The organism is Kitasatospora sp. NPDC001547 (assembly GCF_042894165.1).
GTDB lineage: Bacteria > Actinomycetota > Actinomycetes > Streptomycetales > Streptomycetaceae > Kitasatospora.
Genome location: NZ_JBIAVL010000001.1, coordinates 579,786 through 693,808, shown reverse-complemented (window position 1 = coordinate 693,808; position 114,023 = coordinate 579,786). Strand labels below are relative to the sequence as shown.

Annotated in this window: 88 protein-coding genes (1 of these 88 only partly in view); 46 read left to right on the top strand and 42 right to left on the bottom strand. The window is 73.1% G+C overall.

Annotated elements, in window-relative coordinates; all coding sequences use genetic code 11:
* Window positions 1-164 precede the first annotated feature (164 nt).
* On the bottom strand, window positions 165-3,017 hold the full coding sequence (locus ACFY0X_RS02760; protein ID WP_387748029.1) for a glycoside hydrolase family 3 C-terminal domain-containing protein: 2,853 nt from the start codon (window positions 3,015-3,017) through the stop codon (window positions 165-167).
* Between the two features lie 222 nt (window positions 3,018-3,239).
* Here ACFY0X_RS02760 and ACFY0X_RS02755 point away from each other — a divergent pair, with 222 nt between their 5' ends.
* The 10 genes from ACFY0X_RS02755 to ACFY0X_RS02710 all read left to right on the top strand — a co-directional run bounded on the left by ACFY0X_RS02755 (window position 3,240) and on the right by ACFY0X_RS02710 (window position 19,702).
* Window positions 3,240-4,922 carry an ABC transporter substrate-binding protein gene (locus tag ACFY0X_RS02755; protein ID WP_387748027.1) on the top strand — a complete coding sequence of 561 codons (1,683 nt, stop codon included), beginning with the start codon at window positions 3,240-3,242 and terminating at the stop codon, window positions 4,920-4,922.
* Entirely contained in the window at window positions 4,844-5,866 is a 1,023-nt protein-coding gene (locus ACFY0X_RS02750; RefSeq protein WP_387748083.1) for an ABC transporter permease, read from the top strand. The genes ACFY0X_RS02755 and ACFY0X_RS02750 overlap by 79 nt, the downstream gene beginning before the upstream one ends.
* Complete coding sequence (locus ACFY0X_RS02745) at window positions 5,863-6,837, top strand: carbohydrate ABC transporter permease (RefSeq protein ID WP_387748025.1); 975 nt, start codon at window positions 5,863-5,865, stop codon at window positions 6,835-6,837. The genes ACFY0X_RS02750 and ACFY0X_RS02745 overlap by 4 nt, the downstream gene beginning before the upstream one ends.
* A gap of 110 nt (window positions 6,838-6,947) precedes the next feature.
* The gene (locus ACFY0X_RS02740; RefSeq protein ID WP_387748023.1) at window positions 6,948-7,976 is read left to right on the top strand and encodes a LacI family DNA-binding transcriptional regulator; all 1,029 of its coding nucleotides are present in this window, start codon (window positions 6,948-6,950) and stop codon (window positions 7,974-7,976) included.
* A 27-nt stretch (window positions 7,977-8,003) separates the two neighbouring features.
* Entirely contained in the window at window positions 8,004-9,989 is a 1,986-nt protein-coding gene (locus ACFY0X_RS02735; RefSeq protein ID WP_387748021.1) for a beta-galactosidase, read from the top strand.
* Between the two features lie 33 nt (window positions 9,990-10,022).
* Complete coding sequence (locus tag ACFY0X_RS02730; protein ID WP_387748019.1) at window positions 10,023-12,176, top strand: glycoside hydrolase family 36 protein; 2,154 nt, start codon at window positions 10,023-10,025, stop codon at window positions 12,174-12,176.
* A gap of 166 nt (window positions 12,177-12,342) precedes the next feature.
* Window positions 12,343-14,124, top strand: a complete 1,782-nt coding sequence (locus ACFY0X_RS02725) for a cellulose binding domain-containing protein (protein WP_387748017.1) — start codon at window positions 12,343-12,345, stop codon at window positions 14,122-14,124.
* An 83-nt stretch (window positions 14,125-14,207) separates the two neighbouring features.
* Window positions 14,208-15,719, top strand: a complete 1,512-nt coding sequence (locus ACFY0X_RS02720; protein ID WP_387748015.1) for a glycoside hydrolase family 43 protein — start codon at window positions 14,208-14,210, stop codon at window positions 15,717-15,719.
* Window positions 15,720-15,765: 46 nt separating this feature from the next.
* Window positions 15,766-17,517, top strand: a complete 1,752-nt coding sequence (locus tag ACFY0X_RS02715) for a cellulase family glycosylhydrolase (RefSeq protein ID WP_387748013.1) — start codon at window positions 15,766-15,768, stop codon at window positions 17,515-17,517.
* Between the two features lie 67 nt (window positions 17,518-17,584).
* Window positions 17,585-19,702 (top strand): beta-galactosidase, encoded by a 2,118-nt coding sequence (locus ACFY0X_RS02710; RefSeq protein ID WP_387748011.1) that lies wholly within the window; start codon window positions 17,585-17,587, stop codon window positions 19,700-19,702.
* A gap of 60 nt (window positions 19,703-19,762) precedes the next feature.
* Here ACFY0X_RS02710 and ACFY0X_RS02705 read toward each other — a convergent pair whose 3' ends face one another.
* The 5 genes from ACFY0X_RS02705 to ACFY0X_RS02685 all read right to left on the bottom strand — a co-directional run bounded on the left by ACFY0X_RS02705 (window position 19,763) and on the right by ACFY0X_RS02685 (window position 26,159).
* A complete protein-coding gene (locus ACFY0X_RS02705) occupies window positions 19,763-20,818 on the bottom strand; it encodes an aldose epimerase family protein (RefSeq protein WP_387748081.1) in 1,056 nt (351 codons plus the stop codon).
* Between the two features lie 121 nt (window positions 20,819-20,939).
* Complete coding sequence (gene araA / locus ACFY0X_RS02700) at window positions 20,940-22,448, bottom strand: L-arabinose isomerase (protein WP_387748009.1); 1,509 nt, start codon at window positions 22,446-22,448, stop codon at window positions 20,940-20,942.
* Between the two features lie 11 nt (window positions 22,449-22,459).
* Window positions 22,460-23,128, bottom strand: coding sequence for an L-ribulose-5-phosphate 4-epimerase (locus tag ACFY0X_RS02695; protein ID WP_387748007.1), 669 nt, complete (start codon window positions 23,126-23,128; stop codon window positions 22,460-22,462).
* Window positions 23,125-24,825: a ribulokinase gene (locus ACFY0X_RS02690; RefSeq protein WP_387748005.1), complete on the bottom strand. Its 1,701-nt coding sequence runs from the start codon at window positions 24,823-24,825 to the stop codon at window positions 23,125-23,127. Before ACFY0X_RS02690 ends, ACFY0X_RS02695 begins: the two co-directional genes overlap by 4 nt.
* 344 nt (window positions 24,826-25,169) lie before the next feature.
* Window positions 25,170-26,159: a LacI family DNA-binding transcriptional regulator gene (locus tag ACFY0X_RS02685; RefSeq protein ID WP_387748079.1), complete on the bottom strand. Its 990-nt coding sequence runs from the start codon at window positions 26,157-26,159 to the stop codon at window positions 25,170-25,172.
* A 499-nt stretch (window positions 26,160-26,658) separates the two neighbouring features.
* Between ACFY0X_RS02685 and chvE the strand changes: the two genes are divergently transcribed.
* From chvE to mmsB, 3 genes are all read left to right on the top strand, one after another.
* Window positions 26,659-27,753 (top strand): multiple monosaccharide ABC transporter substrate-binding protein, encoded by a 1,095-nt coding sequence (chvE, locus tag ACFY0X_RS02680; protein ID WP_387748003.1) that lies wholly within the window; start codon window positions 26,659-26,661, stop codon window positions 27,751-27,753.
* Between the two features lie 93 nt (window positions 27,754-27,846).
* Window positions 27,847-29,394: a multiple monosaccharide ABC transporter ATP-binding protein gene (gene mmsA / locus ACFY0X_RS02675; protein WP_387748001.1), complete on the top strand. Its 1,548-nt coding sequence runs from the start codon at window positions 27,847-27,849 to the stop codon at window positions 29,392-29,394.
* A 3-nt stretch (window positions 29,395-29,397) separates the two neighbouring features.
* Entirely contained in the window at window positions 29,398-30,633 is a 1,236-nt protein-coding gene (mmsB, locus tag ACFY0X_RS02670; RefSeq protein WP_387747999.1) for a multiple monosaccharide ABC transporter permease, read from the top strand.
* Between the two features lie 149 nt (window positions 30,634-30,782).
* Here mmsB and ACFY0X_RS02665 read toward each other — a convergent pair whose 3' ends face one another.
* Together ACFY0X_RS02665 and ACFY0X_RS02660 are read right to left on the bottom strand one after the other, a co-directional pair.
* Window positions 30,783-32,270 (bottom strand): SulP family inorganic anion transporter, encoded by a 1,488-nt coding sequence (locus tag ACFY0X_RS02665; protein ID WP_387747997.1) that lies wholly within the window; start codon window positions 32,268-32,270, stop codon window positions 30,783-30,785.
* A 119-nt stretch (window positions 32,271-32,389) separates the two neighbouring features.
* Window positions 32,390-32,992, bottom strand: a complete 603-nt coding sequence (locus ACFY0X_RS02660) for a carbonic anhydrase (protein WP_387747995.1) — start codon at window positions 32,990-32,992, stop codon at window positions 32,390-32,392.
* Between the two features lie 497 nt (window positions 32,993-33,489).
* Between ACFY0X_RS02660 and ACFY0X_RS02655 the strand changes: the two genes are divergently transcribed.
* From ACFY0X_RS02655 to ACFY0X_RS02635, 5 genes are all read left to right on the top strand, one after another.
* The gene (locus tag ACFY0X_RS02655; RefSeq protein ID WP_387747993.1) at window positions 33,490-34,515 is read left to right on the top strand and encodes an expansin EXLX1 family cellulose-binding protein; all 1,026 of its coding nucleotides are present in this window, start codon (window positions 33,490-33,492) and stop codon (window positions 34,513-34,515) included.
* A gap of 131 nt (window positions 34,516-34,646) precedes the next feature.
* Window positions 34,647-35,177 (top strand): SigE family RNA polymerase sigma factor, encoded by a 531-nt coding sequence (locus ACFY0X_RS02650; RefSeq protein ID WP_387747991.1) that lies wholly within the window; start codon window positions 34,647-34,649, stop codon window positions 35,175-35,177.
* Window positions 35,174-35,974, top strand: a complete 801-nt coding sequence (locus tag ACFY0X_RS02645; RefSeq protein ID WP_387747989.1) for a hypothetical protein — start codon at window positions 35,174-35,176, stop codon at window positions 35,972-35,974. The genes ACFY0X_RS02650 and ACFY0X_RS02645 overlap by 4 nt, the downstream gene beginning before the upstream one ends.
* Window positions 35,975-36,546: 572 nt before the next feature.
* Complete coding sequence (locus ACFY0X_RS02640) at window positions 36,547-38,070, top strand: cellulose binding domain-containing protein (protein WP_387747987.1); 1,524 nt, start codon at window positions 36,547-36,549, stop codon at window positions 38,068-38,070.
* Window positions 38,071-38,084: 14 nt separating this feature from the next.
* Window positions 38,085-39,857, top strand: coding sequence for a glycoside hydrolase family 6 protein (locus ACFY0X_RS02635; RefSeq protein WP_387747985.1), 1,773 nt, complete (start codon window positions 38,085-38,087; stop codon window positions 39,855-39,857).
* A 73-nt stretch (window positions 39,858-39,930) separates the two neighbouring features.
* Here the strand turns inward: ACFY0X_RS02635 and ACFY0X_RS02630 are convergent, their stop codons facing one another.
* Window positions 39,931-40,980, bottom strand: coding sequence for a LacI family DNA-binding transcriptional regulator (locus ACFY0X_RS02630; protein ID WP_387747983.1), 1,050 nt, complete (start codon window positions 40,978-40,980; stop codon window positions 39,931-39,933).
* A 344-nt stretch (window positions 40,981-41,324) separates the two neighbouring features.
* On the opposite strand from ACFY0X_RS02630, the gene ACFY0X_RS02625 reads away from it, so the two are divergent.
* Window positions 41,325-42,776 (top strand): GH1 family beta-glucosidase, encoded by a 1,452-nt coding sequence (locus ACFY0X_RS02625; RefSeq protein ID WP_387747981.1) that lies wholly within the window; start codon window positions 41,325-41,327, stop codon window positions 42,774-42,776.
* Window positions 42,777-42,834: 58 nt separating this feature from the next.
* Here the strand turns inward: ACFY0X_RS02625 and ACFY0X_RS02620 are convergent, their stop codons facing one another.
* Entirely contained in the window at window positions 42,835-43,185 is a 351-nt protein-coding gene (locus ACFY0X_RS02620; protein ID WP_387747979.1) for a hypothetical protein, read from the bottom strand.
* The gene (locus ACFY0X_RS02615) at window positions 43,182-43,997 is read right to left on the bottom strand and encodes a phytanoyl-CoA dioxygenase family protein (RefSeq protein ID WP_387747977.1); all 816 of its coding nucleotides are present in this window, start codon (window positions 43,995-43,997) and stop codon (window positions 43,182-43,184) included. The genes ACFY0X_RS02620 and ACFY0X_RS02615 overlap by 4 nt, the downstream gene beginning before the upstream one ends.
* A 101-nt stretch (window positions 43,998-44,098) precedes the next feature.
* Here ACFY0X_RS02615 and ACFY0X_RS02610 point away from each other — a divergent pair, with 101 nt between their 5' ends.
* Entirely contained in the window at window positions 44,099-44,899 is an 801-nt protein-coding gene (locus ACFY0X_RS02610) for a helix-turn-helix domain-containing protein (protein ID WP_387747975.1), read from the top strand.
* Window positions 44,900-44,993: 94 nt separating this feature from the next.
* On the opposite strand, the gene ACFY0X_RS02605 is transcribed toward ACFY0X_RS02610, so the two are convergent.
* On the bottom strand, window positions 44,994-45,968 hold the full coding sequence (locus ACFY0X_RS02605; protein ID WP_387747973.1) for a glycoside hydrolase family 6 protein: 975 nt from the start codon (window positions 45,966-45,968) through the stop codon (window positions 44,994-44,996).
* A 307-nt stretch (window positions 45,969-46,275) separates the two neighbouring features.
* Here ACFY0X_RS02605 and ACFY0X_RS02600 point away from each other — a divergent pair, with 307 nt between their 5' ends.
* From ACFY0X_RS02600 to ACFY0X_RS02585, 4 genes are all read left to right on the top strand, one after another.
* Entirely contained in the window at window positions 46,276-47,298 is a 1,023-nt protein-coding gene (locus tag ACFY0X_RS02600) for a LacI family DNA-binding transcriptional regulator (RefSeq protein WP_387747971.1), read from the top strand.
* A gap of 301 nt (window positions 47,299-47,599) precedes the next feature.
* Complete coding sequence (locus ACFY0X_RS02595; protein WP_387747969.1) at window positions 47,600-48,907, top strand: extracellular solute-binding protein; 1,308 nt, start codon at window positions 47,600-47,602, stop codon at window positions 48,905-48,907.
* Window positions 48,908-49,085: 178 nt separating this feature from the next.
* A complete protein-coding gene (locus tag ACFY0X_RS02590; protein WP_387747967.1) occupies window positions 49,086-50,087 on the top strand; it encodes a carbohydrate ABC transporter permease in 1,002 nt (333 codons plus the stop codon).
* A 17-nt stretch (window positions 50,088-50,104) separates the two neighbouring features.
* Window positions 50,105-51,025 carry a carbohydrate ABC transporter permease gene (locus ACFY0X_RS02585; protein ID WP_387747965.1) on the top strand — a complete coding sequence of 307 codons (921 nt, stop codon included), beginning with the start codon at window positions 50,105-50,107 and terminating at the stop codon, window positions 51,023-51,025.
* Between the two features lie 91 nt (window positions 51,026-51,116).
* Here ACFY0X_RS02585 and yjfF read toward each other — a convergent pair whose 3' ends face one another.
* The 4 genes from yjfF to ACFY0X_RS02565 all read right to left on the bottom strand — a co-directional run bounded on the left by yjfF (window position 51,117) and on the right by ACFY0X_RS02565 (window position 55,789).
* A complete protein-coding gene (gene yjfF / locus ACFY0X_RS02580; RefSeq protein WP_387747963.1) occupies window positions 51,117-52,094 on the bottom strand; it encodes a galactofuranose ABC transporter, permease protein YjfF in 978 nt (325 codons plus the stop codon).
* Complete coding sequence (locus tag ACFY0X_RS02575; protein ID WP_387747961.1) at window positions 52,091-53,173, bottom strand: ABC transporter permease; 1,083 nt, start codon at window positions 53,171-53,173, stop codon at window positions 52,091-52,093. Before ACFY0X_RS02575 ends, yjfF begins: the two co-directional genes overlap by 4 nt.
* Window positions 53,170-54,693, bottom strand: coding sequence for a sugar ABC transporter ATP-binding protein (locus ACFY0X_RS02570; protein WP_387747959.1), 1,524 nt, complete (start codon window positions 54,691-54,693; stop codon window positions 53,170-53,172). The genes ACFY0X_RS02575 and ACFY0X_RS02570 overlap by 4 nt, the downstream gene beginning before the upstream one ends.
* Window positions 54,694-54,808: 115 nt before the next feature.
* Window positions 54,809-55,789 carry an ABC transporter substrate-binding protein gene (locus ACFY0X_RS02565; RefSeq protein WP_387747957.1) on the bottom strand — a complete coding sequence of 327 codons (981 nt, stop codon included), beginning with the start codon at window positions 55,787-55,789 and terminating at the stop codon, window positions 54,809-54,811.
* 311 nt (window positions 55,790-56,100) lie between these two features.
* Between ACFY0X_RS02565 and ACFY0X_RS02560 the strand changes: the two genes are divergently transcribed.
* Entirely contained in the window at window positions 56,101-58,272 is a 2,172-nt protein-coding gene (locus ACFY0X_RS02560) for a glycoside hydrolase family 9 protein (protein ID WP_387747955.1), read from the top strand.
* 109 nt (window positions 58,273-58,381) lie between these two features.
* Here ACFY0X_RS02560 and ACFY0X_RS02555 read toward each other — a convergent pair whose 3' ends face one another.
* The 5 genes from ACFY0X_RS02555 to ACFY0X_RS02535 all read right to left on the bottom strand — a co-directional run bounded on the left by ACFY0X_RS02555 (window position 58,382) and on the right by ACFY0X_RS02535 (window position 65,234).
* Window positions 58,382-59,791 carry a PHB depolymerase family esterase gene (locus tag ACFY0X_RS02555; protein ID WP_387747953.1) on the bottom strand — a complete coding sequence of 470 codons (1,410 nt, stop codon included), beginning with the start codon at window positions 59,789-59,791 and terminating at the stop codon, window positions 58,382-58,384.
* A gap of 67 nt (window positions 59,792-59,858) precedes the next feature.
* Window positions 59,859-62,219, bottom strand: coding sequence for a glycoside hydrolase family 3 N-terminal domain-containing protein (locus ACFY0X_RS02550; RefSeq protein WP_387748077.1), 2,361 nt, complete (start codon window positions 62,217-62,219; stop codon window positions 59,859-59,861).
* Window positions 62,220-62,227: 8 nt separating this feature from the next.
* On the bottom strand, window positions 62,228-63,046 hold the full coding sequence (locus ACFY0X_RS02545; protein ID WP_387747951.1) for a carbohydrate ABC transporter permease: 819 nt from the start codon (window positions 63,044-63,046) through the stop codon (window positions 62,228-62,230).
* Window positions 63,046-63,975, bottom strand: a complete 930-nt coding sequence (locus tag ACFY0X_RS02540) for a carbohydrate ABC transporter permease (RefSeq protein ID WP_387747949.1) — start codon at window positions 63,973-63,975, stop codon at window positions 63,046-63,048. The genes ACFY0X_RS02545 and ACFY0X_RS02540 overlap by 1 nt, the downstream gene beginning before the upstream one ends.
* Before the next feature lie 11 nt (window positions 63,976-63,986).
* Window positions 63,987-65,234 (bottom strand): ABC transporter substrate-binding protein, encoded by a 1,248-nt coding sequence (locus tag ACFY0X_RS02535; RefSeq protein ID WP_387748075.1) that lies wholly within the window; start codon window positions 65,232-65,234, stop codon window positions 63,987-63,989.
* A 201-nt stretch (window positions 65,235-65,435) separates the two neighbouring features.
* Between ACFY0X_RS02535 and ACFY0X_RS02530 the strand changes: the two genes are divergently transcribed.
* The 4 genes from ACFY0X_RS02530 to ACFY0X_RS02515 all read left to right on the top strand — a co-directional run bounded on the left by ACFY0X_RS02530 (window position 65,436) and on the right by ACFY0X_RS02515 (window position 70,940).
* Window positions 65,436-66,461, top strand: a complete 1,026-nt coding sequence (locus ACFY0X_RS02530; RefSeq protein ID WP_387747947.1) for a LacI family DNA-binding transcriptional regulator — start codon at window positions 65,436-65,438, stop codon at window positions 66,459-66,461.
* 399 nt (window positions 66,462-66,860) lie between these two features.
* The gene (locus ACFY0X_RS02525; RefSeq protein WP_387747946.1) at window positions 66,861-68,336 is read left to right on the top strand and encodes an endo-1,4-beta-xylanase; all 1,476 of its coding nucleotides are present in this window, start codon (window positions 66,861-66,863) and stop codon (window positions 68,334-68,336) included.
* Between the two features lie 98 nt (window positions 68,337-68,434).
* A complete protein-coding gene (locus ACFY0X_RS02520; protein WP_387747945.1) occupies window positions 68,435-69,862 on the top strand; it encodes a non-reducing end alpha-L-arabinofuranosidase family hydrolase in 1,428 nt (475 codons plus the stop codon).
* Window positions 69,863-70,049: 187 nt separating this feature from the next.
* Window positions 70,050-70,940, top strand: a complete 891-nt coding sequence (locus tag ACFY0X_RS02515) for a lysozyme (protein ID WP_387747944.1) — start codon at window positions 70,050-70,052, stop codon at window positions 70,938-70,940.
* Between the two features lie 67 nt (window positions 70,941-71,007).
* Here the strand turns inward: ACFY0X_RS02515 and ACFY0X_RS02510 are convergent, their stop codons facing one another.
* The 3 genes from ACFY0X_RS02510 to ACFY0X_RS02500 form a co-directional block, all read right to left on the bottom strand.
* Window positions 71,008-72,696 carry a protease pro-enzyme activation domain-containing protein gene (locus ACFY0X_RS02510; protein WP_387747942.1) on the bottom strand — a complete coding sequence of 563 codons (1,689 nt, stop codon included), beginning with the start codon at window positions 72,694-72,696 and terminating at the stop codon, window positions 71,008-71,010.
* Between the two features lie 220 nt (window positions 72,697-72,916).
* A complete protein-coding gene (locus ACFY0X_RS02505) occupies window positions 72,917-74,752 on the bottom strand; it encodes a M1 family aminopeptidase (protein WP_387747940.1) in 1,836 nt (611 codons plus the stop codon).
* A 192-nt stretch (window positions 74,753-74,944) separates the two neighbouring features.
* On the bottom strand, window positions 74,945-75,574 hold the full coding sequence (locus ACFY0X_RS02500) for a maleylpyruvate isomerase N-terminal domain-containing protein (RefSeq protein ID WP_387747938.1): 630 nt from the start codon (window positions 75,572-75,574) through the stop codon (window positions 74,945-74,947).
* 206 nt (window positions 75,575-75,780) lie between these two features.
* On the opposite strand from ACFY0X_RS02500, the gene ACFY0X_RS02495 reads away from it, so the two are divergent.
* The 4 genes from ACFY0X_RS02495 (at window position 75,781) to ACFY0X_RS02480 (ending at window position 79,037) form a co-directional block, all read left to right on the top strand.
* Window positions 75,781-76,395, top strand: coding sequence for a LysE family transporter (locus ACFY0X_RS02495; protein WP_387747936.1), 615 nt, complete (start codon window positions 75,781-75,783; stop codon window positions 76,393-76,395).
* A gap of 397 nt (window positions 76,396-76,792) precedes the next feature.
* Window positions 76,793-77,515 carry a TetR/AcrR family transcriptional regulator gene (locus ACFY0X_RS02490; RefSeq protein ID WP_387747934.1) on the top strand — a complete coding sequence of 241 codons (723 nt, stop codon included), beginning with the start codon at window positions 76,793-76,795 and terminating at the stop codon, window positions 77,513-77,515.
* Between the two features lie 106 nt (window positions 77,516-77,621).
* Window positions 77,622-77,948, top strand: a complete 327-nt coding sequence (locus tag ACFY0X_RS02485; protein ID WP_387747932.1) for a hypothetical protein — start codon at window positions 77,622-77,624, stop codon at window positions 77,946-77,948.
* Between the two features lie 15 nt (window positions 77,949-77,963).
* Window positions 77,964-79,037, top strand: a complete 1,074-nt coding sequence (locus ACFY0X_RS02480) for a M14 family metallopeptidase (protein WP_387747930.1) — start codon at window positions 77,964-77,966, stop codon at window positions 79,035-79,037.
* Window positions 79,038-79,172: 135 nt separating this feature from the next.
* Here ACFY0X_RS02480 and ACFY0X_RS02475 read toward each other — a convergent pair whose 3' ends face one another.
* From ACFY0X_RS02475 to ACFY0X_RS02460, 4 genes are all read right to left on the bottom strand, one after another.
* Window positions 79,173-80,558: a hypothetical protein gene (locus ACFY0X_RS02475; RefSeq protein ID WP_387747928.1), complete on the bottom strand. Its 1,386-nt coding sequence runs from the start codon at window positions 80,556-80,558 to the stop codon at window positions 79,173-79,175.
* A 6-nt stretch (window positions 80,559-80,564) separates the two neighbouring features.
* The gene (locus tag ACFY0X_RS02470; RefSeq protein WP_387747926.1) at window positions 80,565-81,338 is read right to left on the bottom strand and encodes a hypothetical protein; all 774 of its coding nucleotides are present in this window, start codon (window positions 81,336-81,338) and stop codon (window positions 80,565-80,567) included.
* 19 nt (window positions 81,339-81,357) lie between these two features.
* On the bottom strand, window positions 81,358-81,621 hold the full coding sequence (locus ACFY0X_RS02465; RefSeq protein WP_387747924.1) for an ABC transporter permease: 264 nt from the start codon (window positions 81,619-81,621) through the stop codon (window positions 81,358-81,360).
* A 363-nt stretch (window positions 81,622-81,984) separates the two neighbouring features.
* On the bottom strand, window positions 81,985-82,611 hold the full coding sequence (locus ACFY0X_RS02460; RefSeq protein ID WP_387747922.1) for a TetR/AcrR family transcriptional regulator: 627 nt from the start codon (window positions 82,609-82,611) through the stop codon (window positions 81,985-81,987).
* A gap of 182 nt (window positions 82,612-82,793) precedes the next feature.
* Here ACFY0X_RS02460 and ACFY0X_RS02455 point away from each other — a divergent pair, with 182 nt between their 5' ends.
* The 3 genes from ACFY0X_RS02455 to ACFY0X_RS02445 are packed head-to-tail and all read left to right on the top strand — an operon-like array spanning window position 82,794 to window position 85,305.
* The gene (locus tag ACFY0X_RS02455) at window positions 82,794-83,552 is read left to right on the top strand and encodes an SDR family oxidoreductase (protein WP_387747920.1); all 759 of its coding nucleotides are present in this window, start codon (window positions 82,794-82,796) and stop codon (window positions 83,550-83,552) included.
* On the top strand, window positions 83,549-84,337 hold the full coding sequence (locus ACFY0X_RS02450) for an SDR family NAD(P)-dependent oxidoreductase (RefSeq protein WP_387747918.1): 789 nt from the start codon (window positions 83,549-83,551) through the stop codon (window positions 84,335-84,337). The genes ACFY0X_RS02455 and ACFY0X_RS02450 overlap by 4 nt, the downstream gene beginning before the upstream one ends.
* Window positions 84,334-85,305, top strand: a complete 972-nt coding sequence (locus ACFY0X_RS02445; protein ID WP_387747916.1) for an NADPH:quinone oxidoreductase family protein — start codon at window positions 84,334-84,336, stop codon at window positions 85,303-85,305. Before ACFY0X_RS02450 ends, ACFY0X_RS02445 begins: the two co-directional genes overlap by 4 nt.
* Window positions 85,306-85,387: 82 nt before the next feature.
* Here ACFY0X_RS02445 and ACFY0X_RS02440 read toward each other — a convergent pair whose 3' ends face one another.
* Window positions 85,388-85,870, bottom strand: a complete 483-nt coding sequence (locus ACFY0X_RS02440) for a hypothetical protein (protein WP_387747914.1) — start codon at window positions 85,868-85,870, stop codon at window positions 85,388-85,390.
* 376 nt (window positions 85,871-86,246) lie between these two features.
* On the opposite strand from ACFY0X_RS02440, the gene ACFY0X_RS02435 reads away from it, so the two are divergent.
* Both ACFY0X_RS02435 and ACFY0X_RS02430 read left to right on the top strand, forming a co-directional pair.
* A complete protein-coding gene (locus ACFY0X_RS02435; RefSeq protein ID WP_387747912.1) occupies window positions 86,247-87,248 on the top strand; it encodes an ArsR/SmtB family transcription factor in 1,002 nt (333 codons plus the stop codon).
* Between the two features lie 158 nt (window positions 87,249-87,406).
* Window positions 87,407-87,964, top strand: a complete 558-nt coding sequence (locus ACFY0X_RS02430; protein ID WP_387747910.1) for a hypothetical protein — start codon at window positions 87,407-87,409, stop codon at window positions 87,962-87,964.
* A gap of 58 nt (window positions 87,965-88,022) precedes the next feature.
* On the opposite strand, the gene ACFY0X_RS02425 is transcribed toward ACFY0X_RS02430, so the two are convergent.
* On the bottom strand, window positions 88,023-88,844 hold the full coding sequence (locus tag ACFY0X_RS02425) for an NAD(P)H-binding protein (protein ID WP_387747908.1): 822 nt from the start codon (window positions 88,842-88,844) through the stop codon (window positions 88,023-88,025).
* 81 nt (window positions 88,845-88,925) lie between these two features.
* Here ACFY0X_RS02425 and ACFY0X_RS02420 point away from each other — a divergent pair, with 81 nt between their 5' ends.
* Window positions 88,926-89,339 (top strand): winged helix-turn-helix transcriptional regulator, encoded by a 414-nt coding sequence (locus tag ACFY0X_RS02420; protein WP_387747906.1) that lies wholly within the window; start codon window positions 88,926-88,928, stop codon window positions 89,337-89,339.
* A gap of 336 nt (window positions 89,340-89,675) precedes the next feature.
* On the opposite strand, the gene ACFY0X_RS02415 is transcribed toward ACFY0X_RS02420, so the two are convergent.
* Complete coding sequence (locus ACFY0X_RS02415) at window positions 89,676-90,956, bottom strand: alpha/beta hydrolase family protein (RefSeq protein ID WP_387747904.1); 1,281 nt, start codon at window positions 90,954-90,956, stop codon at window positions 89,676-89,678.
* A gap of 313 nt (window positions 90,957-91,269) precedes the next feature.
* On the opposite strand from ACFY0X_RS02415, the gene ACFY0X_RS02410 reads away from it, so the two are divergent.
* Window positions 91,270-91,473 carry a hypothetical protein gene (locus ACFY0X_RS02410; RefSeq protein WP_387747902.1) on the top strand — a complete coding sequence of 68 codons (204 nt, stop codon included), beginning with the start codon at window positions 91,270-91,272 and terminating at the stop codon, window positions 91,471-91,473.
* A gap of 75 nt (window positions 91,474-91,548) precedes the next feature.
* Here ACFY0X_RS02410 and ACFY0X_RS02405 read toward each other — a convergent pair whose 3' ends face one another.
* Window positions 91,549-93,216 (bottom strand): DUF4157 domain-containing protein, encoded by a 1,668-nt coding sequence (locus ACFY0X_RS02405; protein WP_387747900.1) that lies wholly within the window; start codon window positions 93,214-93,216, stop codon window positions 91,549-91,551.
* Window positions 93,217-93,545: 329 nt separating this feature from the next.
* On the opposite strand from ACFY0X_RS02405, the gene ACFY0X_RS02400 reads away from it, so the two are divergent.
* Window positions 93,546-93,923, top strand: a complete 378-nt coding sequence (locus tag ACFY0X_RS02400) for a ribosomal protein L7/L12 (protein WP_387747898.1) — start codon at window positions 93,546-93,548, stop codon at window positions 93,921-93,923.
* A gap of 190 nt (window positions 93,924-94,113) precedes the next feature.
* On the opposite strand, the gene ACFY0X_RS02395 is transcribed toward ACFY0X_RS02400, so the two are convergent.
* Window positions 94,114-95,328 carry an acyl-CoA dehydrogenase family protein gene (locus tag ACFY0X_RS02395; RefSeq protein ID WP_387747896.1) on the bottom strand — a complete coding sequence of 405 codons (1,215 nt, stop codon included), beginning with the start codon at window positions 95,326-95,328 and terminating at the stop codon, window positions 94,114-94,116.
* 59 nt (window positions 95,329-95,387) lie between these two features.
* Entirely contained in the window at window positions 95,388-96,413 is a 1,026-nt protein-coding gene (locus tag ACFY0X_RS02390; protein WP_387747894.1) for a phosphotransferase family protein, read from the bottom strand.
* A gap of 294 nt (window positions 96,414-96,707) precedes the next feature.
* Here ACFY0X_RS02390 and ACFY0X_RS02385 point away from each other — a divergent pair, with 294 nt between their 5' ends.
* Window positions 96,708-97,499, top strand: coding sequence for a hypothetical protein (locus tag ACFY0X_RS02385; protein ID WP_387747892.1), 792 nt, complete (start codon window positions 96,708-96,710; stop codon window positions 97,497-97,499).
* 38 nt (window positions 97,500-97,537) lie between these two features.
* On the opposite strand, the gene ACFY0X_RS02380 is transcribed toward ACFY0X_RS02385, so the two are convergent.
* Window positions 97,538-97,759, bottom strand: a complete 222-nt coding sequence (locus ACFY0X_RS02380) for a hypothetical protein (RefSeq protein WP_387747890.1) — start codon at window positions 97,757-97,759, stop codon at window positions 97,538-97,540.
* A gap of 453 nt (window positions 97,760-98,212) precedes the next feature.
* On the opposite strand from ACFY0X_RS02380, the gene ACFY0X_RS02375 reads away from it, so the two are divergent.
* The 3 genes from ACFY0X_RS02375 (at window position 98,213) to ACFY0X_RS02365 (ending at window position 101,962) form a co-directional block, all read left to right on the top strand.
* Window positions 98,213-99,439, top strand: a complete 1,227-nt coding sequence (locus ACFY0X_RS02375; protein WP_387747889.1) for a hypothetical protein — start codon at window positions 98,213-98,215, stop codon at window positions 99,437-99,439.
* 336 nt (window positions 99,440-99,775) lie between these two features.
* Window positions 99,776-100,957: an MFS transporter gene (locus ACFY0X_RS02370; RefSeq protein ID WP_387748073.1), complete on the top strand. Its 1,182-nt coding sequence runs from the start codon at window positions 99,776-99,778 to the stop codon at window positions 100,955-100,957.
* A gap of 135 nt (window positions 100,958-101,092) precedes the next feature.
* The gene (locus ACFY0X_RS02365) at window positions 101,093-101,962 is read left to right on the top strand and encodes a LysR family transcriptional regulator (RefSeq protein WP_387747887.1); all 870 of its coding nucleotides are present in this window, start codon (window positions 101,093-101,095) and stop codon (window positions 101,960-101,962) included.
* A gap of 364 nt (window positions 101,963-102,326) precedes the next feature.
* Here the strand turns inward: ACFY0X_RS02365 and ACFY0X_RS02360 are convergent, their stop codons facing one another.
* Window positions 102,327-105,341, bottom strand: coding sequence for an ATP-binding protein (locus ACFY0X_RS02360; RefSeq protein ID WP_387747885.1), 3,015 nt, complete (start codon window positions 105,339-105,341; stop codon window positions 102,327-102,329).
* A gap of 97 nt (window positions 105,342-105,438) precedes the next feature.
* On the bottom strand, window positions 105,439-107,502 hold the full coding sequence (locus ACFY0X_RS02355; protein ID WP_387747883.1) for a transglycosylase domain-containing protein: 2,064 nt from the start codon (window positions 107,500-107,502) through the stop codon (window positions 105,439-105,441).
* 254 nt (window positions 107,503-107,756) lie between these two features.
* Here ACFY0X_RS02355 and ACFY0X_RS02350 point away from each other — a divergent pair, with 254 nt between their 5' ends.
* Window positions 107,757-108,866 carry a hypothetical protein gene (locus ACFY0X_RS02350; protein ID WP_387747881.1) on the top strand — a complete coding sequence of 370 codons (1,110 nt, stop codon included), beginning with the start codon at window positions 107,757-107,759 and terminating at the stop codon, window positions 108,864-108,866.
* A 140-nt stretch (window positions 108,867-109,006) separates the two neighbouring features.
* On the opposite strand, the gene ACFY0X_RS02345 is transcribed toward ACFY0X_RS02350, so the two are convergent.
* The 5 genes from ACFY0X_RS02345 to tkt form a co-directional block, all read right to left on the bottom strand.
* Window positions 109,007-109,906, bottom strand: a complete 900-nt coding sequence (locus ACFY0X_RS02345) for a Gfo/Idh/MocA family protein (protein WP_387747879.1) — start codon at window positions 109,904-109,906, stop codon at window positions 109,007-109,009.
* Between the two features lie 93 nt (window positions 109,907-109,999).
* Window positions 110,000-110,671, bottom strand: a complete 672-nt coding sequence (locus ACFY0X_RS02340) for an O-methyltransferase (protein WP_387747877.1) — start codon at window positions 110,669-110,671, stop codon at window positions 110,000-110,002.
* A gap of 208 nt (window positions 110,672-110,879) precedes the next feature.
* Window positions 110,880-111,539: a DedA family protein gene (locus ACFY0X_RS02335; RefSeq protein ID WP_387747875.1), complete on the bottom strand. Its 660-nt coding sequence runs from the start codon at window positions 111,537-111,539 to the stop codon at window positions 110,880-110,882.
* A 201-nt stretch (window positions 111,540-111,740) separates the two neighbouring features.
* The gene (locus ACFY0X_RS02330) at window positions 111,741-112,556 is read right to left on the bottom strand and encodes a class I SAM-dependent methyltransferase (RefSeq protein WP_387747873.1); all 816 of its coding nucleotides are present in this window, start codon (window positions 112,554-112,556) and stop codon (window positions 111,741-111,743) included.
* A gap of 527 nt (window positions 112,557-113,083) precedes the next feature.
* Window positions 113,084-114,023: the 3' portion of a transketolase gene (gene tkt, locus ACFY0X_RS02325; protein ID WP_387747871.1), read on the bottom strand. 1,208 nt of this gene lie beyond the right edge of the window; only the last 940 of its 2,148 coding nucleotides appear in the window; its start codon lies off the right edge, out of view; its stop codon occupies window positions 113,084-113,086.

Genomic DNA, 114,023 nt, shown 5'->3' with positions numbered 1-114,023 from the left:
TGGGTGGGGGGGGGGGGTGTTGGGGGGGGGGGCGGGGGGGGGGGGGGGGGGGGGGGGGGGGGGGGGGGCGCCGGGGGGGGGGGGGGGCCGGGGGGGGGGGGGGGGGGGGCCGCGGGGGGGGGCCGCCCGGGGGGGGGGGGCCCGCCACTGCGGGGGCCGAGGCCTCAGTCGGTCGCCCCGGCCGTGCCGAAGCGGAAGGCGGCCAGCCGGAAGTCGCCGTGCAGCGCCAGGCTCAGGTCGTGGACGCCGGCGAGCGGGGCGGCCAGCTCGGCGGTGACGGTCGCCCAGGCGTGGCGGTCGCCGGTCACGGGCACCTCGATCTCGGCCAGCACCCGTGCGCCCGAACGGACTTCGAGCCGCGCCCCGCCCGTGCCGACACCGTCGCGGGCGGTCTCGACCGTGATCCGCACGGCTCCGGAGAGCTCGACGTCCCGGAACAGCAGCGTGGCGGGCCGCGCGGGGTCGGCGGGCGTGACGGCGTCGCCGTCGGTGCGGGTGGCGTCGACGATGGCGGCGTCCTCGTAGTCGTCGAAGTCGACGGCCAGGATCCGGTGCCCGGTACCCGCGCGAGGGCCGGCGGGCACCCCGGTCACGGCCAGCGGGGCGGTGAGCACGGGGTGGTCGGCGCTGCGGGCGACGATCACCTCGTAGCCTCCGGGGTCGACGGTGAACCCGCCGGTGGCCACTGACCAGTGGGCGAGGTGTTCGGCCGACAGCCGGAAGGCCAGCTCGCGGCTCTCCCCCGGCTCCAGCCGGACCTTGCGGAAGTCGGCCAGGCGCAGCCGGGGCGCCTCGTACCGGGCCTCCAGGGCGCGGACGTACACCTGGACGATCTCGCTGCCGGGCCGCGCACCGGTGTTGTCCAGGGTGACGGTGACGTCGACCGCACCGTCCCGGCCGATCGAGGACGGCGACAACCGCAGGTCGCGGTAGGCGAATTCGGTGTACGAGAGCCCGTGGCCGAAGGGGTAGAGCGGGGTGGAGCGGTGGTACTGGTAGGTCCAGCCCGCCTTGATGACGTCGTAGTCGAGTGGGGCGGGCAGCGGGCCGTCGCCCCGGTACCAGGTCTGCGGCAGGCGGCCGGCGGGCTCGGCCTCGCCGAGCAGCACGGCGGCGAGCGCGTGTCCCGTCTCCTGCCCGCCGTGGGAGGTCCACACCACGGCGGGCAGGTGCTGGTCGGCCCAGTCGAGGGCGTACGGGTAGCTGCTCATCACGACCAGCGCGGTGTCCGGGCGCACCCCGGCGACGGCGCGCAGCAGCTTCTCCTGCCCCTCGGGCAGGGCGATGTCCGCGCGGTCCTCCGTCTCGCGGCCGTTGATCAGCGGGTGGTTGCCGAGGACGACGACGGCGACATCGGCGGCGGAGGCGGCCGCCCTGGCATCGGCGACGCCGTCGCGCACCACCTCGCGCTGCCAGTGCTCGGCCTCCCGCGCGGTCTCGGCGGTGACGCTGACCCGGCCGTCGGTCGGGTCGACGGTGGCGTAGCGCCCGGTGAACACGTTGCGCAACAGCACGGTGTCCGGGCCGGCCGGTTCGATCCGGAAGGTCTCCTTGACGAACCAGCTCTTGATGATCTCCTGGCCGGGGGCCAGGGTGTCGTCGTCCTGGAGGCTGAGGTAGCGGCCGGTGTCGGCGTCGCGCAGGGTGGAGGCGCCGCCGCCCCAGTCCGTCACGTCGAAGGCGGACTTGCCGAGTTGTTCGCCCGTGGTCCGCGAGCGCAGGGTGATCCGGTCGGAGCCCTCCACGTGGACGACCGCGCCGCCGTGGGCGCCGAGGGCCGCGGCCAGGCCGGCGGCGGCGCTGACCTGGTACGGCAGGGTGCCGCTGTACCAGTCCTCGTACAGGGTGTCGGCGAGCGGGCCGATGACGGCGATCCGGGCCGTACGGGCCGGATCGATCGGCAGCAGGCCCTCGTTCTTGAGCAGGACGGCCGACTCGGTCGCGGCCCTGCGGGCCAGGCGGCGGTGCTCGGGGCTGTCGATCACCTCGGGGCCGGTGCCGGCGTACGGGTCCAGCTCGGGGTCGAACTCGCCGAGGCGGAAGCGCAGTTCGAGCTGCCGCCGGACGGCGCGGTCCACGTCGTCCTCGTCGATCAGGCCGCGTTCCAGCGCCTCGCGCAGCCGGCCGACCACCGTCTCCGTGTCCTCGCCGTGGTCGGTGAAGCTGTCGATGCCGGCCTTGAGCGCGGCGGCGTGGCCCTGCGCGTGGTCGTCGAAGTAGTGCTCCGGGTCGACCAGGTTGGAGGGGGCCTCGGCGTCGCTGACCACGAACAGCTCGTGGCCGGTCGGCCGGGCCCATCGGCGCAGTTCCGTCTCGATCAGCGGACTGACGTGGCAGGGGCGGCCGTTGACGAGGTTGTAGGCGGCCATCGCGCCGGTCGCGGCGCCGGAGGCGACGACGGGGCGGAAGGCGGCGAGGTCGTACTCCTGGAGCACGCGGGGGCGCAGTGCGGAGGAAGTGGTGCAGCGGTCGTCCTCGTTGTTGTAGGCGAGGAAGTGCTTGAGCACCGGGGCGGCGCGCAGGTAGACCGGGTGGTCCCCGGCCAGGCCCCGGCAGAACGCCTCGCCGACCTTCGCGGTGTGCACCGGGTCCTCGGAGTACCCCTCCTCGTTGCGCCCCCACCGGGGGTCGCGCAGCAGGTTGAGCACGGGGGCCCACGCCTGGAGGGAGTTGGGCCCGCGGTCGGAGCCGACCGCCGTCGGGCGGTGGTAGTGGAAGGCCCGCAGCTCGGTCGAGACCGCCTCCCCGACCTCGCGCACCAGGTCCTCGTCCCAGCTCGCGCCGAGGCCGACGGCCTGCGGGAAGACCGTCGCCACACCGAGCCAGGAGACGCCGTGCAGGCCCTCGCTGCCGGTGCGGAACGCGCCGACGCCCAGGCGCGGGACGGCCGGGGAGTACTGGTGCAGCATCGTTAGCCGTTCGTCGATCGTGAGCCGGCTCAGCAGATCGTCGACGCGCTCCCGCAGGGGGAGCGTGGGATTGCGGAAACCGGGCAGACCGGTAGCGGAATCGGGCACGGAACTCACGTGGAACACCCCTCGGGCGGGCTCGGCTCGGAGATCGTGGATCGAAGCGCTTCGACGCTGACACGCTCCAATCACCGTGTCAACTCCCCAGAACACAACCAATGTTGACTTTGTTCAGGCTCTTGCCCAACCCGTAACGCGTCGTTAGTGTCGCCGAAACATCCAAGCGCTTCGACGCTCAGCCGCGCTTCGACGGAGAGGGGCTATGCCACCATGAGATCCGGATTGAACCGCAGGAGCTTTCTGACCACCGCCGCCACGGTCGCGGGGGCCGCCGCGATGGCACCCCTGCTGTCCGCCTGTGGAGGCGGCTCGACCAAGAAGGCCGGAGCGAATACCAAGGAGGGCCTGAAGGCGGCCCTGCCGGCCTACGTGCCGAACGCCAACGCGGTCAAGCCGGACATAGCCCCCGTGCAGGGCTCGGGCGACACCGCGACCGACCCGGCCTACCTCGCCTACCCCGCCTCTCCGCCCACCAGCGTCTCCGGCGTTCCCGGCAAGGGCGGCGGCTACACGGCGATCACCCCGCTGTGGGGCACGGCCCCGCCGGTCGGCAACTCCTTCTACCAGGCGATGAACAAGGCACTCGGGGTCGACCTGACCGTCAAGCCGACGGACGGCATCAACTACAACACCATCATCCCGACGATGACCGCCGCCAAGAAGCTGCCGGACTGGATCAACCTTCCGGCCTGGATGAACGACGCCTTCAACACCGGCGGGCTCGCCGGCGCCCAGCTCGCGGACCTGACCCCCTACCTGTCCGGCGACAACATCAAGAAGTACCCCAACCTGGCCGCCCTGCCCACCGGCGCCTGGCAGCACGGTGTCTGGGGCGACAAGCTCTACGGGATCCCCTGCTTCTCCACCAGCTTCGGCATCCCCGGCGCCACCTTCTACCGCCGGGACGTCCTCGAAGCCCGGGGCATCACCGCGGACCAGGTCAAGTCCGCGGACGACCTGATGAACCTCGGCAGGGAACTGACCGACGCCAAACGGGGCGTGTGGGCCTTCGACGACGTGTGGACCTACCTCCAGTTCTCCTGGAACGTCCCCATGAGGTGGAGGGTCGACAACGGCAAGCTGGTCCACCCGTTCGAGACCCAGGAGTTCCTGGAGGCCGTCGACTGGCACTACCGCCTGGCCACCTCGGGCTACATGCACCCGGACGCGCTCGCCGGCGACGTCTCCAACAGCTCCACCCGCTTCTACAGCGGCAAGACGCTCATCGGGGGTGGCGGACTCGGCGCCTGGAACCTGTCCGACCACCAGTCCGGCGCCGCCGCGGACCCGAACTACCGGCGTGGCGCCTTCAACGCCATCACCGCCGACGGCAAGGGCACGCCGGTGGTCTACACGGGCGCCGCCGCCAGCATGATCAGCTACCTCAACGCCGACCTGAAGCCGGAGCAGATCCAGGAACTGCTCGCCGTCGCGAACTACCTCGCCGCCCCCTACGGCACGGCCGAGTACACCATGGTCAACTTCGGCGTCGAGGGCGTCCACCACACCCGGGTCAACGGCATGCCGACCTTCACGGAGGAGGGCAAGAAGGACGTCCAGGTGACGACCTACAACTTCCTGGCCGCTTCCGGCTCCGTGATCAGCAACCCGGGCGGCGAGCAGACCACCAGGGACTACGCGAGCTGGTCGGCCGCCAACGTCAAGTACCTCACCAGGCCGCCCTTCTGGGGGATGAACTTCAGCATGCCCCAGGCCATCGCCTCGGCCTCGGCCGCGCAGGGCGTCAACGACACCCTGAAGGACTGCTACCACGGCAAGAAGAAGGTCTCCGAGTTGCAGGACGCCATCTCCAGCTGGCGCTCCGGCCCCGGGCAGCGGCTCAAGCAGTGGATGACCGACAACGTCCTCGACAAGTACGGCACCGGCCAGTGAGCACCGCGCCCCCGAAACACCCGGCCGGCCCCGCGCGGCTCGGCTGGCGGACAAGGCTGCGGCGCGACAGGTCGCTCCTGCTGATGACGGTCCCCGCGGTCGTCCTGCTCCTGGTGTTCAACTACGCGCCGCTGTTCGGCATCGTCACCGCCTTCCAGGAGTACGACCCGCTGGTCGGGGTCCGGAACAGCGAGTGGGTCGGGTTCGACCAGTTCCAGCAGCTGCTCGGCGACCCGGCCTTCTGGGCCTCGCTGCAGAACACGCTGTACCTGAGCTTCGTCCAACTGGTCCTGTTCTTCCCGGTCCCGATCGCCCTCGCCCTCCTGCTCAACTCGGTGATCAGCGAACGCGTCCGCAACTTCTTCCAGTCCGTGGTCTACCTGCCGCACTTCTTCTCGTGGGTGCTGGCCATCACGATCTTCCAGCAGATGCTGGGCGGCGCCGGCGTGCTCAACCAGTTCCTGCGCCAGCACGACATCGGCACCTGGGACATCATGACCAACCCGGACACCTTCGCGCTGCTGGTCACCTCCCAGGCGGTCTGGAAGGAGGCCGGCTGGGGGATCATCGTCTTCCTCGCCGCGCTCAGCGCGATCAACAGCGAGCTGTACGAGGCCGCGGCCGCCGACGGCGCGGGCCGGCTCCGGCGGATGTGGCACATCACGCTGCCGGGCCTGCGCGGGGTGATCGTGCTGATGCTGGTCCTGCGCCTGGGCAACGCCCTGTCCGTCGGATTCGAGCAGTTCCTGATCCAGCGCGACGCCGTCGGCCACGAGGCCGCGGACGTCCTGGACACCTTCTCCTTCTACTACGGCATCGCCACCGGCGGCTACAGCTACGGCGCGGCGGCCGGGCTCTTCAAGAGCGTGGTCTCGCTGCTGCTCATCTGGGGCGCCAACAAACTGGCGCACGCCTTCGGCGAGGACGGGCTGTACCGCAAATGACGAACGCACTCACCATGGGTTCGCGGGGCGAGAAGCGCCGCACCACGACAGCGGCCGCCCGCCGCCGGGCCCGCTCCGCCCGTCCGCCCTGGGAGGAGCCGCCCACCGCCGCCGGCCAGGCGGCCAAGGGGATCACGCTCGGCGGGACCCTCGCCGTCATCCTGGTCCCGCTCTACATCATCGTGCTGACCAGCTTCTCCACCCCCGGGGCGATCAACCGGGCGGGCGGCCTGGTGATCTGGCCGGACGGCCTGACCACCGAGACCTACCGCCAGATGCTCAGCGACTCGACGATCGTCACCGCGCTCGGGGTGAGCCTCGGGATCACCGTGGTCGGCACGGCGGTGTCCATGGTCGTCTCCGTCCTGTGCGCCTACGGCCTCTCCCGGCCGCGCTCGCTCGGGCACCGCTTCGTCCTGATGCTGCTGATCGTCACGATGTTCATCAGCGGCGGTCTGATCCCCGGTTTCCTGGTCGTCACGGGCCTCGGCGGCTACGGCCAGTGGTGGGCGCTGATCCTGCCGAGCGCGGTGTCCGTCTTCAACATCCTGGTGCTGCGCGCCTTCTACCAGGACACCTCCTCCGAACTCATCGACGCGGCCCGGATGGACGGCGCCGGCGAGTGGCGCATCCTGTGGTCCGTCGTGCTGCCCACCTCGCGCGCCGTCACCGCCGTCACCGCGCTGTTCTACGCCGTCGGCTACTGGAACTCCTTCTTCAACGTCATGCTCTACATGCCGACGGACAGTCAGCGGTGGCCGCTCCAGTACGTGCTGCTCACCTACGTCAACCGGGCCAACGGCCTGCCCGGATCGGTCAACGCCGGCTTCGGGAGCAGCCACGCCCAGACCGCACCGCTGTCCCTGCAGATGGCGGTCGTCGTCCTCACCCTGGTACCACTGGTGATCGTGTATCCGTTCGTGCAGAAGCACCTGCGCACCGGTGTCCTCACCGGAGCGATCAAGGGCTGAGCCACCTAGCGGGCCCGACGGGCCCACCGGCCGGGAGCGGTCCCCAGGGACCTCCCCGGCGCACGACCGGGACCGCTCCCCACCGGCACCGACACGAAGGAAGCAGAGCGATGGTGACACTCGCCGATGTGGCCAGGCACGCCGGCGTCTCGTCCAGCACGGTCAGCTACGCCCTCAGCGGCAAGCGCCCGATCTCCGACGAGACCAGGACCCGCGTCGAGCGGGCCATCACCGACCTCGGCTACCACCCGAACGCCGGTGCCCGCGCCCTGGCCGGCAAGCGCTCGCACATCATCGCCCTGGTCGTGCCGCTCCACCCCGAGGTGCACGTCCCCACCATGACGGAGATCGCCATCGCCGTCACCGTCGCGGCCCGCGAACACGGCTACGACGTCCTGCTCCTCACCAACGACGAAGGACCCGAGGGGGTCCGCCGGGTCGCCGCCACCGGCCTCGCGGACGGGGTCATCCTGATGGACGTCCGCCTCGACGACGACCGCATCCCCGTCCTGCGGGCCGAGGACATCCCCGCCGCCCTCATCGGCCTGCCCGACGACCCCTCCGGACTCTCCTGCGTCGACCACGACTTCGCCACCGCCGGCGCCCTGTGCGCCGACCACCTCGCCGACCTCGGCCACCGCGACATCGCCTTCATCGGCTACAGCAGCGGCACCTACCGCCGCCACGCCGGGTACGCCGAGCGCACCCTCAACGGGTTCCGCGCCCGCGCCGGAGCCCGGGGCCTGCGCTTCCTCCACCGGCCGTGCGAGGGCACGTACGAGAGCACCGCCGGCACCCTGGCCCGCATCCTCGCCGACCGCCCCGACACCACGGGCTTCGTGGTGCAGAACGAGGCCGCGATCGGCCCGCTGCTGAGCCTGCTGCGCGCCGGCGGGCGCACCGTGCCGGAGGACGCCTCCGTCATCGCCATCTGCCCCGACCCGCTGGCCGAACAGCACTCCCCCCGGCTCACCTCCGTGACCAGCCCCCAGAAGGAGCTCGGGCAGGTCGCCGTCGACCAGGTCATGGCGAGGATCACCGCCCGCGCCGCGGGCGAGGACCCGCAGGACCGGCTCCTCCTGATGCCACCGGAGTTGCGGCTCCGCGAGAGCACCGCCCCTGCCCCGCACCGCAGTTGACACCCCTCACGGAAGGACGGCCACCTCATGGACCTGCCACGGCTCACGGACCGCCTCGGCGGCCTCGCCTTCGGCGGCGACTACAACCCCGAGCAGTGGGACGCCCAGGTCTGGAAGGAGGACGACGAGCTGATGCGCCGGGCACGCGTCAACCTCGCCACCGTCGGCGTCTTCTCCTGGGCCCTCATGGAACCCGAGGAGGGCCGCTACGACTTCGACTGGCTCGACGCCCACCTCGACCGCCTCCACGCGGCCGGCGTCGCCGTCGACCTGGCCACCCCCACCGCCTCCCCGCCGCCCTGGTTCACCCTGGCCCACCCCGACGCCCTCACCGTCCGCCCCGACGGTGCCCGCCTGACCCACGGCAGCCGGGACACCTACTGTCTGGCCGCCCCCGCGTACCGCCGGGCCGCCCGGCGCATCGCCGCCGCCCTCGCCGAACGCTACGGCGACCACCCCGCGCTCGCCCTGTGGCACGTGCACAACGAGTACGCGACCCTCTGCCACTGCGACCACACCGCCGCCGCCTTCCGGGTGTGGCTGCGCGCCCGCCACGGCTCCCTCGACGCCCTCAACGACGCCTGGGGGACGACCTTCTGGAGCCAGCGCTACACCTCGTGGGAGCAGGTCCTGCCGCCCCGCGCCACCCAGTGGCACCACAACCCCGGCCAGAGCCTGGACTTCAGCCGCTTCTGGTCCGACGAGACCCTCGCCGCCTACCGCGAGCAGCGCGACGCGATCCGCGCCCACAGCGACCGCCGGGTGACGACCAACCTCATGCTGCCCGGCTACCAGAACCTGGACCTGTGGGCCTTCGGCCGCGAGGTCGACCTGGTCTCCATCGACCACTACCCCGGCGCTCCCGGCGTCGACGCCGCCGCGCACGCCGCCTTCGACGCCGACCGGGCCCGCTCGATCGCCGGCGGCGCGCCCTGGCTGCTGATGGAATCGGGCACCAACACCGTCTACGCCGAAGGGCGCGTCCTCCCCAAGGAGCCCGGGGACATCCTGCGCCACTCCCTCGCCCACATCGCCCGCGGCTCCGAGGGCGCGCTGTTCTTCCAGTGGCGCCAGTCCCGCGCCGGCGCCGAGCAGTGGCACTCGGCGATGGTCCCGCACGCCGGACCGGACAGCCGCGTCTTCCGCGAGGTCACGGCCACCGGGGAGGCCGTCGCCCGGCTCGGCGAACTCGCCGGGTCCACCGTCCGCGCCGAGGTCGCCGTCCTGCACGACTCCGACGCCTGGTGGGCGATGACGGTCGACGGCCTCCCCTCGCCCGAACTCGACTACTACGCCGCCCTGCGCCGCGCCCACCGGGCACTGTGGGACGCCGGCCGGACGGTCGACTTCGCCCACCCCGGGCACGACCTCGGCCGCTATCGGCTGGTCATCGCCCCGGCGCTTTTCCTGCTCTCCGATGTGAGCGCTCACAACCTTCGCCGCTACGTCGCCGGCGGCGGAACCCTGCTGGTACAGCACTTCAGCGGCGTGGTCGACGAGAACCTCCGGTCCCGGCTCGGCGGCTACCCGGCCGCACCCCTGCGCGAGACCCTCGGCATCCGGTCCGAGGAGTACCGCCCGCTGCGCCGGGACGAGGTGATCACACTCTCCGACGGCTCGACGGCCACCGCCTGGAGCGAGTCCCTGCGCTCCGAGGGCGCCGAGGCGCTCGCCGCCTACACCCACGGCCCGCTCGACGGCAGCCCGGCGCTGACCCGCCACGCCTTCGGCTCCGGCCACGGCTGGTACCTGTCCACCCGCCTCGACGACGCTGGCTACGCCGCCCTGGTCGAGCGGCTCCTCGCGGAGGCCGGGACCGCCCCCGACCTGCCGGGACTGCCCCCGGGCGTCGAGGCCGTCACCCGGCACGCCCCGGACGGTCGCGCCTGGCACCTGCTGATCAACCACCGGCCCGAGGCCGTACCGCTGCCCCAGCCGGGCCACGACCTGCTCACCGGTACGACCCTCGGCGAACTGCCGCCCGACGGCTGCGCGGTCCTGCGCGCACGCTGACACCCCGCCGCGTCCCGCCTCCGAGGAAGCATCATGACCGACCCGCACGAGACGATCCGCTGGGGCCACGGCGCCCTGGAGCTGGAGATCGCCCTGGACGAGCAGGGCGCCGCCCGCCTGGTGCGCCTCGGCGCGCCGGGCGAGAAGGGCGCGGCCCCGCGCCCCGGCGCACCGCTGCCCCCGGTGGAGGTGACGACCGCCGGCCTCGGCCGGTACTGGTCCGGCCGGCACCTCGTCAACACCGTCCTCGGCTCGCGGCTGCGTCACCGTTCACACCGCTCGAGCCGGGAGGGCGACTGGCACGTGCTCGACCTCGAACTCCACGAGCCGCGGACCGGTTTGACCGCCGTGGCGCGCTACCGCTCCCCGGACGGCCTGCCGGTGCTGCGCGGCGAGGTGCTGCTGCGCAACGACGGGCCGCACACGCTGCACCTGGAGTCGGTCTCCTCCCTGGTGGCGGGCTGCCTCACCGAGGGCGGCGCCGCGGCCCTGGATGCCGCCGACGTGCTGTGGGCGGAGAACGAGTGGTTCGCCGAGTGCCGCTGGCAGCGCCGGCCGCTGCGGGCCTCCTCGCCCGAGCGCAGCGGCCGGTTCCACACCACCTCCGGTCGCAGCACCGAGGTCCTGGCCGGGCGGGGCGTGTGGTCCAGCTGCGGGCACCTGCCGATGGGCGCTCTGACGGACCGCCGGTCCGGCCGCACCTGGCTGTGGCAGATCGAGCACAACGGCGGGGGCTGGCGCTGGGAGTGCGGCGTGCGCGACGACACGGCGTACGCGGCGCTGAACGGGCCCGAGGCCGCCGACCACGGATGGCGCCACCCGCTGGAGCCCGGGGCCGAGTTCCGCACCGTGCCCGTGGCGCTCGCGCTGGCCGTGGAGGGCGGCCCGGACGCCGCCTTCTCCGCCCTCACCCGCTACCGGCGCGCCACCCGCCGCCCGCACCCCGACCACCACCGCCTCCCCGTGATCTTCAACGACTACATGAACTGCCTGATGGGCGACCCGACCACGGCGAAGCTGCTGCCGCTGGTCGACGCCGCCGCCGAGGCCGGCGCCGAGTACTTCGTCATCGACGCCGGCTGGTACGACGACGGGGGCAACTGGTGGAGCTCCGTCGGGGCCTGGGAGCCGTCGGCCTCCCGCTTCCCCGGGCCGAGGGGCATCCACGAGGTCCTGGACCGCATCCGGGAGCGGGGCATGGTCCCCGGCCTGTGGCTGGAGCCGGAGGCGGTCGGGGTGAACAGCCCGGTGGCCGGGTCGCTGCCCGAGGAGGCGTTCTTCCTCCGCGACGGTCAGCGGGTGGAGGAGGGCGGCGGCCGGTACCACCTGGACCTGCGCCACCCGGCCGCCCGCGCCCACCTGGACTCCGTGGTGGACCGCCTGGTCGGTGAGTGGGGCGTCGGCTACCTCAAGCTCGACCACAACACCGACCCGGGCTCCGGCACCAGCGCCCACCCGGGAGAGGCCCCGGCGGCCGGCCTGCTCGGCCACAACCGGGCCCAGCTCGACTGGCTCGACGGCATCCTGGACCGGCACCCGGACCTGGTGATCGAGAACTGCGCCTCCGGCGGCATGCGGATGGACCACGCCCTGCTCTCCCGGCTCCAGCTGCAGTCCACCAGCGACCAGCAGGACCTGCTGCGCTACGCACCGATCGCGGCGGCGGCCCCCACCGCCGTCACCCCGGAGCAGGGCGCCGTCTGGGCCTACCCGCTGCCCGGGGACACCCCCGACGAGGTCGCCCTCACCATGGCCAACGCGCTGCTCGGCCGCATCCATCTCTCCGGCCGGCTCACCGAACTCCCCCCGCGCTCCCGGGAGCTGGTCCACGAGGCGGTGGCCGTCCACAAGGCGATCCGTGCCGACCTGCCGCAGGCGGTGCCCGCCTGGCCGCTCGGGCTCCCGGGCTGGGAGGACCCGTGGCTCGCCCTGGCGCTGCGCACCCGGTCGGACGGGCCGGGCACCACCTACCTCACCGCCTGGCGCCGCTGGGGTGAGGAGTCCGTCAGGGACCTCGCCCTGCCCCACCTGCTCGGCGCCGCCGTCCACGCCGAGGTGCTCTACCCGGCCGACAGCAAGGCCTCGGCCACCTGGCACCCGGACACCGCCGAGCTCACCGTGACCCTGCCGGCGACCCCTTCCGCCGTCCTGCTGCGCCTCACCCCGCTTCCGCGCCAAGGGAGTTGACGATGTCTCAGGTGTTCGCGCGCGGCCCGCCGCGCCGACCCGCGTTCCGAGGAAGCAGTTTCGCGTCCGGGCCCGATCCCTGCAGCCGCACGGGCCCCTGCCGTCCAGATCGCGGGAGTTCGTTCCCCACTCGAACCCCTCGCACCCCCACCCCTGGAGGGACGCAATGAAATCGTCAGCCCGCACGTGTCATGATCGCGCCATAGCCGCCCTGGCGGCCCTGGCGCTCGCGGCCACCGGCGCGCTCGCCGCGGTCGCGCCGCGCGCCGCCGCCGCACCGCCCGCCGTCACGGCGAACCCCGTGTCGGTGTCGGTCGACGCCGCCCTCAACCTCGCCGACATCCCCGCCACCGGCGTCGGCGTGAACATCCCGGTCTACGACGCCGCCATGAACGCCGCCGCCACCCCCGGCCTGCTCAGCACGGCCGGCATCAACACCGTCCGCTACCCCGGCGGCAGCCACTCCGACGCCTACCACTGGCAGACCGGCACCACCGACGACGGTTCGTACGTCGCTCCGAACACCGGTTTCGACGCCTTCATGGGCACCGTGCGCGCCGCCGGAGCGCAGCCGATCATCACCGCCAACTACGGCTCGGGCACCCCCCAGGAGGCCGCCGCCTGGGTCCGGTACGCCAACGTCACCAAGGGCTACGGCATCAAGTACTGGGAGATCGGCAACGAGGTCTACGGCAACGGCGAGTACGGCGCCACCTGGGAGAACGACACCCACAGCAGCAAGAGCGCCACGACCTACGCGAACAACGTGGTCCAGTTCGTCTCGGCGATGAAGGCGGCCGACCCGAGCGTCAAGATCGGTGCCGTGCTGGCCACCCCCGGCTACTGGCCGGACGGCATCGTCGGCCCGGGCGACACCCAGGACTGGAACCACACCGTCCTGTCGATCGCCGGGACGAAGATCGACTTCGCCATCGTGCACGCCTACCCCACCAGCACCAGCCCCGCCGACCTGCTCACCAAGCCGCAGGCCCAGAACCCGAACATCGCCGGCACCGTGCGCTCGCTGATCAACCAGTACGCCGGGTCCAACGCCCCCAACGTCGGCATCGCGGTCACCGAGGCGAACGCCCAGGCGTACCTCGACACCTCCCCCAACGGACTGTTCGCGCCGGACAACTACCTCACCTGGCTGGAGAACGGCGCGTTCAACGTCGACTGGTGGGACCTGCGCAACGGCACCGACTGCACCAAGGTGACCACCGTCGAGGGCGCCACCGACTACGCCGACGGCGGCATGGTCTCCGCCGGTGCCTCCTGCGAACCGCCCGCCAACACCCCCTTCCCCGCCTACTACGGCATCCAGATGATCAGCAGGCTGGGCGGGCCCGGCGACACCCTGGTCAAGGCCGCCAGCTCGTCCTCGCTGCTCACCGTGCACGCCGTCCGCCGCGCCAACGGCGACGTGGACGTCATGCTGATCAACAAGGACCCGAACAACGACGCCGCGGTGAACCTCTCGTACAGCGGGTTCACCCCCTCCTCCGCCACCCCGACCGTCCACTCCTACCTCAAGAACGCCCACGGGATCGGCACCGCCCGGTCCGGCAGCCCGACCAGCCAGACCGTGCCCGCCTACGGCATCGCGGTCGTCCAGATGCACCCGGTCGACGCGCCCTGCCGGGTCGTCTACGCCAAGAGCCAGTGGTCGGGCGTCACCGTCGCCAACCTGACCGTCGTCAACAACGGCCTCGGCCAGGTCAACGGCTGGTCCCTCGGCTTCACCTTCCCCGGTGACGACGGCATCACCAACACCTGGAACGCCTCGGTCTCGCAGAGCGGCCCGAACGTCACCGCCCAGAACGTGTCCTACAACGCCTCCGTCCCGCAGGGCGGCAGCGTCCAGTGGGGCTTCCGGGCCACCTGGTCCAGCAGCGACGCCAACCCCTCCGCCTTCCGGTTCAACGGCGCCTCCTGCGCGATCGGCTGAACCGCCGAACCGGTGGTGCCCCGGGCTCCCCAGGGCCCGGGGCACCACCCCCGACCCATGAAGACCCGAGAGGAACCGACCACGTGTCAGTCCAGCCCGAGCCCGCCGGCACCGTCCCCAACCCGGTGATCCCCGGATTCCACCCCGACCCCAGCATCTGCCGCGTGGGCGACGACTACTACCTCGCCTGCTCCAGCTTCGAGTACTTCCCCGGCATCCCCGTCTTCCACAGCCGCGACCTGTTCAACTGGACGCAGATCGGCAACGCCCTCGACCGGCCGAGCCAGCTGCGCCTTCCGCGCGAGTCCCCGTCCTCCGGCGGGATCTACGCCCCGACGCTGCGCCACCACGACGGCCGCTTCTGGCTGATCGTCACCAACGTCAGCGGCGACGGGAACCTGCTCTTCACCGCCACCGACCCGGCCGGCCCCTGGTCCGACCCGGTCCGGCTGCCCGGCGTCCACGGCATCGACCCGGACCTCGCCTGGGACGAGGACGGCACCTGCTACTGCACCGTCGCCGGCGTCTCCCAGGTCCGCCTGGACCCGGCCACCGGCGAGACCGTCGGCGAGCCGCAGCGGATCTGGTCCGGCGCACCCGGCGCCGCGGCCCCCGAGGCCCCGCACCTGTACCGGATCGACGAGTACTGGTACCTGATGATCGCCGAGGGCGGCACCGAGCGCGGCCACGCCGTCTCCATCGCCCGCGGCACCTCGCCCTCCGGCCCGTTCGAGCCCTGCCCGTCCAACCCGGTGCTGACCCACCGCGGCATCGACCACCCCATCCAGAACACCGGGCACGCCGACCTCGTCCAGGCGCCCGACGGCTCCTGGTGGATGGTCCTGCTCGCCGTGCGGCCGCGCGGCGGCACCCCCGCCTGGTACGTGCTCGGCCGGGAGACCTTCCTCGCCCCGGTCGAGTGGGTGGACGGCTGGCCGGTGGTCGGACGGGTCACCCCCGAACTGCCCGCCCCGGCCTGGCCGCTGCACCCCGCGCCCGCCGTTCCGGCCCGGGACGACTTCGACCAGAGCGACCTGCACCCCCAGTGGATCTCGGTACGGAGCCGTCCGGAGCACCTGGTCACCACGAAGGAACGTTCCGGCTGGCTCAGCCTGCGCGCCGCCGGCGCCTCCCTCGACGAGAACGACGTGGTGTTCGTCGGCCGGCGCCAGCAGCACCTCGGCTGCCGCGCCCGCACCCTGATCGACCCCGCCGGGGGACGCGGCGGCCTCGCCGTCCGCATGGACGAGGACCACCACTACGAGATCGAGGCGGCCGACGGCGAGGTGAAGGTCCTCGCCCGGATCGGCTCGCTGCGCACCGAGGTCGCCTCCCGTGCGGTGCCCGCCGGAGCCGTGGTGCTCGGTGTCGACGTCGTCCCGCGCCGGACGCGAGGCCCGCGCACCGGCCCCGACGACGTCGTCCTCGGCATCGAGGAGCCCGACGGAACCTTCACCGTGCTCGCCCGCCTCGACGGCCGCTACCTGTCCACCGAGGTGGCCGGCGGCTTCACCGGCCGGGTCATCGGCATGTACGCCGCCGAAGGCACCGTCCACTTCGACCGGTTCGACTACGAGCCGCTCCCGCTTCCCTGACCACCCATCAGGGGATTCCCCACCCGTTCACCCGAAGGGACACCTCGTGAACACCGCACAACGGACCGCACGCCCCCGCAGCCGCCGCCTCCACCGGACGGCCGGACTCCTGGTGGCGCTGGTCACCGCCGGCAGCCTCCTCGGCGGCACCGCCGTCGCCGCACCGACCGACCAGTCCCCGGCGGCAGCCCAGGCGTCGAGGATCCGGGTCCCGAGCGACCCGATGGCCGCCGTGGCCGAGATGCAGCCCAGCTGGAACCTCGGCAACACCCTGGACGCCATCCCCAACGAGACGTCGTGGGGCAACCCGCTCACCACCAAGGCGACGTTCGACGGCCTCCGGGCCCGGGGCTTCCGCAGTGTCCGCATCCCCGTCACCTGGTCCGACCACCAGTCCGCCAGCGCCCCCTACACCATCGACCCGACCTACATGGCGCGGGTCAAGCAGGTGGTCGACTTGGCGCTGGCCGACGGCCTCTACGTCGAGATCAACGTCCACCACGACTCGTGGCAGTGGATCAACAAGATGTCCACCGACCACGACAACGTGCGTGCCCGGTTCGACGCGACCTGGCGGCAGATCGCCACGGCCTTCAAGGACGAGCCGCGCTCACTGCTCATGGAGAGCATCAACGAGCCGCAGTTCGCCGACGCGACCGACGCCCAGAAGACCCAGTACCTGCGAGAGCTCAACACCTCGTTCCACAGCATCGTCCGCAGCAGCGGCGGGCAGAACAAGGACCGCCTGCTCGTCCTGCCCTCGGAGGAGACCAACAACGCCCAGCACTGGCTCGACGACCTGTCGACGACCATCAGCTCGCTGCACGACCGCAACCTGGTGGCGACCGTGCACTACTACAGCTGGTACCCGTTCAGCGTGAACATCGCCAACGGCCCGACGTACGACGCCAAGGCCCAGTCCGACCTGACCGAGGGCTTCGCCCGCGTGCACGACACCTTCGTCGCCAGGGGCATCCCCGTCTACCTCGGCGAGTACGGCCTGCTCACCTCGCCGTACTCCGGCGTGGTCGAGCGCGGCGAGATGCTCAAGTACTTCGAGCACGTCAACTACGAGGCGCGGCGCAACGGCATGACCTCCGCCGTCTGGGACGCGGCCAACGACTTCCTGAACCGTTCCACCATGCAGTGGATGGTCCCCGAGATGAAGGACCTGATCCAGACCTCCTGGCGGACCCGCTCGGGCACCGCCTCCACCGACAACGTCTTCGTGCCGAAGTCCGGCCCCGTCACCGCGCAGACCATCACGCTCAACCGCAACGGCCAGTGGTTCGCCGGGCTCTGGCAGGGCGACCGCCCGCTGATCCCCTTCCTGGACTACACCCTCGACGGCGACAAGCTCACCCTGACCGCCGACGGCCTCACCCGCCTCGCCGGGGACCGCGCCGCGGGCATCAACGCCACCCTCGAAGTCCGGTACTCCGACGGCGTCCCGTGGAAGCTCTTCGTGCGCTCCTACGACAAGCCGACCATGGCCGACGCCACCGGGACGCTCGACGGGCTCACCATCCCCACCCGGTTCAACGGCTCCCTGATGGCCAACGTCCAGTCCGCCTACGCCGACGGCACCGCCGCCGGTCCCGCCTCCTGGACCACCTACCAGTCGTTCGACAACCTCCGTGCCGACTACGGCGCCGACACCACGACCCTCAAGCCCGACTACGTCAAGTCCCTCAAGGACGGCGTCCCGGCGACGTTCACCTTCCGCTTCTGGACCGGCGACACCGTCACCTACACCGTCACCAGGTCCGGTGACACCGTGACCGGCACCGCCTCCTGACCCCTGGTCCTCCCCGCCCCGGCTGCCTCCCGGCAGCCGGGGCTCCCACACGTCCCGAGGTGCACCCGTGTTCCCACTGCCCCCGCGCGTCCTGTTCGGCGCCGCCTACTACCACGAGTACCAGCCGTACGAACGGCTCAAGGAGGACCTCGACCTGATGGCCGGGGCGAAGTTCACCGTCATCCGGGTCGGCGAGTCCGTCTGGTCCACCTGGGAACCGGAGAACGGACGGTTCGACCTCGACTGGCTCACCCCCGTCCTCGACGGCGCCCACGAACGCGGCATCTGCGTCGTCCTCGGCACCCCCACCTACGCCGTGCCGCCGTGGCTGGCCCGGCAGTACCCCGAGATCGCCGGCGACCGGGAGACGGGCCGGCCCATGGACTGGGGCGCCCGCCAGGAGGCCGACTTCTCCCACCCCGCCTACCGCTTCCACGCCGAACGCGTCACCCGCAGGATCCTCGCCCGGTACGCCTCGCACCCGGCCGTCATCGGCTTCCAGGTCGACAACGAGCCGGGCCTGCGCCTGCCCCTCAACGAGGGCGTCTTCCAGCGCTTCGTCGACCACCTGCGCCACACCTACGGCGACGTGGAGACCCTCAACCGGGAGTGGGGGCTGGTCTACTGGTCGCACCGGCTCTCCACCTGGGCCGACCTCTGGCGGCCCGACGGGAACCAGCAGCCGCAGTACGACGTCGCCTGGCGGGCGTTCCAGGCCCGCCAGACCACCGAGTTCGTCGCCTGGCAGGCCGCGATCACCCGCGAGTACGCCCGCCCCGACCAGTTCGTCACCACCTGCCTCGCGTACAACCACCCCGCGATGGAGGACGACGAGATCACCGACGCCCTGGACGTCACCGCGGGCAACCCGTACTACGGGATGCAGGACGCCCTCACCCTGCCCGACCCCACGCCCGACGACCACGAGCAGCGGTGGAGGACCACCGGCGTGTGGGCGCTGTACCAGAGCGCCGACCGGATCTTCTCCTCGCGCCAGGAGCCGTTCCTGGTCACCGAGACCAACGCCCAGGCCATCAGCGGCACTTCGGAGAACCGTCCGGCCTTCGACGGCCAGTGGCGGCAGGCCGCCTGGGCGCTCGTCTCGCGCGGCGCCCGGATGATCGAGTACTGGCACTGGCACACCCTGCACTTCGGCACCGAGACGTACTGGGGCGGGATCCTGCCGCACAGCGGCAGGCCCGGCCGGGTGTACGCCGAACTCGCCCGCCTCGGAGCCGAGTTCGCGACCGCCGGGCCGCTGGTCGCCGGGATCGAGCCGGACGCCGACCTCGCGATGGTGTACTCGGTGCCCAGCAAGTGGCTGATGCAGAAGTACGCGCCGCTGGCGAAGCCGAACGGCGACCCGGACCCGACGTCCTACCACCGGATCTTCGACTCGTTCTACCGCGGCGCCTTCGAGGCCGGCCGCCAGGTGCGGATCCTGCACGCCCGCCGGCTGCACGACGCGCGGGGCGAGCACGACGGCCCGGCGCCCGACGCGGCCGCCCGGCGCCACCCCGTGCTGGTCGCCCCCGCGCTCTACCTCGCCGAGGACTCCCTGCTCGACTGGCTCGCCGCCTACGCCGAGGCCGGCGGCCACCTCGTGCTCGGCCCGCGCACCGGCTACGCCGACCAGGAGGCCCGGGCCCGGCACGAGACCGCCCCGCCGCGCATGACGGCCGCCGCGGGCGCGTGGTACGACGAGTTCGGCAACCTGTCCTCGGACCTCCCGCTGCGGGCCGTCCCCGGCAGCCCGCTGGAGCTTCCGGCCGGGGCCACGGCGACCCGCTGGGTGGAGGGCCTCACCGCCACCGACGCCACGGTGCTCGCCGGGTACGACCACCCGCACTTCGGCCGCTGGGCCGCCGTCACCACCCGCGCCCACGGCGCCGGCCGGGTGACCTGCGTCGGCACCGTACCGGGACGCGGCCTGGCCCGGGCACTGGCCGGCTGGCTCGTCCCCGCTCCGGTCGGCGGCTGGCGCGACCTGCCCGAGTCCGTCACGGCGACCACCGGGACCTCCCCGGACGGACGCCGGGTCCACGTGGTGCACAACTGGAGCTGGCGGCCCGTCGAGGTCGCGGCTCCGGTGGGCCTGTCCGACGTACTGGGCGACGCCTCGGTGCCCGCCGGCGGGTCGGTCCCCCTCGGTGCCTGGGACGTGCGGGTCCTCGTCGCCTCCTGACGCGGCAGGGCGGTGGGCCCCGCCGGGCCCACCGCCCCGTTCACCGCCCGGCGGCTTCCGCTACTCGGCCGAGAAGCGGTACACCGTCGTCGACCGGTACCTCTCCCCCGGGCGCAGGACGGTGGAGGGGTAGTCGGGCCGGTTGGGCGAGTCGGGGAAGTGCTGGGTCTCCAGCGCGATGCCCGCGTACGCGGTGTACCGGTGGCCGGAGCGGCCGGTCAGCGAGCCGTCGAAGTGGTTCCCGGTGTACACCTGGAGCCCCGGTTCCGTGGTCAGGCACTCGACCTGGCGGCCGCTCGCCGGGTGGCTCAGCAGGGCGGCCCGGCGCAGCCCGCCGCCGTCGAGCACCCAGGTGTGGTCGAACCCGCCGCCGGCCGCACGGATCTGGGGGTGCTCCGCGGCGACGCACGCGTCGAGCCCGCGGGCGCGGCGGAGGTCGAACGGCGTGCCGACGACCGGCTCGACCGGGCCGAGCGGGATCAGCTCCCCGTCCACCGGGAGGTACTCGGCGGCGTCGACGCGCAGCAGGTGGTCGAGCACCGTTCCGCGGCCCTCGCCGGCCAGGTTGAAGTAGGCGTGGTTGGTGAGGTTGACGACCGTCGGGGCGTCCGTGGCCGCCTGGTAGGTGATCGAGAGCGCGCCGTCGGCATCGAGCAGGTACGTCACCTCGGCGGTGACGGTTCCCGGGAACCCCTGGTCCCCGGCGGGGCTGCGCAGCCGGAACCGGACGCCGACCTGCCGGTCGGCCCGGACCGGCACGCCGTCCCAGAGGCGGGTGGCGAAGCCGTCCGGACCGCCGTGCAGGGTGTGGCCGGTGGACTGGGTCGCCAGGAGGTGCGTCGTGCCGTCGAGGGGCAGCACGCCGCCGGCGATCCGGTTGGCGTAGCGGCCGACGGTCGCGCCGAGGTAGGCCGCCCCGCCCAGCAGGTCCTCGACGCTGCCGCCGCCCAGGACCACGTCGGCCCGCCGCCCGGCCCGGTCCGGCGCGTGCAGGGCCTGGAGGCGGGCGCCCAGGTTGAGCACCTCCGCCGTCACCCCGCCGCCCCGGGAACCGAACGTCCACCGGGTGATGCGCCGGCCGTCCGGCATGGCCGCGGTGACCTCCTGGGACACCATCAGGTCACCGGTGGAGACGAGGAGGTCTCTGGCCACGGTCTGCTCCGTTCCTTGCGGGGCTGGGTGGGAGACGGCGACGCCCGCCCGGGTGGACGGGCGTCGCCGGTGGGCGCGTGCGGGGTCAGAACCCCTGGGCCAGCCGGTGGTAGGCCTGGTTCCAGCGCAGTTCCTTGGTGAACCGGCGGATCTCGGTGTCGGCGTCGATCACCACCAGCTCCACCGACAGCATCTCGGCGAGGTCCTCGAGTTCCTCGGTGCCGAGCGCCGCGGACAGCACGGTGTGGTGCGGCGCGCCGGCCGTCAGCCAGGCCTCGGTGGAGGTGCGCAGGTTCGGACGCGGCTTCCAGACGGCGCGGGCGACGGGCAGGTTCGGCAGCGGCGCCGGCGGCGCGACCACGTCCACCTCGTTGGCGACCAGCCGGAAGCGGTCGCCGAGGTCCGCGAGGCCGACCACGACGGCCGGGCCGGGCTCGGCGTCGAAGACCAGCCGGACCGGGTCCTCCCGCCCGCCGATGGAGAGCGGGTGGATCTCGCAGGAGGGGGTGGCGGACGCGATGCTCGGGCAGACCTCCAGCATGTGCGCGCCGAGGATCAGCTCGCGGCCGGACTCCAGGTGGTAGGTGTAGTCCTCCATGAAGGAGGTGCCGCCGGCCAGGCCGGTGGCGGCCGCCTTGAGGGTGCGCAGCAGGGTGGCGGTCTTCCAGTCGCCCTCGCCGCCGAAGCCGTAGCCGTCGGCCATCAGCCGCTGCACCGCGAGGCCGGGCAGCTGGCGCAGCCCGCCGAGGTCCTCGAAGTTGGTGGTGAAGGCCTTGAAGCCGCCCTGCTCGAGGAAGCCGCGCAGGCCGAGCTCGATCCGCGCGGCGTAGCGCAGCGACTCGTGCCGGTCCCCGTCGGCCCGCAGCTCGGGCGCGAGGCGGTAGCTGTCCTCGTACTCCTTGGTCAGCGCGGTGACGTCGCCGTCGTCCGTCGCGTCGACGGCGGCGACGAGGTCGTTGACGCCGTAGGTGTTGACGGAGACGCCGAAGCGCAGCTGGGCCTCGACCTTGTCGCCCTCGGTGACGGCGACGTCGCGCATGTTGTCGCCGAAGCGGGCGAGCTTGAGGCCGCCCAGTTCGGCGCGGCCGGCGGCGGCGCGGACCCAGCCGGTGATCCTGGCGGCGACGGCCGGGTCGGTGACGTGTCCGGCGACGGTCTTGCGGGGCACCCCGAGGCGGGACTGGATGTAGCCGAACTCGCGGTCGCCGTGGGCGGCCTGGTTCAGGTTCATGAAGTCCATGTCGATGGTCTGCCAGGGCAGGTCGACGTCGGCCTGGGTGTGCAGGTGGAGCAGGGGCTTGCGCAGGGCGTCGAGGCCGGCGATCCACATCTTCGCCGGGGAGAAGGTGTGCATCCAGGCGATCAGGCCGATGCAGTCGTCGGCGGAGTTCGCGTCCAGGCAGACCCGGCGGATCGCGCTCGCGTCGGTGAGGACGGGCTTCCAGACCACCTCGACCGGCACGGCGGAGTCCTGGTTCAGGGCGGCGGCGATCCGCTGGGACTGCTCGGCGACCTGGCGCAGCGTGTCCTCGCCGTACAGCCCTTGGCTGCCGGTCAGGAACCAGACCTGCCGGCCCTCCAGTGGCTTCTTCATGGGGTGGCTCCTCACCGGGCCTGGGGCTGGCCGTAGACGTTCTGGTAGCGGAAGTTGAGGCTGTCGATGTCGGCCTGGGCGATCGGCAGGGGCTCGCCCAGCTGACGGGAGATGTGCACGGTGCGGGCCACGTCCTCGCACATCACGGCGGCCTTGACGGCGGCCTTGGCGTCCTTGCCGATGGTGAACACGCCGTGGCTCTTCATCAGGACGGCGGGCGAGCGGTGGCCCTTGAGGGTGTCCACGATGCCGCGGCCGATCGAGTCGTCGCCGATCAGGGCGAACGGGCCGACCGGGATCTCGGCGCCGAACTCGTCGGCCATCGCGGTGAGGACGCAGGGGACGGCCTCGCCGCGGGCGGCCCAGGCGCAGGCGTAGGTGGAGTGGGTGTGCACCACTCCCCCGACCTCGGGCATGTGGCGGTAGACATAGGCGTGCGCGGCGGTGTCGGAGGAGGGGGCGTGCTCGCCCTCCACGACGTTGCCGTCGAGGTCGCAGACGATCATGTTCTGCGGCGTCAGCTCGTCGTAGGAGACGCCGCTGGGCTTGATCACCAACAGGTCCTCGCCGGGGACGCGGGCGGAGACGTTGCCGGCGGTCCAGACGACCAGGCCGTAGCGGACCAGTTCCTGGTGGAGGTCGCTGACCTGGCGGCGGATGAGGTCAAGGGACGCGTTCACGAATCCTCGCTCGGGGTGGTGAGGGCGGCGTTGCGGATGTCGCGCAGGCGGTGCAGGAGCTTGTCGGCGCCGAGTCCGAAGTGGTCGTGCAGGGCGCGGTACTCGGCGAAGAGCAGGTCGTACGTGTCGGCGGCGGCCGGGTCGGGCTGGTAGGCGCCCCGGTGCACCCGGCCCATGGCCTCGGACGCGGTCCGGACGTCCGGGTACGCCCCGGCGGCGACGGCGGCGTGGATCGCCGAGCCGAGCGCGGGGCCCTGCTCGGACTCGGCGACCGAGACCGGGCGGCGCAGCACGTCGGCGTAGATCTGCATCAGCAGGGCGTTCTTCTTCAGCCCGCCGGTGACGATGAACTCGGTGACGGGCACGCCGCCCTGCTCCAGGGCCTCCACGATGACGCGGGTGCCGTAGGCGGTGGCCTCCAGCAGCGCCCGGTAGACCTCCTCGGGGCGGGTGGCGAGGGTGAGGCCGGCGATCACCCCGGAGAGGTGGTGGTCGACCAGGGTGGAGCGGTTGCCGTTCATCCAGTCGAGCGCCACCAGACCGTGCGCGCCGACGGGTTGGGCGGCGGCCTTGCGGGTCAGCAGCTGGTGCGGGTCCTCGCCGGTCTGCTCGGCTTCGGCCAGGTAGTCGGCGGGCAGGCCCTGGCGCAGCCACCAGGCGAAGATGTCGCCGACGGCGCTCTGGCCGGCCTCGTAGCCGTAGGAGCCCGCGACGATGCCGTCCTGGACCACGCCGCACATGCCGGGGACGTCGGCGAGGGTCGCGCCGTTGACCACGTGGCAGGTGGACGTGCCCATGATGGCGAGGAGCCGGCCGTTCTCGACGGCGCGGGCGGCCGGGGCGGCGACGTGGGCGTCGACGTTTCCGGCGGCGACCGCGATGCCCTCCGGGAGCCCGGTCCACTCGGCGGCCCGCGCGGTGAGCGGGCCGACCCGGGAGCCGAGCGGGGAGAGCGGGTGCTCCAGGCGGGTGCGGGCGAAGTCGGCGAAGTCCGGGTGGAGCGCGGCGAGGTAGTCCTCGCCCGGGTAGCTCCCGTCCTGGTGGATGCCCTTGTAGCCGGCGGTGCAGGTGTTGCGGCTCTCGGCGCCGGTGAGCTGCCAGACGATCCAGTCGGCGGCCTCGATCCAGCGGGCGGTCGCGGCGTAGACGGCCGGGTCCTCCTCCAGGACCTGCAGCGCCTTGGCGTACTGCCACTCGGCGGAGATCCGCCCGCCGTAGCGGGAGATCCACTTCTCGCCCCGGGCGTGGGCCAGGGCGTTGATCCGGTCCGCCTGGCCCTGGGCGGCGTGGTGCTTCCAGAGCTTGGGCCAGGCGTGCGGGCGGCTCGCCCACGCGGAGGTCTCGGCGAGCGGGGTGCCGTCGGCGAGCACCGGCAGGACGGTGCAGGCGGTGAAGTCGGTGGCGATCCCGATGACGTGCGCCGGGTCGACACCGGCGGCGGCGAGCGCGGCCGGGACGGCGGTGCGCAGCACCTCGCGCCAGTCGGCCGGGTGCTGGAGCGCCCAGTCGGGCGGCAGCGACCGCCCGCTGCCGGGCAGTTCGCGCTCGATCACGGCGTGCGGGTAGTCGTGGACGGCGGTGCCCAGCTCCTCGCCGTCCCGGACGCGGACCACCACGGCGCGGCCGGAAAGGGTGCCGAAGTCGACGCCGACGACGTACCGGTCCGGCTCGGGGGCGGCGACAGGGATCACGGTCACTTTCTCATCCTTCGTACGGGAGAGCTGTGTTGGCGCCTGTCGCCGGTGCGGTCGTCGGCCGGGGCAGGGCGGCGCGCACCGGCGACAGGCTTCGTTCCGCTACCTCTCCCTCTGAAGGGCGGAACGTGTAGCCGTCGGCCGGGCGACCCGGAAGCGGGATGACGGCGGCCCGGCCGACGGAGCGGAAGGGGCGTTGTTGTGAACGCTCAGGCAGATTGTTAGCGCTAACAAAGTGGCTGTCAAGGGATGTCGGCGAGGCCGGAGCCCGTACGAACGGAACCCGCCCGGGTCGGGGTTTCCGGAGGCGGGCGCGCCGCGGACCGGACCGGAGCGGCGCTACCGGTTCAGCGCCCGGCCGCCGGCCCGGCGCTGCGCCGCAGCACCAGCTCCGGGGAGATCTGCAGATGGGTCGGCGAGGACGTGGCCGCCTCCAGCTCCCCGACGAGCAGTTCCAGGGCCCGCCGGCCGAGTTCGCCGAAGTCCTGCCGCACGGTGGTCAGCGGCGGGATGAAGTAGGCCGCCTCCGGAATGTCGTCGAAGCCGACCACGCTGATCTCGTCCGGGACCGACCGGCCGGCCTCGTGCAGGGCCCGCAGCAGACCGAGGGCCATGTGGTCGTTCGCGCAGAACACGGCGGTGATCTCGGGCAGTTCGGCGATCCGCAGCCCCGCCTGGTAGCCCGAGCGGGCGCTCCAGTCGCCGCGCTCGACCTCGGGCACGGGGGCTCCGGCCGCCTCCAGCGTGGAGCGCCACCCCTCCTCCCGGTCCTGACTCTCCAGCCAGTTGACCGGTCCCGCCACGTGGTGCACGGTGCGGTGGCCCAGGTCGAGCAGATGCCTGGTGGCCTCTCCGGCGCCGTAGCGGTTGCCCACCGACACCATCGGCACCTGGGTCTGGTTGCCCGAACCCACCGCGACCAGCGGCACCGAGCTGGAGAGCCGGGCCACCGCGCTGACCGCGGAGATCTGCGGCGCGATCACCACGACGCCCTCCACGCCCTGGTCGCGCAGCCGGTCGACGGCCTCCTGGACCGAACGGCCGTCAAGCGAGCGCAGGCTGGTGACGCTGACGAAGTACCCGGCGCTGCGCGCGGCCTGCTCGATGCCGTCCAGCATCGACGCGGGGCCGTACAGGGTCGAGTCGAAGCTGACCACCCCGAGGGTCTGCGAGCGTCGGGTGACCAGCGCGCGGGCGGCGGAGTTGGGCCGGTAGTCGAGCTCCCGTATGGCCGCCAGCACCCGGTCCCGGGTGTCGGGCCGCACGTGCGGGGCGCCGTTGAGCACCCGGGACACCGTCTGGTGGGACACCCCCGCCAGTTTCGCCACGTCCGCCATCACGGGCTGGCGCGATTCCGTCCCGGTGCTATCGGTTCCCACTCGCAGTTCCCTCCTCGGCTGCGGACCACAGTACGCGACCTGGTCCGGGCCAATCCGTCACCCTCGGTTCGACCGGCGGCTTCTTCATACCAGCCGTGCGGGGCGCTCACATCTGCCGACGTTGCCAAGTTAACGTTCACAGCCGCACCGCGAAGGTGAATACCGGGATCACCCGTGGGGCGACAGTGGCCGGTGGGCGGTCCGGCAGCCGGCGCGGCCGGCAGGTGCGGGCCCCGCTCGGGACGGCCGACGGGACACCGCGACCCAATGGTGATCCGACGCCTCTTGACGCCATCGTTGTGAGCGTTAACACTCATGTCACGCCAGGCCAGGGTGTCCGTAACCCCGATGCCCCACAGCCCCGAGGGACCACTCCCGGCCGGCCCCGCTCGACCGCTCCCAGCCCGCCCAGTCAGGGGACGCGCTGCGCCGGTCGCGGAACACCACTGGAGGAACTGTGCGGAAGATTTCGGCGGGCCTGGTCGCCGCCGGCCTGGTGCTCTCACTGGCGGCCTGCGGCCAGAGCGCCAACGGCGCCGGCGACGGCCCCGCCAAGGGGGACGCCAAGGGCGGTCTGGTCGGCATCGCGATGCCCACCAAGTCGTCCGAGCGCTGGATCAACGACGGCACCAACATGGTCAAGGAGTTCCAGGCCAAGGGCTACAAGACCGACCTGCAGTACGGCGACAACGTGGTGGAGAACCAGGTCTCCCAGGTGGAGAACATGATCACCAAGGGCGCCAAGCTCCTGGTGATCGCCGCCATCGACGGCGCCTCCCTCACCAACGTGCTGCAGAAGGCCGCCGACGCCCACATCCCGGTGATCTCCTACGACCGGCTGATCAAGGGCACCCCGAACGTCGACTACTACGCGACCTTCGACAACTACAAGGTCGGTGTCCTCCAGGGCGGTTACATCGCCGACAAGCTCGGGCTCAAGGACGGCAAGGGGCCGTTCAACATCGAGCTGTTCGCCGGCTCGCCGGACGACAACAACGCCACCTTCTTCTTCAACGGCGCCATGAGCGTCCTCAAGCCGTACATCGACGAGAAGAAGCTGGTCGTGCAGAGCGGCCAGACCGAGTTCAACCAGGTCGCCACGCTGCGCTGGGACGGCGGTGTCGCCCAGTCCCGGATGGACAACCTGCTGAGCAAGGCCTACACCTCCGCCCACGTCGACGCCGTGCTCTCGCCGTACGACGGCATCTCGATCGGCATCCTCTCCTCCCTCAAGGGCGTCGGCTACGGCACCGCCAAGTCGCTGCCCGTCGTCACGGGCCAGGACGGCGAGCTGGCCTCGGTGAAGTCGATCATCGCGGGCGAGCAGACCCAGACCGTCTACAAGGACACCCGCCAACTGGCCAAGGCCGCCGTCCAGATGGGTGACGCGGTGCTGACCGGCGGCAAGCCCGAGGTCAACGACACCAGCCAGTACAACAACGGCGTCAAGACCGTCCCGGCCCAGCTGCTCCAGCCGGTCAGCGTCGACAAGGACAACTACCAGAAGATCCTGGTCGACAGCGGCCAGTACACCGCGGACCAGCTCAAGTAGCCCGCGGGGCCCGACGGACGGGCCCTTGCCGAACCGGCGGTGCGGCGCCCCGAGACCGGCCCGCACCGCCCCGAACGATACGGACGCACACCCATGGCTGGACCCGTTCTCGAAATGCGGTCGATCAGCAAGTCGTTCCCCGGCGTCAAAGCACTCTCCGAGGTCAACCTGAGCGTCGCCGCCGGAGAGGTGCACGCCATCTGCGGCGAGAACGGTGCCGGCAAGTCCACCCTGATGAAGGTGCTCAGCGGTGTCTACCCGCACGGCACCTACGAGGGCGAGATCCTCTTCGAGGGCGAGCCCTGCCGGTTCAGGGACATCCGGGCCAGCGAGCAGCGCGGCATCGTCATCATCCACCAGGAACTGGCGCTGGTGCCGTACCTGTCCATCGCCGAGAACGTCTTCCTCGGCAACGAGCACGCCGCCCGGGGCATCATCAGCTGGCAGCGCACCCTCACCCACGCCGCCGAACTGCTCCGCCAGGTCGGCCTCGACGAGAATCCGCACACCCGGATCGCCGACCTCGGGGTGGGCAAGCAGCAGCTGGTCGAGATCGCCAAGGCGCTGGCCAAGAAGGTCAAGCTGCTCATCCTGGACGAGCCGACGGCCTCGCTGAACGACGAGGACAGCCGCAAGCTGCTCGACCTGATCCTCGAACTCAAGGCGCAGGGCATCTCCTGCATCATCATCTCGCACAAGCTGAACGAGATCGCCCGGGTCGCCGACTCCGTCACCATCCTGCGCGACGGGCGGACCATCGAGACCCTCGCGATCGGCCCCGAGGGCATCTCCGAGGACCGGATCATCCGCGGCATGGTCGGCCGCGACCTGGAGCACCGCTACCCGGAGCGCACCCCCGAGATCGGGGAGGTCGCCTTCGAGGTCGAGGACTGGAGCGTCCGGCACCCGCTCGACCAGCAGCGCATGGTGGTGGACGGCGCCTCGCTGAACGTCCGGCGCGGTGAGATCGTCGGCATCGCCGGACTGATGGGCGCCGGCCGCACGGAGCTCGCGATGAGCGTCTTCGGCCGCTCGTACGGGCGGTGGGCGTCCGGCCGGGTGCGGCTGCACGGCCGCGAGATCCGCACCCGGACGGTGCCCGAGGCGATCGGGCACGGCCTCGCCTACGTCACCGAGGACCGCAAGCACCTCGGGCTGAACCTCATCGACGACATCAGCCGGAACATCTCGCTGAGCGCGCTCGGCAAGGTCGCCCGGTACGGCCGGGTCGACCGGCACGAGGAGGCCAAGGTCGCCGAGTCCTTCCGGCGGACCATGAACATCAAGGCCCCGACGGTGTTCACCCGGACCGGCACGCTCAGCGGCGGCAACCAGCAGAAGGTCGTCCTCAGCAAGTGGATCTTCGCCGAGCCGGAGGTGCTGATCCTCGACGAGCCCACCCGCGGCATCGACATCGGCGCCAAGGCGGAGATCTACACGGTCATCGCCGAGCTGGCCGCGCAGGGCAAGGCGGTACTCGTCATCTCGTCCGAACTCCCCGAACTCCTGGGGCTGTGCGACCGGATCTACACCATGGCCGAAGGCCGGATCACCGGCGAGGTCGCCCGTGCCGACGCCACCCAGGAATCCCTCATGCGGCTCATGACCATGAGCGCCGCATCCAGCAACGAGCAGGTGTGAGGCATGGCCCAGACCGAGATCATCCCGGATTCGTCCCCGAAGGCGCCGCAGACCGGCCCGAGCCCCTCCATCGGCTCCGCCCTGGCCGGCGCGCTGCGCGGCAACGTGCGCCAGTACGGCATGCTGGTCGCGCTCGCGCTGATCGTCCTGCTGTTCCAGATCTGGACGGACGGCATCCTCCTCCAGCCGCTCAACATCACCAACCTGATCCAGCAGAACGGCTACATCCTGATCCTGGCGATCGGGATGATGATCGTCATCATCGCCGGGCACATCGACCTCTCAGTCGGCTCCCTGGCCGCCTTCGTCGGGGCCGCCGCCGCGGTGATGATGGTCAAGCAGCACCTGCCGTGGCCCGTGGTGGTGCTGGCCGCGCTGGTGGTCGGCGCCCTCGCCGGCGCCTGGCAGGGCTTCTGGATCGCCTACCTCGGGATCCCGTCCTTCATCGTCACCCTGGCGGGCATGCTGCTGTTCCGCGGCGGCACCCAGATCCTGCTCCAGGGCCAGTCGGTCGCGCCGTTCCCCAAGGGCTTCCAGAGCATCAGCAGCGGCTTCCTCCCCGAGGTCGGACCGCACACCGACTACCACAACCTCACCCTGCTGCTGGGCCTCGCGGTGCTGGCCGTCGCGGTCCTCCAGGAGCTGCGCGGGCGGCGCCAGACCGCCTCGTACGGGATGGAGCCGCTCCCGCTCGGGCTGTTCCTGGCCAAGCTCGCCGTGATCACGGCGGCCGTGGTCGCGTTCACCCTGCTGCTGGCCAGCTACCACGGCGTCCCGATCGTCCTGCTGATCCTCGGCGCCCTGCTGGTCGGCTTCGGCTACCTGATGCGCAACTCGATCATCGGACGGCACACCTACGCCATCGGCGGCAACGAGGCCGCGGCCAAGCTGTCCGGGGTGAAGAGCAAGCGGGTCGTCTTCCTCGCCTTCACCAACATGGGCGTCCTCGCGGCGCTCGCCGGACTGGTCTTCGCCGCGCGCCTCAACGCCGGTACCCCGCAGGCCGGCATCAACTTCGAACTGGAGGCCATCGCCGCCGCCTTCATCGGCGGCGCCTCCGCCAGCGGCGGCGTGGGCACCGTCCTCGGCGCCATCATCGGCGGCCTGGTGCTCGGCGTGCTGAACAACGGCATGTCGCTGGTCGGCGTCGGCACCGACTACCAGCAGGTCATCAAGGGCCTGGTGCTGCTCGCGGCCGTCGGCTTCGACGTCTACAACAAGCGCCGCGCCGGTTCCTGACCGGCCGGGCTCGGGCCGGTCCGGGAACGCGGGCGGGGCCGGGGTGGTGAGATGCGCTCACCGCCCCGGCCCCGCCCGTCCGGCTGTCCGGCTGTCCGCAGGCACGGACCACCGGACGGCACGCTCGCACGCCGCAGGACGGCCTCCGGTCAGACCGCCGCGGCCGGGAGCCCGACCAACTCGGCGGAGCCGCTGCGGTTGTGGCGCTCCTGCCACAGGTCCAGGGCGCTGCGGCAGGCGTGGTCGAGGTGGCGCAGGCCGGAGAGGTCGAGCCTGACCGGGCGGTCCGCGGGCAGCTCCTCCAGGGATTCCAGGGTCTCCAGCAGCCGGGGCAGCCGGAGGAAGGTGGCGTTCCCGTGCAGGGTCACCCGGACGGCGCCGTCGCCCGGATCGGTGACGGCGATCTGCAGGTGCGAGGTGTCCCAGGCGCTCTTGAGCACCGCGAGGAGCAGGCCGAGCAGCACGCCCTCCAGCAGGTTGGTCACCACGATGGCCAGCGCGGTGACCGCCAGGATCACCGCCTCCCCGCGGTCGGCCCGCCACAGCGGGCGCAGCGTGCGGAGCGGGACCAGCTTGGCGCCGGCGTGCACCAGCACCCCGGCCAGGGCGGCGAGCGGGATGGCGGAGAGCGCGGCCGGGAACAGCGCGGCGAAGAGCAGCAGCCACACTCCGTGCAGCACCCGGGAGGCCTTGGTGCGGGCGCCGGCCTGCACGTTGGCGGCGCTGCGCACGATCACGGCGGTCATCGGGAGCGCGCCGAGGAGCCCGCAGACGGTGTTGCCGACGCCCTGGGCGAGCAGTTCGCGGTCGTAGTCCGTCCGCGGGCCGTCGTGCAGGCGGTCGACGGCCGCGGCGCTGAACAGGCTCTCGGCGGAGGCGATCAGCGCGAACGCGAGCGCCGTACCGAGGACGCCGACGCTGCCGAGCGCCGCGAGGTCGGAGGCGCCGGGCAGGTGGACCACCCCGGCGAGACCGGCCACCCGGACCCGGGCCACGGGGAGGTCGAACAGGGCGGTGGCGGCCGTCGCGGCGGCGACGGCGGCGAGCGGTGCGGGCACCGTCCGGACCTTCGCGGGCAGCCGCGGCCAGAGCAGCAGCACCGCCACCGTCCCGGCGCCGATCGCCACGGCGGCGAGGGCGTGCGGGCTCCCGGCGACGTCGGCGGCCAGGCCCGGGAGGCCGGCCAGTTTGGCCAGGCCGTCGGCCGGCGCCTTGGCGTCGGCCAGGGCGTAGAGCTGGCCGGCGATCAGGACGAGGCCGATCCCGGCGAGCATCCCCTGGACGACGGAGACGGATATCGCCCGGAACAGCCGGCCGAGCCGGGCCGCGCCCATGGCGAGTTGGAGCAGGCCGGCCACGGCGGTGATGACGCCGAGGGCGGCGAGGCCGTGTTCCTGGACGGCGGCGAAGACCAGCACGGTCAGACCGGCGGCGGGGCCGGACACCTGGAGGCTGCTGCCGGGCATCAGCCCGGTCAGCACGCCGCCCACGATGCCGGTGACCAGGCCGAGTTCGGCCGGCACGCCGGAGGCGACGGCGACGCCCACGCACAGCGGGAGCGCGACCAGGAAGACGACGACGGAAGCGGGGAGGTCAGAGCGCAGAGTGCTCAGCCGAAGGGCGGGACGACGGGTCATCGGGTCCTCGGGAGAGTAGCGGTGCGGACGGTGTCGGTCCGGGGGTCGGTGGCGGCGCCGCGGCGCGCGGGGCGGGGTGTCCGCGCCCACCGGCGGCGGCACCCCGGTTCGCTGCGGCTTCACAGCGGCAGGAAGAGCCCGGCGTCGGGCCGGTGGGCGAGCACCAGCCCGGTGTGGATCTCGTAGAACCAGCCGTGCAGCCGGATCGCGCCCTCCTCCAGCCGCCGGGCCACGGCCGGGTAGCCGCGCAGCCGGTCCAGCTGGGCCAGGACGTGGCGCTGCACCGGCCCGGCGACCGTCGGGTCGAACACGTCCGGCCCGTCCGCGCCGAGTTCGGCCGGGTCGGCCTGGCGCAGCCAGGCACGGACAGCGGGGACGACGCTGAGGTCCTCGCCGCGGACCACGGCGCCGACGGCACCGCAGTGCGAATGGCCGCAGACCACGATGTCGCGGACGCCGAGCACCTCGACGGCGTACTCGATGGTGGCGGTCTCGCCCGAGGCGCGGTCGGCCCGGTAGGCGGGGACGATGTTGCCCGCGGTGCGGAGCTCGAAGAGGTCGCCGGGGTCGGCGTTGGTGATCAGGGCGGGCACCACGCGCGAGTCCGAGCAGGTGATGAAGAGGGCCTGGGGTGCCTGGCCGGCGGCGAGGCCGGTGAGTTCCCGGCCGGTGTCGCCGGCGCGCTGCGGAAAGGCGCGGGCCCGGTCGATGAGCGGATCCATGGGGTGTGCCTCCTTCGTGGCCCCGGCGGTTACGGCCGGAGGGGCGATGGTCGGGGCGGTGCCTCGGAACGGTGCCTCGGAACGACGGCCGCGGCACGCCACTGGGCCGCGTCGTCGTCGGTGCCGTCGCGGCGACCTGATGACGCGTCAAGAATGAGTAAAGCACGGCCATGGAGAGAGTAAAGACGCATTCCGGGCGCAATATGGGTCGATCTCGTTAACATCCTGTTGCCTCGAACGGCCTGGAGCCTTCCGCTCCGGAAAGCCGCCACCGGTCGCGCGCCCGCGGCCCCCGGTCCGGTCGAAGGGCTTCCGGACGGGCGGCAACCTCCACCGCGACGGCGGCAACTGACGGGCGACACCGTGGGCGGGCGGCCGAGCCGTCACGCCCCCGCCCGCGGTCCGGCCCGAAAAACCCGCGCCGGACCGGCAACCTTTCCCGCTCCGGCGGCCACTGAGTGGTGCGACGCCGACTCGATCTACCGAACTGGATGGGCATGAGGGCAACGAAGCACGCCGACCCGCGGGTGCGGCTGAGGCAGGGACTGGTCGTGGGGATTCCGGTGGCACTGGGGGCCGTCGGGGTGCTGGTGTGCCTGGTTCTCGCGCTCCTCCTGGGGAACGGGGGCGGTCCCGGCACCGACGCCGCGCGACCGGCCGCCGCCGCCGTCGCGGCCACCGAGGCGAGCACGCCACCCGGATCCGGCGACACCCCGGCCCCTGCCGCGCCCTCGGCGCCGCCGTCGTCGGCCGCCGCCCCCTCGCCCTCGGCCGCCGGCTCGTCCCCGTCGGCCGCACCGACGCCCACGCCCGCCCCCACGGCGCGGCCGTCGGCCACCACCGCCGTCCCCTCGCCCCCGGCCGCCACCGGCAGCGCCCGCGCGGTGCCGTCCACCGCTTCCCTGGCCGGGCGGATCAAGCCGGGCACGAGCTACCCCGGCGTCGCCACCTCCTACGACGCGGCCGACGGCAACGGCGCCTGCTCGTTCGGCCCGTCCGGCGACCTCATGGTCGCGGCGATGAACCACACCGACTACGAGACGTCCGCTGCCTGCGGGGCGTACGTGCTGGTCCGCGCCGCAGGCGGGGCGAGCATCACGGTGCGGATCGTCAACGAGTGCCCGCTGCCCTGCGCGCCCGGGCAGCTCGACCTGAGCCACGAGGCCTTCGGCAGGCTCGCCGAGCTCTCGGTGGGCCGGCTCCCGATCACCTGGACGCTGCTGAGCCCCGGCACGGCGCCGGACACCATGTCCGTCCGGTACAAGACGGGGTCCACCCAGTGGTGGTGCGGGATCCAGGTGATCGGCCACCGGAACCCGGTGGCCGCGCTGGAGGTCCGGACCGGCGGCGGCTGGCGGCGGTTGTCGCGCACCGACTACAACTACTTCCTCTCCCCCGACGGCGGCGGGTGCGGCGCAACCCTCAGGGTCACCGACGTCTACGGGGAGCAGCTGACCGTCGACGGGATCGCGGTGAAGCCGGACGTCGTCCAGCCGACCCCCGTCCAGTTCACCCGGCATTGACCGCGCCGCCCGCCCGTCGGTCGTCGACCGTGCCCCTCCAGGCCGGGCCCCGCCCCGCCCGGGAGCCGGGCACTGCTAGGCTCACACCGATTGTTAACGTTCACAATGCAAGGAGAGGGCGACCGGGGGACATGCTCCTCGATGACACCTCCGCGGAATTCCATGACTTCTTCGAGCGTCACCACGCCGAACTCGCCCGTCTCGCCCACCTCCTGACCGGCGGGGCGGACGCGGCCGACGACCTCGCCGCGGACGCCCTGGTCGCCCTGTGGCAGCGCTGGGACCGGGTCCGCGCGGCCGACCACCCGATCGCCTACGCCCGCGGGGTGGTCGCCAACATGGCCCGGGAGCGGATCCGCAGCGCGGTCCGCGAACGGCGCCGGATCCTGCTGTTCTGGACCCGCAGCCCCGACCGGACCGACGGACCGGACGTCGCGGCCGTGCTGGACGTCCGTGCGGCGCTCGCCCGGCTGCCGTTCCGCAAGCGGGCGTGCGTGGTGCTGCGGCACGCCTTCGACCTCTCGGAGAAGGACACCGCCGCGGCGCTGGGCATATCGGTCGGTACGGTGAAGAGCCAGACCTCGAAGGGGATGGCCGAGTTGGAGAGAGCGCTCGGCGCGGGATCGGTCGGCGAACTGACGGCAGGGAGGAGGAACCGGTGAACGAGCACATCGCCCGGCAGCTGCGCGAGGCCGCCGAGGCCCACCAGCCCGACCGCGCCCGGATGCTGGCCCGCGTGCAGCGCGGCACGGCCGGTCCCGCCGTCCGCCACCGCGCCCGGTCGGGCCTGCGGTCGTGGCCGAGGGTCGCGCTCGCGGGCCTCGCCGCCGCCGGCGCCCTGGCCACCGGCGGACTCGCCGTGGCCGGCATCGGCTCCTGGACCCCGCAGCCGTCGGGCACCGCCACCACCGCACCGGCCGACCCCTCGCCGACGCCCACGCCGACGCCGACGCCGACCCGGTCCGCTCCCCCGCCCGCCGCCCCGGCACCGGCGCCCGCGACCACCGCGCCGCCCGTCGGCACCCCGAGCAGCCCCCGACCGACCCCGTCGGCGACCGCCCGGGCCCAGAACGGTCCGCTCTGGTCGGAGGGGTCGATCGACCCGCACAGCACCGTCTACTGGGCCCAGAGCAACCTCACCCTCAGGACCACCCAGCCGCTCACCTCGCTCACCGTCGAACTGCGCGTCGCGCAGACCGGCGACGTGCGCGACACCGGCAACTGGCGGACCCTGCCGGTCGACGACTTCACCGTCACCGTCCAGGAGACCGGTGGCGCGCTGGTCTACCGCTGGGTGCTCAAACCGGGCCGTACCGTTCCGCCCGGGCAGCACGAGTTCGCCGGCCAGTACAACCACGCCACCGGCGTGCGCGGCTCGGCGAACGACGGCTACCGCGTGGACGCCCAGTCCGCGGGCGGCTCCGCATCGGTCTGGGGCGGCTTCTCCCCGGGCCGCTGACGGGACGGTCGGCTTCCGCCGAAGGGGCGGTCGACTTCTGCCGAAAGGGTGGTCGGCTTCCGCGGAAGCGGTCCGGGTGGATGCTCGCCCGGGCCGCTTCCGCCCGCACGCGCACTCACACCGTCCTCGCCCGCGGACACGACGGGGTGCCCGCTCGGTTGAACGGGCACCCCGGTCCGGGTTCGGATCGTCCGCGGCGAGGCGGCCGCCGACCCGGCCATCGCCTTGGACCTGGTCGGTCTCGGCGTCATCAGCCCGCCGAACGTCGCCACCGCGCGCGACCTGGTCCGGTCGCGCCTGGCAGGGCGCGGCGAGGGGCGGCCGCCCGCGACTGGGTGACGGGCGGCCAGGACGTTCCACGACACGTGCTTCACCAGTGGGAGCGCTCCCACTGTGCGGGATCGCCGTGAGCCGGTCAAGAGGCGCGACGCGTCCGGCGCCTCTTCGCACGAATCCCGGCAACTCCCCTTTTCCTCGGCGGCAGTTGGCGCTACGGTCGGTGGCCACCAGTGGGAGCGGTTCCATCAGTCGGCGCGCCGGTAGCGGCGTGTCCTCGCTGCAAGGAGTCGCTCATGCGGCACCCCCCACCCCTCACAGCGCTGCTGGGCGGCGCGGTCCTCACCCTGGTGAGTGCCGTGTCCGCCGCGGCGGGTGCGGGCCCGGTCACCGCCGATCCGCCCGCTTGCTCCGTGGCCTACGCCACGGTCAACCAGTGGGACGGCGGCTTCCAGGCATCCGTCGCCATCACCAACAACGGTGCACCGACCAGCGGTTGGAGCCTCGGCTTCGACTTCGCCGGCGGCCAGCACCTCACCCAGGGCTGGAGCGCCAGCTGGTCCCAGTCCGGTAGCAGGGTCACCGCCGTCAACGAGAGCTGGAACGGCTCGCTCGGCACCGGCGCGAGCGTCACCATCGGCTTCACCGGCTCCTGGTCCGGCGGCAACCCCGCGCCGACCGCGTTCACCCTCAACGGCCTGGCCTGCTCCGCCGGTTCGGGCCCGTCCCCCAGCCCGACCGGCACCCCGACCCCGACCCCGACCCCGACCGGATCCCCCACCACCACACCCACCCCGCCCGTCGGCGCGCCCGTGCTCGGCGTCAGCGGCAACCGGCTGACCGACCCGGGCGGCACCACCCGCCGGCTGCTCGGCGTCAACCGCTCCGGCGGCGAGTTCATGTGCGTCCAGGGCCACGGCATCTTCGACGGACCGGTGGACGACGCGGCCGTCCAGTCCATCGCGGACTGGCGGGCCAACACCGTCCGCATCCCGCTCAACGAGGAGTGCTGGCTCGGCCTGGACAACATCCGGCCCGAGTACCGGGGCACCGCGTACACCGACGCCGTCAAGGCACTGGTGGCCCGCGTCCTCGCGCACGGGATGACCCCCGTGGTCGAACTCCACTGGACGTACGGCCAGTACACCGGCAACTCGGCGGGCTGCCCGGACGTGCACGCCTCCTGCCAGAAGCCGATGCCGGACGCCCGCTACGCCCCGGCCTTCTGGACCTCGGTGGCGAACACCTTCAAGGACGACCGCCGGGTGGTCTTCGACCTGTTCAACGAGCCCTACCCGGACCGGGCCACCAGCACCACCGAGCAGGCCTGGGCCTGCTGGCGCGACGGCGGCAGCTGCCCGGGCATCGGCTACGAGGTGGCCGGCATGCAGGACCTGGTGGACGCCGTCCGCGCCACCGGCTCGCGCAACGTCGTGCTCGTCGCCGGGATCGCCTACGCGAACGACCTGAGCGGCTGGCTCGCCCACGCACCCTCGGACCCGACCGGCGATCTGGCCGCCGCCTGGCACGTCTACAACTTCAACTCCTGTGCCAACGAATCATGTTGGACATCCACCCTGGCCCCGGTCGCCGCCCGCGTCCCGCTCGTGGCGGGCGAGATCGGCGAGAACACCTGCGGGCACGCGTTCGTCGACCGCGTCATGAAGTGGTCCGACGACCGCGGGCTCTCCTACCTGGGCTGGACCTGGAACACCTGGGACTGCTCCTCCGGTCCCGCCCTGATCAGCGCGTACGACGGCACCCCCACCGCCTTCGGCCTCGGACTGCGCGACCACCTTCGCGCCCTCGACGGACACTGAAAGGGACCCCCACCATGAGCCGCACCACCCACCCCGGCCTCAACCGGTTGCGCAGCAGCCGGACCGCCCTGCTCGCCGCCCTCGGCCTGCTGACCGCGACCGGCGCCACCGCCACCGTGCTGTCCACCTCGGCGGGCGCCGCCTCGGCCGGCTGCCGGATCGACTACCAGGTGTCCAACCAGTGGGACACCGGTTTCGGCGCCAACGTCACCGTCACCAACACCGGTGACCCGCTGAGCTCCTGGACCCTGGAGTGGACCTTCGCCGGCAACCAGCAGGTCACCCAGGGCTGGAACGCGGCCATCGGCCAGTCCGGCGCCGCCGTCACCGCCCGCAACCTCTCGTACAACGGCAGCCTGGCGACCGGCGGTTCCACCTCCTTCGGCTTCAACGGCTCCTACAGCGGCGCCAACCCCGTGCCCACCGCCTTCAAGCTCAACGGCGTGGCCTGCAACGGCTCCACCACGACGCCCACGCCCACCCCCACCGGCACGCCCACCGCCTCCCCGACCGGTACGCCGACCACCCCGGCCGGCACCCGCGTCGACAACCCGTACGCCGGCGCGAAGGTCTACGTGAACCCCGAGTGGTCCGCGCACGCCGCCGCCGAGCCCGGCGGCGCCAAGGTCGCCGGCCAGCCCACCGGCATCTGGCTGGACCGGATCGCCGCGATCGCCGGCGCCAACGGCAGGATGGGGCTGCGCGCCCACCTCGACGAGGCGCTGCGCCAGAAGGGCGGCGGCGAGCTCGTCGTCCAGCTGGTGGTCTACGACCTGCCCGGCCGGGACTGCGCCGCGCTCTCCTCCAACGGCGAGCTCGGCCCGACCGAGATCGACCGGTACAAGAAGGAGTTCATCGACCCGATCGCGGCCATCCTCGCCGACCCCAAGTACGCGGGCCTGCGGATCGTCACCACGGTCGAGCTCGACTCGCTGCCGAACCTCGTCACCAACACCACGCCGCGGGCCACCGCCACTCCCGCCTGCGACGTGATGAAGGCCAACGGCAACTACATCACGGGCATCGGCTACGCGCTCAAGAAGCTGGGCGCCATCCCCAACGTGTACAACTACGCCGACGCCGGGCACCACGGCTGGCTCGGCTGGGACGACAACCTCGGTCCGTCCGCCGAGCTGTTCAAGCAGGCGGCGACCGCCGAGGGCTCCACCGTCGCCAACGTCCACGGCTTCATCGTCAACACCGCGAACTACAGCGCGCTCAAGGAGGACAACTTCACCGTCGACGACAGCGTCAACGGCACCTCCGTCCGCCAGTCCAAGTGGGTCGACTGGAACCGCTACGTCGACGAGCTCTCCTACGCGCAGGCGCTGCGGAGCAAGCTGGTCTCGCTGGGCTTCGACTCCAGGCTCGGCATGCTGATCGACACCTCGCGCAACGGCTGGGGCGGCGCCGCCCGTCCGGCCGGGCCCGGGCCGAAGACCACCGTCGACGCGTACGTCGACGGCGGGCGCTACGACCGGCGGCTGAACACCGGCAACTGGTGCAACCAGGCGGGCGCGGGCCTCGGCGAACGGCCGCAGGCCGCCCCGGCCCCGGGGATCGACGCCTACGTCTGGATGAAGCCCCCGGGCGAGTCGGACGGGGCCAGCAAGCTGATCCCGAACAACGACGGCAAGGGCTTCGACGGGATGTGCGACCCGGCGTACACCGGCAACCCGAGGAACAACAACCACATGTCCGGTGCGCTGCCGGACGCGCCGCTGTCCGGCGAGTGGTTCTCCGCCCAGTTCCAGGAGCTGCTGAAGAACGCCCATCCGGCGCTGTGACGCGGCGTTGAACGCCCCGGCCGTCCGGAGCCGCGCCTGGCTCCGGACGGTCGCCGGTCAGGAGGACCGCCGGTCAGGAGGACTGCCGCACCACCAGCTCCGTCGGCAGCACCAGGCGGGACGGCTCCGCGTCCTCCCCGGCGATCTGCCGCAGCAGGAGCCCGGCCATCGTGCGGCCCATCCGCTCGATCGGCTGGCGGACGGTGGTCAGCGGCGGGTCGAGGTGGCGGGCCACCGGCGAGTCGTCGACGCCCACCAGCGCGACATCGCCCGGCACCTCCAGGCCCCTGGCCCGGAGGACGGCGAGGGCCCCGACCGCCATCAGGTCGGAGGCGGCGAACACCGCGTCCAGGTCGGGGCGGCGCTCCAGCAGTTCGCGCATCGCCCGGCGGCCGCCGTCCTCCGTGAAGTCCCCGGTGGCGACGAGCCGTTCGTCCTCCGGCAGTCCGGCCGCCGCCAGCCCCTCGCGGTAGCCGGCCAACCGGCCCTCGGCCGCGTCCATGTCGAGCGGACCGGTGATGGTGGCGATGCGGCGCCGCCCGCGCCCGGCCAGGTGGTCCACGGCCGACCGGCCGGCCCCCACGTTGTCGGAGTCCACGTACGCCACCGGTTCCCGCGGCGAGCGGCGCCCGTTCAGCACCACCGGCAGGCCCAGCGCGCGCACCTGGTCCGGCAGCGGGTCGTCCCGGTGGACGGACACCAGCAGCACACCGTCCACCCGCTGGGCCGCGAGGTACTGCTCGAAGCGCTGCCGCTCCTGCTCGGTGCGGATCAGCGTGAGCAGCAACTGCTTGTCGGACGCCGCGAGTTCGGCGCTCACCCCGCGGATGATGTCCAGGAAGTACGGCTCCGCGAACAGCCGCGCCTCGGTCTCCGGCACGACCAGCGCGACCGCGTCGGTCCGGCTGCCGGCCAGGGCCCGGGCCGCCCGGTTGGGCACGTAGCCGAGCTCCGCGACGGCCCGGTCGACCGCCTCCTTCGCCTGCTCGCTGACCCGCGACGAGCCGTTGATCACCCGGGACACCGTGCCGCGCCCGACCCCGGCCCTGGCCGCGACCTCCTCCAGGGTCGGCCTTCCGGTCTGCCGTCCGCCCACCGCCCACCCGCCTTCCGTCGCCGCCATCGGTCTCACGCCCTCCTGGCAGGCGATCGTAGGTCACCAGGGTGGAGCACCGCCACGGACCGTCCGGACCGGGTGGGCGCCGACCCCGCGCGCGGCCGGCCGATCGGCAGCCACTCCCGGGGCAGTTCGGCTTCTTCCCTTGACACCGGATCAGCTGAGGAAGGAACCTTCGGTCAGGACGTGGGAGCGCTCCCACGCCTCTTTCCGGGAGCCGCCACCGGTGAGCCCCGGCAGCGCCCGCCCCCGGACCGGCGGTTTCCTCCGCAACGCCCTGGACAACACCTTCACCGTCAGCGTGGTCTCCACCCACCCGAACGCCGAACCCCTCACCGTTGGAGTGATCCGTGCCCGTGCCCCCCTCCCGTCCCCACCCGACCTCCACCGCCCCGCCCCGGTTCCCGGCCGGATTCCTCTGGGGCGCGGCCACCTCCGCCTACCAGGTGGAGGGCGCCACCGCCGAGGACGGCCGCACCGCCTCGATCTGGGACACCTTCTGCCGCACCCCCGGCAAGGTCTTCCAGGGCCACACCGGCGAGGTCGCGGTCGACCACTACCACCGCTTCCGCGAGGACGTCCGGCTGATGGCCGGGCTCGGGCTGACCGCCTACCGCTTCTCCGTCTCCTGGCCGCGCGTCCAGCCCACCGGCCACGGCCCGGCCGTCCAGCAGGGCCTGGACTTCTACCGCCGCCTCACCGACGAGCTGCTCTCCGCCGGGATCACCCCCGTCGCCACGCTCTACCACTGGGACCTCCCGCAGGAGCTGGAGTCGGCGGGCGGCTGGCCCGAGCGCACCACCGCCGAGCGGTTCGCCGAGTACGCCGGGCTGGTGGGCGAGGCACTCGGCGACCGGATCGGCCACTGGACCACCCTCAACGAACCCTGGTGCAGCGCCTTCCTCGGCTACGGCTCCGGCGTCCACGCCCCCGGCCGCACCGACCCGGTGGCCGCCCTGCGCGCCGCCCACCACCTCAACCTCGGCCACGGCCTGGCCGTCACCGCGCTGCGCGGTGTGCTGCCCGCCGACGCGCAGCTGTCCGTCTCGCTCAACCTGCACGCGCTGCGCCCGCTCACCCCGTCGGCCGACGACCGGGACGCCGTGCGCCGGATCGACGCCGTCGGCAACCGGGTCTTCCTCGGCCCGATGCTGGAGGGCGCCTACCCGGAGGACCTGCTGGCCGACACCGCCCACCTCACCGACTGGTCCTTCGTCCGGGCCGGCGACGAGAAGGAGATCCACCAGCCGGTGGACTGGCTGGGCGTCAACTACTACACGCCCACCGTCGTCTCCGCGACCCCCGAGGGCACCGCCCCCGCCCGCGCGGACGGCCACGGCGGCGGCACCGCCTCGCCCTGGCCGGGCGCGGACCGGGTCGGCTTCCACCCGGCACCGGGCGAGCGGACCGCGATGGACTGGGCCGTCGACCCCTCCGGCCTGTACGAGCTGCTGACCGGCCTCGCCCGCCGGTACCCCGACCTGCCGCTGGTGGTCACCGAGAACGGCGCCGCCTACCAGGACGAGGTCGGCGAGGACGGCACGGTCCACGACCCGGAACGCGCCGCCTACCTCCACGCCCATCTGGCGGCGATCCACCGCGCGACCGCGGACGGCGCGGACGTGCGCGGCTACTTCGCCTGGTCCCTGCTGGACAACTTCGAGTGGGCGTACGGCTACGCCAAGCGCTTCGGCCTCGTCCACGTCGACTACCCGACCCAGACCCGCACCCCCAAGACCAGCGCCCACTGGTACGCCCGGGTGGCCCGGACCGGCGAGCTGCGCCCACCGGCCGAGGGGTAGCCCTCCGGACCGGCGCAGGCCCCCGTCCGCACGGGACGCGGGGCCTGCGCCGGGGCCGCTACCGGGCGCCCGGCTCGGGGACCGGGACGATCCGCTCGAAGAAGTACTCGTGCTTGAGGAAGGAGACGTCGTACTCGTGACCCGGGTACGGCGGGATCAGCTGCGCGGCCTGGAACAGCCGCCAGCCGTCCAGCAGCGCCTCCACCCCGCTCCCGTACGGCGGTTCGTCGCTGTCGCCGGTCGTCGGCGAGGTGCGGCCGGTGCCGTCGTAGCGCGTCCAGCCGACCACCTCCGAGTCCAGCCGGGAGTCGGCCAGGTACAGCACCAGCACCTGCTGGCGCGGTACGGCGGCCTCGCCGGTCCGTGCGGTCCGTGCGGTCGAGGTCGTCGCGGTCGTCGTAGTCGTCATGCCGCCGTCTCCTTCGGGCGGTTGGAGACCCTGGTCACCCAGTGGTCGAGGTCGTAGCCCGGGTCGCCGGTCAGCTCCCGCCACAGCAGGATGCGGTTGTACCGCTCCAGCCGGCCGGTCGCCCACTCGTACCAGGGGAAGACCGCGTCCAACTCGGTTTTCACCCGCGGGTCGTGGAGGTCGGAGGTGTCCCAGAGCAGTCGCTGGCGGACCCTCGGATTGAAGCGGATCTTGAACATGTAGCGGACGGTGTCGCTGTCGTTGCGCCGGCCGCCGTGCCAGAGTCCGTGGTGCAGAAACACCACCGTCCCCGCGGGGCAGACCAGGCGGTCCTGGCCGCGCAGGTTCTGGTAGCGGCCGGTGTCGGACTCGTTGGTCCGCCGCAGGTGGCTGCCCGGCACACTGAGCGTTCCGCCCATCTCCAGCGTCACGTCCTGCGGGTAGTACATCAGCTGCACGTCGAACGCGTCCGGCCGGACGTCGATGATCGCGTCCGCGTGCAGCGGCTGCGCCGAGCCGCCGTGCGGCTCGCGGATGTGCACCGCGTGGTGGTCGACCCACGGCTCCGGTCCGACCAGGCTGTCCAACGCGCCCGCCACCTGCGGCAGTTCCAGCAGGCGACGGACGAACGAACCCTCCGCGTACGCCTCGGGCACCGGCGTTCCGTACGGCACGTCCGGCAGGCCCGCCGCCAGGACCGCGAGGCCCTCGGCGTTCATCTCCGCCGGGACCACGGCGTCCAGCCGCAGCGACCCCCGTGCCACGAAGCGCGCCATGCGCACCGACGACAGCAGTTCTCCCGTTTTCTCCATGGCCGCCACGCTAGGTCCGGCCGGCGCACCACCGCGTGGGCCGGGTTCACCCTCCGGTGGTCCGTTTTCACCGTCCTCCGCGCGTGGTAGAACTCGTGGCCATGCGCACAGTCCTCGCCCGGCTCGACGAGCCACCGACCCTCGCCGGCGTCGGCATCGGCGTGCACGGACCGGCCGGCCACGTGGACGTGTTCTCGCTGCCGGACCTCTGGCAACTCCATCTCTACGACTACCACGCCGACCTGACGGTGGACGGCACCCCGTACAGCATCCGTCCCGGCCGGGTCAGCCTGGTACCGCCCGGTTCCGACGTCCGTTACCGCTACCGGGGCCGCTCCGAGCACTTCTACGTCCACCTGCGCCTCGGCACCGCCGGCACCCCGCACCGGATCCCCGTCATCCAGCCCGCCGGGCCCGAACTCGACCCGCTCACCGCCCGGTTCCGTCAGGCGCTCGCCGCCTGGCCGCGCACGCCCGCCCGGGCCGCCGCCGAGATCTGGTCCGCGCTGTGGCGGATCGCCGTGCTCGCCCCTCCCGGCGAGCCCGGCACCCCGGCCGTCCACCCTTCGGTCGCCTCCGCCACCGCCCTGATCGAGGCCCGACTCGCCGAACCCCTCACCGTGCCCGAGATCGCGCGCGCCGCCGGCGTCTCGCACAACCACCTCACCCGGCTGTTCCGCGCCGCCACCGGCGAAACCGTCGTCGGCTACATCCGCGCCCGCCGGATGGAACGCGCCCGCCACTTCCTGCGCGCCACGACGCTCTCCATCCCCGCGATCGCCGCCTCCGTGGGCATCCCCGACCTGCACGCCTTCAACAAGGCCTGCCGGCGCGAACTCGGCGCCTCCCCCCGCGCCGTCCGCACGGCCCGGAGCCGTCCGGACGACCCGCCCGCCCGGTAGCCGCGCGCCCGGTGGGGCGGCCCCGGAGTCGAGGGCCGCCCCACCGGGCGCTTCGAACGGGCGGGCGGCGACGCCACGCGGGCGTCGGTTCCCGTCAGTAGCCGTAGATCATCTTGTAGGCGACCTCGGGCAGGAACTGTCCGGCGGTGGATCCGGCGCCGACGCCGCAGTTGCCGTCGGACTCGCCGGGTGCCTTGATCCACAGCAGCATCTCGGCACCGCCGCCGAGCTGCGAGGGCCGGCCGATCCGCCGCCCCGCCGGGTTGCACCACGCCCCGTTGGAGCCGTTGCCGTTGCGGCTGGTGTCGATGACGTATGGCTTGGTGAAGCCCTTGGCGGCCCTCAGGGCCGCGTTGACGGCGTTGCCGTAGGCGGTGTTCTCGGAGGTGGTGAGGTAGTTCGACACGTTCAGCGAGAACCCGTGCGCCCCGCTCACCCCGGCTGCGGCCAGGTGCCGGGCCATGGTGTCGGCGCTCAGCCAGCCGGGGTTGCCCGCGTCGAGGTAGACCCAGGTGTTCGGGGCCTTGGTGTTGAACTGCGCGATGGCGTCGCTCAGCAGGGCGTTGCGCTCGGTGATCTGGGCCGGGCTCATGCAGCTCTCGTCGCCGAGCGAGTCGGGTTCGAGGACGACCACCGCCGGCCGGCTGCCGATGCCGCTCGCGAAGGCGGCGATCCAGGTCCGGTAGTCGGCGGCGCTGCCCGCCCCGCCGCCGGACTGGCCCGCGCAGATGTCACGGTTGGGGATGTTGTACGCCACCAGGACGGGCAGCTTGCGCTGGGCGGCGGCCGCACCGACGAAGGAGCCGGTGGCCGTCCCGATGGTGCCGCTCCAGTTGCCGAACCAGCGCGCCGTCGGCACGTCGGCGATCGAGGACCGGATCGCGGGGGCGCGGCCGTCGCCCGGGTTGGCGTCGACCCACCGCCGCGCGGAGGAGTCGGGGTCCACGTAGAAGCCGCTGGTCATCGTGGTGGGGTCGGCCGCGTGGGCGGCCGCGGGGTGGAGCGTGAGGAGGGCGGTGCTCAGCACCGGGGCCAGGAGCAGGGAACGGGTACGGCGCGAACGGAGCATGGTGCTTCCTCCACGGGTGGGGGTTTGGGGGGAGGATGGAAGCGCTTCCGGTTCCCAGATGATTGGGGCTTTCCGGACGGCCTGTCAAGACGCCGCCCGCACAAGGCCCTTGTTTCGGGGCTCGCCTGGCAGCGGCGGCCTGCCCGCCCATGCGGAGCGGGGCCGGACCGACCGCCGCCCGGCCTGGAAGCGCTTCCGGTCCGTCGAGCGAGCGGCTTCGGGTCGAATTCACCCGCCGGCGGCGGCACGTCCGTGGAACGATGGTCCGCAGAACGCCGCGACGGCAACGGGAGGATCGGCGATCGCGATGGGGACGTCTCCACGACGCCGGCCGACGCTGGACGAGGTCGCCGCCCGGGCCGGTGTCTCCCGCACGGCGGCGTCCCGGGTGATCAACAACGTGCCGCACGTGAGCGCCGCCAAGCGCGCCGCGGTGGAGCGGGCCGTCCGCGAGCTCGACTACACGCCGAATCCGACCGCCCGGGCGCTGGCGACCCGGCGCGCGGGGGCGGTCGTGCTGGCGGTGGCCGGCGACGAGCCCGGCCTGTTCGCCGACCCGTTCTTCGCCGAGGTGACGGTGGGCGTCAGCTCCCACCTCGACCGGACGGACCTCGAACTGGTCCTGCTGCTGGCCGACACCCCGCGCGGCAGGGAACGCCTGGAGCGCGTCCTGAGCTCCCACCGGGCGGACGGCGTGATGCTGATGGCGGTGCGCGGCGACGACCCGCTGGGCCGGCTGGCCGAGCAGACCAGCCTGCCCGTGGTCTTCGGCGGCCTGCCCCTGACGGGCACGCCCCGCTGGTACGTGGATCCGGACAACCGGGGCGGCGCGCGGCTGGCCGTCGAGCACCTGGTGCGCGGCGGGCGCCGGAACATCGCGATGATCACCGGACAGGTCGACCTCCAGGCCGCCGTCGCCCGCGAACAGGGCTTCCGCGAGGCACTCGTCCTGGCCGGCCGGTCCGACGCCGGCGTGGCGACCGGCGGCTTCACCCGGGCCGGCGGTGAGGCCGCGATGGAGCGGCTGCTCGCGGACCGTCCGGACATCGACGCGGTGTTCGCGGCCAACGACGGCATGGCCCTGGGAGCGCTGCGCGCCCTGCGCCGACACGGCCGGCGCGTGCCCGAGGACGTCGCGGTCGTCGGCTTCGACGACCTCGCCGACGCCCTGTACGCCGATCCGCCGCTGACGACCGTTCACCAGCCGGTGCGCGCGCTCGGGCTGGAGATGGCCCGGATGCTGGTGGCCGTCCTCGACGGCCAGGACCCGAGCCCCCTCGTCCTCCCCACCCGCCTGACCGTCCGCGACTCCGCGCCCCCACCCGCCTGACCGTCCGCGACTCCGCGCCCCGCCCGCGGACTGGCCCGGCCGGCGGCCCGCCCGCGCGGGACGGTCGAACGGCCCCAACTCCCCTGCTGCCAGAGCTCTTGACAGTCCGTCCCGGAGGGAGCAGGGTTCCCCCTTGGGAGCGCTCCCACGCCTCCGGCGGACGCTCCCGGGCCGCCGGGGCGAGTCCACCCCGGCCCCCTGCGCGTCCTCACCCACCCCTCACGACCGCTCGCGGCCCCGCTCCCGGCATCACGAGCGCGGCCCACCCCCGCGCGTCCCGCTACCGCCCCTGGAGAACCCCATGTTCCTGCGCAGCCGTTCCCGCAGAGCCCCCGCCCTCCTGTCGGCCGCCGCCGTCACCGCGGCCCTGGTCACCGGCTGCTCCTCCGGAGGGTCCGGCTCCGGCTCGGACGACCCGAACGCGAAGATCACGCTCACCGTGGGCGACTTCGGCACCTTCGGCTACAAGGACGCCGGGCTCTTCGACGAGTACATGAAGGAGCACCCGAACATCACCGTCAAGGAGAACGCCACCACGGTGGAGGGCGACTACTGGACGGCGCTGCAGACCCGGCTGTCGGGCGGCGGGCTCGACGACATCCAGGCCCTGGAGGTGAGCCGGATCGCGCTCGCCGCCTCCGACCAGCTCAGCGCCGCCTTCACCGACCTGTCGAAGGCCCCGGGCGTCGACAAGGACGCCTACCTGCCGTGGAAGTGGAAGCAGGCGACCACCGCCCAGGGCAAGACCGTCGGCCTCGGCACCGACGTCGGCCCGATGGCGATCTGCTACCGCCAGGACCTCTTCGAGGCGGCGGGCCTGCCCGGCGACCCCGCGTCGGTCGGCGCCCTGTGGGCGGGCGACTGGGCCAAGTACGTCGAGGCCGGCCGCCGGTACCAGGCCAAGGCCCCCCAGGGGACCTTCTTCATGGACACCGCCACCGGCTTGTACAACGGCGTGGTCTCCTCCGACACCGAGCAGTACTACAAGAACGGCAAGGCCGACTACCAGGGCTCCGCCGGTGTGCGGAAGGGCTGGAAGCTGGCCTCCGACGCCGTCCAGGCCGGCATCACCCAGGGGCTCAAGGAGTTCGACACCCCCTGGCAGACGGCCTTCTCCAACTCCACGTTCGCCACCACCGTCTGCCCGTCCTGGCAGCAGGCCAACATCGAGAAGTACTCCGGCCCGGGCAACGCCGGGAAGTGGAACGTCGCGCAGGCCCCCGCCGCCGGGAACTGGGGCGGCTCGTTCCTGACGGTGCCGGCCTCCGGCAAGCACGTCGCCCAGGCCCAGGCGCTGGCCGCCTGGCTCACCGCGCCCGAGCAGCAGGCCAAGGTCTTCCAGAAGGTCGGCAACATCCCCTCCAACCAGAAGGCGTACGCGCTGCCGGGCGTCACGGACTTCACCAACCCGTACATCGGCCCGAACGCCCCCACCGGTCGGATCTTCTCCACCGCCGCCAAGGCCATCCAGCCGGCCGAGACCGGGCCGCACCACGGCGACTTCCACGGGGCGTTCGGCAACGGCGTGCAGCTGATGGAGCAGAACCACCAGAGCCCCGAGGAGGCCTGGGCCGCCACCGTCAAGCAGCTCGCGAGCACCGTCCAGTAGCCGCCGGGCCCCGGCCGTACGGACCGCGCGGCCCCCGCCCCGGCGCGGTTCCGTACCGCCGCCACTCCCCCGGGCCGTCCGTACGGCCGCCACCCCCGAACGACCGAGACCGACCGACCCCCTGTCCACGAACGACGCGACGACCCCAGCCGGCCGTCGACCCGGCACGGAGGAACTTGTGGCCACCCCGACCCGCACCCCCCGAAGAGACCCGGCCGACCCACCCGCCCCGAGCCCGCCGGAGCGCCGCGCGGAGCCGACCGGCCTGCGCCGCCGGCTGCGCCGCTGGGACCACACCGGCTCGCCGTACGTGTTCGTCGCGCCCTTCTTCGTGGTGTTCGCGGTCTTCGGGCTCTTCCCCCTCGTCTACACCGGCTGGCTGTCCCTGCACCAGGTCAGCCTGTACAACGTGGACCGGACCGACTGGGTCGGTCTCCAGAACTACCAGGACCTGCTGTTCGGGCCGGCGAGCGAGCTCTTCTGGAACGCCCTGCGCAACACGGTCAGCCTCGGCGTGCTGTCCACCGTCCCCCAGCTGCTGATCGCGCTCGGCCTCGCCCACCTGCTCAACTACCGCCTCCCGGCCCGGGGTTTCTTCCGCACGGCGCTGCTCGCGCCGTACGCGACCTCGGTGGCGGCCGCCACGCTCGTCTTCGCGCTGATCTTCAGCCCCGAGGGCGGCATGGCCAACTGGCTGCTCGGGCTGGTGGACCTCGGGCCGGTCCGCTGGGAGTCCGGCACCTGGAGCTCCCAGTTCGCCGTCTCGGTGATCGTCATCTGGCGCTGGACCGGCTACAACGCGCTGATCTACCTCGCCGCGATGCAGGCTGTCCCCCGCGAGCTGTACGAGGCCGCCGCGATCGACGGGGCCAACCGCTGGCGGCAGTTCCGCCACGTCACGATCCCCGAACTGCGCCCGACCATCCTGTTCACCGTCGTCGTCTCGTTCATCGGATCGACCCAACTCTTCGGCGAGCCCTACCTGTTCGGCGGGCAGAGCGGCCACCAGGGCGGCACCGACCACCAGTACGAGACCCTCGGCATCCTCATGTACGACCAGGGCTTCCACTACAGCCTGCTCGGACGCGCCTCGGCCATCGCCTGGCTGATGTTCGGCCTGCTCCTGCTGGTCGGACTGGCCAACACGCTGATCGCCCGCCGCCTGCGCGCCGCCAAGTGACCGGGAAGGACGACTCCATGACCACCATCCCCGCCCCCGCACCCGCACCCGCCGCCGGCCGGCGGGGCGCCGGGCGCCGGAGCCGGCTGCGCTCCCCGGGCGCGGGCGACCAGCACCGGGCCGGGCCGTTCGCCCTGGCGGCGCTGGTCGTGGCCGCCCTCGTCTCGCTGTTCCCGCTGTACTGGACGCTCGTGGCGGCGTCGACCGACAGCCACCGGGTGGTCTCCACGCCCCCGCCGCTCCTGCCCGGATCGAACCTGTTCCACAACATCGGCTACGTGTGGGACAACGCCGGAGCGCGCGGCATGGGCGTCGCGCTGCTCAACTCCACCCTGGTCGCCGGCACCGTCGCGCTCAGCACGGTGGCGTTCTCCGTGCTGGCCGGCTTCGCGTTCGCCAAGCTGCGCTTCCGCGGCCGCGGGGCGCTGCTGTCCCTCGTCGTCGCCACCATGGCGGTGCCCGCCCAGGTCAGCGTGGTGCCGCTGTTCATCCTGATGCGGCACCTGGGGCTCGGCAACCATCTCGGCGCGCTCGTCCTGCCCTCCCTGGTGACCGCCTTCGGCGTCTTCTTCATGCGCCAGTACCTCACCCAGGCCCTGCCCACCGAACTGCTGGAGGCGGCCCGGGTCGACGGCGCGCACTCGCTGCGGGTCGTCTGGCACGTCGTCCTGCCGGTCGCCCGGCCCGCCATGGCCGTCCTGGGGATGCTCGTCTTCGTCCAGTCCTGGAACGACTTCCTGTGGCCCGTCATCGCGATGAACGGCGCCACGAACCCGACCGTCCAGGTCGCCCTCGCCGGGCTCGGCACCGGCTGGTCCACCGACTGGTCCGTCATCACCGCCGGCGCGCTCGTCGGCACCGCGCCGCTGCTCCTGGTCTTCACCGTCTTCGGCCGCCAGATCGTCGGCGGCATCACCCAGGGCGCCCTGAAGGGCTGACCGGCCGCACCGGCCCCGGCTCCGCGGGCGTGCGCGGGGCCGGGGCCGGGGCGGGTGACCAGCACGCCCGGCGGTCGGCAGCGCCGGGCGGTCAGCGCCGGCGCGCGGTGATCAGGCGCTGCAGGACGATGAAGACGAACAGCAGGGCGCCGATGACGATCCGGGTCCACCAGGAGCTGAGCGTGCCCTGGAAGCTGATCACGGTCTGGATCAGCCCGAGCACCAGCACACCGAGCACGGTGCCGAGCAGGTAGCCGGAGCCGCCGGTGAGCAGGGTGCCGCCGATGACGACCGCGGCGATCGCGTCCAGTTCCAGGCCGACCGCGTGCAGGCCGTAGCCGGAGAGCATGTAGAAGGTGAGCAGGACACCGCCGAGCGCGGAGCAGAAGCCGCTGATCGCGTACACGGTGGTCTTGGTCCGCTGGACCGGCAGGCCCATCAGCAGGGCGGACTGCTCGCTGCCGCCGAGCGCGTACACGTCGCGGCCGAGCCGGGTGTAGTGGAGGACCACGAATCCGGCGGCGACCACCAGCAGGGCGATCACCGCGCTCGGTGAGACGAACACGCTGCCGAGCGGGATCCGGGTCTGCGCCATGGCGGTGTACTGCGGGTCGGTGATGGAGATCGAGTCGATGCTGATCGTGTAGCACAGGCCGCGGGCGAGGAACATGCCGGCCAGGGTGACGATGAACGGCTGGATCTCGAAGACGTGGATGACCCAGCCCATCAGCCAGCCGCCGCCGGTGCCCATCAGCAGGACCAGCGGGATCACCAGCAGTGGTGGCCAGCCGTGCTGTTCGACCAGCCAGGCGGAGACCACGGTGGACAGCGCGACCACCGCGCCGACCGACAGGTCGATGCCGCCGGTCAGCACGACGAACGTCATCCCGACCGCGACGACCAGCAGGAAGGCGTTGTCGATCAGCAGGTTGAGCACGACCTGGCCGGAGAGGAACCCGTCGTACTCCACCGAGCCGGCGCCGAACATCGACACCAGCAGGACCGCGGTGACCAGCAGCGGGACCTGCCGGCGGAGCCGGGCCGACAGGGCGTGGGCGTTGGCGTTCATTCGCCGACCTCCCGGGTGGTGGGGGCCGCGGGGTGCGACCGGGCGGTGTGCCGGGGCCGGGCTCGGCGACCGGCGAACTTGGCACGGAAGGCGGGCGACTGGACCAGGCAGACGGTGATCACCACGAACGCCTTGAACACCAGGGTGGTCTCCGGCGGGATGCCGACGGTGTAGACGGTGGTGGAGAGGGTCTGGATGATCAGCGCGCCGAGCACGGTGCCGCCGATCGAGAACCGGCCGCCGTTGAGCGAGGTCCCGCCGAGCACCACGGCGAGGATGGCGTCGAGTTCGATCCACAGGCCGGCGTTGTTGCCGTCCGCCGCCGAGACGTTGGACGAGACCATCAGCCCGGCGACCGCCGCGCACAGCGCGCTGAAAACGTACACCAGGCCGACCAGGCGCACGGCCCGGATGCCGACCAGCCGGCTGGCCACCGGGTTGCCGCCGACCGACTCCAGCAGCAGGCCGAGCGCGGTGGACCGGGTGAGCAGCGCGGTGAGCAGGACGACCAGGCCGGCGAGCAGGATCGCGAACGGCACGGTCAGCCAGTAGTCGCCGCCGATCAGCTTGTAGGGCTCGCTGGTGACGGTGATGATCTGGCCGTCGGTGACCAGCTGGGCCAGCCCGCGCCCGGCGACCATCAGGATCAGGGTGGCGATGATCGGCTGGACGCCGGCCCTGGCCACCAGGACGCCGTTGACGAGGCCGAGCACCAGGGCGGTGCCGAGGGCGTAGCCGACGGCGGTCAGCACGGTGCCGACGCCGCCCGGGTCGGCGGACCGGCTGATGTGCAGGCAGGCCAGCGCCCCGGAGATCGCGACGGTCGAGCCGACCGACAGGTCGATGCCGCCGGTGGCGATCACCAGGGTCATGCCCAGGGAGACCAGGATCAGCGGGGCGCCGAAGTGCAGGATGTCGACCAGGGAGCCGTAGAGGTGGCCGTCCCGCAGGTGGACGGCGAAGAAGTCGGGGGTGAAGGCGAGGTTGGCGACCAGGAGCACGGCCAGCACCGCGGCCGGCCAGAACAGCCGGTACCGGGTCACCGCCTTCGCCGGGCTCGCCGCCGTTGCCGTGCTCATTGCTCCGCTCCGCTCGCGATGGTGGCCATGACGCGCTCCGGGGTGAGCTCGCCGTCGTTGTCCAGCTGGGCGACCATCCGGTGGTCGCGCAGCACGCCGACCCGGTGGCTGAGCCGCAGCACCTCCTCCAGTTCGGCGGAGACGAAGAGCACCGCCATGCCGTCCTCGGCGAGCTTCGCCACCAGCTTCTGGATCTCGGCCTTCGCCCCGATGTCGATGCCGCGGGTCGGCTCGTCCAGGATCAGCAGCTTGGGGTCGGTGATCAGCCAGCGGGCGAGCAGCACCTTCTGCTGGTTGCCGCCGCTGAGGTTGCGCACCAGTGCCTCGGGGTTGCCGGGACGGATGTCCAGGGCGCGGATCCAGCGCACGGAGAGTTCGTCCTGCGCGGTGCGGGACAGCGGACGGGTCCAGCCCCGGGCCGCCTGGAGCGCCAGGACGATGTTCTCCCGGACGGTCAGTTCGCCGACCAGGCCCTCGGTCTTGCGGTTCTCCGAGCAGAACGCGATGCCGTGGGCGATCGCGTCGCGCGGTCCGCGCAGTGCGGTGTCGGCGCCCTCGATCCGCAGCGTGCCGCCGTCGCTCCGGTCGGCGCCGAACAGCAGCCGGGCGGCCTCGGTCCGTCCGGAGCCCAACAGCCCGGCCAGTCCGACCACTTCGCCCGACCGGACGGTCAGGTCGTACGGTTCGACGGCGCCCCGCCGGGTCAGCCCCTCGGCTTGCAGGAACACCGCCGCGGTGGCCGGTGTGGTGCGTTCGCGCCGCTTGCCGCCACCGAGCCGGTCGAGTCCGGCGAGCTCGGCGCCGATCATCCGGGAGACCAGCTGGGCCTGGTCCAGTTCGCTGGTCAGGTACTCGCCCTCGAGCCGGCCGTTGCGCAGCACGGTCATCCGGTCGCAGATCTCGTAGACCTGGTCGAGGAAGTGCGAGACGAACAGGATGGCGACTCCCTGGTCGCGCAGCCGGCGCATGACGGCGAAGAGCTGGCGGACCTCGTCGCGGTCGAGGCTGGAGGTGGGTTCGTCCAGGATCAGCACCTTGGCGGAGACGTGCACCGCGCGGACGATGGCCACGAGCTGCTGGACGGCGATGGAGTAGCTGCTCAGCGGCGCGCTGACGTCGATGTCCAGGTCCAGCCCGCGGACCAGCTCGGCGGCCCGGCGGCGCAGCGCGCGCCAGTCGATCAGACCGAACCGGCGGGGCTCCCGCCCGATGAGGACGTTCTCCGCGACCGACAGGTTCGGGCAGAGGTTCACCTCCTGGTAGACCGTGCTGATGCCGGCCTGCTGGGCCTGCGCCGGTCCGGCGATCCGCACCGGTCGGCCGGCGAGCAGCACCTCGCCGCCGTCGGCCGGGTGGACTCCGGTGAGCACCTTGATCAGCGTGGACTTGCCGGCGCCGTTCTCCCCCATCAGGGCGTGCACCTCGCCGGGGAAGAGCCGGAAGTCGACCCCGTCCAGCGCCACCACCCCGGGGAACTCCTTCCGGAGCCCCCGGACTTCCAGGACCGGTTGCTGCCGCACCCCGGTTCTCCTTTCGTGTCTCCCGGACCGCGGACCGCCGGAGGGCGGTCCGGTCCGGGCCGTGCGGGGCCGTGCGGGGTCGGCCCTCGGGAGCGGCCCCGCACGGATCGGCGGGTCAGTACTGGCGGTTCGGCAGGGCCGCGGTGGCCTGCTCGGGGGTGAAGGTCCCCTCCTCGGTCTTGATCCGCCGGGGCACCTGCTCACCCGCCTTGACCTTCTTCACCAGGTCCATCAGCTGGTCGCCGAGGAGCGGGTTGCACTCGACGTCGTAGTTGATCTTGCCCTGGCTCATCGCGGTGAAGGCGTCCTTGACGCCGTCCACGGAGACGATCTTGATGTCGGTGCCCGGCTTCTTGCCGGCCTCCTCGATCGCCTGGATCGCACCGAGCGCCATGTCGTCGTTGTGCGCGTACAGCACGTCGATCTTCGGCTGGGACTTCAGGAAGGCCTGCATGACCTCCTTGCCCTTGGCGCGGGTGAAGTCACCGGTCTGCGAGGCGACCACCTTGAACCTGGGCTGCCCCTTCACGGCGTCCGCGAAGCCGGACTTGCGGTCGTTGGCCGGCGCCGATCCGGTGGTGCCCTCCAGCTGGACGATGTTCACGTCACCGTCGCCGGCCGCGTACTCCTTGACCAGCCAGTCGCCGGCCGCCTTGCCCTCCTCGACGAAGTCCGAGCCGAGGAAGGAGGCGTAGAGCGACTCGTCCTTGGAGTTCACCGCGCGGTCGGTCAGGACGACCGGGATGTGCGCGTCCTTGGCCTCCTTCAGAACGGTGTCCCAACCCGACTCCACCACCGGCGAGAAGGCGATCACGTCGACCTTCTGCTGGATGAACGAGCGGATCGCCTTGATCTGGTTCTCCTGCTTCTGCTGCGCGTCGGAGAACTTCAGCTCGATCCCGGCCTTCTTCGCGGCCTCCTGGATCGACTTGGTGTTGGCGGTGCGCCACCCGCTCTCCGCTCCCACCTGCGAGAAGCCCACGACGAGCTTGCCGCCGGAGGCCTTGCCGGCGGAGCCTCCGCCACCGGATCCACAGGCGGTGAGGAGGGCGACCATCGTGCCGGCGACCAGGGCCGCCGCAACTCTCTTGGACATGGGGGGACTTCCTCTCGGGATCGTCGATCGCTCGATTGTTAGCGCTAACATTCGACTCGACAAGATTCACCGCAGCCCGTTATCCAATCTTGACCAGCCCCGACAGCGCCCGGCCGCCCCGCCCGACAGTCCGTCAACACCGGTTCCGCCAGGACGCCCCACACGAACTGACGTGTCGTCAATTCCTGTCGCCTCACCGCACCTTGACGCGCCCGGCGGACGGCTGGCTTCATTGGGGGCACTGGGAGCGCTCCCACGGTCCACGCGCTCCCGCGCCCCCGACTCCCCACCCCCGAAGGAAGGCCCCACCCATGCCTCCCCTCCTCCCCGGCCGCGGGCTGCCCCGGCGCGCGGCCGCCGCACTGGCCGGTCTGGCCCTGGCCGCCGGCGGGCTGACCGCCACCGCCTTCGCCCCGCCCGCCACCACCGCGGCAGCGGCCACGGCCACGGCCACCACGGCCGCCGACTTCCCCGTCCGCGTGAACCAACTCGGCTACCTCCCGGACGGGCCCAAGCGGGCCACCGTGGTCAGCTCCGCGACCGCCCCGGTCCCCTGGCGGCTGCGCGACGCCTCCGGCGCGCAGGTCGCCGCCGGCACCACCACCGTGCACGGCGCCGACCGGGCGTCCGGCCAGTCCACGCACCTGGTGGACTTCGGCGCCTACACCGGCACCGGCACCGGCTTCACCCTGGTCGTGGACGGCGGCGCGAGCCACCCGTTCGACATCTCGGCCTCGCTGTACGACGGGCTGCGCGCCGACAGCATGTCGTTCTTCTACCAGCAGCGCAGCGGCATCGCCATCGACGCGGCGCTGGCCGGCAGCGCGTACGCCCGCCCCGCCGGCCACCTGGGCGTGGCGCCGAACCAGGGCGACACCGGCGTGCCGTGCCAGGCCGGGGTGTGCGACTACCGCTCGGACGTCCGCGGCGGCTGGTACGACGCCGGGGACCAGGGCAAGTACGTGGTCAACGGCGGCATCGCGACCTGGGAGCTGGTCGACTCCTTCGAGCGGGCGCACCGTGCGGGCGCCGACGCGGCCCTCGGCGACTCCACCCTGCGCGTTCCCGAGCGCGGCAACGGGGTGCCGGACGTCCTGGACGAGGCCCGCTGGGAACTGGACTTCCTGCTGCGGATGCAGGTCCCCGAGGGCAGGCCGATGGCCGGCATGGCCTTCCACAAGCTGCACGACGCCCAGTGGACCGGCCTGCCGACCCGGCCCGAACTCGACGACCAGCCGCGCGAGTTGCACAAGCCGTCGACCGCCGCCACGCTCAACCTGGCCGCCGTCGGGGCGCAGTGCGCCCGGGTGTACGCCCCGTACGACGCCGCCTTCGCCACCCGCTGCCTGGACGCGGCCCGCCGCGCCTGGACGGCGGCCAGGGCCAACCCGGACCTCCTCGCCCCGGCGAGCGACAACACCGGCGGCGGCGCGTACGAGGACGCCGACGTCTCCGACGAGTTCTACTGGGCCGCGGCCGAACTCCTCGCCACCACCGGTGAGTCGCAGTACCGGGACGCGGTCACCTCCTCCCCGCACCACACGAAACCGGTGGACGGGTTCTGGTGGGGCGGCACCGCGACGCTCGGCCGGATCACCCTGGCCACCGTCCCCGGCGTGGCCCTGCCCGCCGCCGACGTGGCGCGCCTGCGCGGCCTGCTGACCGCGGCCGCCGACAGCCACCTGGCCACCATGGCCGGACAGGGCTACGCGGTGCCGATCGCCGCCGACGGCTACGTCTGGGGGTCCAACAGCTCGGTCGCCAACAACGCGATGGTGCTGGCCGTGGCGTACGAGCTGACCGGTGCCGCGCGCTACCGGGCCGGCGCCCTGGAGGCGATGGACTACCTGCTCGGCCGCAACGCGCTGGACCACTCGTACGTGAGCGGCTACGGCGAGCGGGCCTCGCAGAACCAGCACCACCGGTTCTGGGCGCACCAGAACGACGCCGCACTGCCGCACCCGCCGGCCGGCTCCTTCGCGGGCGGCCCGGACGCGGCCCTGGAGGACCCGGTGGCGAAGGCCAAGCTGACCGGCTGCGCACCGGCGGCCTGCTACGTCGACGACATCGGCTCGTACTCGACCAACGAGGTGGCGGTCAACTGGAACGCCTCGCTGGCCTGGCTCGCGGCGTTCGCCGCCGAACGGCGGACGGCGCCGACCCCGCCGACGGCGTCCTGCGCGGTGGCGTACAAGGTCGACAGCGCCTGGAGCGGCGGGTTCACCGCGACGGTGACGGTACGGAACACCGGCACCGCCACCGTCTCCGGCTGGACCGTCGGTTGGAGCTTCCCGGGCGACCAGCGGATCTCGACCGGGTGGAACGCGACGGTCACCCAGTCCGGCAGCGCCGTGAGCGCCCGGGACGCCGGCTGGAACGGCACCCTGGCGCCCGGGGCGAGCGCGAGCTTCGGGTTCCAGGCGACGTCCGCCGCCGACCCGGCGCCCTCCCGCTTCACCCTGAACGGCGCCGCCTGCGCCTGAGCACCCCCGGACGCGCCCGCCCGCCGCACCGTCACGGTGCGGCGGGCGGCCCGCGCGGTCACGGCCGGACCGGGTCACCGCGACCGGCCGTGCCCGCGGTGTCATCCGGTCATCCGAGCGTCCACTGCTGGTTCCGGCCGCCGCTGCAGCTCCACAGCTGGACGGGCGTGCCGTCGGCGGTGCCCAGGCCGGCCACGTCCAGGCAGAGCCCCGACTGCACGCCGGTGACGGTGCCGTTCGCGTTCAGCCGCCACTGCTGGTTGGCCTGGCCGTTGCACGACCAGACGACCACCTTGGTGCCGTCGGTGGTGCCCTTGCCACTGGCGTCCAGGCACAGCGTGCTGCCGCCGACGGTCACGGTCAGCTGGTTCGACGCCGTACGGGTCCAGGTCTGGGCGGCTCCGCCGTCGCAGCCGTGGATCTGCTGCTGGGTGCCGGGCGTCGCGTTGTTCGCCGCGGTCAGGCACTTGCCCGCCCCCACCGCGTGCAGCGCGCCGGTCGTGCCGCCGCCGGAGGGCGCCGCGTCCAGGCCCATGAAGCGGATGGCCTCGGCGGCCATCGCGGTGCCCTGGACCGGCAGTTGGTGCCCGGCCCCGGCGATGCTGTACGCCTCGACCTGGGTGGCCCCGGCGCTGTTGTCGTACCGCGTCCGGTTCCAGTTGGCCGTGGGGGTGTCCGTGGCCGACGGCGTCCGGCTCACGCCGAGGACGTCGGTCCACTCCTTGATCTCCTCACCGAGGTTGTTGTGGCTCAGGATCGTGTCGGCGGTTCCGTGCCACAGCTGCACGCGCGGACGCGGCCCGGTGTAACCGGGGTACCCCGTGTTGCGGACCAGGCCGCCCCACTGCTGCGGGGTCATCGACACCCTGCCCTGGGCGCAGTCCGCGTTCCAGCCGCGGACGGAGCCGGTGTGGAAGCAGTGGTAGGGCACCCCCATGAAGGCCGCGCCCGCCTTGAACACGTCGGGGTAGTCGGCGAGCATGACGTTGGTCATCATCCCGCCCGACGACTGGCCGGTCACGTACACGGCGTCGGCGTTGCCGCCGTAGTGCTGCTCGGTGTAGGTGATCATCGACCTGAGCCCGATCGGGTCACTGCCGCCGTTGCGGGTCAGCGCCTGGTCGGAGGAGACGTCCCAGCAGCTTCCGCTCGGGTTCGTCGACGGGTAGACGACGAGGAAGCCGTACCGGTCGGCGAGCGAGCCGAAGTCGGTGCTGGAGTACAGGTAGGGGCCCGTCCCCTGGCACCCGTGCAGGGCCAGCAGGATCGGGGGGTGGGCCCGGACGCTGTTCGGCACGTACAGGTGCATCAGCAGACCGGTCGGGTTGGCGCCGAAGTTCGTGATCTGCGTCAGCGAGCCGGTGGTCTGCGCGGTGGCGGCCGGGGTGGCAGCCTGGGTGGCGGCGGCGGCCGGGGCCGCGGCGGCCCGCGGCGCGGCCTGAAGGCTCAGGCCGACCGCCAGGCCGAGCGCGGCGGCGATGCCCAGGAGGCGGGACGGTAACGAGCGGTTTCGGAACATGGGACCTCTCCGTCGGGATTGCCATGGGTGCGAGGAAGGTTCCGGTGCCGGCCGGCGCGGTGGTGGATCAGGTGCACCGGAAGTCCGCGTGCAGGCGCCGGGTGTGGTCCAGGACGCGGACCGGGCCGTCCAGTCGGACGGTGGCGGTGAGCCGGACGTCGGTGCTGGAGGCGGCGATCCGCAGCTCCAGCTCGCCGGGCTCGACGACGCGCCGGCCGTCGCGTCCGGTGAAGGACGCGAGGTCGGCGGGCACGCGGACGCTGATCCGGGTCCGCTCGCCCGCGTCGAGGGTGATCCGCCGGTAGCCGATCAACCGCATGACCGGCTGGACGACGGAGGCGACGGGGTCGTGCAGGTAGAGCTGGACGGTCTCGCTGCCGCCGCGCTCACCGGTGTTGCGCAGGGTGAAGGCGAGGCCGAGCTCGCCGTCGGTCGCGGCGGCGGCCCGGTCCACCTCCAGATCGGTCCAGGCGAACGTGGTGTAGCCGATGCCGTGCCCGAACCCGAACGCGGGGGTCGGGTCGGTGCTGGACACCTCGCTGGGTCCGGCCAGCCGGGCGGCGAGGTAGGTGGAGGGCTGCACGCCCGGCCGGGCCGGGATGCTGACCGGCAGCCGGCCCGAGGGGTTGGTCCGGCCGCTGAGCACGGCGGCGATCGCCTCGGTCCCGGCCTCGCCGGGGAAGAAGGCCTGCACCAGGGCCGCCGCCTCGGTCGCCGCCCGTCCCAGCGCGTAGGGGCGCCCGGCGAGCAGCACCGGCACCACCGGCTTGCCGGTGTCCAGCAGCGCGTCGAGCAACTGCCGCTGCACCCCGGGCAGTTCCAGGGACTCGACGTCGCAGCCCTCGCCGCTGGTGCCGCGCCCGAACAGGCCGGCCCGGTCCCCGAGGGCGACGATCACGACCTCGGCCTGCCGGGCCGCCTCGACGGCCTCGGCGAAGCCGGACGTGTCGGGCCCGTCGACGCTCGCCCCCGCTGCCGTGCGGATCTCGCTGTCGGGGAACTCGGCCGCCAACGCCTGCTTCAGCGTGGGCAGTTCGATGCCGACCGGGACCCCGGGGTGCTGGCTGCCGACGTGCACCGGGAAGGCGTAGCAGCCCAGCACCGAAGTCGGGGTGTCGGCGTTGGGGCCGATCAGCGCGATCCGGCGCGGGCCGCGCAGCGGCAGGGTGCCGTCGTTGCGCAGCAGCACCACCGCCTGCTCGGCGATCTCCCGGGCGAGGGCGCGGTTCTCCGGGCGGTCCAGGTCGACCGAGCCGCGCAGCGCGGCCGGGTCGTCGAGCGAGCGGCCGGCGAGCGCCGCCGGGACGGCGTCCCAGTCCTCGTCCAGCAGGCCGAGTCGGGCCTTCTGCGTCAGCACCCGGCGCAGCGCCCGGTCCACCAGCGCCTCCGGCACCGTCCCGTCCTCGACGGCGCGCAGCAGCGGCTCCCCGAAGGTCTTGACGGTGGGCAGTTCCACGTCCACGCCGCTGGCCAGGGCGAGGGCGGCGGCCTCGGCCCAGTCCCCGGCGACGCCGTGCAGCACCTTGAGGAAGGCGATGCCGAAGTAGTCGGCGACCACCGTCCCCTCGAAGCCCCAGGTGTCGCGCAGCAGCCCGGTCAGCAGCGCCTCGTCGGCGGCCGAGGGGACGCCGTCGGTGTCGGTGTAGGCGTGCATGACCGAACCGGGCCGGCCCTCGCGCACCGCCATCTCGAACGGCGGCAGGATCACGTCGGCACGCTCCCGCGCACCCATGCCGACCGGGGCGAGGTTGCGTCCGGCGCGCGAGGCCGAGTACCCGGCGAAGTGCTTGAGGGTGGCGACGATCCCCGCCGACTCCAGGCCCCGCACGTAGGCGGTGGCCACCGTGCCGACCAGGTAGGGGTCCTCGCCGATGGTCTCCTCGACCCGGCCCCAGCGGGCGTCGCGGACGACGTCGAGGACCGGGGCGAGGCCCTGGTGGACGCCGACCGCGCGCATGTCGCGGCCGACGGCAGCGGCCATCCGCCGGATCAGGTCCGGGTCGAAGGTGGCGCCCCAGGAGAGCGGCACCGGGTAGGCGGTGGCGCCCCAGGCGGCGAAGCCGGCCAGGCACTCCTCGTGCGCGAGGGCCGGGATGCCGAACCGGTTCGCGGCGGCGATGCGCTGCTGGCTGCGGGCCAGGGAGAGCGCGCCCAGCGCCGGGTCGACCGGCACCGTGCCGAAGGGCCGGGTCAGCTGGCCCAGTCCGGTGGGGAGCAGGTCGTCGAGGGCGGGCGGCTCCTCCATGTCGTGCTGGTGCGGGGCGACGTCGCCGCCCTCGTCGGAGGCGCCGACCCAGACGCCGACGAGCTGGGCCAGCTTCTCCGGCAGGGTCATCTCGGCGAGCAGGGAGTCCGCGCGTTCCTCGGGGCTGAGCGCGCGGTCGCGCCAGCGGGCGGTCGGTTCAGCGGACGGGACGGCCGGGTTCATGGTGCCGGTCACTTTCCTCCGACGCCCATCAGGCCTTGGACCAAGGCACGGCGGGCGAACAGGTAGACGATGAATACGGGGAGCGTCGACAGCACGACGGCGCTGAGCAGTCCGGGCACGTTCACGCCGTGCTCGGTCTGGAACTCGTACAGGCCGAGGGTGATGACCTTGGTGCCCTCCGACTGGGTGAGGATCAGGGGGAACAGGAAGCCGTTCCAGGCCTGCAGCGCGGAGAAGACCACGACGGAGGAGAGGCCGCCCCGGGACAGCGGCAGCACCAGCTGCCAGAACACCCGCCAGGGGGTGGCCCCGTCCATGGCCATCGCCTCGTAGAGCTCGCCGGTGATGTCCCGCATCGCGCCGGTGAGCACCAGCGTGCAGACCGGCAGGCAGAACGCCGCGGTGGGCAGGACGACGCCGAGCAGGTTGTCGTAGAGGCCGGCCTTGCTGATGACGTAGAACATCGGCACGATCACGGCCTGGGCCGGGATCGCCAACCCGAGCAGGAAGACCCGGAAGACCGTCCCGATGGCCCTGCCCCGGGCCCGGACGATCGCGTAGGCGAGCGGGGGCACCACGAGCAGCACGATCGCGACCACGCTCACGGTGACGAGGAGCGTGTTGAGGAAGTCGCGGCCGAAGCCGTTGGAGAAGTCGTCGACGTAGTTCTGCAGGGTCAGCCGCGCGGGGAAGGTGAGCGGTCCCCGCGAGGAGTAGTCGGACCGGGTCCGGAAGGTCGCGATCAGCAGCACGTACAGCGGGAAGCCGACGAGTGCGAGCCAGACCAGCGAGCCGAGCCCGGCGAGGTGGTTGGGACGCCGTCGCATCACAGTCCCTCCGTGGTGCCGCGCATCCTGTCGTAGCCGGACAGCCGTACGACGGCGAGCGAGATCAGGGTGGCGACCACCACGAGGACCAGGGCGATGGCCGAGCCGGCACCGAAGTCGAAGCTCTTGAAGGCCTGTTGATACATGTAGTAGGCGCTGTTGGTGGTGTCGGTGCCGGGGCCGCCCTGGGTGAGGATGAGGACGGTGTCGAAGGTGGTGAGGCCGCCGACCAGCATCAGGATCACCGACGTGATGACCGTGTTGCGCAGCTGCGGCAGGGTGATGTGGAAGAACTGCCGCACCCTGCCCGCGCCGTCGATCGACGCGGCCTGGTAGAGCACCTGCGGGATCGCCCGGGCGCCGCCCTGGTAGAGCAGGGCGTGCATGGGCGTCCACTGCCACATGCCGACGAAGGTGAGCACCGCGAGGGCACTGTTCTGACTGCCCATCAGGTTGCTCCGGCCGAACAGCTCTTCCAGCTGCGCGGGCACGCCGAAGTTGGGGTCGAGGATGGCGCGCCAGACCACCGAGACCGCGGTCGCGGACAGCAGCAGCGGCACGAAGAAGATCGCGGACAGCACGGCCCGGTTGCGTTGGTGCCCGGCCGCCCACACGCCCAGCAGGAGGCTCACCGGGGTCTGCACGACCACCCCGGCCACGGTCAGCACCAGGGTCAGACCGACGCTCTGCGTCATGACCGGGTCGTGCAGCAGCCTGGTCCAGTTGGCGAGGCCGTTGAACCGGGGGGCGTCGACGCCGTTCCAGCTGGTGAAGGAGAGCACCGCCACCAGGACCAGCGGCAGAACCGCGAACACCAGGAAGAACACGGTCGCGGGCAGCGCCCAGGCGAGGCCCGGGCGGGTCACCCCGACGCCGGTCCGGCGGGGCCGCGCCCCGATCGCCGGAGGGTCTAGGGAGGTAGCACTCATGGCGATCCGTCTCAGGAGGCGGGCAAGGCCTGCATGGCCTTGATGAAGCCGTCCGCGTCGAGCTTGCCGTCGAAGAACTGCTGGACGGCGGTGTGGATCGGCGTGTTGGCGGCCGGCGGGTACGCCTGGTCCCAGGACAGCTGGAACGACGGGGCGGCCTTGACCAGGTCGTACTGGTACTTCGAGTAGTCGGGGCTGTCCGAGGTGGCGAGGAACTGTTCGGTGTTGGTGGTGGTCGGCAGGTTGCCGATCACCAGCTGCGCCTTCACGAACTCGTCGGAGTACATGAGCTTCAGGAAGGCGGCCGCCGCCTCGGGGTGCTTGCTCTTCTTCAGCACCGAGTAGAAGTTGTTGGTGTTGCCGACCAGGTCGGCCGGGTCGCCCTTGCCGCCGGCGACGGCGGGGAAGCTGCTGTACCCGAGCTTGTTCCTGGTGAAGTCGGGGTCGGCGTCCCGCTGGGTGGCGTACTCCCAGGAGCCCATCAGCTCGAAGGCCGCCTTGCCCTTGGCCAGCAGGGCCGGGGAGCCGCCGTCGGTGAACTTCACCGAGTCGAAGTTCGAGCCGAACGCCCCGGCGTCGACCAGCTGCTTGAGCATGCCCAGGGCCTTCCTGGCGTCCGCGCTCTCCCAGGCGCTCCTGTCGCCGGACAGCGCCTTCCGGAACAGCTCGGGGCCCGCGACGCGGTCGAAGACGTACTCGTACCACATCAGGGTCGGCCACTGGTCGCCGCCACCGAGGGCGAACGGGGTGATGCCCTTGCCCTTGAGCACCTGAACGGCGCTCAGCAGGTCGTCCCAGGTCTTCGGGACGCTCAGGCCGGCGTCGGCCAGCACCTTCTTGTTGTGGAACAGCAGCACCGGCTGGGTGCCGCGCATCGGGATGCCGTAGGACTTGCCGTCGATCACCGCGGTGTTGAACACCGAGGGCAGGAAGCTGCTCTTCAGCGCCGGGTCCGCGGCGATCATGTCGTCCAGCGGGAGCAGCAGGTCGGACTTCACGTAGGGCTGGATGCTGCCGCCGCCCCAGTTGAAGAAGACGTCCGGGGCCTGGGGGGTGTTGATGACGGTGTTGAGCTTGGCCTGGTAGTCCGCGCCGGGGATGGTGTCCAGGACGGCCTTGACCTTCGACGTCTTGTTGAAGGTGTCGACCAGCTGCTTCTCGACCTTGTTGCTGGCGTCCCCGTACACCAGCACGTGGATCGTGCCGGCTCCTCCGCCGGCGGAGGAGCCGCCACTGCCGCAGGCGGCTGTCCCGACCATGACCGCGGCCAGTCCGAAGGCGGCGGCGAAAGCGCGTCTCTTCATCGGGTCTCCCCTAAAGTTTCGACGGGTTTCTCGAAATAACTGCATGGCGGGGACGCTAGGTTGCGGACATGTTTCGGGTCAAGCCCCCGGGCGGACGGAATGCCGAGGCGTTGCCGCGCCAACTGCCCTGTGCTGCCCGTGCCTTATGCTGCCCCCATGGAAAAGGGCGATGAACTGGGACGGGTGACCCTCGCGGACATCGCGCGCGAGGCCGAGGTCTCCGTTTCGACGGTTTCGAAGGTCCTCAACGGCCGTACCGACGTGGCGGCGGCCACCCGCGTGCGCGTCGAGCAGGTCCTGAACGACCACGACTACCGGCGCACCGCGCGCGGCGGCGGCGAGGCGCCGCTCGTCGAGATCGTCTTCCACGAGCTCGACAGCCTCTGGGCGATGGAACTCCTCCGCGGCGTCGAGGCGGTGGCGAACGAGCACGGCGCGGCGGTGGTGGTCACCCACAGCGGTTCACGCCACGCCCCCGGACCGGAGTGGATCGAGGCGGTGCTGCGCCGGCGCCCCCTCGGTGTCGTCCTGGTCTTCTCCAGCCTGCCGCCCGAGTTCAAGCGCCAACTGCGCGCGCGCTCCATCCCGTTCGTCATCGTCGACCCGGCCGGCAACCCCGACCCGGACGTGCCCTCGGTGGGCTCGGCCAACTGGGCCGGCGGCCTGGCCGCCACCCGGCACCTGATCGAGCTCGGCCACCGGCGCATCGGCATCGTCACCGGCCCCGAGGACACCCTCTGCTCGCTGGCGCGGCTGGACGGCTACCGCTCCGCGCTGGCCATGGCCGGCCTGGCGGTCGACCCGGCGCTGACCGCCTTCGGCGACTTCCACGCCGAGGGCGGATTCGCCCGGGCCGGGCGGCTGTTGGAGCTCCCCGACCGGCCCACCGCGATCTTCGCCGGCAGCGACCTGCAGGCACTCGGCGTCATGGAGGCCGCCCGGGTCCGCGGCCTGCGCGTCCCCGAGGACCTGTCCGTGGTCGGCTACGACGACCTGGACATCGCGCAGTGGACCAGCCCCGCGCTGACCACCGTCCGCCAGCCGCTGCGCGAGATGGCCGAACAGGCGACCCGGCTGATCTTCTCCCTCCGCGCCGGCGAGGCCCCGACCGCCCCCACCCGCCTCGAACTCTCCACCACCCTGGTGGTGCGCTCCAGCGCCGTGGCGCCCGGCCGGCCGTGAACCGCGCTTCGAAAGTTTCGCCGCTCCTCCGCATGGCTGACGCTGCGTCGGCTCAACCGCCACGCGCCTGACCGGCGCCGCTCTCCGACGAGAGGGCCCCGGGGCCGAGCGAAGTTGTCGCCGTTTTCGCCGAAAGCGTTGACAGCTTGACGGGCTCAGGCCAACACTGGCGCCGTCGACAAGTCCGAGGAGGTCATGGCTCCCCGGCCCCGCGCGCCGACCACCCACGGGCGCGGTCCTGTCGACGCCGTACATCGCCTGTCGGAGACCTCACCTGAACATTCCGGACAGGGCCCGCGGCCGCCGCGAATTGTTAGCGCTAACAGTATGCGCTGACCGGCAAGGCGGGCGCCACGTCCGGTGTGCAGGCATCCCCCCACCCGAGGAGAACGATCCGTCATGCCACGAATCACCACGAAACCCCGCCTCCGCAAGGCCCTGACGACGGCCGCGTGCCTGTTCGTCGGCGCGGCCGGCGCCGTCACCGCGATCCCCACGGCGCAGGCCGCCGGGGCGACCACGCTGGGCGCGGCCGCCGCCGACAGCGGCCGCTACTTCGGCACCGCCGTGGCCGCCGGCCGGCTCGGCGACTCGACGTACTCCGCCGTCCTCGACCGGGAATTCACCATGGTCACCCCGGAGAACGAGATGAAGTGGGACACCGTCGAGCCGTCCCGCGGCAACTTCAACTTCGGCCCCGCGGACTCGATCGTCAACCACGCCAACACCCACGGCCAGCGGATGCGCGGCCACACCCTGGTCTGGCACTCCCAACTGCCCAACTGGGTCAGTTCCATCGGCGACGCGAACACGCTGCGCAGCGTGATGAACAACCACATCACCGCCGAGATGAACCACTACAAGGGCAGGATCTACGCCTGGGACGTGGTCAACGAGGCGTTCGCCGACGGCGGCAGCGGCCAGCACCGCGGCTCGGTGTTCCAGAACGTGCTGGGCGACGGCTTCATCGAGGAGGCGTTCCGCACCGCGCGGAACGTCGACCCCTCGGCCAAGCTCTGCTACAACGACTACAGCATCGAGAACTGGTCCGACGCCAAGACCCAGGGCGTCTACCGCATGGTCAAGGACTTCAAGTCCCGCGGCGTGCCCATCGACTGCGTCGGCTTCCAGAGCCACTTCGGCGCCGGCGGACCGCCGTCCAACTTCCAGACCACCCTCTCCAGCTTCGCCGCGCTCGGCGTGGACGTCCAGCTCACCGAGCTCGACATCGCCCAGGCCTCCCCCACCGCGTACGCCTCCGCCGTCAGGACCTGCCTCAACGTCACCCGCTGCACCGGCATCACGGTGTGGGGCATCCGCGACAGCGACTCCTGGCGCACCGGCGAGAACCCGCTGCTGTTCGACAACAACGGCAACAGGAAGCCCGCCTACGGAGCGGTCCTCACCGCCCTGGGCGGCGGTGGCAGCGGCACGCCGAGCGGGGGCATCGTCTCCGGCACCGTCTACACGCTCTCGGCGGCGGGAGCCGGCGGGCGCGTCCTCGACGAGCCCGCGGGGCAGAACGGCAACGGCACGCCGCTCCAGGTGTGGGACGCCGCCGGTGCCGCCAACCAGCAGTGGCGGGCCGACCAGAACGGGGACGGCTCCTACACGCTGACCAACATCGCCAGCGGCCGCGCCCTGGACGAGCCGGCCGGCCAGACGGGCAACGGGACGAGGATGCAGGTCTGGGATCCCAGCGGCGGCGCCAACCAGCACTGGAAGGCCGCTCGGAACAGCGACGGCTCCTACACCCTCACCAACGTCGCCAGCGGCCGCGCCCTGGAGACCCCCGGCGGTCAGACCGCCAACGGCACGCCCGTCCAGATCTGGGACTCCAACGGCGGCGCCAACCAGCACTGGACCTTCAAGTGAGCTGAGCCGCGCGGGCGCGCGCTCGACAGGCGCGCGCCCCCGGTATGCGGGCGTTGACAGAGCTGGGCGACAGCTCCATCCATGAAGAGGGAGATCCCATGCACCAACGAAGTTCCCGCCGCAGGCAGCTGCCGGCGGTGCTCACCGCCGTGGTCGCGGCCGGGGCGGCGCTCGCGGCGACGCTCGTCGCCGCCCCCGCCCAGGCGGCCACCAGCGGCGCCCTGCGCGGTACGGGCTCCGGCCGGTGCCTCGACGTGACGGGCGCCAGTCGGACCGACGGCGCGTCCCTGCAGATCTACGACTGCTCGGGCGGTGCCAACCAGCTGTGGACGTCGACGTCCGGCAGCCAGCTGACCGTGTACGGCGACAAGTGCCTGGACGTGCCGGGCCACGCCACCACGCCCGGCACCAAGGTGCAGATCTGGGGCTGCAGCGGCGGCGCGAACCAGCAGTGGCGGGTGAACTCCGACGGCACGATCGTCGGCGTCGAGTCGGGGCTGTGCCTGGACGTGACGGGCGCCGGCACGGCCAACGGCACGTCGGTGGGGCTCTGGAACTGCAACGGCGGCAGCAACCAGAAGTGGTCCGGCCTGTCCGGGACCACCCCGCCGGGCGGCAACTGCGCCCTGCCGTCCACCTACCGTTGGTCCTCGACCGGCGCGCTGGCGCAGCCGGCCAACGGCTGGGCCGCGCTGAAGGACTACACCGACGTCGTCTACAACGGCAAGCACCTGGTCTACGCCTCGAACGTCTCGGGGTCCTCCTACGGCTCGATGGCCTTCGCCCCCTTCACCAACTGGTCGGACATGGCCTCGGCCGGGCAGACCGGGATGAGCGAGCGGGCGGTGGCGCCCACGCTGTTCTACTTCGCGCCCAGGAACATCTGGGTGCTGGCGTACCAGTGGGGTGCGTGGCCGTTCGTCTACCGCACGTCGAGCGACCCGACCAACCCCAACGGCTGGTCCGCGCCGCAGCCGCTGTTCACCGGCAGCATCCCCAACTCCGGCACCGGCCCGATCGACCAGACCCTGATCGCCGACGACCAGAACATGTACCTGTTCTTCGCCGGCGACAACGGCAGCATCTACCGCGCGAGCATGCCGATCGGGAACTTCCCCGGCAACTTCGGCTCCTCCTACACCACCGTCATGACCGACACGGTCAAGAACCTCTTCGAGGCCCCGCAGGTCTACAAGGTCAAGGGCCAGAACCAGTACCTGATGATCGTCGAGGCCCGCGGCGCGAGCGAGCAGCGCTACTTCCGCTCCTTCACCGCCACCAGCCTGAACGGTTCCTGGACCCCGCAGGCCGCCACCGAGGGCAACCCCTTCGCGGGCAAGGCCAACAGCGGCGCCACCTGGACCAACGACATCAGCCACGGCGACCTCGTCCGCGAGAACCCCGACCAGACCATGACCATCGACCCCTGCAACCTCCAGCTCCTCTACCAGGGCATGGTCCCCGGCTCGACCGCCCCGTACGACCAGCTCCCCTGGCGGCCCGGCCTCCTCACCCTGCGGCACTGATCCCCGGCGGACCGGCAACACCCCTTGTTCGCCACGGTGTTCCGGTCCGTGTGAGGTGCGTTCACGCTGTGAAAAAAGCTGCCTGGTGGCAGTAGCGGGTACCTGGCTACTCTGCGGTACGGCCGGTCCGACCCCGGCCGTACCGGGTCGTCTCGACCTTCCCCTCGCACGGACCAGAGGAGTGCTCATGCCCCGCTCTTCCCGCTCCGCCCGCACCACGACCGGCACCGACAGACCGGCCCGCCGCCGCCTGCCCGCGCCGGCCGCCCTCGCCGCCGCGACCGCCCTGGTCGCCGGCGTGGCCGCCCCCGCGTACGCGGCCGACCCCGCCCCTGTCGCCCCCGTCGTCGAAGGCCGCCCCGGCTTCCACCCCGAGCAGGACTTCGCCGGTTCCACCGTCGCCGCCCACGAGGGCCGCGACGGTGGAACCCCGTTCGCCTCCCTCGCCGCCACCCAGACCCCGGGGCTGGACGTCTCCAGCCACCAGGGCAACGTCAACTGGTCCTCGGTGGCCGCCAACGGCGCCAAGTTCGCCTACGTGAAGGCCACCGAGGGCACCGGCTACACCAACCCGTACTTCGCCCAGCAGTACAACGGCTCGTACAACGCCGGCCTGATCCGCGGCGCCTACCACTTCGCGCTGCCGAACGCCTCCTCCGGCGCCACCCAGGCCGGCTACTTCGTCAGCCACGGCGGCGGCTGGTCCGCCGACGGCAGGACCCTGCCGCCCGCGCTGGACATCGAGTACAACCCCTACGGCGCCACCTGCTACGGCCTCAGCCAGAGCGCCATGGTCAGCTGGATCCGCGACTTCAGCAACACCGTGCGCTCCCGCACCGGCCGCTACCCCACCATCTACACCACCACCAACTGGTGGACCCAGTGCACCGGCAACTACGGCGGCTTCGGCACCACCAACCCGCTCTGGATAGCCCGCTACTCCACCTCCGTCGGCACCCTGCCGAACGGCTGGGGCTACCAGACCTTCTGGCAGTTCGCCGACTCCGGCACCTTCCCCGGCGACCAGAACTACTTCAACGGCGCCACCGACCGCCTGCGCGCGCTCGCCCTGGGCTGACCGGCCGTCCGTCGGGCCCCCGTCGCCGAGGCGGGGGCCCGTCGGTGCGGACGTCCGACGTCCGGGTCTACAGCGCCCTGAGGCCGTCCAGCAGCTGCTGACCGCCGGGACTGCCGAGGCCGGTGCACGGGTCCCAGTCGGGCCCGGAGGCGTACGCGCCGTTGCTGCCCTGGGTGATGTCCCGCAGGACGCCCCTCGCGAACTTCGCGTACAGCAGCGGGTTGAGGAAGCCGACCTGGGCGGACCCGGGCAGGGCCTGGTTGACCCGGGCGAGCAGGGCGGACCACATCGGGGCGGCGGCGCTGGTGCCGCCGATCTGGTTGAAGTGCACGCCGTCGACGCTCGGGACGACCACGCCGGTGTCCGGGTCGGCCAGCGCGGACACGTCCGGCACACCGCGCCCGCGGGCGTGCGGCGGATTGGCCGACGGCGGCACCTGGGCGTCGGCCTGGTACGGCGGCACCGGGAAGACCTTGCTGATGCCGCCGCCCGTCCGGCTGCCCGGGCCGTTGTCCCAGCAGACCTCGCTGACGACCTGCCCGTGGGAGACCGCCAGCCTGGTGCCGCCGACGCCGAGCACGTGCGGGCTGGCGGCGGGGAAGTCGGCGTGGGCGCGCTCGTCGTGGATCTGGTCGCGGGAGCCGTCGTCGCCCGAGGCGCAGCAGATGCTGACGTTCTTCTCGGCCGCGCTGGCGAACGCGGCGTCGACCCGCTTCATCGCCCCGACCGTCCACCGGCTGCCGGGGTTGGCCTCGGGGTTGCCGTAGCTGGAGGAGATCACCGTCGGCCGGTTCACCGTGTCGTTGACGATCCGGGTGATCACGTCGACCCAGCCCTGTTCGGTGAACCTGCTGAAGTAGACGACGATCCTCGCCTTGGGGGCGAGGCCGCCGACGACCGCCAGGTCGAGCATGATCTCGCCGCTGGTGTCGGCCGTGTCGAAGTCGGCGTCCTGGCCGGGTTCGTTGCCGGGGGTGCCGACGCCCGGGACGACCACGTTGGTGATCTCCGGCATGTCCTGGTGCAGGACGTTGACGAAGTAGTTCCGCAGGGCTTCGAGCGAGTAGCCGCCGGACGGGACGCCCGGTGGGGTCTCGCCGTTGAAGGCGAGGACGGCGATGCACTGCCCGCTGCCGTCGGTGCCGGCCGGGTAGGCGTACGGCGCCTGGAGCTGCGGTGGCAGGAAGGCTCCGGGTTGGACCGTCGGGGTGGCGCGTGTCACCGGGACGCTGTCGGCGGCCCGGCGGATCAGCAGCCGGGTGCCGATCGGGCGGTCGTCCAGGCCGAAGACGCCGGTGACGATGCCGTCCAGCTCCGCCGGTACGTAGATCTGCCCTTCCCGGCCGCGGTAGGTCTGGGGGGCGCCGTTGGCGTCCTGGTAGCGGTAGCGGGCCAGCGTCACCTGGAAGGCGTCCGCGACGTCCCGGGTGGTGCCGGTCAGCTGGATGCTGCGGGCGAGCGGGTCGGGGTTGGCGGCCTTGAGGCCGTGCTCGGCGGCGAAGGCCTCGACCGCCTTGAGGTCGGTGTCCAGCCACCGGTGGGTGGCGGCGTACTGGTCGTCGCTGGGCAGGGTGCGCCGGGTCGGCGCCTGGAGCGCCAGCTCGTAGACGTCCGGACGCGGCTGCGCGGCCGGGTCGCGTCGCAGGTAGACGGTGACGGTCAGGGGTGTCTGGGGGTGGGCCGGTCCGATGACCCGTGCTCCGGCGAGCGGGACGCGGGTGCTGTCCGGCAGCGCCACGTAGTGGTTGGTCGACATGATCGCTCCAGCGGTCGGTCAGCGCCGGGAGCTCGCGACTCTTGGTCGTGCGCTTTCGACTGTCCGTATACGGCAGACGCTTATGTCGTATACGGACAGCGTCCTCCCGGCCCGCGGCGGCGTCAAGGGGCGTCGACGGGGGCGCTGCAGTCGGCGTCGGGGAGGCGCCGGAGGGCGCCGCCCCGGCCGGGACCGGGGCGGCGCCGCGGGGCCGCGCGGCTCAGCCGTCGATGCGGTGCTGGCTCCAGAAGGAGGTCAGGTCCACGGTGGTGGCGGCCTGGGCCGCCGCCTTGAACTCGGCGGTGGTGGAGACGCCGTTCCAGTGCCCCTGCGCGTAGTTCCGCAGCAGCGTGGTCATCGCGCTGTCGCCGATGGTCCGGCGCAGGTCGTGCAGGGCGCACTTGCCGTAGCCGTAGACGACGGTGGAGTAGCGGGAGGAGTTGGCGTCCCAGTACGCCATCGAGTTGGTGATCCGCTCCGCCGACGAGGCCCAGGAGACGCTGTTCCAGCAGCCGTTGCCGGTCTTGCCGAGGGCGAGGTCGGTGGCGTAGTCGGTGAAGGACTCGTCCAGCCAGGGGCTGGTGTACTCGTCGTCACCGACGATGCCGTACCACCACTGGTGGCCGATCTCGTGGGTGAGCGCCGTGGTGCTGACCAGGTCGAGGACGAAGCCCGGGTACTCCATGCCGCCGAACCAGAAGTTGTTGTCGATCACCGCGTCCAGCTCGCCGTACGGGTAGGCGCCGAAGCGCTGGGCGTGGGCGTCGACCGCCGAAGTGGCGGTGGAGAGCATCGACTTGGAGTCGGCCGCGCTGATCCCGGCCACCGAGTAGACGTTGACCTTCACCCCGGCCGCGGAGGTGCCGGAGATCCTGGTGAACGGCCCGGCGCCCCAGGCGAAGTCGCGCACCTTGGTCGCGGTCGCCTTGGTGACGGTCCGTCCGGCCGTGCCGGGGGTGTCCACCGAGGTGCCGGTCGCGGGCACCAGCAGGCCGGTCGGGTGGTCCAGGGTGACGGTGAAGTCCGAGGCCACCGAGTAGAAGGACTCCCCGTTGTTGGTGTACGGGTCGAGGTGCCAGCCGGCCGCGTCCCGTATCGCCAGGACGGGCAGGGCGTTGCCGAGGAAGTTGTACGCGCCGTCGTGGCCGAAGCGGTCCGCGCCGGTCGGCACGGTGATGCCGAGGTCGAAGCCGACGGTGCCGCTCTGGCCCTGGGCGAGCGGGGCCGGAAGGGTGATCTTGAGCGCGGTGCAGTTCACGGTGAGCGGGGACGGCGTGCCGCCGGTCACGTTGGTCACCGTGATCGGGGTGCTGGGGCAGCTGCCGTGGGCGTTGTCCCACAGCCGCAGGTACACCTCGTTCAGCGCGGTGGGCGAGGCGTTGGTGAAGGTCACGCTCTCGTGCCCGGTCCAACTGCCGCCGGAGGCGTCGCTGCTGAGGTCGACGGTGTACGCCGGAGCGACCGGGGTGCGGGTCGGGTCGCCGGGCTGGGGCGGGGTGGTACCGCCGGAGACGTCCAGGGTGACGTCGTCCAGCACGAAGCTGGTCTGCAGGCTGGAGTCCTCGACGCCGGTGAAGGCGAGCGTCACGGCCTGGCCGGCGAAGGCGGAGACGTCGACGGTCCGGTGCACGTACCCGGCCTGGGCGTCCAGGTTGGAGTAGGTGGCCACGGTGGTGGAGCCGACCTTCACGCTCAGCTTGTCGTAGGCGGTGCCGCCGGTCGTCTCGGCGGTGTCGACGTGCAGCCAGAACCCGAGCGTCGCGGTGCCGCACCCGGTGGGGAGGGTGACGGACTGCGAGAGCGTGTCGGTGTGACTGGAGCCGTAGCCGTCGAGCCAGGCGTAGGAGCTGCCGGAGTGCGCGCTCTGTCCGCTGTCGCCGGTGATCGCGCCGCTCGGCGCCGTCCAGGGTGAACTGCCGGACTCGAAGCCGCCGTTGGCCACCACCTGGGCGGGTGTGCAGGCCGCGGCGCTCGCCACATTGGGGGTAGCGAGCACCGCGAGGCCGGTCGCCGCGAACAGGGCGGCGCCGGTCAGGGCGGGCAGGATTCTTCTCATCGGAGCCTCTCGTGGGAGCGGGTCGGGAGCAGCAGCGTGACAGCAAACCCGCACCTTTGAAACGCTCATGACATGAGACGCATACGCCTCATCCGACGACCGGCTCGCGGAACGGCCACCTCACCGGGCGACCGGCTCGTCGGACGACCGCGTCATCCGACGACCGTCTCACCCGACGACCGCCTCATAGCCTCACCGGATCACCGGCAGCACCGCCTCCGAGCCGCGCCCGGTCGCCGCCTCGATGAAGGCCACCGGGTCGGCGACCTCCGCCAGCAGCGCGCGGGTGAAGCGCAGCGCGCCCTCCGCGGGCGGCGGGCCGCCGACGGCCGCGACCAGGTCGAGCAGGTGGACGGTCGCCTCCATCAGCGCCACCTCGCCGAGCGCGCCCAGCGCCACGCTGCCGAGCAGCGGGTGCGCCACCGTGGTGTCCGGCGGCAGGTCCGCGAGCCCGGCCAGGGCGGCCGGCCCCTCGACCCCGAACCGGGCGATCAGCACGGCGGGTTCGGTCCGCCCGGCGGCCTGCCTGGCCGTCTCGGCGATCTGCCCGGCGGCGGTGTGCGCGAGGCCGCCGGGCCGGTTGTAGGCTCGCAGGATCCCGGCGCCGGTGGTGATCTCGGCCGGCCCGTCCAGCAGCGCCCCGCGCAGCCCGCCGAACATCTCCGGCACCGGCGCGGCATGGGCGAACAGCTCCCGTACCGTCCACGCGGGCAGCCGGGTGGGACGGTCCCAGTCCTCGGCGGACAGGGCCGCGCCCCGCTCCGCCCAGGAGGCCCAGGCCTGCGCCAACATCGCTCGCACCGGGTCGTTCTGACTGCTCATCGACTCTCCTCGGGAACGGTGATCACGGGGTCGGGCCCACGCTACCCCGGGGCCCGGGAAAACCGTTTGCCGCCCCCGGGCCCGGGCCGCCACCATCGGCCCATGACCGACTCCGCCGCCCGCCCGCTGCCCGTGACCTCCGCCGCCCGCCCGGCCGCGGTCCGACAGCGGTCCGGCCGTCCCCGGAGGCCCGACGCCGCGCGCACGTGAGCGCCGCGCTGGCCGCGGGGCTGCTCGCCGGGCTCGGCGTGGCCGTCCCGGTGGGGGCCGTCGGGGCCTACCTGGCGTCGCTCACCGCGCGCACCTCGCTGCGCACCGGCGCCTGCGCCGCGCTCGGCGTGGCCACCGCGGACGGGCTGTACGCGCTGCTCGCGGCGGCCGGCGGTGCCGGTCTCGCGCCGCTGCTCGAACCGGTCGCCCGCCCGCTGCGGATCGTCTCCGCCCTGGTCCTGCTGGCGCTGGCCGCCCGGACGGCCGTCGCCGCGCTGCGCGTCCGGCCCGGCGGCGGTGCCGGGCCGCGGGCCGCGCCGCCCACCCCGGCCCGGGCCTTCCTCACCCTGCTGGGCATCACCCTGCTGAACCCGCTCACCGTGCTCTACTTCGCCGCCCTGGTGCTCGGCGGCGGCGGCCGGGACGGCGCCACGGCCCGGGCCGCCTTCGCCCTCGGCGCCTTCGCCGCCTCCGCGGCCTGGCAGCTGCTGCTGGCCTCCGGCGGCGCGCTGCTCGGCCGGGCGCTGACCGGCCCGCGCGGCCGGCTGCTCACCGCCCTGGGCTCCGCCGCCCTGGTCGCCGTCCTCGCCGTCCGGCTGCTGCTCGACTGAGCGCCGCCCGGCCGCCCGCCCCGGGCGCCCGACTACGCACCGCGACCGGTCCGGTCGTCCCGGTCACCGCTCCCGCCGCACCGCCCGGCCCCTCGACCGACCGTCACGGCGCGGTCCGTCACTCACCGCCACCGATCCCGCCGCCCCGGTCGCCGTTCCCGCCACCCGCGCCGAGCCGCCGCCGGTCGGCTGACCAGCGGGATCGGCGAAATCTGGCGGTAAAAGCGGTTCACCCGTTTACGTCTGATTCCTACCTTGTATCCTGGTCTGTATCCGCTGAGTGACGTCCGCCGAAGACCGCCCCGGCAGCGGCCCCGCGCCACCGCCGGTCCACCGAGCCGCGAGTCCGGCCCGGGCACGACCGACGACGCTGCCACCGACCCGGAGGAGTGCGGAGATGGTCGAGCAGGACGCCCCCGAGAAGCGGGGCCGGCTGAGCCGCCCGCTGGTGCTGGGCGCAGCCGTGGCCCTGGTCGACCGCGAGGGCCTGGCCGCGCTGACGATGCGCAGGCTGGCGGCCGACCTCGGCGTGGAGTCGATGGCGCTGTACCGCTACACCCCGGGCAAGGAGGCGCTGATCGACGGCCTGGTCGAGGCCTACTTCGACGAGATCAACGCCCGGCTGCGGGCCGGCGCCGGGCGCGGTTCCCACGAGGCCGGCTGGCGCACCGAACTGCGCCGGATCGCCCGGGCGTTCGCCGCCACCGCGCACGCCCACCCGGAGATCCTGCCACTGGTCGCGACCCGCCCGCTGGCCGTCCCGATCACCCGCCGCCCGGTCTCGGTGCTGGAGCTCACCGAGCACATCCTGGCCGTGCTCGGCCGGGCCGGCTTCGACGACGCTGGCGCGCTGACGGTCTACCGCACCTTCGTCGCCTGGAACCTCGGCTGCCTGCTGGTCGACAAGCGCCAGGTGGTCGACAACCCGAGCGAGCCGGACCCGGCCCTGCGGCTCGGCCTGCACCGGCTGCCCGCCACCGACTACCCGCGACTGCGCGCCCTGGTGCCCAGGTTCGCCGAGTTCGACGACGAGGCGGAGATGCTGAGCGGCCTGGACAGCCTGCTCGACGGGATGCCGGAGCCCGCCCTTGACGACTTCTACGGCGGCGACGCATCCTGAGGTATACGAGGTACACGTCGGACATACACCCTCATATCGGCGCCGCCGGGCGACCTGCCGGACACCGTTCCGGCCCCGCTCCGACGGCACCCGGAAGAAGCTCCCCATGTCCGCCGTTCCGAACGAACCGCACGAAGACATCCTGCGCCTGCGCGTGACCGCCAGGGACCCGGAGACCCTGCGCGCCGTGCTGCGCGAAACCCGCTCCGACGTCGGCGGTCGGCCGCGCGTCGAGGCGGACGGCAGCATCGGCATCGACGTCTATGCCACGGCCGCCCAGGTGCCGGCCCTCGAACGCGAGGGCGTCACCGTCACCTGGACCGGCAACGCCAGTGAGGCCGGGCGCGCCGCCCAGGCCGACATCGGGTCCGGCGACCGGTTCGCCCCCGACGACGCCGTCCCGCGCGGCCTGGCCGCCAAGTTCACCGGCTGACCCGGGAGGCCCGCCATGCCGTACCTGAACGTCACCGAGGTCGAGTCCGCCGTGACCAGCCTGGCCACCGCCTACCCCGACGTCACCCAGCTCCTGACCCTGCCCGAACCCTCGTGCGAGGGCCGCACCTCCCACGCCCTGCTGATCGGCGCCCCCGCGGCGCTCCCGAAGCCGTGCGTGATGATGATCGGCGGCGTCCACGCCCGTGAGTGGGGCAGCTGCGAGATCCTCGTCCACCTCGCCGCCGACCTGCTGGAGGCCCACCGCGACGGCACCGGCCTCGGCTACGGCGGCACCACCTTCGCCGCCGGCCAGGTCAGCGACCTGTTCCACCGGATCGACCTGGTGCTCTTCCCCCTGGTCAACCCCGACGGCCGGCACTACAGCCAGACCGTCCGGCCGATGTGGCGCAAGAACCGCAACACCGCCTACACCGGCGGCAGCCACAACCCCGACTGCGTGGGCGTGGACCTCAACCGCAACTACGACTTCCTCTTCGACTTCGTCACCGCCTTCGACCCGGCCGCCGACGCCCGGGTGTCCAACGACCCCTGCGACCCGCAGGTCTACTGCGGCCCGAGCGCGTTCTCCGAACCGGAGACCAAGAACGTCCTCGCCCTGCTGGAGAACTTCCCGCGGACCGCGTGGTTCGTCGACGTGCACAGCTACTCGCAGGACATCCTCTACAACTGGGGCGACGACGAGAACCAGTCGGACAACCCCGACATGAACTTCCGCAACGCCGACTTCGACGGCAAGCGCGGCCGGCCCGACGACCTCGCGTACGCCGAGTACATCCCCAAGGAGGACGAGGACGCCGCCGTGCTGCTCGCCGAGGCCTTCTGCCAGGGCCTCAAGGGCGTCCGCGGCCTGGCGTACAAGCCGATCACCGGCTTCCACCTCTACCCGACCAGCGGGACCAGCGACGACTACGTCTACGCCCGCCACTTCGCCGAGCCCGACCAGGGCAAGGTGCTCGGCTTCACCGTCGAGTGGGGCACCGAGTTCCACCCGCGGTGGGCGGAGATGGAGGAGATCATCCGCGACGTGGACGCCGGGCTGGTGCAGTTCTGCCTGGCCACCACCTGACGCCGGCCACCACCTGACCGGCCCCCGGACCGCAGTGCCCGACAGCAGGGCGCCCGCCACGACCGATCGTGGCGGGCGCCGTGGGCTTGCGGTTGCCGGGCGGCCCGTGCGGGTGCTCGGGCCGCCCGGCGGAACTCACGCGGCCCGGTGGAAGAAGAACGGGTCGATCGACGGCGCGATCCTGGTCACGCCGTCCGTGCTGAGCAGTTGACGGGTGGTGAAGTTGGCGTTGCGCTGGTACGTCACGCCCACCGGGAAGTTGGCCCGGTCGGGGGTGTTGTTGCCGGCGAAGATGCCGTAGAAGTCCTTCCCGACCGTGACCATCCGGATGTAGTCGCCGAGGTAGGGCAGTTGGTTCCCGGCCGGCGGGACGTCGCCCGGGGCCTGGTGCAGCACCTGGCTCTCCACGGTCCGGAAGCCGTCGTCGCTGAGTTCCAGCACCGTCGACCACTGGTTGTGGGTCAGCTGCTGGTAGACCAGCCCGACCAGGCCGTCGGAGTTGACGGCGAAGGACGGGTTCTTGCCGTTGACCACGTCCGGGCGGGCCGTGGACCAGGTCTGCCCGCGGTCCGCCGAGTGCAGGGTGTGCAGCACGTAGTCGGTGGGGACGGCGCCGCCGAGGTTGTCGCAGTAGGCGACCCAGACGCTGTTGGAGTCCGTGGGGTCCACCGCGATCGACAGGTCCGCACCGGTGCGTTCCTGGCCCAGCGTCCGCTGCTGCGGGTTGAACCGCACCTTGCGGCCGCTGACCGCGCGTTGGCCGACCTCGCCGTCCGCCGAGTCCAGGAGGTCCTCGAAGGGGCTCGGCCCGACGCCGCCCTTGTCGTCGCGGGTCACCACGACGTCGAAGGTCTTGCGGGCCCGGTCCAGCGGGGCTTCGGCGGTGATGCTCATGAACACGATGTAGACCGTGCCGTCCGGGTGCGCGGCGATCCGCACCGGCGGGCCGTCGAAGACCACCCCGGACCGCCGGTCGAGCCGGACGGGGGCGAAGCCGGCCGGGGCGGGCCCGGTCCCGGCGTCGCCCGAGACGTCCACGGTGGCGGTGTTGGCCGGCGAGGCGAAGTCGTTGCTGCCGACGTACACCCGGTCGTTGCTGTGGCCGTCCGCCGTGACGCTGACGGCGACGACCCACGGCTGGTCCTCGTCGGTCCGGTCGACGAGCACGCCCATCGGGGTGGGCGAGGCGATGTTCGGCGCGCGCAGGATCTGCATGTCGCCGGTCCGGCCGTTGAGGATGCCGGTGTAGAGCCGGCCGCCCCGCGAGCCGAAACCGATGCTGATGTCCCCGGTGCCGAGGCTCCCGTTGCCCGGGACGACGCTGTTCAGCACCCAGGTGTTCCCTCCGTCGGCGGAGACGTACACCGGGGCCAGCGGGCCGCCCATCGGATCGGGGGTGAAGGCGGTCGCGACCATCTGGTCCGGGTTCTCCGGGTTGACGGCCAGATTGGGCTCACTGTCCAGGAGCCGGTCGCCGCTCAGCGCCTTCGGGGTGATGTTGACGACCTTGATGGTGGGCATGTCGGCTCACCTCCGTTCCTGGAGCACGGCGAGCTTCTGCGCCGGCTGGTAGTCGTCGGGGTCGAGCAGCTGGAACGGCGCCCGCTCGGCCAGGTCGCCCCGGGTGGCGTGCAGCAGCCACAGGCCCAGCTGCCCGGCGACCGGCTTGGGCACCTGACGCCAGCGGATGTCCGTGCTGCTCGGGTAGACGACGGTGGTCCGGCCGGGTTCGACCTGGCCGGACTCGACGTGCGAGACGTCGATCACGGCACGCCACCACTGCGGGGCGTGCTCGGAGTACGCCGGCAGGCCGAGGTCCTCCAGAGCGACCACCGTGCCCACCACCACGGCGTCCGCCGTCGCGGCGTGCTCGGCGATGTCCTGGTTGCGGATCCGGCGCTGCACCGACGAGAAGGGCAGCTCGTCGGCGGTGGTCGCGGCGAGCGCGACATGGGTCTGGACGGCCTCGGCGGGCAGCCGGCCGATCTCCCGGACGCCCAGGCCCTCGCCGTAGACCAGGCCCTGGGTGAAGAACGCCGCCGAGTCGCCGACCTGCAGCAGGTCGGCGTCGGCGGCCAGTTGGACGGTGACCTCGCTGCCCGCGAGCTGTCTGAAGGCGTCGGGTGCGTGCAGCACCTCGTCCACCTTCACCACGGCCGTCCGTTCGTCGCGGTCCTCGGCCGGGACCGCCGCCAGCGAGGTGCCGCCGACCCGGGTCACGGTGCCGCGGAAACTGAGCGGGGCCTGCCGGACGAGTTCGGTCAGCCGCTCGCGGCCGACGTCCGGTGTTGGGTCGTTCATGACGGTCCTCCTTACACCGTCAGCGCGCGGCGCGGACCGAGGACGGGTGCGCCCGACGCCACTCGATCCGCGCGCCGAGCAGGCAGGCGGCGGTGACGGCGGCCGCCAGCGCGACCACCAGCCACTCCGCCGCACCGCTGCCGGCGTCCGGGTCGATGCCGAGGAGCGTCTCGATCCACTGCGGCCACACCAGCGTGAGCAGGAACAGCAGTCCGGACAGCCCGCCGACGGCCGTCTCCAGCCAGAAGCGGGGCCGGACCGGATGGGATTGCCGGAAGGGCATCACTGCGCCTCCCCCTTCTCTCCGACCGCCCGGGCCGCGCGCGACGCGGCGCGCGCCGTTCCCGTGCCGCCGCGCCGTGGCGGCGGCACGACCCGGCCGGTCCGGCCCGGGGCGGGGGTCGCTCCCGTTCGGCGCCGCCGGTCGGGGGCGTGGTCGCCGCGGGAGGTGGTTGCTTCGATCCGCAGCGTCGGGGCTGCGGTGGGAGTGCGCGGGGAGGGGCTCGCGGTGTCACCCTGCGTGCCGGTCCGCCTACGCTGTACGCCTACGAGGCACACGTACTTCGTATACGAGTCTGCTCGCACTCCGTGAGCAGGTCAAGGGTGGAACGGGCCCTTCCCGGAGGCCGGCCGACCGCCGCCGCGGTCAGACCCGGGCGCCCAGCATCCGCAGCACCAGGTCCCCGTAGCGGCGCCCGAGTTCCTCCGGCGCCTCGGAGGAGTTGTCGGTGTACCAGCGGGAGACGTCGATGCCCAGCGAGGTGACCGCACGGGCCGCCGTCCGCACCTCCGCCACCTGGAAGTCCCCCGCCGCCACGCCCGCCTCGATCAGCGCGCTGACCTCGCGCTCGATGTCCAGCCGCAGCGCGGCGACCACCGCGTAGTCGTCCTCGGGCAGCGCGTGCAGCTCGTAGTTGACCACCCGGCCGACCCTCCGGGCCCGGGCGTGCCAGGCGGTGAACTGCTCGACCAGGCGCCGCATCCGCTCGGCCGGGCCGCCCGGGCCGGCCGCCGCGTCCCGGACCAGGGTCAGCGTGGCGGCGTGCCCGGCCCGGCTGATCTCGGCCAGCAGCGCGGCCTTCGACTGGTAGTGGATGTACAGCGCGGCCGGGCTCATCCCCGCCGCGGTGGCGATGTCCCGGGTCGTGGTGGCGTGGAAGCCGCGCTCCGCGAACGACTCGACGGCGGCCTGGAGCAGCCGGTACGCCGCTTCCGGGCGGGCGTCGGCGCCGGGCAGGGTCGGCCAGAGGTCGGCGAGCGGGGTGCTGGTCATGGCGTCATCCTCCCAGAGAACTCGTACAGGCTTTCCCGCCGACCGGCCTGCCGGACCGCCCTGCGGACCGGGCCTGGGCGGACGTCCGACCGGCTGTTGACAGGCTCCCGCACCGACAGCATGCTGAGCAAGCGCTTAGTCAGCAGCTGGAAGAGATCCTCGCACGAAAGGCAGGACGCTCCGTGGTGCACTCCTTCAAGGGCCGGGTGGCCGTCGTCACCGGATCGAGCCGGGGCATCGGCCTCGGCATCGCACGCGAGCTGGTCGACCGCGGGGCCAGGGTCTGCCTCACCGCCCGCAACCCGGAGCCGCTGGCCGAGGCCGTCCGCGACCTGGGCGGGCCGGACAACGCGATCGCCGTCGCGGGCAAGGCCGACGACCCGGCGCACCAGGAGGAGGCGGTCGCCCGCACCCTGGAGGCCTTCGGCCGGCTCGACCACCTGGTCAACAACACCGGCATCAACCCGGTCTACGGGCCGGTCCTCGACACCGACGAGGCCGCCGCCGCCAAGATCCTCGCCGTCAACGTGCTGGCCCCGCTGGCCTGGACCCGCCGCGCCCACGCCGCCTGGATGGGCGAGCACGGCGGCTCGGTCGTCAACGTCGCCTCCATCGCGGGCATCCGCTCCTCGCTCGGGATCGGCATGTACGGCGTCAGCAAGGCCGCGCTGATCCGGCTCACCACCGAACTCGCCGCCGAGCTGGGCCCCCAGGGCATCCGGGTCAACGCCGTCGCCCCCGCCGTGGTCAAGACGAAGTTCGCCCAGGCGCTGTTCGAGGGCCGGGAGGAGGAGGTCGCCCAGGCCTACCCGCTCGGCCGGCTCGGCGTCCCCGAGGACGTCGCCGGCGCGGTCGCCTTCCTGCTCTCCGCGGACGCCGGCTGGATCACCGGACAGACCCTGGTCGTCGACGGCGGGGTCACCCTGGGCGGTGGAATGTGACCGCCTCGGCGTTCGACGGCCGGGGCGTGGTGGTGACCGGCGGCGGCCGGGGCATCGGCGCCGCGCTGGCCCGGGCCCTCGCCGCGGCCGGCGCCCGGGTGGTGGTCAACGACCAGGACGCCGCGGCGGCGCGGGCGGTGGCGGCGGAGTGCGCGGGCGCCGCGCTGCCCGGGGACGCCGCCTCCGCCGAGGGGCTGGCCGACCTGGTCGGCCGGGCCCGCGCCGAACTCGGCGAGATCGACGTCTGGTGCGCCAACGCCGGCGTCGCCCCGGTGGGCGGGGCCGACGCGCCCGCCGCGGCCTGGGCGAGCGCCTGGGAGGTCAACGTCCTCGCCCATGTCCGGGCCGCCGAACTGCTGCTCCCCCGCTGGCTGGAGCGCGGCGAAGGGCGCTTCCTGGCCACCGTCTCCGCCGCCGGACTGCTCACCATGCTGGGCTCGGCCCCGTACGCGGTCAGCAAGCACGGCGCGCTGGCCTTCGCCGAGTGGCTCTCCGCGACCTACCGGCACCGCGGCGTCCGGGTGCACGCGCTCTGCCCGCAGGGCGTGCGCACCGACATGCTCGCCTCCACCGGCGCCGTCGGCGAGGCGCTGCTCGCCCCGACCGCGCTCGACCCGGCGGACGTCGCCGAGGCGGCGCTGGAGGGGATGCGCGCGGAGCGCTTCCTGCTCCTGCCGCACCCCGAGGTCGCCGACTACTACCGCGTGCGGGCCACCGACCCGGACCGCTGGATCGCCGGGATGAACCGGCTCCAGCGGGAGCTGGAGAGGAGCGAGGCGCTGTGAGGGCCTGGCAGGTGGGTGAGCTGGGCGAGCCGGCCGAGGTGATGCGGCTGGCCGAGGACGTCGCGCGGCCGGTGGCCGGCCCGGGGCAGCTGCTGGTCCGGGTCCGGGCGGCGGCCGTCAACTTCCCGGACGCGCTGATGGTGCGCGGGCAGTACCAGGTCCGCCCGCCGCTGCCGTTCACGCCCGGGGTGGAGCTGTGCGGCGAGGTGGTGGACGGCGCCCGGCGCGGCGAGCGGCTGATCGGCAACCCGGTGCTGCCGCACGGCGCCTTCGCCGAGTACGCGCTGCTGGACGCCGCCGCCGCGTTCCCCGCGCCCGAGGCGCTGGACGACGCCGAGGCCGCCGCCCTGCACATCGGCTACCAGACCGCCTGGTTCGCGCTGCACCGGCGGGCCCGGCTGCGGGCCGGCGAGACCCTGCTGGTGCACGCGGCGGCCGGCGGGGTCGGCAGCGCGGCGGTCCAGCTCGGCCGGGCCGCCGGGGCGCGGGTGATCGCCGTGGTCGGCGGGCCGGAGAAGGCGCGGGCCGCGCAGGCGCTCGGCGCCGACCTCGTGGTGGACCGCCGGGAACGGGACTTCGTCGCCGCCGTCAAGGAGGCCACCGAGGGGCGCGGCGCGGACGTGGTCTTCGACCCGGTCGGCGGCGAGGCCTACACCGGCTCCACCCGGTGCGTCGCCTTCGAGGGCCGGATCGTGGTGGTCGGCTTCGCGGCCGGGCAGATCCCCGCCCCCGCGCTCAACCACGCCCTGGTGAAGAACTACTCGATCCTGGGCCTGCACTGGGGCCTCTACAACACCCGTGACCCGCGCGCCGTCCGCGCCGCCCACGACGGACTCACCGAGCTCGCCGCCGAGGGCGCCGTCCGACCCCTGGTCAGCGCCCGGGTGCCGCTGGCCGCCGCCGCGGACGCCGTCCACCGCGTCGCCGCCGGGCTCAGCACCGGCCGGATCGCCGTCCTGGGCGACTGACCCGCCGCGCCGCCCGGAGCGCGGCCGGGGCGGGGCCGCGACGGCCCCGCCCCGGTTCGGCGTCACCCGCCCCGGCTCGGCGTCAGTAGACCAGGATGTCCCAGTGGCTGCCCTCGTTGCAGTACAGGTTGCCCGAGGCGGCCTTCCACTGCGGGTAGCCGTCGCCCCGGTAGCCGATGTAGGTGAAGCTGTTCTGGATGTAGCCGTCGATGCAGGAGTTGCGGCTGATGTCCACCTTGTAGCCGTTGTAGTGGCTGTAGGTGCCGGAGGCGTGGCCCACCTCGGTCCCGCCCGTGATGTTGATGGCGCAGCCGCTGGCGCGCTTGAGGGTGATGACGGCGTCGACCGTGCCCGAGTTGATCTGCTCGAACGAGGTGCAGGTGGAGTTGGACCTGGTGGTGCAGCCCCCGCTGGAGCTCCAGGTGATGCCGGCGCTGCTGAACTGGGCGGCGGCCGTCGCCTGCGACAGCTTGGTGCCGCTCGCGACGGCCGGGGGCGCCGCGACGGCGAGGCCGGCCACGGCCAGGGCGACGACGGTGGCTGCGGTGCGTGGCTTCATCTGCATCTCCCGGTGAGGATGGCGTTTCTCCGAGCAGGCTCCGAGGACCGGCACCGCACCAGGATGGCGCAGCGCCGTCTATGCGGGTAGACCCCGGTCCGTGAATTTCGGGTGACGGGGGGCGGCCTTCGGTGCGTCGCCCCGGTCGCCGATACGGCTGCGGCGGGGGCGGGAGCACTGTCAGGATGCGGGGATGACACCGTTTCAGCCGCCCGCACCGGCGCCCGCTCCGGCGCCGACTCCGGGCTCCACTCCGGCGCCCGCTCCGGCGTTCGCACCGGCGTTCGCACCGGCGTTCGCACCGGCGTCCGCGACGCGCGGGAAGGCCGGGACGTCGTAGTCACCGCACCTTGACCGAACGACGGAAGCCCGGGGGGGCGTCGTGCTCACTTTCCACCTGTCCAGCGGCGATATCGGCCGCGTCCGCATGGCCGAGGGGCTCGACCCCCTCTGGGAGGTCACCACCAGCCTGTACCTGTACCAGAACCGCGAGGCGAACCTCGCCTTCGACGCGTGGCGCCGCCAGGTCACCGAGCGCATCAGGCGCGGCGGTCTGGAGCGCACCGTGGCCGCGCTGGCCCGGCTGTTCCCCATCGACGGCTACGCCCCGGACTTCCTGATCCCGCGCCAGGGCGGCACCTCGCTGGAGGAGGGGATCGACCAGGTCCTGTCCACGCCCCGCCGGCAGATCGCCGCCCAGCTGACCAGGTACGCCGGGTACCGACCGCAACTGCCACTGTGGACCAGGAAGTTGGCCGAGGGCGAGCTCGGCGCCCTGAAGGCGCTCGGCGCCGCGATCCGGCAGTACCACCGGATCGCCATCGCGCCCTACCGGCCGCGCACCGAGCAGGCCGCCGACACCGACCGCAGGCAGCGGATCCGGGCCGTGCTCTCCGGCGGCGCCGAGGGGCTGCTGTCCAGCTTCGACGAGGACGTGCTGCGCTGGCAGGACGGGACGCTCTCGGCCTCCTGCGCGGTCGACTGGGAGGTGCACACCGGCGGGCGTCCGCTCACCCTGGTCCCGTCGTTCTTCAGCGCGCACCCGGCCGCCGTCGTCGACGAGGACCTGCCGCTGACCCTCACCTACCCGGTGGCCCGGCCGCTGAGCTGGCTCGCGCCGCCGTCGACGGACGGCTCCCGCGCGGCGCTGGCCCAGCTCGTCGGCCCCGCCCGGGCGCGGATCCTCCTGCTGCTGGACGACGGGCTGAGCACCTCCCGGCTGGCGGCGGCGCTCGGCGTCTCCCCCGCCACCGCGAGCTGGCACACCGCCATCCTCCGCGACGCCGGGCTGATCACCACGTGCCGGGAGGGCAGGGCGGTGTGCCACCGGCGCAGCCGGCTCGGCACCGCGCTCCTCGACGGCGATCCGGAGCCGGCGGCGTGAGGGCGGTGGCCGGGCCCGGCTTCGAGGTGCATCGAAAGGATGGCCCGGACGCACCGCTCCCGGTGAGACTGGCCAGGCCGCGGCCGTCACACCGCCGCGGCTCCCAGGGACCGCGGCAACCTGCCCGCGGTACGGGCGATTTCAGGAGAGTGACCCCCATGCGAAACCCGCGCACCCTCGCTCCCCGGGCCGGCGCCGTGCTGGCCGCCGCGCTGATGGCGGCCGGACTGCTGGGCGCGACCGCTGCCCAGGCCGCACCGGCCGGGACCTCCGCCGGGGCCCCCGCGGTGAGCGCGACCGCCGCCGTGTCGAACGCCGACCAGACGGTCGTCCAGGGCACCGCGGGCCTGAGCCGCGGGCAGAGCTGGTCCTCGCCCGACGGCGGCACCGTGCTGTACCAGCAGGGTGACGGGCACGTGGTGCTGTACCACAACGGGGCCGCGATCTGGACCGCCCAGGGCACGTACGGCATCGGCAGCTACTTCTACATCCAGGCCGACGGCAACCTGGTCGCGTACGACGCCGCCATGCGCGCGGTGTGGAACGCCCAGACCTGGGGCCACCCGGGCGCCTACCTCGCCATCCAGAACTCCGGGAACATGGTCGTCTACTACGGAAGCACGCCGCTGTGGTGGTCCAACTTCCGCCCCGGCGGCAGCGGACCGGTCGACCCCGACCCCGAGTGCACCCCGACCCCGCACCGCCTCTGCCCGTAGCCCGTACGCGGGCGGGCGGTGCGGGAGCCCGCACCGCCCGCCCGCGCCGTGCGACGCCTCACCGGCCCCCGGCGATGACCTCCAGGGCCGGGCGGGGCTCGCGGCCGAGCAGGGCCGCCAGATCCCCCGCCCCGCCCGGGCCGGCGAGGAAGCCGTGGGCGATCGCCGAGTAGGTGCCCACCAGCATCGGCACCTGGAAGGCCGGCGCGCCCGTGGCCCCCACCGCCGCCCGGGTGTCGGCGAGCCGTCCCGGCCGGTACTCGGCGCCGAGCGCCTCGGCCAGCTCCGCGCCGCCCAACGCCCGCTCCCCCACCAGCTCGTAGGTCCGGCCCGCGTGTCCGGCGGGCGCCAGGGCGACGTTCACCGCCGCCTCCGCCAGGTCCGCCCGGGCCACCGCCGCGAGCTTCCCGTCCCCGAGCGGAGCGCCGATCACCCCGTCCGGGCCCGGTGCGGCGATCGCCCCCAGGAACTCGGCGTACAGGCCGTTGCGCAGCACCGTCCAGCGCAGCGTGGCGGACTCGCGCAGCCGCCGCTCCGTCCAGCGGTGGGCGAGGGCGTAGGGCAGGTGGTCGCCGTCGCCGGACAGACTGGTGTAGACGACGTGCTCGACGCCCGCCCGCTCCGCCGCCTCGATCGCGGCGCCGTGCCGGGCGATCACCACGTCGTCCTCGGCGGCGCCGGCCGAGATCAGCAGCAGGGTCCGCACCCCGGCGAAGGCCCGCGCCAGGGTGTCCGGCCGGTCGAAGTCCACCAGTCGGGCCGGAACGCCGTCGGGCACCTTCTCCGGCGTCCGGGAGCCGGCCGCGACGCCGTCCCGCCCGGCGAGCCGCTCCAGCACCAGCGCGCCCAGGCCTCCGTTGACTCCGGTGACGAGCAGCATGGGGTTCCTCCAGGGGTGATCGGTCGTCGGCTACCCGACCATCCTCGATAGCCTGGGCGTCCGGCGTAAGGAGGCACATTCATGTCAGCAGGGCACACCGCGGTAACCACCCCTCGCCCGGTGGTCTGGTGCGAGGACGGCGTGGACTGCGGCATCCGCGACCTGCTGGACCGCCTGGGCGACAAGTGGTCCGTCCTCACCGTCGTCGAACTCGCCCAGGGCGTACGGCGGTTCCGCGAGCTGCAGCGCGCCCTGCCGGGCATCTCGCAGCGGATGCTCACGCTGACCGTGCGCCGCCTGGAGCGCGACGGCGTGGTCTCGCGGACCGTCCACCCGACCGTCCCGCCGCAGGTGGAGTACGAGCTGACCGCGCTCGGCCACAGCCTGACCCACCTGGTGCGGGCGATGGCGGACTGGTCGTACGACCACCACGACGCGATCGTCTCCTCCCGCCGCGCGTGGGACGAGGCCAACCCGGGCTCGGAGCTCCGCTGACCCGTTCGGGCGGACTCCGGCGACCGCGGGAATGACCGCCCCCGTAAGGCTGTTGTGGCTCTCCGACCGGCAGACGACCGACGGTGGGGGGCAGGCGATGGCGCACGAGGGCAGCGGCGTTCACGGGACGGTGGCGGCGGGGCGACCGGCTCCCTCGCCCTCGCCGACCCGGATAGCGGCCTCGCCTACGCGTACACCCGCCGCCGCTTCGGCCTGCCGTCGGGGTACGGCGCGGGGCCGGAGAACCACCGGCTGATCACGGCCGCGGTCCGGGCGGCCCGCGGCCGCTAGGCCGGGACGCGGCCGGGCGGCCGGCGGACGCTGTGGCCGGGGCGGCTACCGCTCGTACGCCATCTCCGGGAAGCGCGCCGAGGGCCCGTCCAGCAGGTGGTCGTCCTGGCCGCGCAGCCAGCGGTCGAAGAAGGACGCCACGTACGAGCGGGTGGCGAGTTCGGCCCGGCCGGGGCGGATGTCGCCGACGTCCTTGCGCAGCTGCTCGGCGTCGAGCACGCCCTGCCGGGCGAGCTGCGGCAGCAGGGGCTGGGCGTCGGTGTACGAGCCGTGGCGGGAGCCGGTGAGGGTCACGTCGGCGTGCCAGCCGGTGCTGTGCTGCCACAGGGCGTTCCAGCCGGGCTGGTTCCGGTAGCTCCCGGAGTCGTCGCTCCCGGTTCCCATCAGCAGGAACGGCCGGTTCAGGCCGTCCTCGGCGACGCTGGGCAGAGTGACGCCGGTGTGGCCGTCGGGGCCGGGGAAGTGCAGCTGGCCGTCCATGTTGACGCCGGCCGCGATCCGCGGGTCGTCGTGCATGGTCTGGAGCGCGGTGAAGCCGCCCGCCGACTGGCCGACCATGCCGATCCGGCCGAGGTCCAGCGCCCGGGCCACCCCGGCGGGCAGGCCCGGCCGTTCGCCCAGCCCGGCGAGCTGGTCCAGCACGAAGCGGGTGTCGGCGACCCGGGTGTCCATGGCCTTGCGCAGCACCGCGCCGATGTCCAGCCCGGGCTGCCCGAGCATGCCGGGGAGCACCGAGGGGGCCAGGTCGCCGCCGGGGAAGGCGACTTCGGAGGCCTCGTAGGTATGGTCGACGGTGACCACCACGTAGCCGCGCGAGGCGAGGTCCTCGACCAGCGCCGTCCCCCAGGTGCGCGGGTCGCCGAGGCCGGGCGAGTACAGCACCACCGGGCGCGGGCCGCCGGACAGCGCCGGGGCGTCCCTGCGGGCGTGGGTGCGGATCGCCGACCAGTCGGTGCGGCCGGGCGCGGTGCCGTAGTTGAGCAGGCCGACGCCGTCCGGGCCGTCGAAGTGCTTCCCGGCGGCGGGCTCCATGTACGGGGCGCGGTCGTCGCCGGCGGCCGGGTGGGAGGTCGGGTACCAGAGGCTGACCATCAGCTCGCGCCGCTGCCCGGGGTGCCAGGGGTCCTCCCGTCCGGTGTCGGTGAGGTGCAGCGCGGTGGTCCCGATCGGGTACGGCCCGCTGGGCTCCGGCAGCCAGGCCCGCGCCTGCCGCCCGGTGCCTGCCTCCCCCGGCGCCGCCGCCACCGCTCCGGTCGCGCCGATCGTGCCCACGGCCGCTGCCGCCGCCAGTACCACCGCTGCCACGGCCCGTCCCGGAATGCCCATGGTGTTCCTCCGTCTTCCGATCATCGAACACCCAGGACACTACGGTCGGGGAGGGGGCGCGGCCGTCATACCAGGGGGCCAACCCGCCCCTGAGTACCCGGGTATCACTCCCCTACGGGTACCCGCCCGGGCCCCGCCCCGCGACCGGCCTCGCCCGGGCGCGCGTCGTCCGCGTGCGCCGTCCGACGGAACGCGCCGCGGTACGGCGTCGAACCGCCGCCGGGATACGGCGTCCTCGGCCACCGCCGGTGCTAGCTTCCAGCTGCCGCCCGGCCGGGGCGGCACTCTCGACCGCCATTCGAAGGAGCGACCCATGACCCAGGCCGGCGCGTCCGATTCGGACCACAAGAAGTCGCTGGTGAGGGAGGCAGCAGGCACGAAGACCTGGCGCCACGTCGTCAGGGCGGACGCGGACGCCGCGGCCGCGTACCTCAACGCCGATCCCGCCCAGGGCCCGGGCGAGGCCACCATCGCCACCCGGCCCGACGGGCAGATCGACATCCTCGCCTTCCTGTAGCAGCGGGCTCCCCGCCCTCGGGCCGGTGCCGCGGCACGCCTCCCGGCGCCGCGGCACCGGCCTCGGCGTGTCACCTCAGGCTCCGCCGTTCGGTCCCTGTCCCGCCACGATGTCGGCGAAGACGATCACGAGCGCGCTCTCGCCGTACTTCGCCGTCAGCTCCTCCCGGAAGTCGCCGCTGCGCACCAGGATCCGGTTGATGTGGATCTTGGTGCCGATGGGGAAGGTCATCTCCTCCTCGGACTGGTTGTTCCTGCCGAGCGCCCTTCCCCGGTGGTCCTCCGGGAGGCCGAACTCCCAGACGATCTCCTTGCCGGCGACGTACGTGTGGGTCAACGGATCGCCGTACGTGGTCGACAGGATCGCCGGCCACTCGATCGTCTGGTCGACCGGGACGTAGCCACCGTCCGGGTGGCTCTCCTGCTGCTTGAGGATGCCGCCGAACGACTCGTACAGGTGCTTGCTGTCGCCCCGCACCACGTTGCCGTCCGCGTTCGCGCGGGGCGTCGCGAAGTCGTCCCACACGCCGTTGATCCGGGCGAAGATGTCGAAGGTGTCCGCGAGGCTCCGCTCGTCCCACGCCCCCGTGGTCTGCTCGTCCGCGTATCCCCGCGCCATGGCGACACTGCGCCACGTCTCCAGCACCTCGCGCTCCTTCGACTTGTAGGAGAAGCCGGGGGCGGCGATCTCGCCGGGGGAGAAGCCGACCTGCCCGAGGGCCGCGAGGAGCGGGTTGATCCGGCGGTAGTCGGCGCTGAGGTAGTTCTCGCCGAGGTCGAGGTCCTTCTGCTTCTGCTTGGCCGCGAGGACCGCCGGGTCCAACTCCTGGGCGCGAGCCGCCTCGTACTCCGCGCGGGACGCCTCCCGGTCCGCGACCGTCCCCCACGACTTGTCCTTGAGGGACGCCCGGGCCTTCTTGCCGTCCTCGCCCTCGGAGATCAGATAGGACCCGAGGCTGAAACCGAGGATCGTCTGCCCCTCGATGTCCCGCTCGTCCGTGTGCTTGACGACCGGGGTCCCCTTCGAGAGCTTCGCCGCGAGGGTGCGCTGCACGGGCGCCTCCGCCGCACCGGCCGTCCCCGTCCCGGGGCCGGCCGAACGCTGCACGTCGGACGCGGCGCGCGGGGCCGGACGGCTCATCACCGCGCGGGCGTTGGCCTCGGCCTCGCGTTCGAAGCGGTCGGAGGGGTCGGAGACCTTCAGCCCGGCGCCGTTGTCGGTACCGCTGACCGGCCCCTGGCGCTGCTGGATGACATGGGTGAGCTCGTGGGCGAGGGTGTGGGCGTCGGCCCCGCCCTCGCCGATGACGACGTGGTTGCCGGAGGTGTAGGCACGCGCTCCGACCTCGGCGGCGGAGGCCTTCGCGGCGCCGCCGGTGTGGACGCGCACGTCGGAGAAGTCGGCGCCGAGGCGGGACTCCATGTCCGCACGGGTGGCCTGGTCCAGGGGCCGGCCGGGGCCGCGCAGGACATCGTGGACGGAGGAACGCTGAACGGCCGGGGCGGCGGCACGCTGGACGGCGGGGCCGTCGAAGCCCTCGTGGCCGCAGCCGTCACCATGCCGGTGCTGCTCCTCGTCCGGGCCGTGGCCGGCCCGGCGGAGCATCTGGACCACCGCCGCGTTGCCCACGGTGCCCTGGAGGGCGAGCAACCCCGACCGCGGCTGCCCGGCCCGGGCGGGCGCGCGCCTCGCTTCCTGGCCCGCCCTGGCCCCCGTGGCTTCCTCGTTCTCCCGCTTGCGCATTGGGCTCAGCCCCTCCTGGGATCGTCGGCAACCTCCCACTCAACCCGACGGCCACGGCGCGGCGGAAGGTCCTCCAGGGCAGACTCGGGGGCCCCCGCGACGGTCTCCCACGGCACTTCCGTACAGGCGGCACGGCATCAGGGTGCGGTACGCCCGCTCCTGGCGGGACGTCAGCCGACGGCGCTTCAGTGCGACCAGAGCGGGTCGTCGTGCATGAGCAGGATGTCCGGGTTGCCCAGGCGGCTCGGCGGCCCCCGAAAACCGGTGGGCCGAGGGGCTGTCCGCCGACATACTGGGGCGGTTGTCCCGTCGCCGGAGGAGATGCGCCCGTGGAGGATCCGCAGTTCACCGCGCTGGTGACCGGAGCCGGGAACGAGGGGCCGGATGCCCTGCGGGCCGTCAGGGCGGTGACCGGGCTGAGCCTGTGGCGCAGCAAGGTGCTCCTGGGCAGTGCCCCTGCGGTGGTGCTGGAGGAGGTCCCGTTCGACACCGCCGTCGGCGCGGCCCGGCGGTTGCGGGAGGCTGGTGTGCCCGCGGTTGTCCGGTGCACCTGGTGCGACCGAACGGTGCCGGGGGACGAGGCGCCGCTCGACCCGGGCCCGTGTGCGTCCCGCTCCTGGCCGTCGGCCCATTGCCTGGCGAACTCCCTCACCAGCTGCGGCTGCGAGAGCTGCGCCGCCTACGGGCCCATCCGACTCACCCTCTGAACGCCCTGGCGCCCCTGAGGGCGGCACGGGGCGCCGGAGGGTCAGCACGGGTGCGCCGCGGTACCCGGGCCGTCGAGCGGCGACGGGCCCAGGACCGGAGCACCTCCCGCCGGGCATCGGTGACGGGTGACGGCGGGAGCTTCGGACCAGGACGGCTCGCACCCGGCCGACGCCGGATCTCCGGATCAGGTCACTGGCGGTACTTCCGCAGCTCCCGGCGAGCCAGGGAGCGCTTGTGCACCTCGTCCGGGCCGTCGGCCAGCCGCAGGGTGCGGTTGCCGGCCCAGAGCTGGGCGAGCGGGGTGTCCTGGCTGACGCCGGCGGCGCCGTGGGCCTGGACGGCCTTGTCGAGGATCCACTCGACGGTGCGCGGGGTGGCGATCTTGATCGCCTGGATCTCGGTGTGCGCACCCCGGTTGCCGACGGTGTCCATCAGCCAGGCGGTCTTCAGCACCAGCAGCCGCAACTGCTCGATCCGCACCCGGGACTCGGCGATCCAGTCCTGCACCACGCCCTGCTCGGCCAGCGGCCTCCCGAACGCCACCCGCTCGCCGGCCCGGCGGCACATCAGCTCCAGCGCCCGCTCGGCGATGCCGATGGCGCGCATGCAGTGGTGGATCCGGCCGGGGCCGAGCCGGGCCTGGGCGATGGCGAAGCCCGTCCCCTCCTCGCCGATCAGGTTCTCCACCGGGACGCGGACGTCCTCGAACAGCACCTCGGCGTGGCCGCCGTGGTCGGCGTCGTCGTAGCCGAAGACCGTCATGCCGCGCTTCACCGTCACGCCCGGGGTGTCGCGCGGGACGAGCACCATGCTCTGCTGGCGGTGCGGCTCGGCGGCCGGGTCGGTCTTGCCCATCACGATGAGGATCCGGCAGTCGGGGTTCATCGCGCCGGTGATGTACCACTTGCGGCCGTTGACCACGTACTCGTCGCCGTCCCGTTCGATGCGGGTGGCGATGTTGGTGGCGTCCGAGGAGGCGACCTCGGGCTCGGTCATCGCGAAGGCGGAGCGGATCCCGCCGTCGAGGAGCGGGCGCAGCCAGCGCTCGCGCTGCTCGGCGCTGCCGAACTGGGCGAGCAGTTCCATGTTGCCGGTGTCGGGCGCCGCGCAGTTGAGCGCGGGCGGCGCCAACTGGATGCTGCGGCCGGTGATCTCGGCGAGCGGGGCGTACTGGAGGTTGGTGAGTCCGGCGCCGAGCTCGCCGGGCAGGAAGAGGTTCCAGAGGTTCTGCTTGCGGGCCTCGGCCTGGAGGTCGGCGACGACCGGGGGGACGGCCCAGGGTTCGCGGTCCCGGTCGGCGAGTTGGGCGGCGAGGACGGGCTCGGCGGGGTACACGTGCTCGTCCATAAAGGCGAGCAGCTGCTCGCGGAGTTCGTTCGTCCGGGCGTCGTAGGCGAAGTCCATCGGTGTTCGGTTCTCCTTGAGGGTGCGCGGGCCTTGGGAGCTCAGGCGTCGAGGGGTGATCAGGCCTTGAGGGTGCCCAGCCCGTGCCGGGCGAGGATCGGGGCCATCTCGCCGGCGCGCTCGAAGCCGGCGCCCAGGGTGCGGCCCTGCTGGAAGCGGAAGTGGATGCCCTCGGCGACGGCGGCGAGCTTGAAGGAGGCGAAGGCGACGTACCAGTCGAGGTCCTCCGCCCGGCGGCCGGTCGCGTCGGCGTAGCGGGAGACGATCTCGTCCGGCCCGGGGAAGCCGGGGGCCGTCATGGCGGAGGGGATGATGCCGCCGCCGACGCCCGCGAGTTCGGTGTACATCACCAGGAGGCCGACGTCGGTGAGCGGGTCGCCGAGGGTGGACATCTCCCAGTCCAGGACGGCGGCGATGTCGTCGTCCGTGTCGACCAGCACGTTGTCCAGGCGGTAGTCGCCGTGCACCAGGGCGGGCGCGGGTGAGGCCGGCAGCCGCCGTCCGAGGAGGTCGCCCAGCCGGTCCAGGTCCGCCAGGTCGCGGCTGCGGGAGGCGGCGAGCTGCTTGGCCCAGCGGCGCAGCTGGCGCTCCAGGTAGCCGTCCGGGTGCCCGAAGTCGGCGAGGCCGACGGCGGCGGGGTCGATCCGGTGCAGGGTGGCGAGGGTGTCGACCAGCCTGCGCCCGAGCGCGTGCACCCGCTGCTCGCCGAGGGCGGCGAGCGGGGCGGCGTCCCGGTGGGCGGTACCGGGGACGTACTCCATGAGGTACCAGGGCGCGCCGAGCACGTCCTCGCCCTGGTCAAGCAGGAGCGTACGGGGAACGGGGACGCCGGTGTCGCGCAGCGCGGTCATCACCCGGTACTCGCGGCTCATGTCGTGGGCGGTGGCGAGGACGTGCCCGAGCGGGGGCCGGCGCAGCACCCAGCGGGAGACGCCGTCGCCCAGGACGTACGTGAGGTTGGAGCGGCCCCCCTCGATGAGGTCGGCCCGCAGGGCCCCCTGGAGGGTGCCGGGCAGCTCGCGCTCCAGGTGGGACCGGAGTCGGGCCAGGTCCAGGCCGGGCGGGTCGGCGGGGGTCTCGGCCATCGGGCGGCTCCTCCAGGCGGGGTCTCGTTGACTAAGCGCTTGCTTAGCATTCAGCCGCGGGCGTCCGCTGTCAATGCCACCATGTCGATGCCGCCCAAGGTCGCTCAAGACCGCACATCCATGCCGTACCCGGAACCGCTCGACGAGCACGGCGGTGGCCTCGGAGTCGGGTGCGCCACCGGTACCGGCCGGTTCCGTTCACGCGTGGAGGTTGACGGAATCGATCAGACCGGGAAGATCATTTTTCCGCTGAGGGATCCGCGGAACATCCCCTACCCTGCCGGGGTGGCTGGAATGAGGATCATCGTGTGCCTGCCCGGTGCGGACGCGACCAGGGTGGACGAGGCAGTCGCGGAGGCGATGCGGCCCTTCGCGTCGGACGGCGCGGGCGCCGTGGAGCGGGATGTGTGGGACAGCTACCGGATCACCGGCGGCGGAGGGCTGCCCGTCCTGCCCGGCCACGAGGACGACCCGCGCCTGGTCGCCGGGCGACCGTTCCCCGACGGGACGCCGGACGGAGCGGAACCCGGCCTGTGCGCGGGTGGACCGCGCGAGCTGATCGACTTCCGCGACCGGCAGCGGACGGAGGCCGCCGAACACACCGGCCTGGTGTGGGACCGCTGGCGGGAGGTGGCCGCCGAACACCCCGTCGCGCACGGCGAGTCTGTGTTCTACGGGCGCCACCTCGCTGACGGTGGAACCCGGGCGTCCTACCCGGGCTCGCGGGAGGCTGTCGCCTACCGGGCGCAGCCGGCCCTACGCGCCTGGGCCGAGGTCGCGCCGGCCCTCGAACGGCGCGACCTCGGCGACCACTTCACCTTCGACTGGGACCCGGTCGGCATCGGCGAGCGCAGCCGCGAGGAGTTCACGCTGGCCTACGCGTTCAGCCTGCTGCCGCCGCGCGGTGTGCTCACCCTCGGCGGATGGTGGTGCGACGGTGACGAGGAGCCGCTGCACGGGGCCTGCCGGGGCCGGGCCACGTGCGACCACGAGCCGGAGGTCGCCGGCAGGCACCAGGATCTACTGGCCTACCTCATCGGCCTTCCCGGCGACACCCTGCTGGTCAACGTCCGCTGCCACGTGTGAGTCGAGGGGGCCGCTCCGTCGAGGGGGCCGCCCCCGGCTCAGCGGGGTTCGGCGGGCTGCGTGGCCCCGGCCACGCCGTAGATGGTGATGGCGGGCGCGGGGACCGAGCCGGGAGCGGCGGTCGCGGCACCGGCGGCGCCGACGGCGATGCCGGTGACGACGCAGGCGAGCACCGCGGCGGCTCCTGCGGCGGAGGCGAGCCGACTCCGGCGGGTCGTGGTCGCCGGACGGTCCAGCGGGCGGTAGTACGTCCTGTTCATGGCACACCAGTCCAATCGGGAAGGTCCACGGAGGTTCATGGGGCTGATGCGACCCTAGCCGGGACCGGAACGATTGGGTACGGAGCGCCGTGGCCATGCCACGAACTTGGCCGGAAAGCTGTGCGGCGCGCCCCCCTGGGGACGGATGTCGCCGAACTGGACGACGAGACCTCCGTCCTCGAACCCGACCACCGACCGGTGCTCCGCGCCGCCCTCCAGCGCGTCCTGGACCGTCACGCCGGCGCGGTTCCGGCGGAGCATCCGCCTTGTGACGTAGGGCAGTTGCTTCCTCCCCCGTACCCTCCGCAACCGTGCCGGACCCGCCTCGACAGAGGTCGATCAAAAGTGTTCTGATGATCACATCCATCGATCGTCTTCAGAACGCCGTCTGATCGAAGATCAGAGAAATGGGGTCCGGTGCGGACTGCTCGCAGCTCGGCCATCCTGCTGGCAATGGGGGTCCTCGGGGCCTCCGCCCTCGCGACAGGATGCTCCGGCGCGCAGAGCAGACCTTCCGCCGCCACCGGCACCACGCCTTCCACTCCCGCCGCGAGCACCACGACGGAGGCCCCCGCGCCGCCACCGCCGCCCGCTCCCACGCCCACCTGGGACGGCCAGGTCAAGGTCCTCGGCGACGGCTCCACCTCCGACACCGGCCCACAGCCCAAGCAACCCGTGCCCGAGCGGCTCAAGCCCGGCGAGAAACCGCCGCAGTTCGTCGTCTTCTCCTGGGACGGCGCTCTGGAGGGCGACGAGCGCCTGTTCTCCCACTTCCGCAAGCTCGGCGTGGAGAACAACGCCCAGATGACCTTCTTCCTGACCGGCCTCTACACCCTCCCCAAGTCCAGGAGCACGCTCTACCAGCCGCCGCAGCACAAGGCCGGCGAAGCCTCCATCGACTTCGCCACCGACCCCCACATCAAGGACACCGTGGAGCAGCTGCGCCTGGCCTGGCTGGACGGCAACGAGATCGGCACCCACTTCAACGGGCACTTCTGCGGCCCCAAGGGCGGCGGCGACTGGAGCACCGAGGAGTGGAAGAGCGAGCTCGACCAGTCGGTCTCCTTCGTCACCAACTGGAAGACCAACACCGGTCTCAAGGACCTCCCCCCGCTGCCCTTCGACTACACCAGGGAACTGGTCGGCGGCCGCGCCCCCTGCCTGGAGGGCCAGAAGAACCTGCTGGCGGCCGAGAAGGCGGCCGGCTTCCGCTACGACGCCAGCTCCCCGGGCGAGTTCCAGGTCTGGCCCGTCAAGAAGGAGGGCATCTGGAACTTCCCGCTGCAGATGCTCCCCTACTCCGGCAAGTCGACCCAGAGCCTCTCGATGGACTTCAACTTCCTGGCCAACCAGTCCGGGAACACCACCAACGGCGACCCCAAGAAGTACGACACCTGGGAGAAGGAGACCCGGGACAGCTACCTCGCCGGCTTCGAACGCGTCTACAACGGCAGCCGCGCCCCGCTCTTCATCGGCAACCACTTCGAGTCCTGGAACGGCGGCATCTACATGCAGGCCATCGAGGACGTGATGAAGAACGTCTGCAAGCGCGACGGCGTCCGCTGCGTCTCCTTCCGTCAGGTCGCCGACTGGCTGGACGCCCAGGACCCGAAGGTCCTCGACAAGCTGCGCCAGCTCGACCCCGCCCAGCCGGCCGACTGGTCCCGCCTGGTCAAGTGACGCGGCGGCCCCGCATGGGCCTGGGCCCTGGACCCTGGGACCTCGACCCCCACGGTCATCTCCAACGGAGATGACTGACATTCCGAAGCATCTCCTCAAATGAGGAAGCAGCGGGGGCGGATCAACGCTCGTACCTGCGGGACGGCAGCGAGGAGGCTGCCGTCCGTCCCGCCCCCGCCGGAATCCCCGGCCCGCTGCCACGAGTAGGTGCACATGTCCGCATCGCCGGATCTCCCGACCGCCGCGCGCCAGCGCGAGACCGCGACCGCAGGCGCAAGCTCGACCACGACCGCAGGCGCGAGCACGACCGCCGCTCCGGCTGCCGCCCCGCACGGCGTGCCGGGCTGGCTGATCGCGCTCTTCGCCGTCGCCTCCGGCATGACGGTCGCCAACCTGTACTACGCCCAGCCCCTGCTGTCCTCGCTGAGCGAGGTCTTCCACACCAGCACCGCCACCACCGGGGCCCTGATCACCCTCACCCAGGTCGGCTACGTGATCGGCATGCTCTTCCTCGTCCCGCTCGGCGACCGGCTGGAGAAGCGCAACCTGATCACCGCCCTGCTGACGGTCACCACCCTCGCCCTCGTCGCGGCCGGGCTCGCCACCAGCTTCCCCATGCTGCTCGTCGCCTCCCTGATCAGCGGCGCCACCTCCGTCGTCGCCCAGGTCCTCGTCCCCTTCGCCGCGAGCCTCGCCCCCGACCACGCCCGCGGCCGCATCGTCGGCCGGGTGATGAGCGGCCTGCTCACCGGCATCCTGCTCTCCCGCACCCTGAGCAGCCTGGTCTCCGACCTCGCCGGCTGGCGCACCGTCTTCCTCGGCTCCGCCGTCCTGATGGCCCTCCTCGGCATAGCGCTGCGCATCGCCCTGCCCACCCACGCCCCGACCACCACCATCCCCTACCACCACGTCCTGCGCTCCACCGCCCGCCTGGTGCGCACCCACCCCGCCCTGCTGCGCCGCGGCCTCTACCAGGCGGCGATGTTCGGTGCCTTCAGCGCCTTCTGGACGACCGTCTCCTTCGTCCTGACCGGCCCCGGCTTCCACTACTCCCCCGTCGGAGTCGGCCTGTTCGCCCTGGTCGGCGCCGCCGGCGCGGCCGTCGCCCCGTTCGCCGGACACTGGGCCGACCGCGGGCTCGTCCGCCCCGCGACCGGCATCGCCATCGCGGTCGCCGCCGTGGCCTTCGCCCTCGCCGGCTTCGGCGGGCGCAGCGTCGTCCTGCTCGCGCTCGCCGCCGTCCTCGTCGACATGGCCGTCCAGGCCACCCTGATCCTCGGCCAGCACACCGTCTACCAGCTCGACCCGGCCGCCCGGGCCCGCCTGAACAGCGCCTTCATCGCCATGTTCTTCGTCGGCGGAGCAGCCGGGTCCGAACTCGGCTCCGTCCTCTACCACTCCTGGGGCTGGACCGGCGTCACCGTCCTCGGCACCGCCCTGCCGCTCCTCGCCCTCCTCTACTGGACCACCGAACGCCGGCCGGAGGCGGACGCGGGCGCCGGCACGGCGAAGGCCTGATCCCGTCGCGACCGCCGGTCCGTCCTCTCGCCGGGGGCCGGGCCGGCGCCGCCCGCCCACCGCCTACGATGCGGTGACGACCGACAGCACGCCGCCTCCGGACCGGACGGAACGCGGCCCGACCAGGAGTGGACGATGGACCTGCGGCAGATGGAGGTCGTGGTCGCGGTGGCGGACACCGGCGGCTTCACGGCGGCGGCCCGGCGGCTGCACGTGGTCCAGTCCTCGGTCTCCAGTACGGTCCGCGCCCTCGAACGCGAACTGGGCACCCCGCTGTTCGACCGCACCACCCACCGCGTCGCCCTCACCCCGGCCGGCGAGGCGTTCGTCCCCGCCGCGCGGGCGACCCTGCGCGCCGCCGAGCACACCCGCGAAGCGGTCAACGCCGTACGGGGGAAGCTGTGCGGCCGGGTGACGGTCGGCACCATGCAAGGGGTCTGGGCCGGACTCCACCACGCGCTCGCCGCCCTGCGCGCCGAGCACCCGGGCGTGGTCGTGCAGCTGCGTCAGGCCGCCGTCGCCGAGATCCGGCAGGCACTGCGCGACGGCACGGTGGACCTGGCCGTGGTGGCGCTCGACCGCCGGCAGCAGCGCGGGCTCACCACCAGGCTGCTGTCCCGCGAGGACATGGTGCTGCTGGCGGCGCCCCGGCGGGTACTCGCCGGGGCGACCCCGGAAGGCGAGGTGCGACTCGCCGACGTCGCCCGGCTGTCCATGGTGGACTTCACCCCCGGCTGGGCGATCCGCCACGCGGTCGACCGGGCCTTCCGGGCCGCGGGCGTCGACCGCAGCACGACCTTCGAGGTGAACGACATCGTCGCGGCGGCCGAGCTGGTCCGCAACGACCTGGGCGTCTGCATCATGCCCAGGTCGATCGCGGACCGCTTCCCCGATCTCCCCCGGTACCGCTTCGAGCGGCACGCACCGCACTGGAAGGTCATGGTGGTCCGGCCGCCCGGCGAGGCACCGCCGGCGGTCGCCGCGCTGCTGCGGCACATCACCTGACGCCGGGACGGCGGGGCCTCACTGCTGGACACCGGCCCGAAGAACCGGGTCATCCTGCCCGTCGATCCGTCGGATCCGGATCCGGCCCGCGTTCGCGGGGCCGCTGGACGCGCCTCCGGCCGGGTCCGTCCCCTGCGCGGACCCGACCGGCTGCTCGTGCGGCGGGTACCGGACGGGCGCGTCGACCGGGCCTGGGGCCTGGTTCGTGTGCCTGTCCTGTGCCGTGGGGATCGATCCTAGGCAGGGGCGTCTTACCGAATGCTTACCGATTGGCCGGCGACCGGTACGACGACGGTAAGGCGGTAAGACGGGGCGGTAGAGCGGTAAGGGCGTAAGACGGTGGGACCGCCGGCGCCCCCGTCCGCTACCGGATGTCGCTCAGCTCCCGCGCCTCCGCCAGCACCCGCGCCGCCGACTCGGGCAGCCCGGCCGCCCCGTACGCCCGGCCGAGCGCGCGCAGCGCCTCCGCGAGGAAGGAGCGCCAGCCGCGGGCACGCCACACCAGGACCGACTCCTCCAGGTGCGCGACCGCCGAGGCGTGGTCCCCCGCCGCCAGGTCCAGCTCCCCGAGGATGCCGAGCGCCTGGGCGAGGTGGTGTCCCAGGTCGAAGCGGCGGGCGATGGCCAGCGCGGCCTCGGCCGTCCCGCGGGCCCGGCCGTCGCCGGTGGCCGCGTACAGCATGGCCAGGTAGAGCAGCGAGAACGCCTCCACGTAGCGGTCCTTGAGGGAGCGGGCCATGGCGAGCGAGCGGAGCAGCAGTTCGCCGCCGCGCTCCACCTGGCCGGCCCGGCCGTGGGCGGCTCCCAGGAACTGGATCGCGGTCGCCTCGAAGCGGGTGTTGCCGATCAGCCGCGCCAGCCGCAGTGTCTCGGTGAGGTGCTCGATCGTGCGGTCGAGGTCCGTCTCCCCGTAGGCGATGGCGATGATCTGGTGGGCCCGGGCCTCGCCGCCCGGGTGGTCGTGGGCGGCGGCGAGGTCCAGGGCGCGGCGGCCGGCGTCCAGGGCCTCTCGCTCGCGGCCCTGCGCCACCAGGCTCCAGGCGGTCAGCACGAGGGCGTCGGCGGTCCCGCGCGGTTCGCCCACCTGCTCGAACAGGTGCTGGAGCTGCCGGGCGCGGTCCGCCAGGGCGACCATCGTCTGCGAGCCGTCCGCCAGGTCGACGGCCGTCCCGGCGCCGTCGGCCGGGGTGGTCCAGGTCGTCACCTCGATCAGGCCTCGGGTGAGCACCGCCGTGCCCAGGCCGTCGCCGGCCGAGCGGCAGGCCTGGAGGACGGCCAGGTGGGTGGTGCGCCACTCGTCGTACAGGCCGCGCACGTCGCAGTACTTCTCCTGGCAGGCGGCCAGGTCCCAGGCCATCGGCACCATGCGCAGCGCGGCGGCCTGCCGGGCGCCGGCGTTCAGGGCCGGCTGCTCGGCGTCGAACCAGGCCATCGGGTCGTCCAGCAGCGCCGCCGCGAGGCCGGACGGCATCGGGTGGCGCGGCGCGGGGCCGTGGATCGGCGCGAAGCACGGCCCGGGCACCTGGTCGGCGGCCTGTTCGGCCAGCCAGAGCCAGGCGCCGAAGGCCCGTTCGAGCGCGGCCGCGCGTACCGCCGGTTCGTCCGCGGCCTCGGCGTGCTCGCGCGCGTACAGCCGGACCAGGTCGTGGAAGCGGTAGCGCAGGTGCGGCTCGGTGCCGGTCTCCTGCAGCAGTTGGGCGTCGATCAGTTCTTCCAGCTGCCGCTCGGCCTGCTCCGGCGGGATGCCGGCCAGCGCGGCCGCGACCCACGGTGCGAAGTCGGGCGCGTCGAGCAGCCCGAGCAGCCGGAACGTCCGGCGGGTCGGCTCCGACAGCCGGGCGTAGCCGACCGCGAAGCCGGCCCGTACGGCCAGGTTCCCGGCCGACAGCTCGTCGAGCCGCCGCCGTTCGTCGCGCAGCAGGTGCGCGAGCCGGGCCAGGGTCCAGCGCGGCCGGGCGGCCAGCCGGGCCCCGGCGATGCGGACGGCCAGCGGCATGCCGCCGCACAGTTCGACGATCTGGGCGGCGGCCACCGGTTCGGCGGCGACCCGGTGGTCCCCGAGGATGCGGCGCAGCAGCGTCCGGGCGTGGGGGGCGTCGAGCTCGTGCAGGTCGACGAGCCGGGAGCCGGGCAGCGCCGTGAGCGCGGCGCGGCTGGTGACCAGGACGGCCGGGCGGGGCCCGGGGTGGTCGCCCGCGCCCACCGCGTCACCCGTACCGGCCGCGTCCCCCGGGGTCCCCGGGAGCAGCGGCCCGATCTGCTGCTCCCCGGCGGCGTTGTCGAGGAGGACGAGCGTACGGCGGCCGGCGAGCAGGGTGCGGTACAGCGCGGACCGCTCCTCCAGGGAGGCCGGGATCTCCCGGGGGTCGGCGCCGAGGGCGCGCAGGAAGGCGGCCAGGACGCCGGCCGGGTCGGCGGGCGTCTCGTCGGCCCCGCGCAGGTCGGCGTACAGCCGGCCGTCGGGGTAGTCCGCGGCGGCGCGGTGCGCGGCGTGGACGGCGAGCGCCGTCTTGCCGATGCCGCCCATGCCGGCGATCACCGGCACCCGGCCGGCCGCCAGGGCGTCCAGGACGATCCGCACCTGTTCGTCGCGCCCGGTGAAGTCCGGGAGGTCCCGGGGGAGTTGGGAGGGAACGCGGGCCGGGCCGGGGTCCGTGTGGGCGCCCTCCCGGTCGTGCGCCAGCAGCGCCAGGAAGACGTTCTGCACCTGCTCGCCCGGCTCGATCCCTAGCTCCTCGGACAGCCGCCGGCGCAGCGCCTGGAAGCGGCGCAGCGCCTCGGCCGCCCGCCCGTCCGCCGCCAGCAGCTCCAGCAGGGCAGCCTGCACGGGCTCGTCGAACGGGTGCTCCTCGGCGAGCGCCGTCAGGGCGGGAACGGCGGTCCGGGCCATCCCGGCGGCGGGTGCGGCCCGGGCCAGGGCCAGGACGGTGGCGCGCACCTCGTCCGCCACGGACGTCACCAGCGGGTCCTCGCGGTTGATCCGCTCCACCCCGGCCAGCACCGGGCCGCGCCGCAGGCCGATCGCCCCGGCCGGGTCCCCGTCGGCGGCGAGCCGGCGGAACCGTCCGAGGTCCACCGCGTCCGGCCCGGTCACCAGCCGGTAGCCCTGCGCGTCGGACTCCAGCGCCACCGCCTCGTCCCCGAAACGTCCGAGCCAGGTGCGCAGCCGGGACATCCCGGTGTGCACCGCGCCCCGCCCGACCCGGTCCGCCTGCCCCGCCCACACGAGGTCCAGCAGCCGCCCGACAGGCAGCCGCTCCCCCTCCGCGAGCAGCAGCGCGCCCAGGAGCCCACGCAGCACGGTGGCCCGCGGCAGCGTCTGCGGCACCGAGTCCACGGCGACCGTCAGGGGCCCCAACAGCCCGAACGTCATCTTCATCCGCTTCAGCCTAGTACCGCGCGGCCCGCCGCCCGATACCGCGGAGCCCGCCGACCCGGTACCGCGGAGCCCGCCGCTCCACGGGCCCCGCAGCGGGTTACCGGGCGGCCGTCGACTTCATGAAGGCGGACCAGATGCGGGCCGGAAGGGCGGCGTCGGAGGCGTCCGGAGCGGCGCCGCCGAGGCCTTCCAGGGAGAGCAGCTTCATGTCCTTCAGGTCCGCGCGGAACACGGTGACCGCCGTCGACGACTGCCCGTCGTAGCCGACGAACCACCCCGCCGTACGGTCCGCGGTGGTGCCCGGCTTGGCCGCGAGGTTCGGGCCCGCGTCCGCCGCGGCCTTGGCGGCGCCGTCGCGGACCGAGCCCTTGAGCGCCGCGTCCACCTCGGCCGCGACCGCCGGGGCCAGCGCCTGGACGGCGGCCGGCAGGCGCAGGGGCAGCTGGACGCCATTGCGGGAGACCTTGAGCACCGAGTACGGGTCGGTGTGCCGGCCGCCCGCCGCAAAGGTGGCGTACGCGTCGGCGGTGCGGACGGCGCTGGGGGTGGAGTTGCCGACGCCGAGGGCCGGGACGAGTTCGCCCAGGCTGGTGGGAAGCAGGCCGAGCTCGGTGGCGGTCCGCTGCACCCGGTCCAGGCCGACGTCCATGCCGAGCTGCATCAGCGGCCCGTTGACGGACTGCTCGACCGCGTTCCGCAGGGTGATCGTGCCCCAGCTCCGCCTGCCCTCGTTGACGGTCTTGACGATCTTCCCGTCCCTCCCCCAGTACGGCCCCTCCGGGGTCATCACGTTCACCCCGTCGTCGCCGTTGTAGGGGGTGGCGGGGGTCACCGGGGTGCGGTCGCCGTCCCGCCGGCGCTGCGCCCCCTCGCCGAGACCGGCCGCGTACACCACCGGGGTGAAGGCCGAACCGATGGGCACGGTGGTGGTGTTGGCGTTGTTGAAGCCCTGTTTCAGGTAGTCGGGGCCGCCGTGCAGCGCGACGATCCTGCCGTCCGGGGCCACCGAGGCGGCGCCGACCTTGAGGAACCTGTCGGCCTCCCGGTTGTCCGGGTCGATCCCCGCGGTGGCCTCCCGCACGGCGGCGGCCAGGGCGTCGACCTTCGGCTTCTCGAAGGTGGTGCGGATCTGGTGGCCGCCGAGGTCGAACTGGGCCGGGGTGATGTCGCTGTGGCTCTCCACGTACGCGCGGGCCATGTCCACCAGGTACCCGATCTGGCCGCTCAGCCCCGCCGACTTCGGCTGCGGCCTGGGCTCGGGGAAGACGGTGTACCGGGCGCGATCGGCGGCGGACAGCTTTCCGACCTTCACCATCCGGTCCAGGATCCAGGACCAGCGCTCCTCGGCCCGCTCGTGGTTCTGCGGGCCCACCGCCGGGTCGTACTGCCCGGCGCCCTTCAACACGGCTGCCAGCAGGGCGCCTTCGCTCGGGTCGAGCTGGGAGACGTCCTTGCCGTAGTAGGCCGCCGCGGCGCGCTCGATGCCGTAACTGCCGCGCCCGAACCAGCTGGTGTTGAGGTAGCCGGCCAGGATGTCCTGCTTGGTCATCCGGTCGTCCAGCTTGACCGCGATGACGATCTCGCTGAGTTTGCGGGAGATGTCCTGGCGCTGGTTCAGGTAGATGTTCTTGACGTACTGCTGGGTGATGGTGGAACCGCCCTGGGTGTCACCGCCCATGACCATCTGGGAGACGGCGCGGCCGATGCCGGTCAGGGAGATGCCCGGGTCGGTGTAGAAGGTCTCGTTCTCGGCGGCGAGCACCGCCCACTGGACGTGCTCCGGCACCTGGCCGAGCGGCACCTCCTGCCGGTTGGTCGGGCCGATCCGCGCCATCTCGGTGCCGTCCGCCCAGTAGTAGACGTTGTTCTGCTGGGTGGCGAAGGAGTTCAGGTCCTCCGGGACCGCGGTGTTCACGTAGAACCAGACCAGCCAGCCGACCAGCGCCGCCGTGCCGGTCCCGGCCACCAGCAGCAGCTGCCGCCAGGACGGGAGCCAGCGGCGGATCCCGCGCCGTCCGCGGCGCGGGTAGTCGATCCGCAGCGAGGGGCGCCGCCCCTTCGGCGGACGCGCCTCCCGGAGCGGCCCGCGTCGCCGCGGTAAGCGCCACCGGCGGCGTCCGGGCTTCTCGTCCTCGGGCCCGTCGTCCTGCTGAGCACGCACAGTCCGGTCTCCGATTCGCTCGTGGGACTGATCCTCCGCACTCAAGACGCGATGAGAACATCAGTACGTAGGCCTGGCCGCGGTGTGATCATGGTCATACTCCGAGCCCCTGACACGGGTGACGGGTGGGGCGCGTGGCGGGCGGGCGCTCTGGGACGGGGCTGGCCAGCGGCGGGGCGGGCACCCGGCGGCGGAGCGGGCGGCCGTGCGGAAGCCGGTCCGCCGCACCCCCGGGCTACCGCCAGAATGGCGCCATGAGGATGATCCAGACCGCGCTCGGCGCGCTGCTGCTCCTACTGGTCGTCGGCAGCATCCTGCGCACGCTGGTCGTTCCGCGCGGGCTCTACTCGGCGCTGGTGATGCGGCTCTGGCGGGTGCTGCGCACCCTGCTGCGGCTGTCCGCCGTACCGGCCCGCGGGTACCACGCACAGGACCGGGCGCTCACCTGGCTGGCGCCGCTGGTCCTGCTCGGCATGCTCGGGGTGTGGCTCGGCTGCATGCTGACCGCCTACACCCTGCTGCTGCACGGCACCTCCGAACTCAGCTGGTCGGTGGCCGTGCGCGAGGCCGGGTCCAGCCTGTTCACCCTCGGCTTCGCCAGCGGCGAGCGGCTGCACCTCTCCGCGATCGACTTCCTGGCCGCCGCCAGCGGTCCGCTGGTGATCGCCCTGCAGATCTCCTACCTGCCGACCCTCTACGCCGCCTACCAGCGCCGCGAGACCGAGGTGACACTGCTCCAGTCCCGGGCCGGCGAGCCCGCCTGGGGCCCCGAGCTGCTGGCCCGCCAGTCCCTGGTGGACACCGAGACCGCCCTGCCCCAGCTCTACCGGGACTGGGAGCGGCTGGCCGCCGACATCGGCGAGAGCCACTCCAACTACCCGGTGCTGCTCTCCTTCCGCTCCCCGCAGCCCAACCGCAGCTGGGTGGTCGGGCTGATCGCCGTGATGGACGCCGCCGCCCTGCACCTGGCGCTCTGCCCGCGCTCGGCCCCGCCCGAGGCCCGGCTGGTGCTCCGGGCCGGCTTCACCGCGATGCGCGACATCGCCCGCTCGCTGCGGATCGGCTTCGACCCGGACCCGGACCCGGACCTCCCGATCCGGCTGACCTACGCCGAGTACCTGGGCGCGGTCGCGATGATCACCGCGGCCGGCTTCCCGCGCGAGCGCCCGGTCGAGGACGCCTGGGCGCACTTCCACGGCTGGCGGGTCAACTACGAGGCACTGGCGTACGAGCTGGCCCGCCGCAGCGACGCCGTCCCCGCGCTGTGGACCGGCCCGCGCGACTTCCACGCCCCGGTCATCCCCCCGGCCCGGCCCCCGGACCGCCGGCCTTCCTCGGCTCCGCCGCAGCTGCCGCCGTCCTGAGGGGCGGGACGCGGCGGGGCCCGGTGCGGATCTCCTCCGCACCGGGCCCCGCCGTCTCAAGCGCTCAGCCGTCCAGTCGGTCAGCCGTCCAACCGCCCAGCCGTTCGCTCGATCACTCGATCGCTCAGGCGCTCAGAAGCTCAGACGTCCACCGTGGCACCGCTCGCCAGCGAACGCTCGGCGGCGGCCAGAATCTCCACCACCCGCAGGCCGAAGTCGGCCCCGCAGGGGTGCGGCTCGCCGGAGGCCGCCGAGGCCTGCAGGGCGTCCAGCGCCCGGTGCAGCGCCGCGACCGGGCCCTCGCCCCGCGCGGGCAGCTGCACCACGCCGTGCTCGCCGCGCAGCTCCATGCCCGTCCCGCCCGCGGCGAGCGGCGCGGTCAGGCTGAGCGCGAGCGTGCTGGAGGCGCCGCCGGCGTGCCGCACCACCAGGTGCACGGTGTCCAGCGGGCCGGCCGCCGCCGTCACCCGGGTGGCGTCGCCCAGCACCGGCAGCAGCACGGACAGCGCGTGCGGGCCGACGTCCCACAGCGCGCCCTTCTCCTCCCGCCACGGCGAGGCCGCGTACGGGCTGGTGCTGCCGGGGGCGAACACCGAGCCGAGCCAGTCCGAGCGGCCGGTGAACCAGCCGCCGAGCTCCGCCTGCCGCTCGATCCACGGGATCTGCTCGCCGCCGAAGCGCACGGTGAAGAAGACCACCGAGGCGACCTTGTGCTCGCGCACCGCCACGGCCACGGCCTCGGCGTCCGGCACGGTCAGCGCGACCGGCTTGTCCAGCAGCAGGTGGCAGCCGGCCTCGGCGGCGCGCACCGCGAGGCCCGCCTGCACGGTCGGGGGCAGCGCGATGGAGACCGCGTCCACGTCGGCCAGCAGCCGGTCGAGGTCCGCGTACCCCGGCACGCCGTACCCGGCGCCCAGCGCCTCGGCCGCCTCCGGTCGGCGGCCCCAGACGCCGGTGAACTCCAGCCCGGGGTGCTCGGCCAGGACGGGCGCGTGCACCCGCTCCGCCCAGGGGCCGGTTCCCAGCAGTCCGATCCGCACGATGTCTCCGTTCTCCGGTGTTCGAGTATCCGCGTGTTCGCGTGTCCGCCTGTTCCTGGCGGGCATCCCCCATGAGGGTCCCCCGGCGAGGCTTCAGCCCAGGACGCGGGCCAGGGTGAAGCCGTCGTAGCCCTTGCTGCCGACCGTCTGCACCGAGGTAGCGGTGACCGTCGGCTCGGCCGCGATCAGCTCGTGCAGCGCGCGGGTGCCGAGCACCGCCGGGTCGGTGCTGGCCGGGTCGGCGACCGCGCCGCCGCGCACCACGTTGTCGACGATGATCAGCGAGCCGGGCCGGGTCAGCTGGAGCGCCCGCCGGAAGTACTCCGGGTTGCTCGGCTTGTCGGCGTCGATGAAGACCAGGTCGAAGGGCTCCACGCCCTGTTCCACCAGCGCGGCCAGCGAGTCGGCCGCCCGGCCCGCCCGTACCTCGGCGACCCCGGCCAGCCCGGCGGCCGCCAGGTTGTCCCGGGCGACCTCGGCGTGGTGGGGGTTCAGCTCCAGGGTCAGCAGGGTGCCGTCCGCGGGCAGCGCCCGGGCCAGCCAGATCGCGCTGTAGCCGCCGAGCGTGCCGACCTCCAGGATCCGCTTCGCGCCCTGGGTCAGTGCCAGCAGCTGGAGCAGCTTGCCCTGGTTGGGCGCCACCGCGATCTTCGGCAGCCCGGCCGCGTCGGCGGCGGCCGTGGCCCGCTCCAGCACCGCGTCGGGCCCGACCAGCTGCTCGGTGAAGTACGCGTCCACGGCGTCCCAGGTCGGCTGCAAAGACATCGGGCCCTCCGGAGTGCAAGATCGGCAGGTACCCGGCCGATGCTACTCCGAGGGCCCGAGGGCACCACGACGACGGTTGTGGACGACCGGCCGAGGACCGACCGACCGGACGACCGGCCGAGGACCGACCGACCGGACGAACGGTCGGACGAGCGACCGGTCCTCGACCGGCTACCCGGCCGGTTTGCCAGGCCGGGTAGCAGACCCGCTACTCGGCGGCGGCGCCGGCCTTGGCCGCCTCCGCCACCTCCTCGGCCTCGATCCTGGCGTGGGTCTTGGCGGCACGGCGCTTCATGATCCAGGCCGAGAGCAGGCCGATCACCAGCGCCGCCCCCAGGCCCGCCCAGGAGAACCGGGACAGCCAGGGCTCGATGCTCTTGCCGACCTTGTAGATCAGCAGCGTGGTACCGCCGGCCCAGACGATGCCGCCCAGCACGTTGGCGATCAGGAACTTCCAGTACGGCATCTTCAGCGCGCCCGCCAGCGGACCGGCGAAGATGCGCAGCAGGGCGATGAACCGGCCGAAGAAGACCGCCCACATGCCCCACTTCTGGAACGAGCGCTCGGCGGTGGCCAGGTGCGAGGGCCCGAAGTGCTTGGGGAACTTGCGTCCCAGCTTCTCGAAGAGCGGCTTGCCCCCCTTGCGTCCGATCGAGTAGCCGATCGAGTCGCCGATGATCGCGCCGGCGATCGCACAGATCGCGACGCCCCACGGGCTCACCACACCCTTGACGGCCATGAGGGACGCCGTGACCAGGGCGATCTCGCCGGGCAGGGGAATGCCCAGCGATTCCAGGCCGATGATCAGACCGACCACGGCGTACACCGCCGTGGGCGGAATCCCCTCGATCCAGGCGTCGATGTGCAAGGCCAGTCCCTCCGTGGCAGGACGGGACCGGCAGCGCTCCCCCTGGAGCAGCGTGCCCGTCCCGGCATTTCGTCCGATGGCGGCACCCAGGCCGCTCCCCCAGAGCGAGCCTAACGTGCCGGGCGGCCTGTCCCCCCGGCCGATCACCCGTGGTTACGACGTACGCCCCGAGGCCATGGTTCCAGGTCGGCCGGCGTTTCTTCAAGATTCGGCAAAACGCAGTGCGACCACGGACGGGCGCTGCTTGATCCGGCGCGCGAGCGGCAGCAGGGCGCTCACGGGCCAGCGTCCGCCCTCCGGGTACACCTCCCGCAGGTCGGTGACCCCGGGGTGCGCGGTGGCCAGCCGGCCGCGCTCGTCCGCGTCCATCCCGAACGGCATCGGCGGGGCCTGGTAGTGCCGGTCCCGCAGCTTGCCCTCGACGGCCCGCCGACTGAACCAGCGCGGCACCGCGTCCAGCACCATGGCCCCGCCGGGGAAGCGCTCGGCGCAGGCCGCGATCAGGTCGCGGACCTCCTGCGGCCGCAGGTACATCAGCAGCCCCTCGGCGCTCAGCAGCACGCCGTTCGCCGGGTCCACCTCGTCCATCCAGCCCGGGTCGGTGACCGAGTGGGCGACGATCCGGTGCCGCTCGTCCGGCGGCAGCAGCCGCCGCCGCAGCGCGGCGGTCTCCGGCAGGTCCACCGACAGCCAGTCCGCCCGTCCGTTGTCCACCCGCCAGGCCTGGGTCTCCAGCCCGTCGCCGAGCCCGACCACGGTGCCGCGCGGGCAGCGGATCAGGAAGTCGGCCACCTCGCGGTCGAAGCAGGCCGCCCGCAGCGCCTGGAGCTGGCTCACCAACGCGTTCCGGCCGAACCGCCCCGCGAACGGGTAGTCGATCCGGTCCACCAGCTCGACCGCCTTCGGGTCCGGCAGCACGGTGTCCGCCCGCCGCGCCTCCAGCGCCCGGTGCCACAGCGTCCACAGCGCCGTCTCCGGCACCTGCCCCAGCTCCGGCCGCACCCCGCCGCCACTCATCGCGCACTCCTTCGGACGTGGTCCCGTCATGGGCATGAACCCGCCGATTCTCACACCCCGCCCGCCCCTCCCCTCCCGCCGACGCGCCGACCACCCCAAGGGGGCGCATCCACCCCGACAGGGGCGCACACCGCACAGCGCACGCCGTCGCCCTTGGTCGCACAGGGGCCGGACACCGGCGATGGCCCTGCACGATCCGCAGGAGTTCCAGCGGCCGCAGCCGGTCCGCCCCGCCGAGACCGTCACACCCGGGTACGTGCTGTGCTACGAGTACGACGGCCTGGGCTGGTGCCATGGCTGCGAGGGACGCGGCCGGCTGCCCGACCCGACCGGCGGGCGAATCAACTGCCCCGCCTGCCACCGGAGCCGCGTCTGCGTGATCTGCCGGGGCGCGGCGGAGCTCGCCATCTCCCAGCTGTCCCCTGCCAGCGTGGCCACTACCCGGAGTTGGACCGCTAACGGGCCCGACCGACTCGGCGGTCCGCACCCTCGACGACCGTGAAGGTCGGCCCGCGCCGGCCCGCGGGTCAGCCCGCCGCTGCGGCGAGGCTCTCCCGGGCGGCCGCGGCCACGGCCTCGGCGGTGAGGCCGAACTCCCGGTACAGCCGCTCGTAGTCGGCGGAGGCGCCGAAGTGCTCGAGGCTGACGATCCTGCCGTGCTGCCCGACCAGCTCGCGCCAGCCGAGTGCCACGCCCGCCTCCACGCTCACCCGCGCCGTCACGGCGGGCGGGAGGACCTCGTCGCGGTACTCCCGGGGCTGGGCGGCGAACCACTCCAGGCACGGCAGCGACACCACCCGGCTCGCCACGCCCTCGTCGGCCAGCAGGTCCTGGGCCGCCGACGCGAGGTGGACCTCCGAGCCGGTGGCGAGGAGCAGCACCTGCGGCGCGGCGCCGTCCGCCGGGTCCCGCAGCACGTAGCCGCCGCGGGCGGCGCCGTCCGCCGGCGCGTACCCGGCCGCGCCGCGGTCCAGGACGGGCACCTTCTGCCGGGTGAGGACGAGGCCGGTCGGCCGGTCGTGCTGCTCCAGCACCGCCCGCCAGCAGGCGGCCGTCTCGTTGGCGTCGCAGGGGCGCACCACGTCGAGGCCGGGGATCGCGCGCAGCGCCGCGAGGTGCTCCACCGGCTGGTGGGTGGGGCCGTCCTCGCCGAGGCCGATCGAGTCGTGGGTCCAGACGTAGATCGTCGGGAGCTTCATCAGCGCGGCCAGCCGCACCGCCGGCCGCATGTAGTCGCTGAAGGTCAGGAAGGTGCCGCCGTAGGGGCGGGTCAGGCTCTGCAGGGCGATCCCGTTCAGGATCGCCCCCATGGCGTGCTCCCGGATCCCGAAGTGCAGGGTGCGGCCGTACGGGCCGCCCTTCCACTGCGCGGTCTCCACGCCTTCGGGGAGGAACGAGGGCTCGCCCTCCATCGTGGTGTTGTTGCTGCCCGCGAGGTCGGCGGAACCGCCCCACAGTTCGGGCAGC

Bases quoted from the DNA above. Each gene is read 5' to 3' on its own strand.
- ACFY0X_RS02755 (WP_387748027.1), top strand. From the start codon at position 3,240: ATGAGATCCGGATTGAACCGCAGGAGCTTTCTGACCACCGCCGCCACG.
- ACFY0X_RS02745 (WP_387748025.1), top strand. From the start codon at position 5,863: ATGACGAACGCACTCACCATGGGTTCGCGGGGCGAGAAGCGCCGCACC.
- ACFY0X_RS02740 (WP_387748023.1), top strand. From the start codon at position 6,948: ATGGTGACACTCGCCGATGTGGCCAGGCACGCCGGCGTCTCGTCCAGC.
- ACFY0X_RS02735 (WP_387748021.1), top strand. From the start codon at position 8,004: ATGGACCTGCCACGGCTCACGGACCGCCTCGGCGGCCTCGCCTTCGGC.
- ACFY0X_RS02730 (WP_387748019.1), top strand. From the start codon at position 10,023: ATGACCGACCCGCACGAGACGATCCGCTGGGGCCACGGCGCCCTGGAG.
- ACFY0X_RS02725 (WP_387748017.1), top strand. From the start codon at position 12,343: ATGAAATCGTCAGCCCGCACGTGTCATGATCGCGCCATAGCCGCCCTG.
- ACFY0X_RS02705 (WP_387748081.1), bottom strand. From the start codon at position 20,818: ATGGTGTCCCAGGAGGTCACCGCGGCCATGCCGGACGGCCGGCGCATC.
- araA (WP_387748009.1), bottom strand. From the start codon at position 22,448: ATGAAGAAGCCACTGGAGGGCCGGCAGGTCTGGTTCCTGACCGGCAGC.
- ACFY0X_RS02685 (WP_387748079.1), bottom strand. From the start codon at position 26,159: ATGGCGGACGTGGCGAAACTGGCGGGGGTGTCCCACCAGACGGTGTCC.
- mmsA (WP_387748001.1), top strand. From the start codon at position 27,847: ATGGCTGGACCCGTTCTCGAAATGCGGTCGATCAGCAAGTCGTTCCCC.
- mmsB (WP_387747999.1), top strand. From the start codon at position 29,398: ATGGCCCAGACCGAGATCATCCCGGATTCGTCCCCGAAGGCGCCGCAG.
- ACFY0X_RS02665 (WP_387747997.1), bottom strand. From the start codon at position 32,270: ATGACCCGTCGTCCCGCCCTTCGGCTGAGCACTCTGCGCTCTGACCTC.
- ACFY0X_RS02660 (WP_387747995.1), bottom strand. From the start codon at position 32,992: ATGGATCCGCTCATCGACCGGGCCCGCGCCTTTCCGCAGCGCGCCGGC.
- ACFY0X_RS02655 (WP_387747993.1), top strand. From the start codon at position 33,490: ATGAGGGCAACGAAGCACGCCGACCCGCGGGTGCGGCTGAGGCAGGGA.
- ACFY0X_RS02650 (WP_387747991.1), top strand. From the start codon at position 34,647: ATGCTCCTCGATGACACCTCCGCGGAATTCCATGACTTCTTCGAGCGT.
- ACFY0X_RS02640 (WP_387747987.1), top strand. From the start codon at position 36,547: ATGCGGCACCCCCCACCCCTCACAGCGCTGCTGGGCGGCGCGGTCCTC.
- ACFY0X_RS02635 (WP_387747985.1), top strand. From the start codon at position 38,085: ATGAGCCGCACCACCCACCCCGGCCTCAACCGGTTGCGCAGCAGCCGG.
- ACFY0X_RS02630 (WP_387747983.1), bottom strand. From the start codon at position 40,980: ATGGCGGCGACGGAAGGCGGGTGGGCGGTGGGCGGACGGCAGACCGGA.
- ACFY0X_RS02620 (WP_387747979.1), bottom strand. From the start codon at position 43,185: ATGACGACTACGACGACCGCGACGACCTCGACCGCACGGACCGCACGG.
- ACFY0X_RS02615 (WP_387747977.1), bottom strand. From the start codon at position 43,997: ATGGAGAAAACGGGAGAACTGCTGTCGTCGGTGCGCATGGCGCGCTTC.
- ACFY0X_RS02610 (WP_387747975.1), top strand. From the start codon at position 44,099: ATGCGCACAGTCCTCGCCCGGCTCGACGAGCCACCGACCCTCGCCGGC.
- ACFY0X_RS02605 (WP_387747973.1), bottom strand. From the start codon at position 45,968: ATGCTCCGTTCGCGCCGTACCCGTTCCCTGCTCCTGGCCCCGGTGCTG.
- ACFY0X_RS02600 (WP_387747971.1), top strand. From the start codon at position 46,276: ATGGGGACGTCTCCACGACGCCGGCCGACGCTGGACGAGGTCGCCGCC.
- ACFY0X_RS02595 (WP_387747969.1), top strand. From the start codon at position 47,600: ATGTTCCTGCGCAGCCGTTCCCGCAGAGCCCCCGCCCTCCTGTCGGCC.
- ACFY0X_RS02585 (WP_387747965.1), top strand. From the start codon at position 50,105: ATGACCACCATCCCCGCCCCCGCACCCGCACCCGCCGCCGGCCGGCGG.
- yjfF (WP_387747963.1), bottom strand. From the start codon at position 52,094: ATGAACGCCAACGCCCACGCCCTGTCGGCCCGGCTCCGCCGGCAGGTC.
- ACFY0X_RS02575 (WP_387747961.1), bottom strand. From the start codon at position 53,173: ATGAGCACGGCAACGGCGGCGAGCCCGGCGAAGGCGGTGACCCGGTAC.
- ACFY0X_RS02565 (WP_387747957.1), bottom strand. From the start codon at position 55,789: ATGTCCAAGAGAGTTGCGGCGGCCCTGGTCGCCGGCACGATGGTCGCC.
- ACFY0X_RS02560 (WP_387747955.1), top strand. From the start codon at position 56,101: ATGCCTCCCCTCCTCCCCGGCCGCGGGCTGCCCCGGCGCGCGGCCGCC.
- ACFY0X_RS02555 (WP_387747953.1), bottom strand. From the start codon at position 59,791: ATGTTCCGAAACCGCTCGTTACCGTCCCGCCTCCTGGGCATCGCCGCC.
- ACFY0X_RS02550 (WP_387748077.1), bottom strand. From the start codon at position 62,219: ATGAACCCGGCCGTCCCGTCCGCTGAACCGACCGCCCGCTGGCGCGAC.
- ACFY0X_RS02545 (WP_387747951.1), bottom strand. From the start codon at position 63,046: ATGCGACGGCGTCCCAACCACCTCGCCGGGCTCGGCTCGCTGGTCTGG.
- ACFY0X_RS02540 (WP_387747949.1), bottom strand. From the start codon at position 63,975: ATGAGTGCTACCTCCCTAGACCCTCCGGCGATCGGGGCGCGGCCCCGC.
- ACFY0X_RS02535 (WP_387748075.1), bottom strand. From the start codon at position 65,234: ATGGTCGGGACAGCCGCCTGCGGCAGTGGCGGCTCCTCCGCCGGCGGA.
- ACFY0X_RS02530 (WP_387747947.1), top strand. From the start codon at position 65,436: ATGGAAAAGGGCGATGAACTGGGACGGGTGACCCTCGCGGACATCGCG.
- ACFY0X_RS02525 (WP_387747946.1), top strand. From the start codon at position 66,861: ATGCCACGAATCACCACGAAACCCCGCCTCCGCAAGGCCCTGACGACG.
- ACFY0X_RS02520 (WP_387747945.1), top strand. From the start codon at position 68,435: ATGCACCAACGAAGTTCCCGCCGCAGGCAGCTGCCGGCGGTGCTCACC.
- ACFY0X_RS02515 (WP_387747944.1), top strand. From the start codon at position 70,050: ATGCCCCGCTCTTCCCGCTCCGCCCGCACCACGACCGGCACCGACAGA.
- ACFY0X_RS02510 (WP_387747942.1), bottom strand. From the start codon at position 72,696: ATGTCGACCAACCACTACGTGGCGCTGCCGGACAGCACCCGCGTCCCG.
- ACFY0X_RS02505 (WP_387747940.1), bottom strand. From the start codon at position 74,752: ATGAGAAGAATCCTGCCCGCCCTGACCGGCGCCGCCCTGTTCGCGGCG.
- ACFY0X_RS02500 (WP_387747938.1), bottom strand. From the start codon at position 75,574: ATGAGCAGTCAGAACGACCCGGTGCGAGCGATGTTGGCGCAGGCCTGG.
- ACFY0X_RS02490 (WP_387747934.1), top strand. From the start codon at position 76,793: ATGGTCGAGCAGGACGCCCCCGAGAAGCGGGGCCGGCTGAGCCGCCCG.
- ACFY0X_RS02485 (WP_387747932.1), top strand. From the start codon at position 77,622: ATGTCCGCCGTTCCGAACGAACCGCACGAAGACATCCTGCGCCTGCGC.
- ACFY0X_RS02480 (WP_387747930.1), top strand. From the start codon at position 77,964: ATGCCGTACCTGAACGTCACCGAGGTCGAGTCCGCCGTGACCAGCCTG.
- ACFY0X_RS02475 (WP_387747928.1), bottom strand. From the start codon at position 80,558: ATGCCCACCATCAAGGTCGTCAACATCACCCCGAAGGCGCTGAGCGGC.
- ACFY0X_RS02470 (WP_387747926.1), bottom strand. From the start codon at position 81,338: ATGAACGACCCAACACCGGACGTCGGCCGCGAGCGGCTGACCGAACTC.
- ACFY0X_RS02465 (WP_387747924.1), bottom strand. From the start codon at position 81,621: ATGCCCTTCCGGCAATCCCATCCGGTCCGGCCCCGCTTCTGGCTGGAG.
- ACFY0X_RS02460 (WP_387747922.1), bottom strand. From the start codon at position 82,611: ATGACCAGCACCCCGCTCGCCGACCTCTGGCCGACCCTGCCCGGCGCC.
- ACFY0X_RS02440 (WP_387747914.1), bottom strand. From the start codon at position 85,870: ATGCAGATGAAGCCACGCACCGCAGCCACCGTCGTCGCCCTGGCCGTG.
- ACFY0X_RS02430 (WP_387747910.1), top strand. From the start codon at position 87,407: ATGCGAAACCCGCGCACCCTCGCTCCCCGGGCCGGCGCCGTGCTGGCC.
- ACFY0X_RS02425 (WP_387747908.1), bottom strand. From the start codon at position 88,844: ATGCTGCTCGTCACCGGAGTCAACGGAGGCCTGGGCGCGCTGGTGCTG.
- ACFY0X_RS02420 (WP_387747906.1), top strand. From the start codon at position 88,926: ATGTCAGCAGGGCACACCGCGGTAACCACCCCTCGCCCGGTGGTCTGG.
- ACFY0X_RS02415 (WP_387747904.1), bottom strand. From the start codon at position 90,956: ATGGGCATTCCGGGACGGGCCGTGGCAGCGGTGGTACTGGCGGCGGCA.
- ACFY0X_RS02410 (WP_387747902.1), top strand. From the start codon at position 91,270: ATGACCCAGGCCGGCGCGTCCGATTCGGACCACAAGAAGTCGCTGGTG.
- ACFY0X_RS02405 (WP_387747900.1), bottom strand. From the start codon at position 93,216: ATGCGCAAGCGGGAGAACGAGGAAGCCACGGGGGCCAGGGCGGGCCAG.
- ACFY0X_RS02395 (WP_387747896.1), bottom strand. From the start codon at position 95,328: ATGGACTTCGCCTACGACGCCCGGACGAACGAACTCCGCGAGCAGCTG.
- ACFY0X_RS02390 (WP_387747894.1), bottom strand. From the start codon at position 96,413: ATGGCCGAGACCCCCGCCGACCCGCCCGGCCTGGACCTGGCCCGACTC.
- ACFY0X_RS02385 (WP_387747892.1), top strand. From the start codon at position 96,708: ATGAGGATCATCGTGTGCCTGCCCGGTGCGGACGCGACCAGGGTGGAC.
- ACFY0X_RS02380 (WP_387747890.1), bottom strand. From the start codon at position 97,759: ATGAACAGGACGTACTACCGCCCGCTGGACCGTCCGGCGACCACGACC.
- ACFY0X_RS02375 (WP_387747889.1), top strand. From the start codon at position 98,213: ATGGGGGTCCTCGGGGCCTCCGCCCTCGCGACAGGATGCTCCGGCGCG.
- ACFY0X_RS02365 (WP_387747887.1), top strand. From the start codon at position 101,093: ATGGACCTGCGGCAGATGGAGGTCGTGGTCGCGGTGGCGGACACCGGC.
- ACFY0X_RS02360 (WP_387747885.1), bottom strand. From the start codon at position 105,341: ATGAAGATGACGTTCGGGCTGTTGGGGCCCCTGACGGTCGCCGTGGAC.
- ACFY0X_RS02350 (WP_387747881.1), top strand. From the start codon at position 107,757: ATGAGGATGATCCAGACCGCGCTCGGCGCGCTGCTGCTCCTACTGGTC.
- ACFY0X_RS02340 (WP_387747877.1), bottom strand. From the start codon at position 110,671: ATGTCTTTGCAGCCGACCTGGGACGCCGTGGACGCGTACTTCACCGAG.
- ACFY0X_RS02330 (WP_387747873.1), bottom strand. From the start codon at position 112,556: ATGAGTGGCGGCGGGGTGCGGCCGGAGCTGGGGCAGGTGCCGGAGACG.